The organism is Streptomyces sp. NPDC053076 (genome assembly GCF_044546845.1).
Classification (GTDB): domain Bacteria; phylum Actinomycetota; class Actinomycetes; order Streptomycetales; family Streptomycetaceae; genus Streptomyces.
This window is the reverse complement of record NZ_JBITZL010000015.1, coordinates 1-103705: the sequence shown is the minus strand read 5'-3', so window position 1 is coordinate 103705 and position 103705 is coordinate 1. Positions and strand designations below refer to the sequence as shown.

Sequence of the window (103705 nt, the reverse complement as noted above, 5' to 3'; positions counted from 1 at the left end):
CGCGGGGGGGGGGGGGGCGCCCGGCCCCCTCGGCGCCCGCCCGGGTGGCCCGCCGTGCGGGGTTCGGCTGGGGGGGGGGGGGGGGGGGGGGGGCCCCGGGCGGGGGGGGGGCCGCCCCAACGCCCGACCTGTCGCGCCGGCTGGGCGACATGTACGGCTGCCTCGACCGTCAGCCGCTGCACCGGATCGCGGCGCCCGGCGGCCACACCGGGAGGAGAGGTGACCGGACACCATGCCCATGACCTCTCCCCCGGCGGTCCCGTGTCTGATCCGGTGCGGGACCGGTCAGATCGCTCATGGATGCGGTGCGACACCCTCGTCGACCGGCAGGGACACCGGCTCGGCGCCCGATGGCGAGCCGGAGGCCGAACCCGCGCCGGACACCCGACCGGCGCCGGGGGGCAGACCCGAGCCCGGGACCGGCCCCGAACGGGAGGGCACCGCAGGGGACTTCGTGCGCTGGGCCCGTGCGCGGGCCTCGCCCTTCGCGCGCGGTGCCGCGCGGCCCGTCCGGCGCAGCGCCAGATGCAGTACCGGCATCAGGACGCAGGTGACCGCGGCGCTCTGCCACAACAGCGCGTCGAGCCGGCCGGACGCCAGGTACGCGCCCGCGGCGACCGCCGCAAGCGCGCACACTCCGCGGTCCACGATGCTCTCCACGGACAGCAGCGTGGCGCGCGGTGCGCCCGCCGGGATGGCGTCGTTGATGAGTTTGCGCTGGACGGGATAGACGAACCCGGTGATCGCGGCGAACGCGCACAGCAACGCCACCACGAGCCAGGGACCGCCGAGGGCGGTGCCCGCCAGGACCACGGCGAGGGCCACGCTCAGCAGGGACACCCACTGGGCCGGAGCCAGCCGACGGCTCAGCCACTGCGGACGCGCCGAGGCCACCGCTTCGGCCACCGTCATGGCCGCGAGCACACTGCCGTGTGCGTTCTCCCCGATCCCGTGATCCAGGAGCACCGGCTGGAAGAGGTTGACCTGGCAGATGCGCGACAGCGTGAACACCGCCACGCCCTGCACCATGAGCAGCGGCAGCCACGGGGAGACGCGCAGGGCCCGCAGAGCGGCACCCGTGTCGCGCAGCAGGGTTCCGCTCCGCCGCCCGCGCGCGCCCGGCCCGGTGTCCTTGCCGCGCGGCGCGAGCCGCGGCAGCGCCAGCGCACAGCCCAGCGACCCGGCGGCACTGGCCGCGCTCAGCACGTACGGCGTCTGCGCGGCCAGCGCCATCAACGGACCGACGAGCGGCCAGCAGACGACCTTGGCGGCCAGCCCGAGGGACCGCGCGGTGCCCTCGGCCCTCAGGTAGTGGGCCTCCGCCCCCTCGGCGCGCAGACCGTCGTACAGATAGGCGCTCGCCGCGCCCGACGTGAGCGAGCGTCCGGCCGCGATGGCGAGGAAATGCACGAGGAAGCCGGTGTACGAGGGGGCCAGAACCGGCGCCATGTTCGCGGCCGTCATGACGACCGCGCCCGCGCGCAGGCAGTTGCGGGCGCCGATTCGGTCGGCGATGGCACCGGTCGGTATCTCGAACAGGCAGAACGCGATGTAGTAGATGCTCTGGATGCCGAAGATCTGATGGTCGGACAGCCCGGCGTCACGCTGGTAGGCGTAGAAGACCGGCATCCACCACAGCAGGTTGAACAGCAGCTGGAACCCGTTGTTCAGGCGGATGATCCGACGGGCCACCGGGGAGGCGACCGGCTCGGTTCGACGGTGCCACCGTACGGGCATACGGCGCCTCACCGGGCGTAGGGGCGGATCTGGACCAGACGGAACGCCCCCTCGTCGGTCATCAGCCACTCGATGTCCAGGGCGTCGTCCGCGTCCTCCGCGCTGAAGTGGGATTGCAGCAGGCGTCCGGTGAGGGCCAGCCGGGCGAGAGCCGTACGGGTCTCCGGCGGCAGGTCCTCACCCGCGGTGCCGACGTCCATCGTGCGCCCACCGCCCTCGACGGTGTTGTAGAGGTACTGCTGCGGCAGGATGGTGCCGTCCACCACTCGCTCCGGCGAACCGGGCGTGCAGTTGAGGTACACGTTGCGGAAGTCCTCACGCCGGGTCGGGTTGCAGGTCACCAGCACGCCCCCGAGGCTGGCGGGCACGTACTCCTGGACGATCACGCCCATGTAGGTGTCGTCCAGGGAGATGCCGACCTGGTGCCGCAGGCGCACACTGCGCGGCGACAGCAGTGACGCCCACACCTGGCGCACGGCGTCCAGGAGCTGTTCCGCTCCGCGAACGGTGGTCACCGAGTCGTAGATCCCCGCGGCGGAGAAGCCGGGCAGGTCCTCGGCGTTGGACGAGGAGCGCACCACCATGCGGTGCCGGCCGGCGAGCAGCCCCGGCACCGACGCCGTGATCGACCGGGCCACCTCGTCCGGCATCGGTGTGCTCCGCACGAGGTGCTGCAGGTTCAGGCACAACGGGTCCACGATGTCGAACGCTTCGAGTTCCAGGGCCATCTTCAGCTTTCCGATGCCCTGTTGGAGGGCCGGTGAGGAGGTCAGGAACAGATGGTGCAGGCGGAACGGCAGCGCTACGCCTTCGGGGGCGCGGACGGTCTCCGCCACGCATCGGGCCGCGGCGGCTCGCAGCCGCTCCGGTGAGGTCTCCTGCTCGCCGAGCCGAGCGGCGAGATGGCCGAGGAGATCGCGGCGCGGCGGGCGCGGGCGCGTGTAGAACGCCGTCAGATCGGCGGTGCGGCTGTCCAGGACGTGGTGCAGTTCGCCGAGGTTGGCGGCCTTGGTGCCGTAACTGTCACGGTCGGTGCGCCGTAGTCGGTGCAGGGCCAGGACCGGGGCCTCCTCTAGCAGCGGGGTCTCGATGCGGATGCGCTGCTGGTGCCAGGCCGGTTTCTGCAAGTCCGGTGCGGCGGAGAGTGGTTCGAGCGTGATGGAGTCCTCGCGCACCCGGTAGCGCACCCAGGCGCCGTCCAGGCCGTCGCCTCCCGTGAGGGTGTCGAAGTCGCGGACGATCGCGTTCGGGATGCCCCAGCCCGAGGCCAGCACATTGGTGTGCGAGAGGGGCGTGATGGGGGCGGTGTTGATGAAGCCGGCGACCCTGGGGACGTCGTCCGGCAGGCGGGGCATGGCGACGATGTCCGCCCAGCCCAGTCGCGCGGCGGCGGCCTCGTACTCGGCCATGGTGCGGAAGTGGCGCAGGCGGCCCTCGGCCTCCCCTGGGTTGAGGCAGGTGCGCGTGCGGTTGCCGAACAGGGCGTGGCTCAGGATGCGTGGCACGCGTGCCTCGCTGACCGAGGCCAGTTCGTGCTCCTGACCGTGGTTGGCGGGCTTCAGCAGCAGCGGCAGCCGCCCGTCGACCCGCCCGCGCACATAGAGGTAGAACTCCTCCAGCAGAGCGCCGTGCATGGTGTCCGCCTCGGTGGTCTCCAGCACCAGGAAGGGGCTCTCGGAGCCGTCCGCCGTCTCCTCGCTGTGCAGGGACAGCACCCCCAGCAGGAAACGCCGCCCGGGGTCCATGTACACGGAGGCGTTGAAGGCGTCGAGGTCGGCGTCCAGTTCCTCCAGGGTCATGCCGAGGACGTGGGTGGCGATGTAGTTGACGTGGAAGGGGTGCACCCGGGTGTCGAGCAGGTGCCAGGTGCTCTCGACACGGTCCACCACGACCTTCAGGTACGGGTGTCCGGCGAGCACCCCGGACAGCGTGCGGAACAGCGGCAGCGACAGGTTGGCGCCGACGACGGTGCGGTCCCCGCCCGTTCCGGGAACCTCGGTCTCACCCAGTGTCAGGGTCATACCGTCACCTCCTGCGGGACGTACACCGGCAGGAGGTGCGGCATGGCGTCCACCAGGGCGGTGAAGTCGCGGACGACGGCCTGCGGCCGGTCGGCTGACAGCAGGCACAGCCCCGCCATGGTGTTGGCGCCCGCGGCCGGATCGTAGACCGGCACCGGTGTGCCGTCCGGCAACGAGCTCTCCCCGACGACGGTCAGCGTGCTGCCCGCGCCGACCGGGGCGGAACGGATCACCGAGCCGGAGTCCCACAGGTGCCGGCGCGGCCACGGCGCGCCCGCGCCGTCCACGGCGAGGACGACCAGGGACCCGGCCGCGCCGTCGGCGTCCGCGGGCGTGAGCGCCCCGGGCGGCCAGTCGGGCGAGCCGCCGAGCAACTGCTCGGTGAACAAGGCGATCATGTCGAGCCCGAAGACCTCCTCGATCTGCGGCACGGTCATCGCGCCGCCGAAGCGCGCCGCCGTCTCGATCACCCACATGCGGCCGTCCGCGCCCAGCTTGATCTCGGTGTGCGTACCGCAGTCCCGCAGCCCGAGCGCCTCCACGGCCCGCCGGGCCAGATCCACGATCCTGGCCTGGGCCTCGGTGCCGACCGCGGCCGGGGTGATGCCGGCGCGCTCGGTGAACGGCGCCACCGTCGGCATCCGGCCGCTCAGGCAGACCGGCCGGAAGACGCCCTGGACGACCACGCCCTCGACGCTGACGTAGTCGCCCCAGCCGGATCCCTCGAACCACTCCTCGGCGCAGCCGGTGACGATTTCCTCCACGATGAAGTCCTCACCGGCGCCGGCGACATGGAGTTCCGCGTAGCCGAGCCGCGCCGACTCGGTCATCACGGCGTGCGACCGCGCCCAGGCACCCGGGACGTCCGCGGGTCCCTCGATGATCTGGTGCGCGGTCGAACCGGCGCTCCAGGCCGCCTTCAGCAGCAAGGGGCAGGACAGTTCGGCCACGGCGGCCGCCAACTGCCCCACGGACGTGACGGTGCGGAACCGGGGCTGGGGTATGCCCCGGCGGTCCCACGTGGCGCGCATCAGGCGCTTGTCGCGGGCGAGGGCCGCGGTGGGCCCGGCGCCCCGCAGTCCGAGCCGCCGGGACGCCTCGGCGACCGCGACCACCGCGTACTCCGAGAAGGTGACGACGGCGTCCGCGCCGACCTCGTGGGCGCGGGACGCGATGAGTTCGACCAGATCGTCCGTACCTGCTTCCCCGCGGACCACCGAGGCGCACAGCCCCTCCGCGTGCTCCGCCACACCGGCGGGCAGTTCGCTGAGTGCCAGCAGGTGCACGGCTGCCCTCGCGGCCACCCGATCCAGGGCGTACCCGACCGGCGGTCCGCCCTTCGCATGCACGTACAGCACCTTCGCCACTGCTACCCAACTCCTTCTGCTGTCCGGGTTCTTGCTCCTGTCGCGCGATGGTTCGCGCGGTGCGCGGCGTGGCGGTGGCCGGGATGCGCCGGCCTGCCGGCCGCCGATTCGCGGTCTCATACCAGCGAAGCAGTCCGGGTGCCCTTCCTACGGCGTGCCGAGCGTGAACGTCTCAGGCAAATGCCTTACTCCGCAGGGCGGTTGCCGCCATGTGAAGGTTCGGTGATGTGTTAGTGCCCGACTCGGGCGTACACCTGCGACATCCAGCGCATTCCGGGCGGCCCGGCATGCGCTATCACCTACGGGACACGCATGATGTGTCACTCAACGTGATGTTCGTGCAAAATTGAAGGAGTTGAGCCGTGGACGAGGCCGATCTCAAGACGCTGCTCGCGACTCTCCCGGTGTTCTGGTGGGAGGCCGACGGCGGTGCGGGCATGGTGGACAGCGGGGGCGGCGCCTTCGCGGACGAACACATCGCGCAACGCTTCCTGGAGGCCCTGCGGAACGACCACGGCGGCCCGTCGGCGTTACTGGACGACGGCCGCTACCAGACGCGGTTCGAGGGCCGCACTTTCGACGTCAACCGGTCGGTCCGGGGTGACGGTGTGCAGCGCCGGCGCAGCCGGGGAGTCGCGGTCGAGGTGAGCGACGCGGCGGCCGGTACGGGGGCGTGCGCGGCGTTCGCCGACCTGAGCCCCGCCGCCGTGTTCGTCCGCGACGCCGATGGCCGCTACGTCTGGGCCAACCACGCCTACGCCCACCTGTACGGGACCACACGCGACCACCTGATCGGCCGCCACCTGACCGAGACGGACGGCCCGGAGGACGCGGCCCGGTTCCTCGCTTTCGACAAGGAGGTTCTCACCGGCGGCCACTCCGTCCGGCACACCCTCGTCTACCGGCGCCCGGACGGTTCCCCCGGGCACGCGGCCGGATACCGCTTCCCCGTCACCTGGGGCACGCTGCCCTGCGTGGCGGGCATCTATGTGGACATCACCGAGTACACCCACGCACTGGACCAGCGGCGTCAGGCCGAGGAGGATCTGCGCGCCCTGCGGGACCACAGCGGCCTGCCGTGCTTACGGCTGTCGGCGGACGGAGTGGTCGGGGAGGCCAGCTCCGCGGTCGCCGAACTGCTGCGCGTCCGGCTCCGTGACCTCGTCGGTTCACCGGCCGACGGCCTGCTGGCCAGGACACCGGAACGCGCCGCGCTCCACAGAGTCTGGGACGACCTCATAGGCGGCCGGCGCAGAAGCGCGCGCACCAGTGCCGTGCTCGTCGACGGCGACCAGCGCCAGCGCCGCGCCTGGGTCCATCTGAGCGCTGTGCGCCGTACCGGGGACTGGCTTCCCGACGTCTGGGCGGTCATCACCGGACTCGGTCTGAGCCATGAGCCGCATCCTCCGCTGACCGCCGCCCAGGTGCGGATTCTCGCCCTGCTGGCCGCCGGGCACAGCAACGCCGGCATCGCCGAGGCGCTGCACCTCTCGCGGCAGACGGTCGACTACCATCTGAGCCGCCTCCGGCACCTCCTGGGGGGCGCGACCCGCCCGGCGCTCGTCGCCCGCGCCTACGTGCTCGGCATCCTCTCCCCGCACACCTGGCCGCCCCGCTCCACCACGGCGGCACATCCACTCAGCCCCGCCTGACGGGTCGTCCCCGGGGCCGACGACCAGACGGAACGCTTCTTCAGGCGCGGTGCCAGCTGGCCCAGCAGCACGCCTGCTTTTTCTGTTGGCGCCGCTCATCGCTGCCTCCGGCGTTGCGGCGGTTGCCCGTGGCCGGGTACTCCCATGAACCGGCGGCATGTTCGCGCCCCGCGGATCTACGGCTTGGGGCAGCTGGTCGTGGCCATCGCGCTGTGCCGGCAGATGTTCTTCGGATTGTTGATCAGCGACTCGGACGTTCGCCCGTCGGGAACGCTGATCGGCAGCGCTGTTCTCCTGGCGGGCCTCATCGTCATGATGGTGGGCCAGCTCGCCGGTGGTAAGCGGAAGCCCGGCGGTGCACCGTAGGCCTTACGCCTCCCTACGGACACCCCCTCGAAGGCCAGAAACTTTCCCCCGGGCCCCAGCGACGGGAAGGACGCGGCCGGGGCAGCGCGACTGCCGATTCCGGCTGGGCATCACTACCGCCGGGCGCAAGGAGGGTGGAACGGCGGGTTTCGGCGAGCGATTCGCCGCTGCCCGGAGCAGCGCCCTCGTTAGACTTCACCGACGTGGATCACCGGGGCTGAGGGGCAGGTATGGCAGGCAGCCGAGCGGAGGCTCGTACCAGGCACCCCCGGCACGGACGCCGGGGCGAGGCACGGCTGCCGGCAGTCGTCGCCACGGCGTGCGCCATCCTCCTCTACCTGGCGTTGCCGCAGAGCTTGCTCATCGCACCCCGATTCGTGCTGCCCGCTTTGGAATTGCTGCTGCTCGTACCGCTCATCGCCATCAACCCCAAGCGGCTCACCCGCCAGACGAGAGCGTTTCGCGTCCTGTCGCTGACGCTGGTGGGTGTCATCGCCGCAAGCAATCTGATCGCCCTCGGCATCTTGATCCACGAGCTGCTGTACGCCGGAGTGAAGAACGGTCACGCACTGCTGCTGGCCGCACTCCAGGTCTGGCTGACCAACATCATCGTCTTCGGGCTGGCCTACTGGGAGTTGGACCGGGGCGGCCCCGTCAGCCGTACTCAGTCACCTCGCTCCGACTTTCCCCTGGCGGACTTCCGGTTCTCTCAGGACGAGAACGACGACGCCGTAGGGGAGGTCGCGGACGGCGCCAGCGGCAGATCGGACTGGGTGCCGACGCTGATTGACTACTTGTACGTGTCCGTCACGAATTCGACGGCCTTCAGCCCGACCGACACGATGCCGCTCACGACCCGGGCCAAGCTCATGATGAGCGTCCAGAGCATCTCCGCCCTGCTCACCTCACTCCTCGTGATCGCCCGCGCCGTCAGCATCCTCCACTGAGTCAAACGCACCCGCAGGCAGCCGGCCGGAGGACCTCCCCGCGATCACCCTGGACCTGGTAGGAGAGCGAGCCAGCCCAACCGGCCGGGAACACTTTCAACGAACCCGGAGTCAGGGCTCGACGAGGAGACCGCGATCGCTGGGCGGACTCCGCCCGTGTGCTTTTCGACAACGCCACCGAACAGAACACCCGTGAGGGCCGGCAGTGACCTTCTGCCATGCTGCTTGCCATGTCCGCGCGAAATCGAAGACTGCCCCGGCACCGTGCCTGGCCACTGACCACCACCGACATCAAGGAGTGTCTGGGCGCCTACATGACCCGAGTCACGGATCTGCAGTTTCTCACCGGGCATGACAGCGGGACCATCGTCCTGGGAGCAGCATGGGTCGCTCCGAACCCCCGCAACTACGGCCGCGGCATTCACCCGGACATGGTCGGCTTCCGCATAACCGTCCACCCGGTCGATGCCGCTGAACGTGCTGCCACCCGCGGTGTTCTTCGAGTGCACGCCCTCCCGCAACTCCATGAATGGATCACGCAGGCGATCGCTGCCGACGAGACCTGGCAACTGACTCCTCACCAGCGCTACTGGCGGCTCGCCGACGGCCATCTCACCCACCGCGACGAAGCGTGAACCGAGTCGGCCACCTCCCTGACACGGTGCCTTGGAGGTCGCTTCATTCTGTTGTTTCATCCCTGGATGCGTCTTTGATGTACTGGTGTCGGGTCTCGCCAGGGATGCAGGTCGAGCCGCCCGGTGGCGCCTTCGTCGAGCCCGACGACCACGGGCTCGGACGCTCCCGGGGCGGGCTGACCACCAAGCTCCACCTGGCGGTCGAGCAGGCCCAGAAGCCGATGTCGCTGGTGATCACGGCCGGACAGCGCGGTGACTCCCCGCAGTTCCAGGTGGCCCTGGGCCGTATCCGGGTGCCTCGGCTCGGGCCAGGCCGTCCGCGCACCCGTCCGGACAAGGTTCGCGCCGGCAAGGCGTACGGCTCCCGCGCGAACCGCGTTGACCTGCGCAAGCGCGGTATCCCCTGCACGATCCCGGAGAAGCGCGACCAGATCGCCAACCGCAAGAAGTGCGGTTCCCGGGGTGGTCGGCCGCCGAAGTTCCACGCCGCGGATTACAAAGAGCGCCATGCGGTGGAGTGCGGCATCAATCGCCTCAAGCGCCACCGAGCAGTGGCGACGAGGTACGACAAGCTCGCCGTCCGCCATGAGGCGACCGTGCTGGTCGCGGCCATCAATGAATGGGTGTGACCTGCACGGTGGCGGGGACCTCGCGAGGCTGGGACGAGCTCAGGGCCGGTGACACATCACTCGATTCCGAGGGGTCCGATGCCCAGGTCCTCACGCATGAGGCGACGCATCTGCGCCATAGCCTTGCGCCGCCGCTCTACCAGGGGCGCGTCGTCCGCGGAGCCGACAGCCACTCCACGGGCATAGGCGTCGCGGATCGCGCGCAGGCGGTGGAACGCCTCGTTCCCCGCCTCCACGACCTGCGGGGGGCCCACGAGCCAGAGGCGTTCGCTCGCCGTGTAGATGCCGGTGCCGCGCACGGCTTCCCGCACCGCCGCGTCGCGTGCCGACTCGGACATGTGGTCGCCCAAGGCGACGGCCCGTATCTCCTCACCCGCGGCTTTGAGGGCGGAAACATACTCCGTGTAGACCTCGCGCCGTACTTCCAGAGCGTGCCTGGCTTCCTCCCGCCGCCACCGGTTGCGATCGGCGATCAGAGTGGCTGCGATACCGATGACGGCACCGGTCAGTGTGGAGAGCAGGGGCGTCCAGTCCATGTGTCGCAGCTTGTCGAAATCGGTGCGCTGGCACCAGTGCTTTCGCTACGCATGGCTGTGACCAGCACTTTCGAAACACGCCCTAGCCCTGGGTGGCTCAAGTGCCCCTTTCGAAGGTCGAGTTGTACGCGGCGATACGCCATGACGCTCGGGTCGAAGGGCTGTCCAGCAGGGCTTTGTCCGCGAAGTACGGGGTGGGCCGCAGGACGGTGGCGCTGGCGCTGGAGTCGGTGTGGCCGCCGCCGCGCAAGCGACAGGTTGACGTTCGGCGGGAACATCATCGCGACCGGCACCGACTCCTACCGTCTGGCCGCCACCCGTGCCCGCGCCGAACAGCAGGCCGCCGCTGTCACCGCGGGCTGACCAGACGGCGCCGTTCTGCTGTGGGCCCCAGACTCCTGTCCGTGCCTCACGGTGCCGAAAGTACCCACTGCCGCGATGTGACGCATGCCACATGCAGTTCCTGTCAGTAATCGGGGCGCTGTTCCGCTCAAGTCACGCAGAGCCAAGCGAACCGACAGGAGCAGCACATGAAGCACCGCATCGTCGTCCTCGGCGCCGGCTATGCCGGGGCCTACGTGGCCGGAACCCTGGCCCGTCGGCTGTCCCCGGCGGACACCGAGATCACCGTGGTCAACGCCGAGCCGGACTTCGTCCAGCGGCTGCGGCTGCACCAGCTCGCGGCCGGCCAGGAGATCGAGGCTCCACAGCTCGCCGACGTCTTTGTGGGCACGGGGATACGGCTGCACCTGGCCCGTGTCACCACCGTCGACCCCGAGCGCCAGGTCGTCGCCGTGGCCGACGCCGAGGGCGGCGGCGAACTCGGCTACGACACGCTCCTCTACGCGCTCGGCAGCCACGCCGCCGACCGCGGCGTCCCCGGCGTGGCCGAGCACGCCTTCGACGTCAGCAGTCGTCCGGCGGCGCTGCGCCTGCGCGAGCGCCTGGACAGCCTGAGCAGGGGGGACGAGGAGGGGAGTGTGCTGGTCGTCGGCGACGGGTTGACCGGCATCGAGACCGCCACCGAGATCGCCGAATCCCGGCCCGGCCTGTCGGTGGCGCTGGTCGCCCGCGGCGAGCTGGGCGCCCCGCTCTCCGCCGGAGCCCGCAGCCACCTGCGCCGGGCCTGCGACCGGCTGGGCATCACCGTCCTGGAACACACCAGCGTCGAAGCCGTCGAAGCGACGCGGGTGCTGTGCGCCGACGGCACCGCCCTGGCGTCCGACGCAACCGTGTGGACGGCAGGGTTCACGGTCAGCCCCATCGCCGCCAGCAGCGGGCTGGAGGTCACCGAGAACGGTCGGATCGTCGTCGATCGCACCATGCGGTCGGTCTCGCACCCGAACGTCTACGCCGCCGGCGACAGTGCCTACGCCATCGGCGACAACGGCCGGCCGCTGCCGATGTCCTGCGCTTCGGCCGGTTACACCGGCATGCAGGCCACGTCCGCGATCGTGGGACGCCTGACCGGCCGCAAGATCCCGAACACCAAGCTGGAGTACCTGGGCAACCACATCAGCCTCGGGCGGCGGGACGGGATCCTGCAGATGGTCGACGGCGAAGCGCAAGCAAAGCCGAAGTATGTGGGCGGCCGGAAGGCAGCGCGGGTCAAGGCGGGCATCCTCAAGATGTCGCTGTGGACCACCTCGCACCCGACCTTCGGCCTGCCCAAGCTCAAGCGCCGCCTGGCCGCCGTACCGGATGCGGCAGCCGAGAGGACGGTCGCGTAGCCGCCTGACGAGGAAGGTCCACGTGGACAGCACCGCCACTGATCGCTTCGACACCAGCCGGTTCGAGGCCAGCCGGAACCGGCTGGCCTCGCTGGCGTACCGGCTGCTGGGCTCCGCCGCCGACGCCGAAGACGCCGTGCAGGACGCGTTCCTGCACTGGCAGGCCACCGACCGGCAACTGATCAAGGTGCCCGAAGCATGGCTGACCAAGGTCGTCACCAACCTGTGCCTCGACCGGCTCCGCTCGGCACAAGCCCGCCGCGAACGCACCGTCGGCGCCTGGCTGCCCGAACCGCTCCTGGACGGCGACCCGATGCTCGGCCCGGCCGACACGTTCGAGCAGCGCGAATCGGTCTCCCTGGCCGTGCTGACTCTCATGGAACGCCTGTCACCCCTTAAGCGGGCCGTCTACGTCCTGCGCGAAGCGTTCTCCCACAGCCACGCCGAGATCGCCGAGATCCTCGACATCACCGAATCCGCAAGCCAGCAACACCTCCACCGGGCCCGGCACCGCATCACCGCCGCGCGCCCCAGCGGCGGCGAAGTCGACCCGGCATCCGCCCGCAGGATCGTCGAGGAATTCCTCGCCGCTGCCTCCTCAGGCCGCACCGAACGCCTGGTGGCGCTGCTCACCGACGACGCGACCGCGATCGCCGACTCCCACGGCGCCGGCGCGGCCAAGACGCTGCTGCAGTACGACACTCCGCAGCGCATCGCCGCCATCGCGCGGGCCGGTTTCAAACCCACACCCGCGAAACGGCGACTTGCCGGCGGCACGCCCGCCATCCACTACGCGCTCGTCAACGGCGCCCCCGCCATCCTCTTCATGATCGGCGACCAGGTCATCGGCGCCGTGACGTTCGACATCACAGGCGGCAAGATCGCAACCGTGCGCGGCATCGCCGCCCCCACCCGCCTCGTCCGCCTCACCGAAGCCTGGCGGCAGCACGGACCGGACACGCCGCTCGTCACCCAATGGTGACCCGACACGGGCTCAACCCGCCACAGGGGGCCGCCAGGTGGAGTCATTTCTCACCTACAAAATCGGCACCCCCACCCACCGGGTGGAGTCAGAACTGACCTACAGGTGGCGTCAACCGTCACCTACGAAGCCAACCCGGCCGCCCGGCTGTGGCATTCCGCGACCATGCTGCGCGAGCACCGCTGTGACGGGCACGTCGCCGCTCTCGTCGGCGTGCGCATCGGCGGCACGGAGGCCCACGTGCTCGACGCGCTGGCGCGGGGCATCCACCCGCCGGAGTCGTTCGGGCGCCTCCATCACCTGCCGAAGGAGCGGCTGGCCGCGGTCATGGACGGCTTGCGCGAGCGCGGGCTCGTCGACACCGACGGCCGGTTCACCGATGCCGGGCGGGAAACCAAGCAACGTATCGAAGCCCTCACCGACGAGCTCGCCGCCCCGCCGTACGACGCCCTGTCCCCCGCCGAGCTCGACGAGCTGGCCGCCGAGCTCGAAACCGTCACCGCGACGCTGGTGGCCGCGGGGTCGCAGTGACGAGCAGCGACTGACGGGACGAGGACAGGTTTTGGCGCTTCAGCCGGCGGTTGACCGCTCTGGCCGGCAGGGCTGCGCGCGGCAGACGGCGAGCCGTTCTCGGCTGTGCGGGGACCGGCCGGTGCGTCAAGACCGTAACTGCCGGAGCGCTTCAGGTGGCGGGACCTACGAGGTCCTGGGTGCCGAGGACGGTGATGAGGGCGAGGCGTTCGGCTTCCTCGGTGCCGGGTTCTGCGGTGTACACCATGATCCGCAGGTCGCTGCCCGCCACGGTGAGGACGTCGCAGTCCAGCGTGACGGGCCCGACCTGCGGGTGGTCGATCGTCTTCCGTGAGCCTTCGTGACGGCCGACGGCGCCCGCGTTCCACAGCTCGGCGAACCGCTCGCTGCCGCCACGCAGTTCGGCGATCAGCCGCTGGAGCCGCCGGTCGGCCGGGTAGCGTTCGGATGCCTCACGCAGGTCGGCGACGAGCGCGGCCTCATGGTCGCGCTGCGCCTGCGGTGTGCGCCGGGCCCCGGTCCCGGGGCCGAGGAAGTGGCGCCACACGCCGTTGCGCTCGTAGCCGCGCCGACCGGACGTGTCGCCCATCAGGGCAGCGTAGGGCGCGTTGGCCACGAGTAGGGTCCAGGTGGCGTCGAAGACCGCCACGGGCGTCCCCGTCAGGCGGTCCAGCAGCCGTTGGACGCTCGGGGTGATGTGCGTCGGCACCGTCTCCGGGCCCGGCGGCGCGAGCCCGGCGAGCCGGAACAGATGCGCGCGCTCCTCCTCCGACAGCCGGAGCGCCCGGGCCAGGGCCTCCACGACCTGGGTCGAGGGGTTGGTGGCACGTCCCTGCTCAAGCCGTGTGACGTAGTCGACGGAGATCCCGGCCAGCATGGCCAGTTCCTCGCGGCGCAGCCCTGCCGCGCGCCGCTGTCCGCCGGCCGGCAACCCCGCCGCCTCGGGCCGGACCCGGTCGCGCCAGCGACGCACCGCCTTGCCGAACTCCGCCGTCGTCATGCGTCCAGTGTGCCCAGCCGAACGTGCATGTGCCTGGTACCGCTGTTCCCAGGAAGGCGGGACTCCTGGCTGTGCGAGCGGATGAGGTGGACTGTGGAGGCATGACGACAACGCTGATCACCGGAGCGAACAAGGGTCTCGGCTACGAGACCGCCCGCCGCCTCATCGGCGCGGGCCACACCGTCTACATCGGCAGCCGGGACGCGGCTCGCGGTCGCCGCGCGGCCGGACAGTTGGGCGCCGGGGCTCGGGCCGTACAGCTCGACGTCACCGATGACGCGTCCGTCGCGGCCGCGGTGAAGACCATCGAAGCCGAAGGCGGCCTCGACGTGCTGATAAACAATGCCGGCATCGAGGTGCGCGGCCCGAACAACGAGGTGCCCACTGCTGCGAACACCACCGCCGGCATGATGCGGGAAGTATTCGAGACCAACGTCTTCGGTACGGTGCGGGTCACCCGAGCGTTCCTGCCGCTGCTGCAGCAGTCCGCGACACCGGTCGTGATCAACGTCAGCAGCGGCCTGGCCTCGCTCACGCACGTGTCGGAGCCGGGCCACCCGACCGCCGCCTACCCCGGGGTCGCGTACCCGGCTTCGAAGACGGCGGTCAACATGATCACCGTGCAGTACGCGAAGGCGTTCCCGGACATGCGGATCAACGCGGTCGAGCCGGGTTTCACCAAGACGGATCTGAACGGCAACACCGGGACCCAGACGGTCGAGGAGGGCGTCGGGATCATCGTCCGCATGGCGCAGGTGATCCCGGACGGCCCTACCGGTGGGTACTTCGATGCCGCGGGACCTCTGCCCTGGTAGGCACCGGGCGTGTCTGCCCTAGACCAGTGCCGTGTCCCCGGTCGGCGTCGGTCGCGCACACCCGGTGACTTGCCCGGGCTGTACCGGTGGCACGGCCTGAAGGTGCTGGGCGGCCTCGGCGGCGGTGCAGGCATCGGCTGCGGTGTGGGAGGAGGTGAAAGTGAACGCGCGGCGGGACGGTCCGTTCGCCCGCAGGTCCGCCAGCCGTTCCATGGCCTCGCCGACCGTCGGGAGGTGACCGGCCGGGACCCACCAGAGGACCAAGTGCGCCTCGACGTGCCGCTCGAACCAGTCGCGGCGTCGCCGCATCGCCTCAAGGTGGCCGCTGCGGTAGGTGAAGTCCCACAGGGCCTGCCGGGTCTCCCACACCGACAGGTTGACCATGACGTTCTCGCCCGCCGGGCGCAGGCCCGTGGCGTCGGCCTCTCCCTCTTCCACGAGCCGCCACACGAAGCCGGGTGTGCCGTCGGCGGCGGCGTTGACCGGGTCGAGCATATCGACGAAGGGCGCCATGCGGGGGTCATCGAGGGGGTGGCGGAGGGCGGCGACGTTGAATTGGGCGAGGTGGGCGGCACGCGTGGATGCGGTCATGGCCTCATCCCAGCATGGCCCAACTTCTATGTCAATGACAGTTGTTTTTAGAATCCTCGATCACTACACAGCACTCCCCGGGGCGGGCGTCCATGCGGGCGCGGACAGGACCGTCCGTGCCGAGCAGACCCTCCAGCAGCGCGAGGTTCATGCCGCAGACCAGCGGCGGGTAGCGATCGGCGACGGCATGGAAGGGACAGTTGCGCATACGCACGACGCGCGCGGCCGCGTCGGACGGCTTCTTGGCGCCTTCGGGGTCCTCCGCACCTTCCAGATGCGGTTCGTAGCCGCGGGCAGCCAGCAACTCCGCAGCCTCGTCAAGGCCGGCGCATGGCGCTGCCGAGCCACGCAGGGCCTCACCCCGGCGGCGCGCTGCCGCACGGAGCTCGACATCCAGGCCGGCCCGCTCGGCGGCCTCGGCGAGCAGCTCGGCAGCGGTGCGGTAGTCGCGGGCGGGCAGCGACACCGCCCGCTCGGCACGCGCCCGCGTGTACACCTTGGCGGGGCGGCCCGCCCCCGGCCCCGAGCGGCCCGTCAAGCGGCGGCTACCGCTCTCCAGCAGCCCGACCTCGGCCAGCTTGTCCAGGTGGTGCGCGGCGAGCGTGCGCGCCACCCCGGCCGCCTCGGCAGCCTCGTTGCGGCCGACCTCGCGGCCCTGCGCCGCCACGTACTCGTACAGACGGCGCCGCACCGGATCCTGCAACGCCGCGATCGCTTCGATGTCCTCCATCCGGCCATTGTAGGAACAACACAGGTTGGATATAGAAGCGCGGAGATAGCCGCCCCCTCGGCGTGCAGTAGGGAGTCGTCGATGCCGTTGACCATGTAGGTGTGCGGCGGGCATGGGGATACCGGGATTGATCAGATGACCGCGCCACCGCCGCGGGGCATGGTCGGCCACGCCACCTCGACGACGCGGTCCCGCAGGAACTCGGCTTCGGCTCGGGCATGACGTACGCGACGACATCCACGAAGCCTTCCTCACCCTCGGATGCGCGCTGATCTGCCGGCGACGACTGAACTCCCGACAGGAGTTTCAGGACAGGCGCGGCTTACGGCGACGACCCGGTGATGACCTCAGGCCGGCTTGCGCCACACGGAGATGTGCTTCGCGGAGTCCTGGGTGAACGGCGCCCCGTCCCAGTCCGCGACGCGACGTTCCCTCTCGAGCCCAGCGATCCGCGCCATCAGGTCGAGCTCTGCCGGCCAGGCGTAGCGGTGCCGGGAGTTGTCGCGGCGGTAGCTGCCGTCGTCGTGGTCGCGGGTGAAGTGGTGCGAGACGAGAATCTGCTCGACGAGGTCGAAGGTGTCGAAGCCGAGATGCTGCTCAGAGACGTCGAACGGCACCGCGACTTGGCCGGGCGGCAGGAACCGCAGCGGCGGCACGCCCAACTCGATGACGAATCGGCCACCGGGCTCCAGATGACGTGCGGCGTTGCGGAAGCACTCGACCTGCTCGTCCTGCGTGAGCAGGTTCGTGATGGTGTTGTAGACGAGATAGACCAGGGTGAACTCGCCGGGAACGACGGTGGTGGCCATGTCCCCGATGACTACCGGGAGCGTGTCCTCGTCGATCTTGCGCCGCAGCACCGCTGCCATGTGCTCGGACAGTTCGATGCCCACTACCGGCACGCCGCGTTCCCGCAGCGGGACGCCCACTCGTCCGGTCCCGATGGCGAACTCCAGTGCCCGGCCGTCACCGGCAAGCTCGGCGAGGAAGGCGAGAGTCGGTCCGAGAACGGCGGCCGAGGACGTCTGGGCCTCCTCGGCGTCGTAGCGGTCGGCGGTCGCACGGGTCCACAGCTCACTACTCGTCACGGACGGCCACTTTGCCGGGCGCCGGGGGACGCTGTCGACGCATTTACCTTCCATCGGCTCCGATCACACGGTTCGGGGCGGGCCGCTACAGACCTTCAGGGCACCGCCCGGCTCGGGGCCGCACGGGCACGACAGTGGTGCGCTCGTTCTCCTCAAAGCAGCGTGCACCGCCCACGGGGAGCTGTTGGCGGTAGACCCCCTCAGGGGCACATGTGCCCCAGAGCGCGGTGGCTCATCCACACCGCGACATCGCATACCCGCAACGCGCTCACCGTTTCCGGCCGGCAATCCGGCTTCCCGACCGCCTCACCGACACCGACGACGGGAAGATCGACACCCACCTCTCCGGTCGTTCCCTGCTCACCGTCCTCGTCACCACCCACAGCATCCTCAACCGGGGGGGCAGACGACGACCCAGCCGCCTGGTCCCTGGCCTCCGCGATCAACCGCCGCACCCGCCAGGCCGTCACCTCCGCCTCCCTGGCCCGGTCCGACGCCAGCGTCACCACCGTCATCCACGACGTCGCTGAACCGTCAATGACCTCCATGCCGCAGCCCATGCCTTCCAGACAGACACCGACCAGCCCTGGACACTGCCGATCTACGGCGGTCGCCCCGTCGACGAGCAGGCGGCTTCGGCAGGCCACGCCGTGGTCAAAGCGGTGTGGGCCTGAGATGTGGCCACGTGCTGGTCGCAGCCCGGCCCCACGCCCCGTACTCGGTAGGCACGTCCCGCCACGGAACACCGGTCCGGACTCGGAACCGTATGCCGTCCGTCGATCAGCTGCCGCCGAGACCAGACCGGCGGCCTCCCCGCCTTCCTGCCCGTTGCACGCCGGCAGTGGCGCGGTCCGCGCCTCTTCCTCCGCCGTGGCATCGCTCCGGGAAGTGGGGATCGGCGCGGTCCGGTGGGGATCGGCGCGGTCCGTGCGCACCGGCGTCCTGCACAGGTCACGAGGCCGCTGCCGCGAGGGTGAGCCTGCCGTCGTGGACTTCGGCGGTCTGGTCGACGGCGGTGAGGTGGGTGCGGTCGTGGGTGACCAGGACGGTGGCGGTGGCCTGCTGGTGGGTGAGCCGGGTGATCAGGTCGATGACAGCGGCGCCGCGTTCGTGGTCGAGGGCGCTGGTGGGTTCGTCGACCAGGAGGACGGTGGGGTCGTTCATCAGGGCGCGGGCGATGTTGATGCGCTGGCGCTGGCCGCCGGAGAGCTGGTGGGGCCGGCGGCCGGCCTGGTCGGCAAGGCCGACCGCGTCGAGGAGTTCCATGGCCCGGTTTCGGGCGGTGCGGGGCTTGCGGCCGTCGATCTGGGCCATGATCTGGAGTTGTTCGGCGGCGGTGAGGGACGGCAGCAGGTTGGGCTGCTGGAAAACGATGCCGATCTTGTGGCGGCGCAGGGCGGTCAGCTCGCCCCGGTTCAGGCCGGTGGTAGTGGTGCCGTCGATGGTGACGGTGCCGGCGTCGGGTGTGATGAGGGTTGCGGCGACGGCCAGGAGACTGGACTTGCCGGAGCCGGAGGGGCCGACCACAGCGGTCAGGCTGCCCTGACGAACCTCCAGGTTGACGTGGTCGAGGGCGGTGAGCCGGGTGTCACCGTCGGGGTAGGTGAGGGTGATGTCGGTCAGCTCCAGGCTCATCGGGCGCTCCCCAGAGCGGTCAGCGGGTCGACCGAGGTGATCCGGCGGATGGACAGAGCGGCGCCGAGGACGCCGAGGGCGATCATCACCGTGGCCGGGATCAGGACGGTGCCGGCGGTGAGGACGAAGGGCACGGCGCTGCCGGCGACGAGGGCTCCCAGGCCGGCGGCGACGCCGGTGCCGATCACGGTGCCGCCGACGAGCAGGACCACGGCCTGGCCCAGAGCGTCCTTGAGCAGGTCGGCGGTGGAGGCGCCCAGGGCTTTCAGGACGGCGACGTCACCGCTGCGCTGGAGGGTCCAGACGGTGAAGAAGGCTCCGATGACCAGAGCGGAGATGGCGAACAGGAATCCGCGCATCAGCTGCAGGGAGCCGTTCTCGGAGGTGTAGGAGCCGATCGCGGACAGCGAGTCGTGGGTGGAGACGGTTTTGGTGTCGGCTTGCTGGTCGGTTGCCGTCACATCGGCCTTGGTGGTGGTGCTCAGGGCGACGACAGTGGCGGTCGGGCCGGCACCGTCACTCCCGGGTGGTGCGCTCTTCTGCCAGACAGTGAGGCTGGTCCAGATGACCGGAGTGTGGCTGAAGTAGGCGTCGCCCTGCACCGCGGCGACCTTCAGCTGCCGCCCGGCCAGGGTGAGGTGGTCGCCGGTCTGCACGCCGAGGTCATCGGCGGCCGTGGCGGACAGCACCACCGACTCGTCGTCGATCTTGCTGCTGTCCGGGGCCAGGCCGGAGTCGGCCTGGACGCCGAAAAGGGAGACGGCGATGCTGTGGTACCCGGCCGTGGCCTTGGTGATGGTGATCCCGAGCGGTTCGGCGCTTTCGACGCCCGGGGCCTTGGACCACCGCTGCCACTGCTTCTGGGTGACGGTGGAGTTGGCGTACGACAGGTCCTGACCGCCGGTGGGAGCCTGGAAGGCGATTCTGTCGGCGGGCAATCCCGTGATCGCGGATATGTTCTGCCGGCCCAGGCCGGCCGTCAGCCCGGACAGCAGGCCGACGAGCAGGGTGATCAGTACGATGACGGTTCCCATCAGGGCGAAGCGCCCCTTGGCGAACCTCAGGTCTCTCCAGGCGACGAACACGGCCTTGGCCTGTCCTTTCCGGTGGCGAAGCGGTGTGACTCCACCGTCGCCGCCGGCCCCCTGTGTGCGCGTCTGGCGCAGGAGGGCAGTTCACGGGCCGAACGGCAGCACAAGCCCTCTAACTTTCGACGGAGGCAGCCGGGAGCATGCCCTCGTAGCCTGGAGGGCACTGTGAACACCTCCGCCCCCGCCCTGACCCCCACCACCCGGACCCTGGCCTGGTGCCTGCACCTGCTGATCATCGGCCTGCTCACCCTGGCCGCCGGCCGGGCCGTCGCCGACGGCCAGTCCCACGCCGGGTCGACCGTCGCCGCTGCGGCGGCCTGCGCCGCGGTGTACGCCGCCGGGCCGCTCCTGCCCAGCGTCCGCCGCTCCCGGCGGGCCGCCGCCCTGTGGCTGGCGGCCGTGGGCGTCGTATGGCTGGTGCTGCTGGCCCTGTCCTCCGACGGGGTGTGGGTGGCGTTCCCGCTGTACTTCCTCCAGCTCCATCTGCTGCCCCGCCGCGCCGGACTGGCGGCTGTGACCACCACCGCGGCGGCGGCCATCGCCGGCTTCGCCGCCCACCAGCACTACTTCAGCGCGGCCATGGCGATCGGCCCCGCGCTCGGCGCCGCCGTCGCTGTCGCGGTGGTGTGGGCGTACCAGGCCCTGTACCGCGAGAGCGAACAGCGCAGACGCCTGATCGAGGAGCTCACCGCAACCCGCGCCGACCTGGCCCGGGCCCAGCACACCGCCGGAGTCCTCGCCGAACGCGAACGCCTGGCCCGCGAGATCCACGACACCCTCGCCCAGGGGCTCTCCAGCATCCAGCTGCTGCTGCGCGCCGCCGAACGCGCCCTGCCCGACCGGCCCGATGCCGCCGGCCGCCACGTCGATGCGGCCCGCCAGGCAGCCGTGGACAACCTCGCCGAGGCCCGTCGCTTCGTCGCCGCCCTCACCCCGCCCGCGCTGGAAGACACCACCCTGGCCGGTGCCCTGGAGCGCCTGTGCACCACCGCCGGCTCCCGCCACCGCATCACCGCGCGCTTCCACCTCACCGGCGACCCCGTCCCGCTCGCCACCGCGCACGAAGTCGCCCTTCTGCGTATCGCCCAGTCCGCCCTCGCCAACACCGTCAGCCACGCCCACGCCACCACCGCCGAGATCACCCTCAGCTACGGCGACGACCACGTCGCCCTCGGCGTCGTCGACGACGGCACGGGCTTCGATCCCGACCGGCCGCCCACCCCTGACCCCGAAGGCGGCGGCTTCGGCCTGGCGGCCATGCGCGCCCGCGTGCACTCCCTGGGTGGCGCCCTGACCCTCTCATCCACCCCCGGCCACGGCACCAGCCTGGCCGCCCAGCTCCCCCTCACCCCGACCGCCGACAGCACGCCCGAGGCCCGCTCGTGACCGACCCGACCCCTATTCGCCTTCTCCTGGCCGACGACCACCCCGTGGTCCGGGCCGGGCTGCGCGCCGTGCTGGAAACCGAGCCCGGCCTCGTCGTCGTGGCCGAGGCCGCAACCGCCGAGGACGCCGTCGCACGTGCCGCCGAGGGCGACATCGACGTCGTTCTCATGGACCTGCAGTTCGGGAAGGGCATGGGCGGTGCCGAAGCCACCGCCCAGATCACCGCCCGGGCGGGCTCCCCCCGCGTCGTGGTCGTCACCACCTACGACTCCGACGCCGACACCCTGCCCGCCATCGAAGCCGGCGCCACCGGCTACCTCCTCAAGGACGCTCCGCCCGAAGACCTGGCGGCCGCCGTGCGCACCGCCGCCGCCGGCCGCACCACCCTGGCCCCCACGGTCGCCGAAAGACTCATGAACCGGCTGCGCATGCCCGGCACCGCTCTGACCCGGCGGGAGACCGAAGTCCTCGCCCTGGTCGCCGACGGCCTGTCCAACCAGGCCATCGGCCACCGCCTCCACCTCACGGAGGGCACCGTCAAGTCCCACCTCGCCCGCGTCTACACCAAACTCGGTGTCGAGTCACGCACCGCAGCCGTCGCCACCGCCACCGACCTCGGCCTCATCCGCCGCTGACCGGAAACCACCCCTGAACCCGTCGCAGAATCCTCTTGGGACACCGCTTCTGATGATGTCGCCCGGAGTCGGCGAGACAAGGAGCACTCCACGAGTCCGGATCACCGGACGACTTCGCGCGTCGGTCCGCTGGTGCGAGTCAGGTGGAAGAAGGCCGGAACGGTGGCTTCGCTTGCGCCGGCCTTGGCAGCCGGTGCGGGGAGTCCGGCTGCGGCAACCGCTCAGTCTGCGACCCGAGCGATGACAGCCGGCCATGACGAGCAGGCCCTCACCTGACCCATCAGGCGACTTTCTGCACACACATACGGCGCAGATGGATGGCCGGCCCTTCGCTCACACCACGTCATACATGGCGAACGCCGGAGCACACTCCACCGCGGTACGACGGCGGTCTCTCGCCGGGTTCTCGACGGCGGGAGGGCGAAGGCCGCCGGGGGGCCGGCTTCCGTATGCTGACGGCCTGCAAGCGCTGGGCGACTTGAGGGGAGCGCGTGCCGCTGCACAGGGACGACCCGAGGTCCATCGGCGGTTACAAGCTGGTCGGCCGGCTCGGAGCCGGCGGCATGGGCCGGGTCTATCGGGGCAGATCACGCTCCGGCCGCGAGGTCGCCGTCAAGGTCGTGCACGCCCAGTACGCCCGCGACTCCGTCTTCCGCGCCCGTTTCCGGCAGGAGATCGAGGCCGCCCACCGGGTCAGCGGCGCCTTCACCGCGGCCGTGGTGGACGCCGACCCCGAAGCCAAAGCCCCCTGGATGGCCACCCAGTACGTGCCCGGCCAGTCGCTCGCCGCCCACATCCGCGACCAAGGACCCCTGCGCGTCACCGAGTTGCGGCCGCTGGCGCTGGGCCTGGTGGAGGCCCTGCGGGACATCCACCGGGCTGGAGTGGTGCACCGCGACCTGAAACCTGCCCACGTCCTGCTGGCCGACGACGGCCCCCGCGTCATCGACTTCGGCATCTCCCGGGCGGTCGAGAGCCACCACACCCTCACCGAGACCGGCCAGGTCATCGGCAACCCGCCGTTCATGTCCCCCGAGCAGTTCACCGACGCCCGCACGGTCGGACCCGCCTCGGACGTCTTCTCCCTCGGCGCACTGCTGGTGTACTGCGTCACCGGACGCGGCCCCTTCGACGCCGACAGCCCCTACCTCACCGGATACCGGGTGGTCCACAACGAGCCCGTCCTGGACGGGGTGGCCGGACGGCTGCGCGCGGAACTGGACCGGTGCCTGGCCAAGGACCCGGCCGACAGGCCCGAACCGGAGGAACTGGCACGGGCGTTGGCCGAGGCGCTGCCCGAGCCGCCACCCGGCGGACCGCGGAGGCTGACCCGGCGGCCGCTCTCCGCGCCTCCCGGCAGCGCGCCCCACGCCGCCGCCGAGACCACCACCAACCGCCGCCCCCGATGACGTACCGTACGCACGCTCACGGCTGTCTCCGGTGCGCTCGCCGCAGCCCTGACGGGATACCTCCTGCTCGCCCCGGACGACAGCGACGGCACCGCACGGGTCGACTCCGCACCCGCCGCCCGCTGGAGCGCCCTGCCCACCGACTGGAAGCCATGGCAGACGACCGCGTACGCGGTCGCCGAACGGGGCGTGAAGAAGGCACCGGGGTACGAGGGCAACAGAGCACCGGCCTGCTTACCGGACGACGACGCCCTCTACTGCGCCGGCAGCGCACTTCTCCCGGAACGCGTCGACGCCACCACCGGACGCACCCTGTGGCGCTCCGGCATCACCCCCGCCTCCCTCCCGGCCGACCGCTACGTCACGGCCGTCCTCGGCACCCATGAGGGCGTGGTCCTGGTGGAGCTGACGATCACCGACGAGGACGGCAGGGGGAACTCCCAGTCGGTCCTCGCTCGGGGGCGAGGCCCGCGACGTACGGCGTCCGGGCGCCTGCCATCGGCCGGCCCGAGCCACCCGCTCTCGCACAGCTTCTGGGCACAGGAGACCGAGGAGCCGTGGGACCGCCGACGGGACCGTGCGTGCGGGAGCGCCATGCAAGCGTGGCTTCGGCAGCGAGCGCAGGTCGAGGGGGGATGGAGGAGGCTGTCGAGAGCGCCGTTGAGGGAGCTGTTGAGGGGCGGCGCGCGCAAGGCGCTGGGAGGGCCTGGGGGCCAGGCTCGCATCACGGTGGCGGTGGAGCCGCCCGAGGCGGCCCCACCGCGCGGACGAGCCGGCTTCTACTGGTGAGCGCTGATCACACCGGCGGTGCTGAGCACGATGTACACGCCGTTGGCGACGCCACCGTCGTCGTGCTGGTTCGCCTCCAGCGTGCCGTCCACCGAGTTCTCGTTGCCGAGGATCTGCGCGCGGTAGTGAAGGTCGCCGAGCTTCGCGACCTTGGCCGTCCAACCGCCCGGGAGCTTGAACGTGCCCGGCCCGCGGTGGCCGCCGCCCATCCAGGAATGGACGTGACCGTCCAGCGTGAGCACGATGAACATGTCGTTGGCGTCGAGCCCGGCGTCGTCCTGGTCCGCCTCCAGCGTGCCGAGCACCTGACCCTGGTGGACGATCTTGGCGCGGTAGTGCTGGGCGCCGAGTGCGTAGATCTCAGCCGTGCTGCCGTCCGCCAGGGGCTCCTTGCGGACCGGGGCCGCCGCCTTTAACGAGGCGGACTGTGCGCCGGTCCGGGACTTGCCTGCGGTGGTCGTGGAGTTGCTGGGCGCACTGCCGTCGCCGGTGGGGTGGGAGGCGGAGACAGAGTCCTTCTTCTCCTGGCCGGCGGCGTGTTTGTCCCCGCTCTGGCAAGCGGCCAGGGAGAACGCCGCTGCGGCGGCGACGGCCACCAGGCCGGTGGAACGGGCGGTACGGGCGGTACGGCGAGCGGGGTGAGTGGTCATGATGGAAGCCCCCAGGGGGGTGTCAGGATGCGGCATCCGCGCCTGCTCCCGCAGGGCGACCGGCCGGATCTGCTGTTCGCTGCATCCCGTGAGATGACACCCTCCCAGTGTTTGTTCATCCGGTTCTGTCCGTACTTGGCAACAAGGGGACCGGGCGGCGTCGCGGGAGTCCTCGACTCCCAGGGCATCGCCCCTGCTTGAGACGGTGAAACCAGCGTGCGACGACGTTGCGACGCTTGCAGAAGGCATCCAGGCACGGCGACCAGCGGTTGCCGGACCGGTCAGCACGGCGCTGAACGGCGTCGGGGTGACCGTAGCGCCCGGGGCGGCCGGGGAGGTCAGAGCCCGCCCGTGTTGAGCAGCCGGTTGGGAGTGTCGGAGCGTACGCCGCGCACGACACCGCGGGTGGCCGTGTGGTCGAGCCAGACGTGGACCTCGTCGGCCGTGGCATGGGGATGCGCCGACAGGTACAGCGCGATCACGCCGGTCGCATGCGGTGCCGCCCAGGATGTCGCGCCGTCGTTCTCCGTGGTCGTACCACCGCCGGCGAGGGCGGCGGTCACCTTCTGGCCGGGGGCGTACAGGTCCACGCACCGTCCGTAGCCCGATCCGTAGGAGCCGCCGTCGCTCCACGCGCGGTCGTTCGAGGTGGAGGCCGCCACGACGATCGTGCCGGGAACTCCGGCCGGCGAGTGCTTGCACGCGTCGTCATGGAAGTTGCCGGCCGACACCACCGTCGGGATCCCCGCGTCGACCATCTTCTTCACAGCGGACTCCAGGGCCGCCGACCGGTGGTCGAGGTTGAGCGACATATTCACCACCGCGGGCTTCTGCGCGTGCGCGGTGACCCACTTGACCGACTTCACCAGGGCCGCCTCGGTCGCGGCCGGGGAGCCGCCGCCCTCGCTTTCGCACAGGATGCCCTGGACCCGTACGAGCTCCGCTTTGGGGGCCACCCCGTACCTCGTGCCGCCGATGATGCCCGCGACGAACGTGCCGTGGCCGAGCCCTGCCTCGTTGAAGCAGTCACCGGAATCCTTGGGGCCCACGAAGTCGGCGCCGAGGTGGGCGCGCCCGCCGAACTCCTTGTGGGCGATGGCCATCCCGGTGTCGATCACGTAGACATGAACGCCCTTGCCCGTGGCCGTGGTGGTGAGCTTCCCGTTCAAGGGCCGCGATCGCTGGTCCAGAATGTCCAGGTTCCACGGCACGGGCCGGCTGAGGGACGGCACCGCGGCCTGCGCGATCCCGGACATCTTTCCCACGGTGCCGGTAGACGTCGGCGCCGAGCCGGACGGCGCCGCCTGCCAGGAGGGCGCCACGGACTCGCGCCCCCCGCGCGCGGACGCCTTCCCGCCGCTGCCGTCGGCCGCAGCGCCGGCGCCCCCGCCACATGCCGAGGCTCCGAGCACCGTCACCATGGCCACCGCCATGAGACCGGCCTTGGTCATGTTCCGCGTCACAATGTCCCCCCTGCTTCGTCCACAGTCAGCGCACAAGACGGCCACAGGGGGCGGGCGGTTCCGGCGGGCAGGCGGCTCCGGCGGGCAGGCAGGCGAGCGGTGGTTGAGCCGCCGCGCCAGCTGGAACGCAGCATGGCGACGCGCGCGACCCTGCGTCCCGGACCCGGCTGACCGGGGCTCAGCCCCTCACGCCGTCGTCAGGAGCGCGCGAGCCGGGCCGCGAGACAGGGCGCGGTGGCGCTGCGGCGGGCCCTCGCCACCTTGGCCGGCGGGTCCGCCGCGACCACCCGCCCGCCCGCGTCGCCGCCGCCCGGCCCGAGGTCGATGACCCAGTCGGCGGTGGCGATCGTGTCCAGGTCGTGCTCGACGAGGACGACCGTGTTGCCGGCGTCGACGAGCCGGTGCAGCTGTCGCAGCAGCAGCGCGATGTCCGAGGGGTGCAGCACCGCCGTCAGCTCGTCGAGCAGGTAGAGCGCGTGCCCGCGCCGGGCTCGCTGCAGTTCGGTGGCCAGTTTGATGCGCTGCGCCTCACCACCGCGGAGTTCCGTCACGGGCTGGCCCAACCTCAGGTACCCCCGTCCCACCTCGCGCAACGTCTCCAGACTGCGGGAGGCGGCCGGGACGGAGGACAGGAACTCGGCGGCGGCGTCGACGGACAGCGCCAGCACTTCCGCGATGTTCTTGCCGTGGTCGATCTTGAAGCGGGGGGGAGCTAAGCCGACCCCGACCGGCCTCGTCGACCGAACGCGTGCCTCCATACTCCTTGCCGGATCCGGCCGGCAGCACAGCCTCGAGCGCTCTGACGAGAACGACATCGCAGAAGAGCTACACCGCTGATCGGCCGCACCACGAAGCTACGGCCAAGCCTTGCACATGACCGGGGCCCGCTCCTCGCCTCACTTGCTTGGACCTCGAAGTGAGCGGGGAGGGCGGGGAGTGAAGAGCAGGTCCTGATCACCTGTCGGTAGCCTCGGGCCATGACTGGTGACTGGCGGATGGACCGGATCGGGGCCGCTCTGCGTGGGCAGAACCCGACGGTGCTGCGGCGACTTGAGTCCGGTTTTGCGGTGATCGGCGACGTTCAATTCCTGCCCGGGTACTCAGTTCTCCTCGCGGACGACCCGGGTGTCCAACGGCTGTCTGACCTGTCGAGGGCCAAGCGACTGTCGTTCCTGTCCGACATGGACCAACTCGGAGAAGCGGTCGAGCGGTCCTGCCGGCGGCTGGACCCCGACTTTCGCCGGGTCAACCTGGAGATCCTCGGCAACACTGACCCGTTCCTGCATGCCCATATATGGCCGCGGTTCGAGTGGGAGCCGGCCGAACTGGTGGGCAAGCTGGTGTGGCTGTATCCGCCTGAGCGGTGGAGTGACGAGCGGTTCAGGCTCGGCCCCCAGCACGACGTGCTGCGGGATGCGATCCGCAGTGAACTGGACCGGTTGCGTTCGGTGGTCTGACGGTGTGGGGCCGTCGACCGTGAGGTCGGCGGGCCTAGTGGTCCGTGACCGTCGGTCGGGGGTGGCCGTGGGGACAGAGGGTGTGCAGGAGATGGCGAGTTATGGCGTAGTTCATATCGCGGAGCCTGTCTGCCGACGCTTTGGCGCACCTGAGTACTCGTACTCAGGTGCGCCATACCGGACCCGGTGGTCAGGGAGTGGAGGGGCGAGCGAACCGGGTGAAGTACTCCAGCGCCGCGATGTCGTCGACGGCCTCGCGCCCGGCGACCTGGTCGATGTCGGCGCCCTGCAGCAGGCGTTTGACGGGGACTTCCAGCTTCTTGCCGGTGCGGGTGTGCGGCAGGGCGGGCACCTCGATGATCGTGTCGGGGACGTGTCGTGGTGAGGCGTGGGTATGGATCGCGGTCGCGATGGTGTCGCGCAGTTCGTCGGTCAGTTCGTGACCGGGTTCCAGCACGACGAACAGGGGCATCCAGTAGTCCCGTCGGGGAGTTCGGCGCCGATGACAAGGCTTTCGCGAATGCCGGGCAGTTCGTCGACGACGGCGTAGATGTCGGCGCTGCCGAGCCTCACACCATGTCGGTTGAGGGTGGAGTCGGAGCGGCCGGAGACGATGACGCTGCCGTGTGCGGTGCGGGTCATCCAGTCGCCGTGCCGCCAGACTCCCGGGTAGGAAGCGAAGTACGTCTGGTGGTAGCGGCTGCCGTCGGGATCGTTCCAGAAGTAGAGCGGCATCGAGGGCATGGGCCTGGTGACCACGAGTTCGCCGACCTCGCCGGTGACGGGCCGGCCCTGAGCGTCGAACGCCTGGAGCGCGACGCCCAAAAGCGGTGCGGAGATCTCGCCGGGCCACACGGGTGTGAGGGGGGGCGCTGCCGGCGAAGCCGCTGACGATGTCGGTACCGCCGCTGGTGGAGGCGATCTGGACGCGGTGGCCGACATGGTCGCGGACCCAGTGGTACGCCTGGGCGGGCAGGGGCGCCCCGGTGGAGCCGAGGATGCGCAACGCGGACAGGTCGAGGTCGCGTCCGGGGGCGAGACCGGCTTTGGCGGAAGCCTGGAGGTAGCCGGGACTGATGCCGAGGACGGAGGTGCGGTGTTCGGCGGCCAGCTCCCACAGCCTTTCCGGGCCCGGGTGGGCGGGGCTGCCGTCGTAGAGGACGATGGTGGCCCCGACCAGCAGGCCGGAGACGACCATGTTCCACATCATCCAGTTGTGATGGTGTGCCACAGGAAGCGGTCGCCGGGGCCGAGGTTGAGGTGCAGGCCGAGCAGTTTGTGGTGGTCGAGCAGGACCCCGCCGTGCCCGTGCACGATGCCTTTGGGGGTACCGGTGGTGCCGGAGGAGAACAACACCCACAGCGGTGCGTCGAAGGGCACTTGCTCGAAAACGCACTCGGCGGGGTCGGCGAGCGCGACGTCCCAGGGCACCGTGTCCGCGTCCGGGTCAGCGGGCAGGCCGAGGTTCGGGACCTCCACGGTGGCGCGGACGGACGGCAGAGCCTGCCGTAGTGCGGCGGTCTGCGCGCGGCAGTCGTGCCGGCGGCCGTTCCAGCTGTAGCCGTCGGCGGCGAAGAGGACGACGGGTTCGAGCTGCGCGAAGCGTTTCGCGGCACCTTCGGCGCCGTAGTCCTGGCCGCAAGCCGACCACACGGCGCCGATACTCGCACAGGCCAGGAACGCGATCACGCTGTGGAGGGTGTCGGGCAGGTAGCCGGCCACCCGGTCCCCGGCCGTGACGCCCTGGCGGCGCAGCCACGCCGACAGGGCACCGACCTGGCGGCGCAGATCGGCCCAAGACGTGTGGTGGTGCCTTCCTCGCTGACCGAGATCACCGCGACGTCTGCGGGGGCGCCGACGCGGAGGGCGTGCTCGGCGTAGTTCAGCCGGGCGCCGCGGAACCAGCGCGTGGCCGGCATCGGGGCGTCGTCCAGAACACCCTCCGAGGTGCCGCTGATGCGGATGTCGAAGAACTCCCCCACAGCCGCCCAGAAGCCCGCCAGGTCCTGCACCGACCACGTCCACAGAGCTTCGTAGTCGGCGTGTTCGACACCGGTGCGCCGGGCGACGAAGTCGATGAACCGCGCGATGCGCGACTGTGAAGGCAGCGCAGCGTGCTTCAGTGAAGATCCGACCGGACCTCGGTCAGTCGATGCCTTCGACTATGCGGAAGTCGCGCTCCACGCCGTCGGAGAGGGCGACCAGCGCCTCCTGGTAGGCCGCACTCGCATGTGCGGCGACCGCCTGTTCGAAGCTGTCGAACTCGATCAGGACGGTGCGCTCGGCGATTCCGGCGTCATGCGCCACGACCCGACCGCCACGGACGAGGACCCGGCCGCCCCCGGCCTTGACGGCCGCAGCGGCCAGCTTGTTGTATGCAGCCAGCTTCTCAGGGTCTGAAATGGTGCGGTAGGCGCTGACCCAGTAGCCCTTGGGCATGGAACCTCCAGTGTGGGGATGAGTGCATCTGACTTACGGGTTGGTCTCGGGTGAGCGTCGGCGGGCGAGGGCGAGGCTTGTCAGCGTCGTGATCGTCATGGCGCCGATGCCGACCAGCGCCGCGGTGGTGAAGGCGCTGTCGTCGGGGAAGAGGTGGCCGGGGCCGGTGCCCGCGGCGAGGATCAGGCCGCCGATGGCGCTGCCCAGGGAGTACCCGACGCTGCGGACGACGTAGTTGAAGCTCATGGCGCTCGACGTCTCGCTCTTGGGGGTGACGGCCAGGATGACGCCGGGCATCGCGGCCGAGAAGCCGCCGACGCCGAAGCCGAGCACGCCCATCGCCGCGAACAGTTCGGCCAGGTCCGACCGGGCCGCCGCGAACAGGGCGAACCCGCCGCCGACCATGACGGCGCTGCCGGCCAGGAGCAGGGGGTCGGCGATCCGCGTCCGGACCCGCGGCGTGAGCTTGCCGGCGACGAACCCCAGCACCGAGAACGGGATGAGGACCAGCCCGGCGACGAAGGTCGTCAGCCCGAAGCCGTAGCCGGCGCCGTGCGGCGTCTGCGCGTACCGGGTGATGAGCGTGAGCAGGAGGTACATGCCGATCCCGCCGACGAACATGGCGAGGTTCGCCCCGGCGACCGCCGGGTGCCGCACCGCCCGCACATCGACCAGGGGCGTCGTGCTGCGCAGCTCGATGACGGCCCAGACGCAGAGGAGCACCACCGCGACGACGGCGAGGCCCGCCGCCACGGCGAGGTGCCGGCTCCACAGATTCCGTTCGCCGGCGAGGAACAGCACCAGGAGCAGCGCGGCGGCCAGGACGACCGCGCCTGCCACGTCCACGTGGGCGGAGCGGCCTTCAGGGGCTTCGGGCATGGAGCGCCACGCGGTCAGGAGGGCGGCGGCGGTGACGACCAGGCCGAGGCCGTAGGCGGCCCGTACCCCGCCGAGCTCGGCGAGCAGTGCGGCCAGCGGGTAGCCGACGCCGGCCCCGATGATCGAGACCACCGAGATCAGGGCGATCACGGCCGCGCTGCGCTCCTCGGGGAGGTGGTCCCGGGCCACGCCCATCATCAGCGCCGTCAGCCCGAGCCCGACGCCCTGGGCCGCCCTGCCGGCCAGCAGCCACGCGAACGGCAGCGGCAGCGGCAGCACGGTCAGCGCGCTGCCGGCGACGACGACCGCCAGCGTGGCGAGGATCGTGGCCCGCCGGTGCGGGCCGGCTCCGATCCGTCCCAGGACCGGCGTGGCGACGGCGCCGCTGAGCAGCGCGGCGGTCAGCGTCCACTGCGCGCTGCCGAGCGAGACGTGGAACGAGGTCGCCACGCTGGTGATGAGCGGCGTCCCGAGGCTGGCGACCGCCGCCACGACCAGAGCGATGAACATCAGGGCGGGGACCAGCAGCCGCGCCTCGGAACGCGCCACCGGGAACGCCTTCACCGCGTCCCCGCCGACCGGCTGCCCGGTCACTGCTTCGGCCCTTCGCGGTCCTGGCTTTCGAGCTCTGCCAGATGCTTCAGCGCCGGAAGGGCCGCCACCAGCGCCTCGACCTCGTCGCCGGTGAGCTCGCCGATCAACCGCTCGAACGCGTGGACGCCCGCCTGGCGCCGCGTCCGGACATAGGAGGCGCCGGCCTCGGTCAGGCACACCAGCGTGACCCGCTTGTCGGACGCGTCGCCCCGCCGCTCGACCAGGCCGGACTCCTCCATCACCCGGACCAGGGCGGTCATCGCGGGCTGGGTGACGCCCTCGACCGCGGCCAGATCGGTGATGCGCCGCGGGCCGGTCCGGTCCAGGGTGGCCAGGGTGGCGGCGGACGTCAGGCTCATGTCCCGGGGCAGGCGTCTCGCGGCCCTGGTGGCCAGGCCGTAGAGGGCTGCCCCGATGGCGGCGGACGCGCCAGGAGCGGTGTCTTGACGACTCACGCCCGAAGCATAGCGTTTTTATATTCATAGTTTATGGAAATGGCCGACTGGCGCGGGTGGCCTCGATCCGCACCGGCGACGGCGGCCGGCCATCGCGCTCGGTGCGCAGCCGGAACCTGCCGCGCCCGTCGACCAGGAAGTGTTCGTCCAGCACCTCCGGCGCGTGCTGGGCCATGCCGTCTCAGTGCCCGGCCACCGGCGTGAAGGAATTCAAGGGGGACAACGGCAACCACTCCAAGGTCAAGGCCGTCCTCACCGCCGAGGTGGGCGAAGACGCCGAACCGCAGAAGGTGACCGTCACCTGCGAGGCGGTCCCCTACGTCTGGGAATCCGTCGGATGGTTCGGGGAGTACAACAAGCTGAATCCCGAGTTCGTGCCGAAGATGGACATCACTCTGGCCCTGACCGGTCCCGACGGCGCGACGGTCAGCTCCGAGGACATCACTATGGTTGGCAAGGAAGTGCCGTATCCGCTCAAGGCCGAGCGCGTCTTCCGCAACCTGGCCCTGGGCACCTACAAGGTCACGGTGAGCGGGGTGAAGACCCCCGGCAGGAGAACCACAGACGGCCGCAACCACACCGGCAGGGACCGGGTAGCCCTGGGTGAACAGTCCGTCGAGTTCACCATCGGCGACTGAACCCCACCAGGGGCGGCCGCCCCTGCCTTACGGCTCCCCCGCGCGGGCGGGCCGTAAGGGCCTTGGGACTGCTGCGACTGTGCTGGTCACAGCCACTCGTTGAGGACTGAGACCAGCACGCTCGCCTCGTAGGGACTCTGCGCGCCGCGCGCCGGTCGGGTGAACGACCGGCGCGGGGGCGCGCCCGTCCGTCGACGGAAGGCTGACTTGTTTCCGAGAACGGTCACCGGATGGGTCCGCTCCCCGCAGTCGATCGAGGTCCGCTTCGGCACGAGCCGGGCCGGGGCCGTCGACGTCGCGCTCTACACCACGGCGTCCGTCGACGCGGTCGTCCCCGCCCATCCGGAGGTCGACTGGGAGCAGCTGCGTTAGGACAAGGATCTCTGGCTATCTCATGTGCCATCTGAGGCGACACCGGGAGGGCGGGGAGACCGTTAGGTTCCCTGACCTCTTGTTGTCTCAGAGGGAGTTGGGGTGGATCACTTCTTTGTGTCTCACGGCAAGCTGCGTCGGTTCTACGAGGCACCGCCTGGCGTCGATCTCGATGCGGTGGCGTACGTCCAGCGGCCCGGGGCGGTGAAGGAGGGCACGCCCTTCTTCCTTGATCTCGGCATGCGTCCGGCCGAGCCGTTGTGCTCGTTCTTCCTGGAGCTGTCGAAGTCGCTCAAGGCGAAGTCGCTGGAGGACTACACGTACGACGCCTTGGACTTGGTCGACTTCCTAGGCCAAATCTCCCTGGCGACCGACCTTTTGTCGGCTACGGAAGACGATCTGGTGGCTTACCGGGACGACTGCACCGAGCACCGTGAGGCGCCGGACAAGCCGGCCACGTGGCGAAAGCGCCGGTCGCTGATCAACAACTTCTACGACTGGGCCGTCGATGCGAGGCTGCTCGGTCAGCGGCCGTACTTTCGCCGCAGCAACGGACGGGACGTGCTGGCCTGGGGCGCCACGACCGAGCTGGACGTGCGCCACCTGACCTTCCGGCAGTGGCGGTTCCTCAAGCGGGTGGGCCTGCGCGGCTGTCTCCCCGGTGGCCTGGTCGATCCCGCCTTCCGGAGCCGCGCCCCGCTGCGCAACAGCGCGGCCGGCGAACTGGCGATCACGACGGGGATGCGGCTGCGCGAGTTCAGCTGCCTGCTCGACATCGTCGGCCCGCCGCGTCGGGGACGTCTCCCCGGCTGAGGTGATGTTGCAGGCCATCGCCAAGTTCGGGCTGCCGCGGGTGGTGGCCGTCCAACACGCGACGCTGCGAGAGATCGATCTGTATCGCCGCACTGAGCGGGCCGCGATGGTGCGGTCCTCGGTGAAGGCCCTATGCCGGCGCAGGCTCGTCGTCGACGACGTCGACCTGCGGCAGATGAAGCTGCGGGGCACCCTGCACGGGCGGCGCCGGACCTTCCGCGCCGAGGCGATGTCCGCCGAGGTCCGCCGGGTTGCCGTCATCGAGGGCGACCTCGGCCTGGAGCCGATGGCCCTGTTCGTCGGCCGCGGCGGACGGATGCTGTCCAAGCAGCGCTGGGAACCCGGTTGGTCGACCTGCTCAGGGCCCGCCGGGCAGGTGAGAAGGTCGCGGTCGGGCCCGGCGCCGACCGGCTGCATGCCGGCCTGGACAAGGTCATCTCAACCATGAACGAGGATCCCGTCCTACGGGCGCAGATCGCCGATGAACAGGCCGAGGCAGCGCTGCTCGCCACCCAGTTCACCAACCTCCACCTGGGAACCGTCAACCACTGCATGTTCGACGCCCCGCAAGCCGAATGCCAGAACGAACTGCCCACCGATCAGCGCGGCACGGCTCCGCTGATCGGCGCCTGCCAACCCGACCGCTGCCGCAACTCCGTGATCACCCGACGCCACGCTCCCATCTGGATCGCCGAGGAAGACGACCTCACAGCCAGAGCCCAGGGCCCCGCCCTGTCACCACCCGGCCGCGAAGCCGTCCTGATCCGCCTCGCCGACGTCCAGCGCATCACCCGCACGCTTCGACAAGAAGGAGTCACCCCCTGCTGCCGGTGTCCGCCAAGACCGCCACCAAGCTCCGCGAGGCCATGGCCCGGCTGCTGGCCGGCGAGCCCCTGCACACCGACGGCGCCCTCACCAAGGAGAACCTCGCCCGAGAAGCCCACGTCAGCCACGCCACCGTCCACCGCGCCGACGACATCCTCACCGAATGGAACGCCAAGGTCGCCCAACCCGTCCTCCGCACCCCCGGGGAAGTCACCCGGGACGAGACGATCGCAGCGCTCCGCAATCAGCTTCGTGAGGCCAGAGCCGAGATCACGCAGCTCAACGGCAAACTCGACGCCCTCGCAACAGTAACCGCGAACCTCTTCCACGAGAACCAGGCCCTGAAGAAGCACGAAAGCCGCCGAAGACTCGCCGCTCTCCCCTCCTCCCAATAGCACGTTCAAGGAGCATGCGAGCGCACACGTGGTGCTGGTCAACCTCTCCGAGGAACAGTGGTGCCTCAACTGGCGTGCACTCAGTGGGTCGTCAGCAGGTCTTTCGGTAGGGCACCTCCGGAAGATACGTCTTCCAGTCAGCTCGGGACAGACCAGCACCGACACGAGCACAGATGCCAGCGGCTGCTCGCCGGGGGTCGATGACGTACTTCTGCCAGGGCACGTGCTCGCCTGCTGTGTAGACCGCCTGGTCGTCCGGGCTGAATGCGACGGACAGGATCCCGTCGCCGGGTGTCGGCAGGGATTCGCCGAGTGGTTGGTGAGACGCCACATCCCACAACTGCACCGTTCCCTGGGATCCGGCCACGGCCAGGGTGCTGCCGTCGTGGGAGAACGCCAGCGCGCTCACTTCCTCCCCGTCCTCCCGCCCAGAGCTGAAACTTCCCGCCAGCGCGCCCAGCCGTCGGCGCAGCCCGCCGTCCCACAAAGAAACGCGGCCGTCGCCATCGTCCACGACGAGATACCTGCTATCCGGGCTGAACGCGAATACGTCTGCGTCCCCAGTCTCGTTGGGGGAATCCATGCCGGAGGGCGAGTGAATCACTCTGCCGTCACCGGACAGCAGCAGGTGACCATCGGGCCGGACCGCCGCGAGCGCGGTGCCCGGACCGAATCCGGCGTCCTGGTGGTAGTGCAGAGTATGAACAATCGCCCGGCTCCGCACGCTGCGCACGGTGACCCCGTTGCGTTCCATCTCCGTGGTCATCAGGCTCCTGCCGTCGGGGCTCAGCAGCATCCCCGTGAACCCCGCGTCTGGGTCCGAGCCAGCTGCCGCGACGAAGCTGTTGATGACCTGGTGTCGCGGGACGTCCCACACCCGGACCTGGTCGGGGTGGTGTGCGGGGTCGTCCATTCCGGCCATGCCGTAAGCGAAAGTCCTCCCGTCCCTGCTCAGTGACATGAGCTCCGTGGGCTCGCCGCCGTCGGGGGGAGGCAGGGCAATGCCTGGCGGGTGTGCGACCACGCGTCCGCCCGCTGCGTCGCGCAGCTCGAACTGTTCTGTGCGGCCATGTCTCCAGGCCAGGCCCAAGGTGGTGCCGTCTTCGTTGAGGACGGCGTCGCGGGCCGCGGTGTGATGCCAACCCGGGTTGGTCGCACGACCCAGGTCGATTGTCCGCACTCCCATGCCTGGCGCCAGGCTTTCCGAGACGTAGCGGATCTGGTGGGCGCGCAGGTCCAGGTGTAACTCACTGGTGGAATCGGTGACCAGTGGATAGCGCAGTACCGGAGCCTGCGGGTTACTCAACCGCCACAGCTGGATCTCGTTTGTCCCGGAGCTGGCGCTGGCCAGGAACCGTCCGTCCGTGCTGAAAACGAAGGTGCTGGGAGAGGTCAGGCGAAGTTCAAGACGTTTCCTGCCTGAGGGGACTTCCCATAGCTGGATCCCGTGGTCATCGGAGAACGCCAGGGTGTGGCCATCGGGGCTGAAATGCATCTGGCCGTAGTCTTGATCGTGGTCTGGATCGGGCGAGCAAAGGTGCTTGGGGAACCAGCCGGTGGAAAGCTGCCTCTGGCTGCGCACGTCCCACAGCTCAAGTGATCCGCTCTTTCGGCAGAACGCGACGAGGCGGCCATCGGGACCGGCGGCCATGTACGGCGCGATCCCGCGTGCTGCCCGTCGGGTGAACAGGCGACGCTGGGTTTGTATGTCCCACAGTTGCATCTGGTCATCGGTGCCCGTGAGTACTGTCCGTCCGTCGGCGCTGAGCTGCTGTCCGGACCAGCTGGGGGGCAAGCGGAGCGCGTCGCCGACCCCGTGTCCGTGAAAGCGTCCTTCCCGAATGTCCCAGAGTCTGATGTCTTCTACTTCTCCGTCTACGAGCAGAGTCCGCGCGTCGGGGGTCATGCCGTGGAGGCTGTCGGCCTGGCTACCGAGGCCCTTGAAGATGCCGATCTTGCGATGCGTCGCTACGTCCCATCTCACAACCTGGTGGGCGCCAGCGGACACCAGGATGCGGCCGTCTGCGCTGAGGAACTGTTGGGCACTGGGATCCGTGGGCGGGGCGAAATTGGCTTCCTCTCGCTGGGCCAGGGCGCCGAGCAGTGCGGAGCGGGTCTCGGGGGTGTGGCTGGTGCTCCAGGCAGCGACAGCGAGTTGGAGAGCCGTGGCCGGATCAGAGGAGCGCAGGCTGGTGGCGACCGCGGCGGCCCGCCGGGCGGCGGCCTGCGTACGCTGCCGGTCGCTGGCCTCGTTCTGTTGCCAGGCGACCACTCCTGCCACCAGGGCGAGCACCAGCAGCAGGGATAGGCCGGCTGCGAAAGAACGCAGCCATCGTCGTTCCTTGTCGCGGAGCGCGCGGCTTGCGGCCAGGAATGCCTGCTCGAGGCGGGTGAGCTCAGCCTCCCGGTGCGTCGTGAAGATCTCCTCGGCCGCCGCCAGGCGTACACCTCGGTACAAGGCTCCCGCATCCCGCCCAAGGCTGTCCCACGCCTGGGCGTCCTGACTCAATCTGCGGTGCAGGGCCAGCTGCTGGCGCCCCTCCTCGATCCATTGCTTCAGGCGCGGCCACGCGGTGATCAGGGCCTCGTGTGTGAGATCGACAAGGTCTTCGTCGAGTGTGATCAGGCGAGAGCGGGCCAGTTGCTCCAAGACGATCGCAGTGTCTGCGGAGTCTCCAAAATCGAATTCGCTGCGCTGAGCGGGTCGACGCGTGTCCGGGGTTCCCTCACCGGGGGTGATCAGGCGCAGCAGGATATGGCGGGCGAGGATCGCCTGGGTCGGGGTGAGGTCGCCGTGAACGTTTTCGGCGGTACGGGCAATCGCGCCGTGCAGCCCACCGGCCGCCTCGTAGGCGGCCTCGGTTAGTGCGCGGCCCTTGCGGCGATACCAGGTCTCGAGTAGGGCGTGCGACATTAGCGGCAGAGCCCCGGGTTCGCCTTCGACCTCATCCAAGAGGCGTGCGCTCAGGGCGCGTTCCACGATCATCCCCGCTTTTTGGGCGGGCTTGACGATCGACTCACGCAACTCGTCGCGGCTCATTGGACCGGCCAGCACAGTCCCGTCCTGCAGGGCCGCGGTCAGGGCCGGGTGTTCGGCGCAGCGACCGAGGAAGTCGGCCCGCACGGCGATGACGACGCGCAGATGACTCGCGGCATCGGTGGCCGCCAGGAGTCGGTCGATGAACTGGTCGCGCTCGGCAGGGTCCTGGCAGAGGGTGTAGAGCTCTTCGAACTGGTCCACGATCAGCCACGTGTCCCCGTCGCCGTCCTTCGGGGTCAGCCGCTGTTCGTGGGTGCGCAGGGGGTGTTCGCCTGGGGTGAGGACGCGCAGCGCGGCTGGCTGCGGGCTGGCCGGGTCCGGGGCACGGAGGCGGGGGATGAGGCCGGCACGCAGTAGAGAGGACTTGCCGCTGCCCGACGGGCCGAACACCGCAGTGAACCGACGGGAACGTGTTAGCTCGACCAGGCGGTCGGTGAGTTCGTCGCGGCCGAAGAACAGATTGGCGTCGCCCGGCTCGAAGCGGGCCAGGCCCCGGTACGGGGGCTCGGCGTTCTCATCCTCGGTGCGGGGCTCGGCCGCCATTTCCGCGGCCGCCTCGCGCCACAGCTCCCCCCACTCCTTCTCGTCGCCGCCGCAGGCACGCACGTATGCGAGAACAACCGGCAGGGTTGGCAGCCGCTCACCCCCGGCCGCCTGCGACAGCGTGCTCGCACCCTGACCTGTGCGCTGCGCCATCACGCGGTAGGTCGGACTCCCGGCCTCCGCACGGAGTTTGCGTAACTCGGCAGCCAGCCGTGCAACCGGCCCCGCACTCGGATCGAGTGGGCTCTCAGGACGTCCTGCCATCGACGGCTCACCCCTCTACCCGCCGCCTCCCCCGCGGATGCGGCGCGATCACCCGGACGCTACGCATGCCCGGGGAGAAGAGCAAACGACAGGCGTCTTCTTTGGTCAGCGTCGTGCGCCGTGCCCGTGACCTGCAATGCAGCCATTGATCAGGGTGGTTGAACCGGCTGCCCATTCAATCCCCAGTCCGCTGAACTCGTTGTCGTGAACCCGCTGACGCCCGCAACGGCGGCTCCAAGCTCAGTCCGCGGGCTGGTCCGGCGAGTCAGTCCATCGAGGGAAGAGGAAGTACACATGCATGCACTTAAGTCCATCGGAATCGCCGCAGCGAGTGCTGGTCTCCTGCTTGCACCGATCACCGCAGCAGGGGCTGCCAGCCCTGAACCGTCCACGCCCCAGACCAACAGCAGCAGCGCAGCTGCAGCGGGCTGGAACTGCCGTGACACCTCCAGCACCATCACTGGCGCGAAGGTCACAGCTCACATCTGCTGGAAGGGCACGCAGGTAAGCGCCAGCGGGCGGATCTACGACACGAAGGCCGACCACCACAAGGCATGCGTCAAGGTCCACTACGTCACCCGCAACGGAGTCGGCACTCCTCTCATCAGTTGTGACGAAAGGGGTGCGGGAACGAGCACCTCCTGGGGGCATCGCGAGGACTACGGAAAGAAGTACTGGATCAAGGCGTGCACCAACAACTGGACCGGCACGAAGTGTGACGCCCACTGGCGCTGAGCACACCCCGGCCGTGAACAGCGGAAAGCCAGCCAGGGGAGCTGGCCGGCGTGAGGGGACCGGCCAGCGCTTCTGCCTATGAACAGCTGCTGAACAGGGCGACCAGGCGTCTGGGCGTCGTGCAGGCAGTGAGCAACGAACGCCGCCGGGCGGGCCGGTCACCGACCGGCCCGCCCGGCGTCTCCCGAAGGCCGCTCGCCCACCCGGCTGGCCCGTCCACCCACGCCCATATACGAGGGGAGTGTGTCACGTGAATCCGAGCAAGCACCCGGGCGCGGTACTCGAATTCGAGGAGTATGTCCGTACCCGGCAGGACGCTCTGCTGCGCAGCGCTCGCCGCCTTGTCGGCGACCCGCTCACCGCCCAGGATCTCCTTCAGACCGCGCTGTTACGCACCTACCACCGGTGGGAGCGCATAGTGGACAAGCAGCTCGCGGACGCCTACTTGCGTCGTGTCATGATCAACACCCGCACCGAGTGGTGGCGGGCACGGAAACTGGAAGAGCTCCCCACCGAGCATCTGCCGGACGCGTCTGTCGAAGACTGGGTCGATCAGCACGCCGATCGTGCACTGCTCATGGACATCGTCAAGACGCTGCCGCCCCAGCAAGTCAACGTCTTGGTCCTTCGGTACTGGGAGCAGATGTCCACCGACGAGACGGCCGCCGCCCTCGGCATGGCGCCCGGCACGGTCAAAAGCACACTGCACCGGGCACTCGCCCAGCTCCGACAGGAGCTAAAGCACCGCGACCCCGACTCTGCTTCGCAAGCAGCTGGCACTGCGAACTCGCCGACGCAGAGCCTGACCGGCACGATCACTGCGCCGGACGCACCGCACCCCTGCTGCGCACGGACACGGCGAACTGGTTGACGTACTTCGTCAACCAGTACTCTCGGCTCCGCTACGAAGGGATGGAGCTGTTCAACTCTCGCTGAGACACATCACTTGGTCGTTCAGCCGGTGCTAACGCTTCGACGCCGCGGTCTCGGCTGAGGCAGCAGGCTGAGACAGTCCAATTGTTCCTAAGGTCCGCACGGTGGAGAAGGGTCGACGCTCTCCGCTTGCGGCGCTGCGCCCGGAGCCGGCACCCGTACCGGCGTAAGCCTCCGAGGAACTGCGCGGGCAGCTGCAGGACGCCGAGGGCGAAGCGGCCGGTGCAGCCGCGGCGCTGCAGACGCTGACGAACGCCGTCCGCCGCGCCGGTGAAGCGGCCGGCGCACTCGCCCAGCAGCGTGCCGCCCAGACCCTCACGCAGAACAGGCTCACCGCTCTGGTGCAGGCACGTCCCGGTAGCGACCTGGATGAGGCCCGGGCTACGAAGGTTCGGGCGCAGAACATGCTGGACGGCATCCATCGCCATGAGGCAGCACACACGGCAGGCGACGGGCTGGCCGCCGGTGACACCTGTCCCGTCTGCACCAGGACGCTGCCGGAGGCCTACCAGCCGCCGGAGCCGCAGAACGCTGAGGCCCTCACCCGCGCCAGGGCCACGGTGAAGGCCTCCGCCGCGCTGGCCGACGCCGAGCGGGAGCACGCCCGGCACGCGCACGAGGTCGAACAGCTCCAGGCGGCCCAGGACGAACACCGGCGCCAGGTGCAGGAAGCCACCGCCCTGCTGGAGGCTTCCCTGCCCCGGTGCGAGAGCGGGCCCAGGAACTCGCCGTACGCAGCAGCTACCCCCAACCCGCGGCGTATGCGAAGGAGCTGGAGAGCGCTGCCGTACGAGTTCTGACCCGCGTGGTCGAATCCGCGGCACCGACTGCCTCCGAGCAGGAGAACCTGGCGGATGCACTGCTGCGGGACGCCCGCGGCCGTGTTGCGCAGATGCAGGAGGCGGCCGACGCCGGCAGGAATGAGCTGGCACGGGAGGAGGCCGAGCGGGGCGCCGCGCGCGCTTCGCTGGAAACGGCCCTGCCTCACAGAAACGACACGCGCAGGCACGCCAGACCACCGAGCGCCTGGAGAACGAGCGGCGCGGTCTGGTGGCGAGTTTGTCTGCACTGCCCGAACTCGCGCATGCGAAACAGGAACTGTCCCAGCGGCAGGAGAAGCTGCGCGCGCTAGAGCACTCACTGCTGACCGAACGGGGCGAGCTGAACGAACGCCAGCAGCAGGAAGTTGCCCAGCCTCTGCACTGACTCGGGGCCCAGCTGCAGCGATGGGCGGACAGCGCTCTCAGCACGGCCGCGCTCATCGAGGAGGCACAGCGCCCCGCGCTGCCCGCCCCGGCCAGGACGCACGACCTCACGGCCACGGAGAAGTACGCCGCAGACCTGGACAGGGCCAGCACCCTGGTGCTGGCAGCTCTGGACGAACACGACACCGCGGCACGTGCAGCCATGGCAGAGCTCACCACGCGGCTGTCTATGCACGCCGAAACAGTGACCGCCGCCTACCCGGATACCACCGTATTGCAGGTGACCGCCGAAACAGATCCGCTGGACTCCACTCTCCTGGACGGCTTGAGCAGCCAGGCCGGCACCCTGCGCAACGAGGCCAGGCGCGCCCTGCAGGACATGGAGAAGGCCCTGTCCCAGGTTCCGCATCAAGAACCGGCTGGCGGCAGCGATCACTGTTGGCGAGCGCCAGCTGGCCGCGTGGCAGGCCGTGAGCACGCACATGACAGACGGGAAGTTCCTCGGCCACCTCAATGGCGCCGAGGACCGCGGTGTCACCGCCGGCGGCAGCCGGTGTCACCGGCGTGGAGGTGCGGTAGGCGGCCTGGACCGCCCCGTTGCTGGGTTCCGGCCGCTCTGTGGCGGAGGCGGGGGTCACGGTGCCGTCGGCTGCGGGGTCGACGGTGGCGGTGAGGGCTCCAGGTAGTGCAGGACCAGCGACGCGACCACGTCGTCGAACGCGCCGTCCTTGAACGGCAGGTGCTCGCCCAGGTCGGCCACGTGCAGGGCTACGTCATCACCGAGCCTCTGCCTGGCCAGTGCGAGCATCCCGGCGCTGGCGTCGATCCCGGTGGCGACCGCGCCGCGGTCGCGCAGTGCGGCGGTCAGTGGGCCCGAGCCGCAGCCGGCGTCCAGAACTCGGTGGCCAGCCACGTCTCCGGCAAGGGCTAACATCGCGGGCCGTTCGTAGTAGCGTTCACGAGGTTGTTCTCGTTCTCCGCCGCATACGCCTCGGCGAAACTGTCGTAGTCGTCGTTCGAATTCGCTGTCATCTCGGACACGCCGCCCGACCGATGTGACTGAGCGTCCTACTTGGCCAGTGAGCATTTCAGTCGGCCAGTCGTGCGCTCAGCGGGGTTGCAACCTGTACTCAGGTACAGGTTTACCGTCGGAGGTGTCCCCAGCACCGGGGACTGATGACGGGAGTGAGCGCGATGAGTGATCTTGCGTGGATGCCGCAGTCCTGCACCCTGCCCACCGAGGAGCGGCCCCTGCGGGTCGCGGAGTGGGATGCGCTGTTCGCCAAGCGGCTGACCGCGCTGTCCCGGCCCCAGCCGCTCCGCCTGCGCCTCGACCTGGCCGGCGGAGAAGGCGTGGAGGACCGGGTCCGTGACCTGGTGGAGCGCGAGAGCGGCTGCTGCTCGTTCTTCACCTTCACCACTACCCCCGGCCAGGACCTGATCCGGCTGGACATCTCCGTGGACCAATCGCACGAGCCGGTCCTGAACGCCCTTGCCGCCCGGACCGCTGCCGCCGGGGAGCAGCGGTGAGCACGGGCCTGCGCAGCGGGCAGGTCGCTGAGGCGGCCGGGGTGAACATCCAGACGCTGCGCTACTACGAGCGACGTGGCCTGCTGGCCGAGCCGGACCGCAGCAACGGCGGCCACCGCCTCTACGGCGAGGATGCGGTGACCGCGCTGCGGGTGATCAAGGCCGCCCAAAGGCTCGGGTTCACGCTGGAGGAGGTCGCCGAGCTCCTGGAGGCCGGCCGACACCGGCACGGCCGCCCCGTAGCCGGGCTCCAGGACCGTGCGGCGGCCAAGCTCGCCGAGGTCGACGCGAAGATCGCCGACCTCACCACCATCCGCACCGCCCTGGCCGCCGCCGTGGAGGCGGGCTGCGACGACCTGACCGTGTGCGCGTCCAGCACGTGCTGCCCCATCCCTTTCACCGACCTCGCCGAGGAGAACCGACATGCCGGCCCCTGCTGCTGACCCCCGCCCCCACCGCGCCCCGAAGGCGCTCGGGGGACTTGCCGCGCTGGCCTGTGTGGCGTGCTGCGCGCTGCCCGTCCTGATCACAGCCGGGGTCGTCGGAGCCGGGGCCGGGGCGGTGGTGGGGTGGCTGCCCGCCCTCTCCGTCGTCCTGGCCGTGTTCGCCGCCGGGACCTGGTGGCTCAGCCAGCGCCGCCGCTCCTGCTCCTGCACGTCCGCAGGGGAGGACGGGTGCGGCTGCAAGGCGTCCGCCGACCCGCTGAAGATCACCGGTGTGGGCCGCCAGTAGGGTCGGCCGTTATGACCGTCGCTCGTTCCGTTGCCCTGTTCGTCGTCGCCGCCCTCTCCGAGATCGGCGGTGCCTGGCTGGTGTGGCAGGGCATCCGCGAGCACAAAGGCTGGATCTGGATCGGCGCTGGCGTCATCGCCCTCGGCCTGTACGGCGTGGTGGCGACCTGGCAACAGGATGACAACTTCGGTCGCATCCTCGCCGCGTACGGCGGGATCTTCGTCGCGGGATCGATCGCCTGGGGCATGGTCGCCGACGGGTATCGCCCCGACCGCTACGACGTCATCGGTGCCCTGGTCTGCCTCGCCGGTATGGCCGTGATCATGTACGCCCCCCGCTCGCACTGACTCCACTGCAGCCCCGAAGTGCCGGCTCAGGCGACCCCAGACAGCCGGAACGAGTCGCGCCGAAGGCGTACCGAAATCTGAGCGCCGCAGTCGGCCAGACTGGCCAACTGCGGCGCTCAGTTACAGCGGTCGGGGGTCGCACCCGGCGTGGTCGGCCTCATGGTCGGGGCGACCACGCGGGCTCAGCGGCGGCGGAGTTCCTCAGCCCAGTTCCGAAGCGGTCCTTCAAGGACCAGGTTGTCGCCGCGGGCCGCGGTCTGGAGCAGCTGGGCGCACACGGTCGCTTCGGCGACGAGGCCGGCCGGACTGCCCAGCACGGGGAAGGCGACGCGGACGCGGGCGGCAGTGTCCGGTTGGAGCAGCGAGTGGGCGTAGAGAGTGGCAGCGTCGAACCCCTATGGGGCTATGCCCCATCCTTCCCAGTCCAGCAGACGCAGCGGTTCGGTGAGGTTCGCCCAGTGGACATCCGCGTGGGCTGTTGTCCACGCAGGAGACGGCCGGGGCGGGGATGCCCACGAACTCGGGGATGGCCCGCTCCATGTACTGCTGCCGTACGGCGACGCGGCCGGTGTCTGTGGCCGCCACTTTCTCCAGCGTCCCGGCGAGGTCGTTCCACCAGGAGTCCGGCAGCTGGGCCTCGCGCTGGAGGACCGGGTCGTCGGACAGGACCGGGTCATCGACGCGGACCGACAGCTCCGCCCGGTAGGCGGTGCCGTCGTCGACGGCGTCGTGGACTGCCAGGAGGGCGGGCCGGTGGCCGTCGAGGTCGCCGAAGGCGTGCTGGGCATCGAGGGCGCCGTCCCACAACTTCCCCGACGCCTTGCCCTCCGGGGCCGACACCAGGCGCAGCCAGGCGGGCACGCCCGTAGCGGTGCGGGCCGGGGCACCCAGGGTGCGCCCGGCCCAACCCCAGAACTCCGCGCCCGGCTCCACCTGGACGTCCAGGGCCTTCGCGGTGTGCGCGTGGTGGGCGCGCATGCGCTGTTCGGTGTCCGGGTCAGGGGGAGCGAGTACACCGGTGATCTCCCGCAACTTGGCGGCGGTCAGGGAGGGTTGGGCGACGGCGTCGGCCGCCTCCTTCCAGTGTGGCGCACCGGAGGCGGCGAGAAGGACGTTTGTCACTCCTGGGCATGACGCGACGGCGAGGAGGCACGCCTGTGCGGGGGTCAGGCCCGGCCGGATGAGGTCGGCGAGCTCCTGGTCGACCATGCCGGGGAGTTCCCCGCCGTGCAGCGGGGCCGACGCCATCACCCGCAGTCCCTCCTCGGCGGCGGCCGGGAGCGGGCCACGACCGTGAAGGGCCTGCACGATCGGCGTCATCATCACCAGGCTGACCGGCAGTTGGACGGCGGCCAGGTGGTGCTGTCCGCCGGCGGCTTCGGCGGCCAGGGCGAGCAGCTCCTCCACCGTGAACGCCTCCTCCTCCATGCCCGCCCACGTGGCGACGCCGTACCCCGCCACGTGCCCAGCTGCGGCTTCTTCCTCCAGGGCAGGTGTGCGCTCCGGGCGTCCGGCGCGTGACTGCACGGCCGCTGCCGCCGTAGCCATGCCGCCGCGGGTCACACGCGCTGCTCGCCCGGGCCGCTCGCGCAGTTCGGCAGCTAAGTGAACCCAGTCGTTCGGCCTGCCGCGACCGGCCGCACCGCGGCTTCCCCTGCTCGCCACCGTGGTCCTGAAGGGGGCGTTTTCCCCTGCCTGCTGCTGTGGTCTGCAGCTTCGGCCCCTATCGGCGCTCATCCCCTTCACCGATGCCCAGGCTCCCCGGTTCAGCTGTGCAGCGGGCCGCGACAGCGCGTCACATGCTCCGCATGGGGCACACGAGGCGGTGGGCAGGATGCCTCGGGGCGCAGCTGTTCGCCCGGAGGTGCGGGTGTGGCCCGGACCTCGGGGTCCGGGCCACCTGGTGTGCATGCAGAACGGCCCCGCGCGACGCACACGCGCGCGGGAGTGCGCCCATCGCTTCGAGGGAACCGGATGCGCACCACCGGCCGTCGTTCAGGCCCGGGTGTAGCCGCCGTCGGCGAAGAGTTCGGCGCCGGTGACGAACGACGAGGCGTCCGAAGCCAGGAAGAGGGCGGCCTCGGCGATCTCCTCGGCGTCGGCCAGCCGCCCCAGTGGCACGACGGCCTCGGCGAACTGGTCGACGTCCGGCCCTGCGGCGCCTAGCAGGCCAGGGGTCCGCGTGGGCCCCGGGCTGAGCACGTTGACCCGGAATCGGCGCTTCCGCGACTGCCGGGCCCAGTTGTGCACAAGGTTGCTCAGCGCCGCCTTCGAGGCGCTGTAAACCTCGAGTTGCTCATTGGGCCGCACGCTGTTGCTCGAGCCGATGACCAGGATGGAGGCGTTCTCCGCCAACAGCGGAAGCGCCTTCTGAACGGTGAATAGTGGGCCCTTGACGTTGACGGCGAGCGTCATGTCGACGTTCGCTTCGGTGTGGTCGCCGAGCGCGGCGTCCGCGACGATTCCCGCGTTGGCGACCAGCACGTCGATGCGTCCGGCCTCCTCGCGGACTCGCGCGTAGAGCGCGTCCAGGTCGGCCAGGACCGAGACGTCGGACCGTACGCCGGTGGCCGCAGGGCCCATCTCCTTGACTGCCCCTTCAAGGCGGTCGATGTCCCGGCCGGTCACGAAAACCCGTGCGCCCTCCCGGATGAAGCGCTGAGCGATGGCCAGCCCGATCCCGCTGGTCCCTCCGGTGATCACGGCCACCTTCTCTTGAAGCACGCCTGGCATGTCGAACCCCTTCAGTTATGGAATGGATCGTCCATAACGTAGGCAGTAATGGACGATCGAGTCAAGAACGGATAGGCTGAGACCATGCCGAGACCGCGCACATTCGACGAACCCCAAGTCCTGGAGCGGGCCCGGGAACAGTTCTGGGCGACCGGCTATGCAGGAACCCGGATGGACGACATCGCCCAGGCGACCGGCCTGGGCAAGGGCAGCCTGTACGGCGCATTCGGTGACAAGGGCAAGCTGTTCCACCGTGTGTTTGGCGACTGGTGCACCGCAGTCGTTGAGGTGGCCGAAGAGCGGCTGGCAGGTGGCCCGGACGCAGAGGCGTTGGCCCGGCTGTCGGGATACGTGCACCTCATGGCGGAGAACACCGCCTCCGACACCGAGCGCCGCGGGTGCCTGTTGGCCAAGGGCGCGGCGGAACTGGCCCAGCATGATCCGACGGTCGCCGGACGGTCGGCCGAGACCATGACGGCACTGCTGACCCTGCTGCGGACGGAGATCAGCGCCGCCCAGCGCCACGGCGACATCGATAGCGCTGCGGATCCGGAGCGGTTGGCGGCACTACTGCTGACGGTGGTCCGCGGTATCGAGGCGGTAGGCAAGGCCGGCCTGGACCCGGAGATGCTGCGGAACATTGCAGACACCGCACTGTCGGTCCTGCCCAAGCCCGAGGGGCAGAAACGCCTCGCAACCGGGCGCAGTCCGGCCCGCCCGAACTGACTTGGTGCCATCACGGTCACATAATCCGCCGGACAGGGCCTATGTCCCGTGTTCTGGTGCTATCTGACGACGTGTGCCGTCGCCCGCGTCTCATAGCTGGTCATCCCCGAGACCGCAGACGCGACCGCAGACCGAACGGCGTGCTGGCAGCGTCGAATCGCCGCCCGGTCTTTCCCAACAGAGTAAGCCCGGTACGGTCGTTCGTCGCCGGCGACGTGCTCGTCGCGGACTCCTCGGGCGTCGGCTCGTCGTCCCGGTCCTGCCGCTCGGTTTCGCCGATCAGGCAGTCGGGACACGGGTCTCCAGCACCATGCTCGCCGCTCTCGTCGTGTCCCCACGCTCGTAGGCCTCGCCCTCGGCTTAGGCACCGAATCAATCAGCACACCTGACACCTTCAGCAGACCGTCAACACACCTCACACCAGTGGAGGAGAATCATGAATGACCCCACAAGCGCCCCCCGTGTCTCCGGCAACCCGGTCCACGACCTGCCGCTGCCCGACCTGGCCGGTTTCACCCACCGTTGGGTCGACGCGGGCGGCGTCCGACTTCACGCGGTTGAGGGCGGTCAGCCGGACGGTCCAGCCGTCGTGTTGCTCGCCGGGTTCCCGCAGACCTGGTGGGCATGGCGCAAGGTGATGCCGAACCTGGCCGACCGATTCCGAGTCATCGCGATTGACCTGCCGGGCCAGGGCCACTCCGAACGCCCGGACATCGGCTACGACACGCACACGGTCGCTGCGCACGTCCACGCCGCGGTCAAGGCGATCGGAGTCTCGACATACTGGCTGGTCGCCCACGACATCGGCGCGTGGGTCGCCTTTTCCCTCGCCTTGAAGTACCAGAGCCAGTTGCGTGGCCTGGCACTGCTCGACGCCGGTATCCCGGGCATCACACTCCCTGACGCCATTCCGACCGACCCCGAGCAGGCTTGGAAGACCTGGCACTTCGCCTTCCACCTCGTGCCCGACCTGCCCGAGACACTGCTCGCCGGCCGTGAAAGGGAGTACGTCGGCTGGTTCCTGAAGGCCAAGGCCCTCTCCTCCAACACCTTCGACGACGCCGAAATTGAGCACTACGCTGCGTCCGTGGCCGTCGGCGGCGGCCTTCGTGCATCCCTTTCCTACTACCGGGACGCCGCCGAGTCGGCGCAGAAGAACCACGAAGGGCTGGAGCAACAGCGCCTGACGGTCCCGGTTCTTGGGATCTCCAGCAGCCACGGCTCGATCCCCGACATGGCAGCTTCCATCAGGCCGTGGGCCGACCACACCACCGGGATCGTCGTGCCGGACGCCGGACACTTCATCCCCGATGAACAGCCCGATGCCGTCGCTGCCGCACTGACCGACTTCATCACTGAGGATGACTGAGACTTGGCGGGAGCAAGTGTTCGGAACCGGCACCCGCACCCCTCGCTTGATCCTTAACCTGTGTGGCGGGGCTTCGGGGTGGTTGTCTTCTTCTTCGGTCCTTTTGCTGGCATGGTTTTCTTGGGTGTGTGCACGTCGTGGCGGGGTGCGGGACGGGTGTTTTCCCGGCCCGGCGGCCGGCCCGGGGAGGGTGGGTTTCGGTGCTCCGGCCGGGCAGGCGGCCTGTGGGCGGATGTGCCGGAAGTCGCGGCGAACGCGAGCGGGAGTGAGCCTCTCCGGAGGGCTGAGTTTTCCCCAGGGACAGTGCCGGTCGGCTGCGAGCGGGCGAGCCAGAGGCAGTTGGGTATAGGCGGCGAGAGGATCAGCGGTCGGCGGCCTCGGGTGTCCGGGGGTGCAGCCGGTCCCAGGAGCGGGCTCTGGCGGTGCCGTAAAGACATGTCGGCGAGAGTTTCGGTGTCCGGGACGCCCCAGGTGTCGGGCTGCCCGAAGACGAATTCGCGGCCGTGCCGGGGCGGCCGGCCCTGGGTGTGAGGCTGCCGGAGCGGGACGGCCCGCCGCAGGACGCGGTCCGAGCGCAACCGGGCCAGCACCTGCACCGGCAGGTCCCTTAGCAAGAAGGCGAGACGAGGTGCGTCGTAGCCGGCGTCCACGATGACGAGGATCCCGGTTCCCCTTCCTGCCATTGACCTGCCTGGATCAGTCCTCAGAGGCGGCGGCCAGGCGCACGGGGCTCCAGTGCTCTGCTTGCACGCACTTGTGCACGGTAAGCACCGGGGGAACATCCGCGATCGCGTGCGAAGGCGCGGGTGAAGGAGGGCACGGATCGGTAGCCCACCTGCGCCGATATGTCCTCTACGGTCTCTGCGGTGTCGCGGAGGCGGATCGCCGCGAGGTCCATCCGCCATTGGGCGAGGTACCTCGCGGGGCTTCGGGCCATGCTCGACTGGAACCGCCGTGACAGCGTCGCTCGCGACACCGAGGCCGCGGAGGCCAAGCTGTCGACGGTCCACTCGGCCGCAGGGTCAGCGTGGATGCGCTCGATCGCCTCGCGAACCAGCGGATCCTCAACCCAGCCGAGCCACGTCCCGCGCTGCTGCGTCGGGTTCAGCGCCGACCACGCCCGCACCAGCTGAATCAGCACGATCTCAACGAGGCTGTCCACGATCGTGGGCGTACCGAGCTGTGGCCGCGAGAGCTCTCGCTCCATCAGCTTGACAATGTCCCCCAGGTGCGAGCCGCCTACCTCGCCGCCAGGGATGTACACGACACCGGGCACCTCATCGAGCACTTGCGTCCTCGTCGAGTGGTCGCAGTCGTAGAAGATCGTCAGCAACCGGCTCCGGACCGCGCCGTTGCCCAGTCGCAGCGGCCCATCTTCTGGCTGCGGCGAGGAGGCCGAAGCGTGGACCTGGTGTGCCGGGTTGGCCGAACCTGGGGCGTCGCCCAGGCGATGCGACACTCCTGCCGGTAGGAGGACCACGTCACCAGCCGTCAGCTCGGACTGCTTGCCGTCAATGTGACTCAACCAGACTGTTCCGGCCAGGACGGCGTGCACCGCCATGGCCGGACTGTCGGACAGCTCGATCGACCAGCCACTGCCGGCCGCGACCCAGGGCCCGAGGGTGCCGCGGAAGCCCGACAGCCGAAGCACTTCAGAGATGAGGTCCACAGCGCGACACTAATGCACTCACCGGGTGCGACAGGTGGATAGGAAGTGCGCTCCGTACGGACATGGTCCGCCGCCGCACAGCCTCATAGCGTGAGAGCCCCACAGGGCGACCGGGAGAAACGATGAAGGTGCAAGGAAAGACCGCGTTGGTCACCGGCGTTGGCGTCGGCAACCTCGGACAGTACTTCGCGCAGGAATTGCTCCTGCGAGGTGCCGCCAAGGTGTACGCCACGGCGCGGCGACCGGAACTCATCGACGTGCCCGGTGTTGAGGTGCTTCACCTCGATCTGACGGACAGTGCCACGATCGCGCGAGCAGCGAGCACCGCCGCCGACACCGACCTGCTCATCAACAACGCCGCGATGTTCGACGCTGAGAACGACTTCCTGCATGGGGATCTCGAGGTGATGCACTGCATCTTCGACACGAACGTGTTCGGCACTCTTAGGGTGACTCGGGAGTTCGCTCCGGTCCTCGCCCGTGCTGAGGGGGGTGGAGCGGTCCTGAACGTGCTCTCCGCGATGGCATGGTCCAACTTCCAGGGTCTCGACGTCTACGGCGCGTCGAAGGCCGCGACCTGGAGCATGACCAACGCCCTGCGTAGTGAGCTGGCCCCACAGGGCACCCAGGTCACCAGCCTTGTCTTCGGCATGGCAGGAACGCGAGCCATGCACGACTTCGCAGACACGGTCGCCGGCGAGGGCGCCCTCGACGCCGTCATCACTGCCCCGGAGGTGATCGTGAGATCGGCTCTCGACGGACTCGAGGCCGGCGAACTGGAAGTGCTGGGCGACCAGCTGGCCGTCGAGGCGAAGACGGCGCTCTCGGACAAACCTCGATCGGTCTACGCAGAGCTGGCGGCGAAGCTACTGCCGTAGTAGCCCGCCCAGGAGACGCAAGGATCGTCCAGGCGGAATCGAATTGCTCTGCCCCTACCTTGCCGTTCGGCGGGTGGCACGCCCTACCTGGGCCAGGGCGCGGCGCAGGCGATCCACGACGCGGTCGCCCTCGGCATCGTCTGCACCGGCGCGACCAGTGCCAGCTTGCCAGCCGCGCTGACCCGTTACGACGCCGAGCGCCGGCCGGTCGCGCTGAAGATGGTCGAACGCGCCGCCTCCTTCGGTGGTGTCGGTCGGCGGCTGACGCATCCCGCCACGGTCGTGCTCAGGGACACCGCGTTCCGCCTGACCCCAGACCGTCTCGCCGTCTCGGGTATGCGGAGAGCTAGCGCGTGGCAGAGCAACGCGACTGACCTCGCTGATCGCGGAATAGGGGCGGCATAGATCCTTTCGGGTACCGCCGCGTCGAGCGGTCTATCGACGTCAATGAGCACGGACAAGACTGAATCGAGCCGGGCTCCGAAACCGCGCGCGCTGGGTCCAGGGGCGTGGGTCGAGATTCCGCCGACGGTGCCGGCCGGGATCAACACCCGACTGCATCGTGAAGCAGCAGCGGCATTGCTCGCGAGCTGCCTCGACCGGCGTAGACCCAGCAGTGTCGATGCCCTGAGACCGATCAGGAAATGCGCTATGCGGCGCCAGCACACGTGAGGTCGACTCGCTCGTAGACGACCGTGCAGCGCTCACACCGACAGAGCCGCGCGCCTCGAGGGCGAGGCCGACCTCGCCGATCCACGGCCACCCGGGTGGCGACTCCGTCCGTCGCTCAGGATGTGACGGCCGAACAGCAACGCCGCCGACCCGCAGCGGGCTGTGCGCATGACGCCTTACTCCCGTCTGCCCGCTGACCGAGTCAGGGCCGCTAACAGTGTCAACAATTCGTCTTGGAGTTCTTCATGTTCACCACCATCGCTCACGCCGTCACCCGGCGGGCCCGAGCGATCCTTGCCGTCAGCGTTCTCGCTACCGTGCTCGCTGGAGTGCTCGGCGCGGGGGTCTTCGACCGATTCGGAGCGCAGGGCTACAACGACCCCTCCTCGGACTCGACCAAGGCCAAGGAGATCGCCGAACAGGCCTTCGGCGGTTCGCCCGACCTGGTCTTCCTCGTCACCACCGGGTCGGGGACGCTCGACGACCCCGCGGCGCGCCAGGCCGGCAAGCAGATCACGCAACGGCTCCGGTCCGACTCCGACCTTGCCTCGGTGACCTCGTGGTTCGACACCCGGAACCCCGGCCTGCGCTCCAAGGACGGCAAGCAAGCACTCATCCTCGCGCGGATCGACGCACCCGACGAGAAGAAGCAGGAGCGGGCCGGTCCCATCCTGGACCGGTACAACGACACCAAGACCGGTCCAACCGAGCTCCTGGTCGGGGGGCCGCTCGGTGCGGACCTCAACCGACAGAGCACCTCGGACGTCGCGTTGGCCGAGTCCATTGCCATCCCGGTGACGATCCTGCTGCTCGTCGTCGTCTTCGGCAGTATTGTGGCCGCCCTTGTCCCGCTCCTCATGGCCCTCATCTCGGTAGTGGTCTCCCTCGCTGCGCTCTTCATGGTCACCCAGTTCACTGACGTCAGCGTCTTCGCCCTCAACCTCATCACCGCTCTCGGGCTGGGCCTCTCCGTCGACTACGCGCTTTTGATGGTGAGCCGGTACAACGAGGAGCTGGCCCGTGGCGCCGACGTGGACGGCGCGATCCGCACCACGATCAGGACGGCAGGAAAGACGGTGATGTTCAGTGCGGTCACCGTGATCGCCGCACTGTCCTCCCTGTTCGTCTTCCCCCCCTACTTCGTGCGTTCCTTCGCCTACGCTGGCATCGCCGTGGTCGCCGGTGCGATCGTCTCGGCGGTCATCGTGCTACCCGCGTTGCTGAAGGTCCTGGGCCGGCGCGTGAACGCCGGCCGGATCTCGTGGATCGGACGCCGGACGTTGCACGCCACGCCCGAGCGTGCCGTGTGGGCGCGGCTCGCCGCGACGGTGTTGCGGCGGCCGGCCTGGTTCGCCCTGCCCGTCCTCGCCGTCCTCCTCGCCCTCGCCAGCCCCCTGCTGGGCCTCTCACTGCAGAACCCCGACGACCGTGTCCTTGCCCAGTCCGCACCCGCGCACCAGGTAGGCGACGCCCTTCGCGGCAACTTCGCAGGCTCGACCGCGGACAATCTCGACGTCTTCGTCAAGGGTGACACCTCGCCCGCACAACTCGGGGAGTTCGCCGCGGCACTTAGCCGAGTCAAGGGCACGGCCGCAGTCGCCACGAGCATCGGGACCTGGTCCGGCGGCGCGATGACCGCCCCCGCTAACCCTGCCTCGGCCGCGCTCCAAGCCACGGGTCTGCAGCGCGTCAGCGCCGGCCTTCGAGTGGACCCCGCCTCCGACGAGGCACGCAGCGTGGTCGGCCAGGTCCGCGACCTTGCGGCACCCACGGGTACGCGTGTGCTCGTGGGCGGACCAACGGCTACGACCATCGACGACCAGAACGCCATCGTCGACCGGCTCTGGCTCGCCGGGCTGGTGATCGTCGCGGCAACGTTCGTCCTGCTGTTCCTCTTCACCGGCAGCGTCGTCCAACCGCTCCGGGCACTGTTGAGCAACGTGGTGACACTGTCCGCCACACTCGGGATCGCGGTGTGGGTGTTCCAGCGAGGTCATGGCGCGGACGCCCTGGGCTTCACCGCTCAGCCGCTCAACCTGGCCATCCTGCTGCTCTCGGTGTGCATCGCTTTCGGGCTCAGCATGGACTACGAGGTCTTCCTGCTCGGGCGCATCAAGGAGCTGCGCGACCGGGGAGCGAGCACGGCCCAGGCGGTCGTCTCCGGTGTCGGACACACCGGTCGCATCATCACCTCATGCGCGCTGCTGCTGTCGGTGAGCTTCTTCGCCTTCCTCACCGGCAACGTGAGCATGACCATGCTGCTCGGCCTGGCAACAGGACTGGCGATCATCATCGACGCGACAGTGGTGCGTGCGATCTTGGTCCCCGCCGCCATGGGGCTGCTCGGCGACAAGGCGTGGTACGCCCCGAACTGGCTCGGCCGCGTTCACGACAGGTACGGCTTCAGCGAGGCCGAGGACACCCCCACAGCCTCCCTGCACGGCGCGACCACCCAGTCCGTGTGAGCTGCCGATCTTTCGGGCCGCACAAGACAATGACCCATCAGCAAATGAAAGCAGACCTCTTATGAACCTCACACCGACCACTCCCAGCGCCGCCGAGCTGCCAGCCAGCGTCCGGGGTCTCCGTGACGCCATCAACTCCCACGACGCACAGCGAGTCGGGGACGTCTTCACCTCTGACTACAGAGCGGTCATTCCTTTGCACCCCTCGCTGAACTTCACGGGCAACGACCTGGTGGTGCGCAATTGGGCGGGCATCTTCGGGCAGATCCCCGATATCCAGGCCGAGGTTCTGCGGACCGCTCTGAACGGTGACGAGGTCTGGTCGGAGTGGAGGCTGACGGGCACCAGGGCCAATGGCGATGCCGCCGAGCTGGGCGGGCCAGTCATCTGGGTCGAACGTGATGGTCTGATTGCGCACGCCCGCTTCTACCTCGACCCGGTGACTGCGCCGGCCGCACACCCGGCAGCCGGCCCTTCGTGAACTAGCGCCCAGCTGGAGCAACTGGCAGCTTGACGTGCGTGTCACAGGCATTCCCCGTAGGGAGCAGTTGGGGACCGGACGCTGCGTCTGAACGGCACGCACGCCATTGCGCGCTGTACACCCAGATTCTGGCCGCTCCGGCGCCGCGGTCGCCGCAGCGCGAGGTTCGCCGCGGTGCCTGCTCCCCAGCGCGCCGGTGCGACCCGACGTGAACGTCTTGGCGATACGCGCCGGCGGGTCGCCGGTGTCGGCCGTCAGTCGGGCCAGGGTGAAGGCGTGCGGCGGAAGCGCCGACCGTCGCCGGAACCTCGCTTCGAGTGCCGTCCACGAGCAGGCGAAGCAGCGCGCCGGGGTCGGTTTGCGCAGCGATCCGCTCGTAGATGCCGCCGGCCTCCGCGGCGCGCACTCCGTCCTCGATGAGTGTGCGTAGCAAACCGCTCTTGCCTCCGACCGCCGCGTACACGGTGGGCGCCGCTACCCGCGCTGCGCGGGAGATGTCCTCCACCCGGGTGGCGAAATAGCCCCGCTCGATGAACAGCTCTCGTGCTGCCAGCAGGATCGCCTGCCGTGTCGCCGCCGCGTACTCGGCCCGCCGGCCCGTCCCTTGTCCTACCACCCCTATCCATCAGAAGAGGTTGTCACATGATCTTTCCGGTACTCGAAGACCTGGCTCGCCTGTGCGTCGGCATCACGCCCGAACACGACAAGCTCCCCACCCCGTGCGACGACTTCGACGTGAGCGAGTTGCGCCGCCACCTGCTGGGCTGGCTCAGCTACTTCGACGCCGCCCTCACTGACCCGGCCGGCAGCGACCGGCCCGACCCGACCGCCTTCACTGGCCCCGACCATCCGAGTGCCGTGATCGCGCAGCTCACCATCACGATCCGATCGGCTCTCGCCGCTGGCGTCGAGACAGCTCCCGTGAATGTTCCGCTGCTGGGCGGCGCCTATCCGGGCTCCGTAGTCATCGACCTGCTGCTGATCGAAACGCTCGGCCACGGCTGGGACCTGGCCCGCGCCACCGGCCAGTCATGGAACCCGGACCCGCAAACCTGCCAGCATGCCCTCACCGTGCTCGAAGGCGTGATCCAGCCGGAATACCGTGGCCCCGGCATGCCCTTCGGCCCCGAAATCGCCATCGAAGCAAGCGCACCACCTCTGGACCGGCTGGTCGCTTTCACCGGCCGTAACCCCGCGTGGGCCTGAGCCCGTTGGACTTCGCGTCAGGATCACGGGCGGTCGATCATGGGCGGCGGCCGCTGGTTTGGTTGTGACCCACGGTGATCTGAGCAGCTAAGAACGGGCTGTGCTGGAAACCGTTGCCGTCTCCAGGACGCGGACGGCCTCCCGGTCGGGGTGGAACGGCCGCGGGTGGGACCTCGAGGCGGCGGGCACGGCGACGGCGCGCGGCCGGGTGCGGGAGCTCAGGCGCTCCGCACGCCGCCTTGCATGGACCTGGGCGGCCAGGGCGCCGGCGGCGAGGCGGGCCCGCTCGTACTGAGGCGCTCAGATGAGCCACCCAGGCGTATAGAGGTGCCCATAGCAGGCAGACCCGGACCGATTCGGAGTATCGGTCCGGATCAGGCGGTAGCGCTGATCCGCCCGAATCCGAAACGGTCCACGACCTCGTGACAACGGGGTGCACCGCGGGAATCGACCCTCGGCAATGCTCACGCGAGTTCTGGCCACTGCGCTGGCGGAGCGTGACGACCGGCGTTCGTCCGGACAGCGGCCAGGTAGCCGGACCAGTCTGTCCTGTGCGTACTTGGCCCACGGTGTGCCGGTCAGGAATGGACGTCCAGCAAATCCCTGATGACGGCTGGAGACATGTCACCCGTCCCACTCAACTTGAATGCGGCTCACCGAAGTTCGGCCGACGACGCCAACACGCGCCTGTGCCACACCGACCCGGCAGCCGATTCGGTACCGGGTCGGGAACGGCTGCGGATCCGTGGTCTGGGACTCAGGACTCCGGCATGACCTCGTCCGCCTGCATGCCCTTCGGACCCTGCACCGCAACGAAGGTCACCTTCTGGCCCTCCTTGAGGGACTTGGCGGCGTATTGGATCGCCCTGAAGTGCACGAAGAGGTCGGGGCCGCTTTCGGGGGTGATGAAGCCGAACCCCTTCTCATCGTTGAACCACTTCACGGTGCCGGCCTGGCGCTCAGACATAACCGCTCCCTTGAATCACGCACTCCGACCGGACGCACAGGACGCCCGACGAGCCGATCATCCCCGCTAGGCGAACGAAGGTCACGGAACCAAGAGGTCTTGGCTGGTTATCGTCGGCCAAACCGCTCGCAATGCCGATGCCGAATGATCCGCATGATCAAACTTCAGTGAGACGCGCTCTTAACTCACGCCCAGGCGGTGGCGTACGTAGCGCTCATGCTCCGTCGCCGCTCGCCGCTCGCCGCTCGCCGCTCGCCGCTCGCCGCAGCGAGGCATGGAGAGTGGCACTGACACTCTCCACCAGCCTCAGCGTGATTTCTTGTCGGCGAGGAACCCAGCCCCGCCTTGCCACCAATGTGGCGACGTGGGAGCGAACGCTGCCACATGAACGCCGTCACCCCTACGGATGACGGAGCGCCATGGAACCCCAGGATCTGGCACAGTCTGTCAACACGCTGACTTGCCACTAAGCTCCGTGAGGCCATGGCCCGACTGCTGGCCGGCGAGCCCCTGCACACCGACGGCGCCCTCACCAAGGAAAACCTCGCCCGAGAAGCCCAGGTCAGCCACGCGACCGTCCACCGCGCCGACGACATCCTCACCGAATGGAACACCAAGGTCGCCCGACCCGTCCTACGCACCCCCGGCGAAGTCACCCGTGACGAGACGATCGCCCAGCTCCGCAAACAACTTCGTGAGGCCAGAGCCGAGATCACCCAGCTGAACGGCAAACTCGACGCCCTCGCGACAGTGACCGCGAATCTCTACCACGAGAACCAGGCTTTGAAGAAGCACGACAGCCGCCGAAGACTCGCCCCTCTCCCCTCCAGCAAATGAGCACGGTCACTGGCCGGGGCAGGTCGTGGAGGGAGAGGCAAGCCTCACAGGTGGGCGCGGATCTCGTCCGTCTGCTCCGGTCTTCTGGCGTTCGTCATCAGCTCGACCGCCCTGTTCCACGCCTGGCGCGCTTCGGGAACACATCCCTGCACGGCCCGGATATCGCCGATCTGCCTCAGGCAGACTCGACTCGTGGATGGGGCAAGCGTGGAGACCTTGCCCCATCTTTCGGCGAGTCACATGAGAATTTCGACCCCGACTCGACCTCCATCGCTGCTTCACGGGCACGGCGGCCGGAAGGCGATGTCCCCGACGTACTGCCGCCACTCCTTCTCCGTGAGGGTGTGTTTCGTGACAGCGCAGATGCGTCTGATGGCCCGGTCGGGGTTCAGCTCCCAGAGCCGGGCCGTGCCGTCCTGGCTACCTGTGGCGAGGAAACGCCCGTCGGCGCTGAAAGCGACGGCGGACACGGGCTCGGAATGCTCCGTGAGCGGGCTCCCGAGGAGCGTCGGTCGGCCGTTGCCGGTCAGGTCCCACAGACGGACGTCTTCGTCGTCGCCGGCGGTGGCGAGGGTGTGGCCGTCGGGGCCGAACGCCACGGCGGCGAAGGAGTTCGCTTCGTCCCCGAGAAGCAGGCCGAGGCCGGTCCGGCGGACCGCGAGCCTCTTGGGATGCGTGGGATCGCCGATGTCCCAGAACGAACCCTTGTCGCCATCCGCGCCGGCGAGGATGCGTCCGTCGGAGCTGAAAGCCACGTCGATGGAGTCGCCGATGGTGCTGGTGAGAGGCCTACCGACTGGCTTGGGGTGACGGGGGTCTCTGGTGTCCCAGAGGTAGATCTTGTCCTGTTCGCCGACGGCGGCGAGGGTATGTCCGTCAGGGCTGAAGGCCATCGACGGGATCCAGTCTCCCGCCACACTCAGGGGAGGGCTGAGGTGCCTGGGGTGTGTCGGATCGCTGGTGTCCCACAACCACACCCTGCCACCACCGGCCGTGGCGAGGACCTGACCGCGAGGCCTGAACGCCGCCATCGTGCCGCGTAGTTGGCCGACGATGCGTCGTGGGCGCTCGCGGTCGTCGAGGTTCCACAATGAGACCCCGCTGTCGATATCGCTCGGGTCGAATTCTTCTGCAATGGCCAAGGTGGATCCGTCGGGACTCAACGACACCGCGTCGATGAAGGTTCCGTCGCCTGTCAGGAAGGTGGGGGGAAGAGTCCAGACATGGACTGTGTCCCCGACGGCGATCAGGGTGTGTCCGTCCGGACCGAAGTTCAATCCCACGGCCCTTGTCTGGCCGAAGGGTTGGCCCAGGGCGATCGGGCCAGCCACGATGGTGACGTTCCACAGCCGCACCGTGTTTTCCTGCGCGGTGGCGAGGACATGGCCATCAGGGCTGAAAGCCATCGCTGAGATCTCGTCGTCGGGGATTCGGAGAGGATTGCCGAGACGCTTTGCTTGACTCGGTCGCGTGATGTCCCACAGCTGGATGCCGCTGATGGATTCCTCGCCGACGCGGGTCGAGACGGCCAGCAGGTTCCCACGTGGGCTGAATACCACGTCCTGACCGACCAGAGACTTGCCGAGGCGCGTGACGTGGGTTGGACGAGTGGCATCCCACAGCTGGACTCTGTACCACCCACCCTCGGGATACACGGTGGCCAGCAGGTGTCCGGTTGGACTGAAGACCGCCTTGTCGCCGAGCCACGGGCTGCCGAGGCTTTCGGGGTGCGCCGGCCGACTGGTGTCCCACAGTTGGACCTGCGTGTCCGCGTGGTCGCCGACATCAGTGGTGATGGCCAGTGTCTGCCCATCGGGGCTGAAGGCCAGCGTGCTGACGTCGCCGACGGGGACGGGGACGTTGAGAGCCGTCGGGGCGGCCGGACGCGTGGTGTCCCACAGGCGAAGCACGTCCGTGGAACTCGTCTTCGAAAAACTTTCGCCGACGGTGGCGAGCACGTGCCCGAACGGGCTGAACGCCATCAGGTTGCCGCCTCGGACGGGGTGGCCGATGCGTCTGGGATCGGTGAGGTCGGTGGCATCCCACAGCTGGATCGTGTAGTCGCTCGCCATGGTGGCGAGGACCTTCCCGTCCGGGCTCAGCGCGGCCGACTGCCCCTGGTTCGAGCTCGGCTCGCTGACCGTGGAGAACAACGGAGTCGCCGTCGCGTTCACCAGATCCGTATAGGCCTGCGGCGACGGATGCATGCGATAGGCGGCGACGTCCAACTGGGCCGCGACGGACACGTTCTGGTTCCTGTACGACGTTTCTGCGCCGCGTAACTCGGCGGCCTCGGCGGTGAGTTGCCGGGAGACGGCGATGTCCCGTTGACTCCGGGCCGTGGAGCGTTGGTCGAAGGCCGTGCCAGCGGCTACGGAGGCGAGCAGTACCAGGACGGCCAGGGCGGCGCTGAGGGCTCGCAGCCGCCGGGTGGTACGGGTGGCCGCTCGCTGTTCCTGGTGGCGTGCGTCCAGGCTCGCCGCCAGAAAGGCCCTTTCCAGGGGGGTCAGGTGGCCAGGGTCGGTGAAGGCTTCCGCCGCCACCGCGAGGCGTGTGCCGCGGTAGAGCGCGCCGGGGTCGCGGCTGAGGCTGTTCCAGGCTCTCGCGGCTTCGGTGAGTTGACGGTGCAGGCGCAGGCGCTCACGGGCTTCGTCGATCCAATGCCGCAGTCGGGGCCACCCGGTGATGAGGGCTTCATGGGCGATGTCGACCGTGTTCTCGTCGAGTGTGACGAGGCGCGCCCGGGCCAGACGGTTCAGGATGATCGCGGTGTCGGTGGAATCATCGAAGTCGAACTCCTCGCGCTGGGCGGGCCGACGGGTGTCCGGGGTTCCGGCACCAGGGGTGATCAGCCGCAGCAGAATACGGCGGGCGAGATCGGCCTGCGTCGGGGTGAGGCTCGCGTGGACGTCCTCGGCGGTGCGGGTGATGGCGCCGTGTAGGCAGCCGGCGGCCTCGTAGGCCTCGGGGGTGAGGGCACGGCCTTTGCGACGACGCCAGGTCTCCAGCAGTGCATGCGACATCAGCGGCAGGGCCCCGGGCTCCCCTTCGACCTCGTTGAGAATGCGCGTCGTCAGTCCGCGTTCCACGATCAGACCGGCGGTCTGTGCGGGTCTGACGATGGCCTGGCGTAGTTCCTCCCGGCTCATAGGGCCGACGAGCACGGTGCCGTCCTGCAGGGCGGCGGTCAGGGCAGGGTGTTCAGCGCACCGGCCGAGGAAGTCCGCGCGCACGGAGATGACGACGCGCAGTCTGCTCCCGGGATCGGTAGCGGCCAGGAGGTGGTCTATGAACTGGTCGCGCTCGTCCGGGTCGTGGCACAGGGTGTAGAGCTCTTCGAACTGATCCACGATCAGCCATGTGTCCCCGTCGTCATCCTTCGGGGTCAGCCGCTGTTCATGGGTGCGCAGAGGGTGCTCGCCAGGGGAGAGGACGCGCACCGCGGCCAGCTGTGGGGTGGCCTGGTCCGGGTTGCGGAGGCGGGGGATGAGGCCGGCACGCAGCAGGGAGGATTTTCCGCTGCCTGAGGGGCCGAAAACCGCGCTGAATCGGTGGGAGCGGGTCAGGGCGAGCAGACGGTCGGTGAGCTCGTCGCGGCCGAAGAACAGGTCGGCGTCGCCCGGTTCGAAACGGGCCAGCCCCCTGTACGGAGGCCCGGCATCCTCATCCTCGGCCCGGGGTTCCGCCGCTACTTCAGCGGCCGCCTGTCGCCAGCGCTCCTCCCACTCCTCCGGATCACCGCCGCACGCCCTCACATAGGCCAGCACGACGGGCAGGGTCGGCAACCGCTCACCACCAGCAGCCTGCGACAGGGTGCTGGTCCCCTGACCCCCGCGCTGCGCCATCACCCGGTAGGTCGGGCTTCCGGCCTCCGCACGGAGTTTGCGTAACTCGGCCGCGAACCGCGCCACCGGCCCGGTGCTCGGATCGAGTGGGCTCTCCGGACGTCCCGCCATCGACAGCTCACCCCTCTGGCCGCCCGCTTCCCCCGTGGACGCGGCGCGAGGCCGGACAAGGTACGCAACCTCGTGGCAGGAGCGCAATCCGAAGGCGCCTCCTTTGGCCACCGCGCCAACGCCGTGCCCGTGACCTGCAGCGCGGCCATTGTTCAGGGCGGCAAAACCGGCTGCCCATTCAATTCCCGACCCGCTGAACTCGGTGATGCACGGCGGTCGCCCAGGCCCAGCGGTCAGTTGTCGGACGGCTCAACGGACCTCCGGCACACACACGTGGCCAGGCGGCCCACCACCCGAATGAAGCAATGAAGGAGCCAGCGTTCATGAACGAGAGCGAACAGACACCGCCGTACCCGCAGGGCGGCGCTGGGGTCTTCGACATCGACCCCGACCAGACCGGCGTCAGCCAGGACCCCGCCACCGAGGTCACCTCCGACCTCGACGCACTCCCCGACGACATGGAGCTCTGACACCTGCCATGGGAACCGCAAACGGAATGATCGCCGCCGCCCGCAAGCTGCTCGGCACCACCGAGCACCCGCCCGGCTCCAACCACAACCTCATCACCTCGTGGTACGGCTTCTCCGGCCCGTGGTGCGACATGTCCATCAGCTACGAGGCCGCCCACTCCGACAACCTCAAGGGCGTCATGGGCAAGTTCGCCCTCACCACCGCCCACGCCCGCGCCTTCCAGAGCCACGGCCGCTGGCACTACGGTCTGGGCGGCATCCGCCCCGGCGACGTCGTCTTCTTCGACTTCTCCGGCGGCCGCTCCATCAGCGGCATCGACCACGTCGGCCTGGTGGAGGCCGTCCACTCCAACGGCACCATCACCACCCTGGAGGGCAACACCTCCGACGCCTTCCGCCGCCGGGTCCGCGGCCGCGCCTGCGTGGTCGGCTACGGCCGCCCCGCCTACGACGGCGCGGCCCCGATGCCGAGCCACGACGGCATCCTCCGCAAGGGCTCCACCGGCCTGGCGGTCAAGACCCTGCAGAAGAACCTGAACACCGTGCAGAAGGCCGGCCTCACCGTCGACGGTCAGTTCGGCGCCGCCACCGACAAGGCCCTACGCACCTTCCAGTCGAAGCACAAGCTGACCGTGGACGGAGAGTACGGCCCGCACACCGCCGCCGTGATGAAGGCCGCCCTCGCCGGCCACAGCGGTGTCATCAAGCCCAAGGCCCTCGTCGCAGCCCCAGCACCGCTCGCCGTGGACGGCCAGTTCGGGCCCGCCACCTGCGCCGCCCTGCAGCGCACCCTCAACAGCAAGACGGGGGCCGGGCTGGACGTCGACGGCGCCTTCGGTCCGCTGACCGTCACGGCCTTGCAGACCTACCTGCAGGTCACCACCGACGGCGTCACCGGACCCGACACCGTCACCGCCCTCAACAAGCACCTCGGCCTCACCCCCCAGGACACCTGGGACACCGGCACCACCACCCAGCTCCAGAAGGCCCTCAACGCCAGCAGCTTCTGAACCTGCCGGGCGATCTGACGGTGAAGCCGTCATCGACATCCACACACTGAGCCACCTTCACGGCCTGCCGCAACAGGCCCAAGACGAGAGGAGAACGCTCATGCGCCTCATCCCCAAGACCGCTCTTGCCGCGATGGCCTTACTGATCAGCGGACTGCTGTCAGGCACCGCCACCGCCCATGCCCAGCCGGCCGACGTTTCCATCCAGTCGGCTTGGACCGCCCAGCACACGAGGGGGGATGTCGTCGGAGCCCACGCATCCGGGAGCATCTACAAGCGCGGGGACGGCCGCGTGCAGCTGACCGGCAAGCTGTGGGACACCAAGTCCGACCACAAGTTGGCCATCCTCCAGATCTGGGCCACATACGCCGACGGAGGCCACCGCTACGAACGCGATGTGACCGGTAGCTCCAAGGCACTCGGCTCCGACGGCTACAACTTCGCCTCATCGGTCCGCGACATCCAGGTCCAGGAATGCCTGGGCCACAAGACCGGCGCGGGCCGCCTGGTCTTCGACAAGTGCGCGCCCGGGTGGGCCACCATCTGGTAGTCGCCCGCCGCACCCCCCGAGGTGCCCCATGGCAGGCATGGGGCGCCTCGGGTACTACCGCAGCGTGCCGCGCTGCTATGGGGTAACTGCCGCAGCGCCCCGGCCATCGGCCCATCGTGATCAAAGACGACCGCTGTTCGCGCCCGGGCGACGGCGAGCCGCAGTGGGCGCCAGGCGGGAGCGTCTCGGCCCGCCCAGTGACTTCCCACGCCGGCCCCGCGGCACGTCCCGGATGCTCATGCCCACAGAACAGGAGCCAGATCATGAACGCTCGTAAGCGCGTTGGCGAGGTGCTGGAATTCGAAGAGTACGTGCGCGTGCGGCACGACGCGTTGCTCCGCAGCGCCCGGCGCCTGGTCCCCGACCCGCTCGACGCCCAGGATCTGCTGCAGACCGCGCTACTCCGCACCTACCCCCAGTGGGAACGCATGGCCGACAAGCAGCTTGCAGACGCCTATCTGCGCCGCGTCATGATCAACACGCGCACCGAGTGGTGGCGAGCCCGGAAGCTTCAGGAACTGCCCACCGAGCAGCTGCCGGAGATGGGCATCGAGGACTCCACCGAGCAGCACGCCGACCGCGACCTGCTGATCGGCATCATGAAAACGCTGACGCCGCAGCAGCGCAGCGTCGTCGTGCTGCGGCATTGGGAGCAAATGTCCACCGACGAGACGGCCACCGCTCTCGGCATGGCACCTGGAACCGTCAAGAGCACACTGCACCGAACACTCGCCCAACTCCGCCAGGAGCTGCACCGCCATGGCCACGAGCGTGTCCGGCCGGCCCAGGGCGCGCAGCGGCCGAGCGATTCCAGCGCCGCGTGAGCCCACCGATGCCTCGGCGACAAGCACCGCAGTGGATGAATGCGCCGCGGGTCCGCTCCCCGCAGGTGCTCCGTACCGCCGACTGCAACCGCGCGGCCGCCTCTGCGGGCGACAGAGCCCCTACGGTAGACAAGATCTTGCACCCGCGAATCAGGAGGCTCAATGTCGGATCAGGTGACGGCACTGGCGATGACCGGTGCCACCACCCTCGTGGCCGCCATGGCCACCAGCGCCTGGGAATCCGCCCGTAGCAGGGCCGTGGCGTTGTTCGGCCGGCGCGGTGACGCGGAGCGCGACATCCGGGCCCGGTTGGACCGCAGCGCCGTACGCGTCCGGGCCGCTGAGCCGGCCGACTCGGCCGACGCGGTCCGTGACAGCCAGATCGCACGGTGGCAGGACGACCTGCTCGACCTCCTGAGCGATCGCCCGGAGACCGAGAGCGAACTCCGAGCCCTGATCGACGACATCCAGCGCCAGTTGCCACCCGTCCAGCAGCAGTGGACACAGCACGTGATCGCGCGAGACGGCGGCTCGGCGTTCGGCGCTCTGGGGCCCGGCAGCAGCGTCAACGTCCACTACCACACCGACTACGGGGAACAGCCGCCCACACCCCCCGCCGGCCCTGCGGTGGGCGGCACCCGGTGACTCCCTCGTCCTCGGAAGCCGGACAGCCGCCGCAGGATTCCGCCATGCGGCAAGTGGTACGGGCCGAGAACGGCTTCGCCTATGGGGCGATCGGCGCGGACATACATGTTCTCGGCGACGGGGTTCCGCTGTATGTACTGGAGAACTGGCGGCCGGTGGCGCAGCCGGATCCGGAGTTTCTGCGGGAGTTACCCAGCCGGATGCTCAACGCCCGCTTCGCCGTGGTGGCCTTCACCGGGCGCCGGGACGAACTCGCCGGCCTGCGCAGCTGGCGCCAGGACGGCCCCCGGCTGGCGGCACGCTGGCTGCACGGGCCGGGAGGCCAGGGAAAGACGCGTCTGGCCGCCCAGTTCGCCCAGGACTCACTTGCGGATGGGTGGAAGGTCGTCACCGCCACCCACGGTCCCGGCACCGTCCTGCCACCACCAGGGAGCCAGGACCTGCGCCTCGACGGCACCGCCGGCCTGCTGGTGATCATCGATTATGCCGACCGCTGGCCACTGACCCATTTGACCTGGCTCTTCAGCAACGCTCTCTTCCACCAGTCCGCCGTCCGTACCCGCATCCTGATGCTGGCGCGCAACGACGACGCGTGGCCCGCGATCCGTGCCGCCCTGGCCAATCACCAGGCCGGCACCTCCTCGCAGTTCCTGCCCCCGCTGCCGCACGACGACGACCGCCCCGAAGAGCGACTGGAAATGTTCGAGGTGGCCCGCGACAGCTTCGCGACCCGGTACGGCATATCCGCCATGCCCGCCGCGGACATCAGCCCTCCGGGACCGCTGGATGATCAGGAGTTCGGACTGATCCTGGCCGTGCACATCGCCGCGCTCGTGGCCGTCGACGCTCACGTCGCCGGTCGTCGGCCCCCTCGCGACATGGCCGGACTGACCATGTACCTCCTGGACCGCGAACACCTTCACTGGCGGCGCCTGTTCGGCGACGGCGACCACAAACGCGACTTCGGTGGCCAGCCGTACGCGACACCTCCGGAGACGATGAACCAGGCTGTCTTCACCGCTGCCCTCACCGGCTCCCTCGCCCGCCCCGCAGGCGCGGCCGCGCTGGATACCCTCGAACTGGGAACGCCCGCCGAGCGAGTGCTCGCCGACCACGCCGTGTGCTATCCGCCGTCCGGCGACACTGTCCTGGAACCGCTGACCCCCGACCGCCTCGCCGAGGACTTCATCGCCCTCACCCTCCCGGGCCATCAGGCCGAGTATCCCGCCCAGGCCTGGGCCGCTCCCACCCTCGCGCAATTGCTTCCGCAGGACCGCGGGAACCCGACCGCGTGGTGGACGGGTCGCACGATCACCTTCCTCGTCGCCGCGGCGGACCGCTGGCCGCACCTCGGCCCTCAGCACGTCTACCCGCTGTTGCGCGCCGCCCCCGAACTCGCCGTCGCCGCGGGCAGCACCGCTCTCGCCAGCCTGGCCCGCCACAACGACATCGAGCCCGCGCTCCTGGAGGCCATCGAGGACCACTTCCCCGACGGTTCGGATCCCGACCTCGACGCGGGCATCGCCGTGCTGACCGCTCGCCTCACACAGAGTCGGCTTGCGCTCAGCGACGATCCAGCCTGGCACGCAGCCGTCCACCACTATCTGGGCAACCGGCTGGCAAACGCCGGCATGCATCAGGAGGCTCTGGCGGCGACAGAGGCCGCAGCATCGATGTACGAGCAGCTCGTCCGGGCCGATCCTGCAGAATTCGCCGCCCGCTTCGCCGGCGCGTGCTCCAACCTGACCGCGCGGCTGAGCGCGGTGGGCCGTAGAGAGGAAGCTCTGCCTCGCGCGGAGGAAGCTGTTGCCCTGTTGCGGAACCTGGCCAATGACAATCAGGCCGCACATACACAAGACCTTGCCCTGGCACTCACCAACCTCGGCGGCGCACTGCGGGACATGGGAAGACCCGAGGAAGCCGTTACCGTCGCCCAGGAGGCTGTCGCCCTCTGGCGGCATCTGGTCAAAGAGGATCCAACCGCACACGCGCCGGACTTCGTCACTGCGCTTACCAATCTTTCCTGGTGTCTGGGCGAAGCCGGCCGGCTCGCCGAGGCCCCCGCCGTCAGCGAGGAGGCCGTGGCGGTCTGCCAGGGCCTGGCCGAGACGAATCCGACGGCCTTCGATCCCCGGCTGGCCACGGCACTGACCAACCTCAGTCACAGTTGGTCCATCGGGCTGGGCCGGCCGGACAAGGCCCTGGCCCCCGCAGAGGAGGCCGGGGCTCTCGTGCGGCGGCTGGCCGGGAAGAACCCGGCACGCTTCGAACCAAGACTGGCCGAAGCGCTGTCGAACCTCGGTGCCATCCATCTCAACCTGCGCCACAGCCAGGACGGGTTACTCTGTGCGGAGGAAGCCGCAGCCGTCCTGCGGCGACTAGCCGCGACGAACCCGGCAGCCTTCGAGCCGGAACTCGCTAATGCCCTGAGCAATCTCGCGGGACACCTCAGCATCGCAGATCGGGCCTCGGCCGCCCTGGGACCTGCGGCGGAAGCCGTCGCGGTCTGGCGCCGACTGGCCATGGGCAATCCGGCTGCTTTCGAACCCGACCTCGCCCTGTCACTCGTCAACCTCAGTGTGTCCCAGGCGGAGGCGGGGCATGGAGTGGAAGCACTGGACGCATGTCGTGAGGCCGTCGCGCTTTTCCGCCGCCTGACCGCAGTGAGTCAGGCCCGGCATGAGGAAAGCCTCGCCATGGCTCTGGACAACCTCACTGCCCGATTGGTCGAAACAGGCCGAGTGCGGGAGGCGCTCGATCCGGCGGGAGAGGTCGTGGCCATGCGCAAGCGGATGCTTCGGGAATCGCCCCGTGGAAGCGCAGATCTCGCCTCGTCGCTGGCCGGGCTCGGCAGGATTCTCGCTGACCTGGGGCGCACGGCCGAGGCCGCGGACGCATACGCGGAGGCGGTCGCCGTGTACGGGCATTTGGCCGACATCGATCTGGCTGCCTATGGAGGCCAACTCGCCGAAACACTGGGCGCGTTGAACACGCAGTTGTGGAGGGCCGGAGAAGTAGGGAAGTCCCTGGCCCCTCTTCAGGCACTGGTCGACGTGCGCCGCATGATGCTGCAGATGCTCGGCGCAGACCACGAGGCAGACCTCGCCGAAGCGCTCGACGAACTCGCTATCCAGTTGGGGCAGATGGGCAGATCCGCCGAGGCCGTGGCAGCGCTCGGGGACGCCGTCGCACTGTGGCGCCGTCTTGCTGACGCCCATCCAGGCAGGTATGAGCACGCCCTTGCCCAGGCGCTGCACGACCTCGGAATCCGCCTTGGAGAGACCGAGAAGAGAGAAGACGGCCTCCTGGTCACCCTGGAGGCCACGGCGATTCGCCGCCGGCTGGCCGAACGCGATCCGGCCGTGCACGAACCTGGTCTCGCCCACTCCCTGCACAACGTGGCCGTCGACCTCTTCGCGCTGCACCGGTTCACGGAAGCCGTCAGCGCAGCCCGGGAGGCCACAGTGGTCTGCGCACGCGCGGCTGTCGGAGAACCGGCGGCCTTCCGCCAGCCTCTCGCCACCCTGGTGAACAACCTCCGCAAGGCACTGCTTCAGCTCGGCTTGCCGCACGACGCGCTGGCCGCGACTCAGGACGCCGTATCGATGTACCGACAGCTGGCTGACCAGGACGCCGCTGTCTTCGCGGGCGACTTCGCCAGCACACTCAATAATCTCGGCATCCGGCTGCTGGAGGTCGGCTGGCACGAGGAAGGACTGACCCGGATCAGGGAAGCGGTCGACGTCTACCGGCGGCTCGCCCGGCAGGACCCGGCCGCCCATTCACCCGGTCTGGCCCAGATCCTGGGCAACCTCTCTGCCCGGCTGTGGGACGTGGGACGGCAGGACGAGAGCATGGCGATGCTCCGGGAACAGGTGTCCGTGTACTCAGGACTCGCCCACCACAGCCACGAGTTCATCCCCGGATACGCCGATGCCCTCGCCGACCTCGGCCACTACCTGTCCGCGCTGGGCCGGGCGACGGAAGCCCTGTCCGCGTCGACGGCCGCCGTCGCCGTCTACCGACAGGTGTCCGGCGACCCCGCTGTCGCGGCCGGGACCGCCGATGCCCTCTTGCTGTTCGCCCAGGTGAGAGCCGAAGCCCAGCGAGAACTTCCCGAGGGCCGGGCAGCTTCCGGCTGACCGCCTCGAGCGTGAGGTCCGCGTGCGCTGGCGGCCGCAGGTCAGGGGCAACGCGAAGCAGGCCGCGACCACCACCGGCGGCGGCATCATGATCGATGTCCAGGCCCGGTTCGGCTACACCACCGCCCCCGGCAGCACCGACGACGCCCGCGTGCGCCACCTCACCCTCGCCCCGGCCACGCTGCCCGTCTCTTCCACGCCCAGGAGGCCGGTCTCACCGAGGACCAGCCCCGCCAGATCGCCGCAGAGGCCCTGGGCGAGGTCTACCCGCCGCGCCCACGGCCTCGAAGTGGAGCTCACCGACCTCCTCGACCTCGAGTTCGAGCAGTAACCGGTCAGTGGGCACCGGGACAGGAGACCAGGAACAGATGCCGGGGAGAGCTCAGGACGGCCGTGTGGCGAGGATCTTAGGTTTCGGCCATGGTCCCTCCTCGTGCCGGCCCTACCTGGGGAGGTTCGGTACCGGTCTGCTCGCTGACCATGTACTGGGCGTACCAGTCGGGCCAGTCCGGATCCTCCTGGCCGATGAGTTTCTCGTGTTCCCCATGGGCGGCGGCTGCGCGCCGCAGCGCACCAGCCAGATCGGTCGCCGAAGTGAAGGAGGTCGGTCCGGGATCGGCACGGCCGGGGAGCCGGTTCGTGACCTCCTGGCAGCCAGGTGTTTCCGTCGGGATCACGGAAGGTGGCACGCGAGAAGTAGCTGCGCCGCTCCGGGTCGAGGCCCTCGATCGGACCGTCCGGTCCGGGGTGGAAGACGGGGCCGACCTCGATTCCGGCTGTGAGCAGCGCGGTGCGGGCGGCTTCCACGTCCGAGACGATCAGGTATCCCTTGCCGGAACCGGGCGCGGCCGACGTCAGGTCGGTGCCGAACTGGACCGAGCACGAGGAGCCGGGGTGAACTGGACGACGGAGGGCGGTGTCCGGTCCAGCCTCCAGTCGAGGCGGCCGTAGAAGTCCTTTGCCCGTTCAATGCTCCGACACCGGGATGACGAGCACTTCGACCTTCATGTCGATGTCGTTCACTTTCATGGATCCGCCCGCTTCGCCGGGCCCCGCTGGGTGTGAAGCGGAGCAGCATCGCCGCGTCGGCACAGTGGTGCCGGGCCGGAGGGCGTCACGCTTGTGCCGGGCCCGCTTCGCGTGCCTGAGGCACACGGCCGGCATTGGATTGAACCGCGCTATCCGGCCGCGGCCGGGTACTTCCCGGCGTACGGTCGCAGGTGGTCGATCTCCGTCTTCTCCGCGTACTGCTCGCTCTGGCTGAGGAAGTGACGGACGTGGGTCTGACGTCCGTGTTCCTCGAAGGCGGCGCGGTCGGCGTACAGCTCGAAGAAACGATCTTCGCGGCTGCACCGACCCGCTGGAGGCGCTGGTTCGGTGCTCCCTCGACCTCGCTGCAGGCGTACACCAGGGTGCCCGGCTCACCCCTCGACAGCCTCCCGGACCAGTTCGTCGAACGCTTCACCAGCACCGTCACGCAGCGGGAAGCGGGCACAAAGCGCCATCTGGCTCATTCCTGCCTCCTTCCGCCTCTCCCAGTCTCCCCAGGCAGCGGGCCGCGCGCGCGTCGACGGCGCTCAGGTGTGGCGTCTGCCCGGCGGAGCCGAGGGCCTCGGGCGTGTGCCGAGGTCGTGCGGGGCGACGGGCCCCGCCGCGCGGCAGTGCCTCACGGTGGCTGTCGGCGTCAGCGAGTGAACAGCTCGGGGTTCTTGCGGACGAACTCGGCTACTCCTGCGGCGGACCGCTCGGTGATCTCTGCCATGCCGTCTGCCTGGCGGTCATAGCGCCCGGCCTGGTGGAGGCGAGCCATGGTGGAGATGTGCTGGAGTACATGGGCCGGCAGTCCCAGTGCCGCGAGATCGTTGTCGAGCCATTCCTGCAACGGGACGTCGGTGTAGCCGACCGTGCGGTGCAGAGCATCGGAAATCTCCGCGGCCAGGGCGGTGACGTCCTGTGATCGGGGACCGGTCAGCTCATGGGTCCGGCCGACGTGCCCGGCCGGATGGGCCAGAATCTCCTCGACGGCGGCGGCAACGTCACCGGCTGCGATCGGGGAGGTTTTGGCCTTGCCGAACGGCCACCTGATGACGCCGTCCTTGGCGATCGAGGAGAACACGGTCTTGAAGAGCGGGTTCTCCATGAAGACGGTGGGCCGGACCTGGACCACGGGCAGGCCTGACCAGTCGAGAACCTGCTCGACCAGCCACTGCTGACGATGCTGGTGCGACTCGGAGCCGCTGGTGGCGTCCATTTCGGAGACGGTCAGCTGCGACATGTTGACGAACGCCTCCAGGCGTCCGTAGGCGCGCGCGACCGCCGCTGTGGTCACGGCAGCCAGCAGATACTGGGCCGACACGGCCATGCCGAAATACATCCGGCCGCAGCCGTCGAGGGCGTCGGCGACATCACGGGCACACGTCAGGTCTCCGACCACGACTTCCGCACCCGTGGCGCGCAGCGCCTGCGCTCGGTCGTCGTCCTGGCGCACCAGAGCACGGACCTGGAAGCCCCGGCGCCGCAGCCCTTGGACCACGGTCCTGCCGACGGCCCCGACGCTGCCCGCAGCACCGGTCACCAGAATGGGCCGCATGCCTGCTTCCGGGCTGTAGTCCATGTCGGCAGACTGCGACCCGCATGGCCAGGGCGCAACCGGAGTGTGACACCACAGACGTCACCCAAGGCACCATTGGTTCGTGATGCCCTGGGCGGACGCGACCGCCGCACAACGCCACGAGCTGCTGCGGGAACCGGCCGAGCTGCGCGCCCTGGTCGACGCCCTGGCCTCGGTGCTGGCCGCCGCGCACGGGCACGGCTGGCTGCACCGCGACATCAAACCGTCGAACATCCTTCACTTCGAAGGCCGCTGGACCCTCGCCGACTGGGGCATCGTTCGCCGGCCACCAGGCCAGACCACCAAGGTGGCCGCACCCGCCTCTACATCGGCACCGAGGGCTTCGCCGCCCCGGAACTGTCCGGAACGCCGCACGATGCCACGGCGTCCAGTGACATTTACAGCATCGGCAGAGTCGTCACCTGGGCCCTCACCGGCAAACCGCCGGAGACCAACCTGCCGCTGCTGCCCCCTCCCGGCCCGTGGCACACCATCGTCCGCGCCGCCACCCAGCAGGATCCGCCACGCCGCCCCCAGACCGTCAGCGACCTGCTCGCCCTGGTCGACCGCGAACACGCGGCCATCCCCGAAGACCCCCTCCCGGCCGCCCAGACGCTGCTCGAAGCCGCCCGCACCGCCGACTCGGCCGCCGCGGACACGCTGCTGACCTGGTCGGCGACCACCCCCAGGACTACGAACTCCACGTCGGCGTACTCGCCCACCTCGACATCCAGCAGGCCGGACCAGCCCTCGGGCGAAACCCCGCACAAGCTCACAACCTCCTGCGCGCCCTGGCCGAGCACGTCGACGGCGACGCCACCCACATCGTGCAGTTCGGCGACGCCGTAGCGGTCGTGATCTGGCTGCACGGCATCTGCTCCTACGCCGCCAACCACCGCGACTGGGACCTGCTGGAAGAGGCCGCCCACACCATGTGCACCTGGGACGGCACCTGGGACCAGTGGAACGCCCGGGACAAAATCGGCCCCTGGCTGCGAGCCCTGAACAATGAGGCCGCATCCGTCATCGCCGCCGTGCTGCGCGACCACCCGCAATCCGCCCAGCACTTCAGCCACATAGCCGACGACCGCACCGCCGACCCCCGCATACGCCAGGCAGTCCGCACCAGCACGACTAACTGAAGCGGCCGTCGCGGGCGATGTGCCAACCGACGACACCGAAGAAGCAGCCGAGCCGGTCTGGACGCGTCTTGCCCAGAGAGTCCTCCCCGCGCGCCGCGCGCAGAGCCTGCCGGACGGCGCGGAGGTGCCGCCGTAGAGTTCGCCCCGTCAAAGAGAGCGCTCTCTTCAACCGACGCCCACCAGGCCCACCGTCGGCGTTCTCCAGTCTCGTCTCCCGCTCGCGCTTCTGTGGTGCCGTGTCCGATACCGGCTGGGACGGTCTACCGTGTCGTGTCATGACGGTCTTGGTCATCGGCGGGAGCGGCTTTCTGGGCGCCGAGTTGGTCCGGCGGGCGGCCATGGCCGGGCTCCTAACGGCCGCGACCTACGCGACCAGGCCCGGCACCACTTCCCACGCCGCGTGGTACGCACTTGACCTGCGGGACCCCGGACGCGTGGACGCCGTCATGACCGAAGTCGGCGCGGATCTTGTCATCAACGCATCGAGCGGCAACGCCGACTGAGCGGTAACGGCTCAGGGGCCCGTCCGGCTGGCGATGGCGGCGGCGAAGTATGGAAGCCGCCTGGTCCACGTGTCCAGCGACGCGGTGTTCTCCGGCGCCCGAGTCCATTACGACGAGTCGTGCCTGCCTGACCCCGTCACCCCGTACGGGGCGGCGAAGGCGGCGGCGGAGACCGGGATCCTTCTCGTGCATCCGCGGGCCGTCGTCGCCCGCATGTCGCTGATCATCGGCGATGGGGGTTCCGTGCATGAGCGCGTCGTGCATGAACTGGCCGCCGGTACCCGCGACGGCGCCCTGTTCACCGACGACACCCGCTGCCCGGTGCACGTCGCCGACCTGGCCGCCGCCCTCCTGGAACTGGCGTGCGGCGACGCCGCCGGCGTCCGCCATCTCGCAGGGCCCGATGCGGTGAGCCGTCACGAGTTCGGCACTCTTATCGCCAGGCGTGACGGCCTGGATGCCTCCCGGCTGCCCACGGGCCTGCGTGCCCACAGCACGCTTCCCGGCGCCCTCGACGTACGCCTCGACAGCCGGGCCACCCAGCTGCATCTTCGCACCACGCTGCGCGGTGCCCACCAGTTCTGCACCACACCAGCGTGCCCCCCCCCAGCCCGACACCGAGCTGCGGGCTCGGTGTCGGGGCAGGCGCCAGTCAGCGGCGATCGCGGTAAGAGCGTTCGCGCGGGCGTGGCCGCCCCGCTGCCCTGTCACAGCTGAGGGATCTCACTGTCCATGAAGTGCGGCTAGGTGGTCCTGGCAGTTTCGGCGCCCCTCCAGCGGCGCACCCCGGCGGTCTCACCCGCTGCCAAATCGCCTCGACCATGATCCCTGCCGCCTCGTACCACTCCTCGTCCCCCTGGAACGGGACGGCCACCGTGCGAGGGAAGCGAAACTCGCATCGGACGTAAGCAGCGCTGGCAGGATGGGCCGGGACAGGGCGCACCGAGCCCCCTCCCGGGGGGGAGAGAACAAGGGCATGCTGAGAGCCGGAACGACCTGCACCGAGGCAATTGATTTCCTGGATAACGATCTCGTGGGCGGGAGTCTCAACGACGTCTCCAACCGGATCCCTCACATGATGAGAACGGGCGCGGAAGCCGAGGCCGAGATGCGGGCCGTGCGCAAGCGGTACGACGAGTGGACCTGGAAGGCCGCCGAGGAGCTCAACCGGCGGTTCGGCGACCGGGAGATCGCGGGGCATCTCCGTGCGGGCCGCTACCGGGCGATCCTCACCGCGCCGTTGGAGGAGGCCCGGCTGATGATGTATGTGGAACTTGCCGAGCTTCAGGACTACTTCAGATCCGTGGCCAACCGGGTGCGTGCCATGCAGGAGCGGTACGGGCGCGTCGGTGCCGTGCGGTACGCGGTGCTGGACACGAACACCACGCTGCACTTCACGCGGTTCGACAAGGTTTCCTGGCAGAAGGTGTTCGGAAAGGGCGCCGCGGTCATGGTGCCGCGCGTCGTGGTCGACGAGATCGACACCAAGAGCTACCAGACGGGGGACAAGAAGATCTCCCGGCGGGCGCGCGGCGTGTTCCGGTTGCTGGAGTCGGTGCTGGAAGCAGGGCCCGAGAAGGCGATCGCGGACGACGGAACGCCAGTGTTCGTCGGGGCCGATGAGCCTGGGCATGCCCGCCTTCCCGTGCCGGACGACGAGTTGGTGGCCTCGGCACTGCGTCTGTACCAGGCCGTCGCTCCCTCGGGGGTCGTGGTCGTCAGCCGCGACATCGGAGTGCGGACCCGTGCCCGCGTCTGGGGGCTGCCTGCACGGCCCCTGCCCGACAGGTACCTGATTGAGGGCGGCGAACTTCGCCGGCAGGAACTGGAACAGGCCGCCGCCGAGCTCGTGCCGGGCGGGGGCGTGCCGCAGCAGCCAGCCCGAACCGAAGGAATCCGCCGCATCCTCCCCACGGCCGGCGGTACGTCAGGCAGGGAACGGCTCGTGACCGAACAGGACGGGCAGGGTCGCCAGGAGCGTGCGGACGCGGTGGACCGCGAGATGGCCGCACGCCTGCTGCCCGACGCCGTCGTGCGAGCGCTGGGCCACTGGTGGGAGGTGAATGCGTCGGTTTACGCGGACGGGACACCCGGCGCGCACACGATCCGCTATACGCCCAGCCGGTGGGCGCAGATTACTCCGTGGCCGGAGGCGCTGGCGCCCAACTCCGCAGGCGGTGACGCTGCGGTCAGCCGGGCGGAGGTGGTCTCGGCCGTCGCCGGCGCGCTGCGGCGCGAGGCGTTCAGGGAGGCACTGGTCGCGACGTATGTGTGGGGCAAGGGAAAGCGCGGCACTCCCGGCGGCAGCGGCCCGGCCACCCTGCATAAGATCCTGGCCTTCGACGGCCTGGACTCGGCGCTGGCCACCGCGGTCACCGCACTGCGCGAGCACGGTGCACCACAGGCGTACGCCGCGCTCCAGGGGCAGGTTCCCGGGCTCGGGCCAGCCTTCTTCACCAAGTTCCTCTACTTCACCGGCATCGCGCTGCCGCCCGTCGACGGCGTGCGGCCGCTCATCCTCGACCGGGTGCTGTCCAGACGCCTGAGGTCGATGGCCGCCACGGTCGGCCGCGAGAGCGGCCACGATGTGGACGGCTCGGTCGCCTCCTGGGTCTGGTCGGACGGGAACTGGTCGCCCCACCGCTACCGGGTCTACCTCTCCTTCATGCACGCCGCCGCCGAACAGCTGGCCGCAGGCGACAGCTGGCCGTCCGGCGCAAGCCCCGACCTGCTCGAATGCGCGCTGTTCACCACCGGCTGGGAGACATCCGGCTGACGTCACGCTGTGCCGGTACGGGGCGCGGTGGAAACGGGCACCGCTCGCCTGCGCGCAGGGGGGCATCGAGATCGGAGAACAGTCAGGGGCACTGCTGCCCGCCTTGTCAGTGGGCCTGGGCGCGCGCGGCGTAGTGCTCCTGCAGCCGGTCGAGCATGGTGTGACAGTAGTCGGCCAGCGGCCGGTGCTGGTCCTCGTCGATGACGAGGGCGACGGTGTGGACGCCGTCGGCTCCCGGGATGGCCGCACGCGGCTGGGAAGCGCGCAGGCGATCGCCCAGACGGGTTCGTAGGCGGTGCCGAGGATGTTCTCGCCGTCGGCGCCGGGCGGGATGTAGACGGGGACGACAGGCGCCGAGCTTCACGGTGTCGCTGTCGACGCGGATCGTCTCGCGGGCGGCGGGGATGCGGCCTTCGCGGTGCAGGAAGAGCTCCAGAAGCTGGACGGTCTGGGCGAAGGAGCGGTGGGTACGGTGGGCGGGTTCGCCTCGGAGAGTGAGGCGCAGGGCGTCATCATCTCATGTAGCCGTAGGCGGGTGGTTCCCGCCACGCGGTCGTCCCGCGTGCGGCGGTGTGCCAGGGCCCACCGGCCGCGTGGCTCCGTACGGACTCGGCGGTGCCGCCGCACGCGGTCACGAGGCACAGCACGGCGCCCGTCAGCGCGGCGGCGGACAGCGGGCGGGCCGGGAAACGTCCAGCACTCATGGGACTCCTCCGGTTCGGTTACCGCAACGACGCGGAAGGACCCCGGTTCGTTCACCGCCCGCCCCGCCCCCGATCCGTGCACGGCCCGCCGCACCCGGGGACGGCGAGCAGGCCGCGGCTCGCACACACCTGCCGGCCCGACGCGGGGCCCCTCGGAAGGGGTACCGGTCAGTGCTGCCAGTAGTCGCGCTGGGGGAGTTCCACCCACAGGTCGGGGGGCCCGGTGAAGGGCAGCGGGTCGGCGGGGAAGAGGCCCGCGTGGGCGCAGCACTCGGCGATCGCGTGGGAGCCGTAGAGGTACGCGGTGAGGACCTCCTCGGGAGGCGTACCGGTGTCCGGGCCCCCGCCGGGGTGCAGGTCCCAGCCCTCGACGACACCGTCGCGCACGAGGCTGCCCTGGTTGCCGCTCTTGGGGTTGGCGTACATGCCGTAGCAGACGGTGCCGGCGGAGAGCAGGGCCTGTACGCCCGGCATCTGAGGCCCGTACCCCCAGGGCTGGGTGACGACACAACCGCCCTGTACGGTCGTCACCCCGACGATGCGCAGGCTGTCGTCCGTGTCGACGCCGTACGGGTCGTCCAGCAGCTCGGCGAGCAGCCCGGCGCCCGGCGGCACCGCTGCCAGGCGCCGTACGGCCTCCTGCGCGTCGATGCCGGCCACGCAGGCCAGTCCCGTGCCGTCGTAGTAGCCGACGTCGGCCAGGGCCGCGATGCGCCGCCGGCCGTCCCGCGCCGCCGCGGACTCCGCCTCGCTGAGCCCCGGTTCGCCCTCGGGCAGCGGGAACAGGCCCGGTGTCGGCCCGGCCAGGCTCAGCCGCCCCGGTGACCAGCCGGCCAGCACCGGCCGCCACGGGTCGGCTCCCGCGGCGACGAGGACGCGTGCGATCTCCGGCCGGTGCCCGACCACCGCCTCCCACAGTGCGGTCGTACCGTCCTCCAGCGCGTCGACGTCGGCGACGCGCCCGGCCAGCTCCGCGACGACCTCGGGCGAGCCGAACGCCACGGCCCGGTGCAGCGGCCGTTCCCGGCACGGCAGCGCCTCCGGATCGGCGCCCTGGTCGAGCCGTCGCCGGATGTCCCGGTGGTCAAGCCAGCCCTCCCAGTCGACACCGCCCTCCCAACCGTCCCCCGGTCCCGTCCCCATGTCGCCTCCCGCACCCCGCCCGACGGCACCCTGCCGCACACCGACCACCCTTGCAGACAGGTCCGACAACGCCACCGCCGTCTGTTCGAGGGCACCAACGTCTCTGAGGGCCGCGGGACGACGCAGCCCCTCGAGATCGTCTGGGCGCCGTACGTCGACGCGCGGTTCGCCCCCTGTCTTGCCGGACTCGTCCTGGGCGGGCAGGGACTTACCGGAATGGGCAGGGCCATGGCCCTCATGGTCGCCGCCGCCGGCGGCCCACGCCGGGCGCGATCGTCGCCGCGGGCGGGGGCCGGTTCTCCCGCAGGGACCTCGACAACGCCCTGAACGGCCGGGCTCTGGCCAGCGAGCAACTGCTGATCGACTTCGCCGCGGCCATCGGTGCCGGCGAGAGGGTCACCCGTGCCCTGCTGGACGGCCGCTCGCGGATCCTGGCCGGGCCGCCTGGGCCGCTGCACTCCTACCCGTGCGCGGAGTTCGACTGGGCCGAGGAGCAGCGCCAGCGGAAGGAAGCTGCCCTGGCGTGGCGCGTGGAACCCGAGCTCGACTGGTACGACCAGCATCTGCGCAACGATCGTTCAGATGATCGGCCAACGAGGTCCGTGGTCGGCGTCGTTGACCCACATGTACTGGGTGGTGCCGCTATCTGTGACGGTCATCCCGAAGTCGTACAGGGCGGGCTTGCCCAGAGCCAGCCACGTGTCCCAGGCCGCTTCCAGTTCGTCGGCCAGGCTGCGGGGGCCGCCCTGGGTGGCGACCGTGCGGCCGTTGCCGATGGCCGAGAGCACGGTCCAGGACCGCTCGGTGTCGTGGATCCAGGCGTTGAGGCCGTCCGCGTCCCGGGCGAGGGTCATGCGGAGGTACGGCAGAGCGACGCGTAGCGCGAACCGTAGATGGACGTCGTCCTGGAGAGGGGCGAGGTCGCGGAGGAAGGGCCGCTCCCCGTGAGATTCACTGCGAGCGCGGACCTGGGTGAAGCCGGGCTCGGGGTTCAGGGTGCGGCGGTCGGGCATGAACTGGGCCAGGCCTTGCACCCACCCGGTGGCGGACTGGACGTCGTCGGCGACGGTCAGCGCGACGTGTCCAAGACGGCCCCACGGGGTGACGATCCGCCCGCCCGGCTTCGTCTGCTCGACCCACGCCCACGGGATCCGCTCGACGGCGTAGGTGGCCAGGACGCGGTCGTAGGGGGCCGCGGGCGCCCATCCCTGGTTCCCGTCGCCGACCCACACGTCCACCGCGGCGCCGGCTTCGGCCAGTGCGCGACGTGCCGTCTCGGTCAGGACGGGGTCTGCCTCGACACTGACGACATGTCCCGGGCCGGCCCGCCAGTTCAGCAGGGCGGCGTTCCATCCGTTGCCCGTGCCCAGCTCCAGCACCCGGTGGCCGGGTTCGAGCAGCAGTGAGTCCAGCATGTCGACCACCACGGCCTGGCTGGACAGGCTCGATGTCGGCAGTCCGTCCGTGACCTGGGTGACGGTCGCCGTATCGGGCCCGGGATGCACCTCACTCGCCCAGCCGGCCGGATCACTGCCCTGATCCACCGGCACATAGGCGTGCCCATCCCACCGCCACAAGCGCTGGGGGGCGAACCGGTGCCGGGGCAGTTCGTCGACGGCCCCGCGGATCCAGGCGGAGCGCTGCGGCCAGTCGCCCCGCTGGTCCATAGCAGCGGCCACGGACCGGCGGAGGCTGTCGACGTCGGAGGTGATCACCACCGTGCTGGCCTACTTCTTGTGTTTGCCGTCGCTGGGCGGAGGCGGAGGGACCTGCCCGTCGCTGTTACCGGGCGGCGGGTTGCCCGAGCTCGGATCGGCCGGCGGCTTCTCGTGCTTGCCCATCGTTTCCTCCCAGCGCAACTGACGGCAGGGCCATGATGGCGAGCCTTGCCGCCGCTGTCGGCCGGATACCGGAAATCACCGGTGAGACGGCCGAAATCACCCCGAACTGCCGGGCGAGCTCGCTGGGGCGTCCGCCGGCCGCCCCGGGCTGCGAGCGACGCGGCCCGGGTGGAGGTGGTCGAAATGTCTGCCCTGGCTCCTGGCTGTGCAAGGGGAGCCGGATCATGAGGGGGCACCGTGCTGTGCGGGCGGCGACGCCGGGGCGGGCGCAGCGCGGCAAGTGGCTCGGCGCGCTGCAGGGCGGCGAAGACCTTTCGGTCGGGCGCGCCCCAGCGCAGCCGCCGTGAACGGCGTCGGTGGACTGGCCGTCGGTGTCGAAATTCTCCCTGCCCCTCGTGATCAGAAGCTGAGAGGGTGTGCCCGTATGGCTCGGAGTTGAGGAAGACGGAGTGTCCCGCATTGATCATCTTGGACGCAAACATCATCAAAGGGACCAGTCTGCGGTCTTCTGTCGCAGATATGCTCCGCGCCATCCGGGCCGCGGGCGTGGAGCGGGTGGGTACTCCGTGGATCGCCGTGGAGGAGGTCGCCGCACAGCAGGTCCTGGCCTACCAGGCGAAGCACGACGCGGCCAGGGCGGCTGTAGATGAGCTGCACAAGGCCACGCCTTGGGATCACGTCGCCCACCCGAAAAGGTGGCAGGATGAGCACGTGCGTGAGCACTGGCGGGAGCGGTACGCGTCCATCACGGAAGTCCTGGAGACGTCCCCGGCTGTCTACCAGCAAGCCCTGTACCGGGAGACGAACCTGATCGAGCCGTGCAAGACCGTCAACAGCGGCAAGCACAAGACAGGGGCCCGCGATGCCGCGATCTGGTTGACGGCGGTCGAGTACGCGCGCGACCACCCGGAAGAGACCGTGTACTTCGTCAGCAACGACACGGATCACTCCAGCGACGGGAAGTTGCCGGAGCCGATGCAGCGGGACATCGCCGGCATGGAGGACGAGAGCTCCTGGACACCGCGGAGACCCGCGCGGTGGTTTTGGAGGCGGCTCGAGCATCCACCAAGCGCTATCGGATGATCAGCGGCGCACGGCTGCTCCAAGACGGGGATACCTACAAGCTCCGAAAGCTGGGAACGTCCAGCTGGGCTCCTACGGCGGTGGCGCTGGACAAGGTGCTGGAGGTGAGCGGCCGCGAGGTCGGCGGTCACCACTGGTTTACAGTCTGGGTCCGGTGGTTGCTCAGGGAGCCGCTCCGGGGCGACGGGTATCAGCGGGCGTACGCCTGGCAGACACGCGTCCTGTTGAGCACGGCGGACGACCAGGCCGTAACCGTCCTGGACTCCAGGCGTCCGGACCCCATCACGGAGGAGGACATCCCCCGGGTTGCCGGAGCTCCCTTCGGACGCGGAGCGTCCGCGGCTGCTGGGTGAAGCGCACGTCAGCGCGTTGCTGAACACTCCTGCGATGCAGGCCACTCTGGCAAGCATCGCCGAGCGAGTCGCGCCCGATCTGTCTCCCTTGGAGGCAGCTCTGCACAAGGCGTTCAGCGAGATCCAGGTTGGTGGCGATTGGCGGGGCCGGCTTGCAGAGATCCCGCGAGACCTGCCAATCGAAGTGTCTGACGACGAGGAGTAGACGTCCTATCGGCGACCCCCTCCCCCGACGCCCGTACCACGGATGAAGCTGCGCCCCCACCAGGAGGCTGCGGCCGTCGGACGGGCGCTGCGCTACACCGAAGGCCGGATCTTTCTGGCGGCTCGGAGATCTCGAACGCGCGAGCGAGGCGCGGCTCAGCCGCAGAACTACCGGGCACTGGCCTGAGGCACCGGGCGTGATTGGGGAGGGCGGATGGGGTTCACCGCGGTCCACGCCGACTGGGGGCGGCTGGATGCGTCGTTGGACGATCTCGGGTGCGGCCGTGCCTGGGAGGACGTCCACCGGGTCAAGGGGCTGCAGCTGGCGTGCCCGGAGTGTGGGGGCCGGGTGTTCGCGCGGGTCTCATCACGCCATGCCCGGCACTTCTACCACCAGGAGCGTCCGCGCGAGTGCGAGCTGGCGAACGAGTCCCCGGAGCACCACCTGCTGAAGCTGGAGCTGGCCATGGCCACCCGGGCGGCGGGGTGGAGGGCAGAGCTGGAGGTCAGCAGCGAGACGGGGAACTGGCGTGCCGACGTGCTGGTCTTCGATGAGCAGGACCGTGCGTTCATGGCCCTGGAAGCGCAGCTGTCGCCGATGACGCCACAGGATGCGCGGATGCGGACGGACCGCTATGCGCGCGACGGTGTCGGGGTGTGCTGGGTCGGGCTGCAGGGGCGGCCGTGGCAGCGGGCCGTCCTTCTCTGCGGGTGGAGTACCCCGAAGAACGCGGGGCCGGCTGGTCGGTGCGGCACGGTCTGGCGCGCTATACCTGGGTCCCGTGCACGCTGGCTGGGAAGGCGGGCTGGACCCACATCACCTGCCTGCTCGGCGATGCGATCCGGTGGATCTGCCAGGGGCGTGTGCACCCCCACACCGGACCGGGCGGGACGGTGTGGTGGACGGCCCCCGCGTACGTGGAACTGGCGGCCGCCCGCGCACGGCTGGAGGCGGATGCCGATGCCGCCGCGCGTGCCCGGGCCGCCGGGCAGGCCCGCCGGTCTGCCGCCGCGCACGCCGCTGCCGCCGAACGGCGTCTGCAGGAGGCGCTGCTGCAAGCACAGGAGCGGCGGACCGAGCAGGAACGTCTGGCCGTGTTCCTCGAACACGCCGGGATAGATGCCGGGGTGTGGCCCGCCTTCGCTCGGCTCGTCCGCACCGTCTCCGGCAAGACGGTCGAGTACGGCGGCCAGAGTCCCGCGCACGGCAACGGGCTGCTCGTCTACAGCAGGCCCCACCCGGGCCGGGAGTTCCGGCTCGCCGGTGTGGTGTGCCCCGATCCTGAAGCACTCACCCGGTGGCCGGCAGAGCTGACGATCCTGGTACCCAGCCAAACCTGGCTCGCCCGCATCCAGGCCGCCGCCCGCAGCCCGCTGAAAGTCGCAGTGCTGAACCCGAGCACCAAGCACTGCACCTTCCTGCGCATCCGACCCCAGCCCCCGGCCTGCCCGCAAACGCAGGCACGTCCTGTAAACCGCACCTGATGCACCTCACGTTCATCGGGATGCGGTCCTTCGAAGCTTGCTCAGCCCTCTCGATCTTCCGGTGGGCGAAGACGACGTGGACTGCCTCACCGCCCGGGTATCTCGTCGAGCGACCGGGCGGTGAGAGAGTGGTCGCATGTGCGGCCGATACGTCTCCACCCGGCGCCCGCAGGACCTGGCGCAGCTGTTCCACGCCGACGAGTGGCCAGCCACCGAGGCGCTCGCACCGAACTGGAACGTCGCCCCGACCAACGACGTCTGGGCGGTCCTGGAGCGCACCCCGCGCGACGACGACGGGGCAGCGCCCGCACGGGAGTTGCGGCCGCTGCGCTGGGGTCTGGTGCCGTCCTGGGCGAAGGAGCCGAAGATCGGCGCGCGGATGATCAACGCCCGGGTGGAGACCGTGCACGAGAAACCGGTCTTCCGCCGCGCGTTCGTCAAGCGCCGCTGCCTGCTCCCCGCGGACGGCTTCTACGAGTGGCAGCCGGGCACGGACCCGGCCACCGGCAAAGCACGCAAGCAGCCCTACTTCATCCACCCCGAAGACGACCAGGTCATGGCGCTCGCCGGTCTGTACGAGTACTGGCGCGACCCGGCCGTCTCCCAGGACGACGACCCGGCCGCCTGGCTGATGACCTGCACCATCACAGAACGTGGCTGGAGCAACGGAACTGCCCGCGGGGAGGACTGGAGCGACGGCTATACCGAAACCGTGCTGCTCGACGACCCCGCGCGTGGCGAGAAATGGGCGCTGTTGTCGCCGCTGGCGTTGTGGACGGACGTCATGGTCGAAGCCGAGCGGTTGGGCTTCGATCTGGACGAGCAACGCGCCGAGGCGTCCGAAGGCTGATGCCTGTGCCGGGGCCGGGGCGGCGTAGACGGCTTGTGCGATGTGCGGGCCTCCACTGGGCCCCGGGGCCGCCCGACGAAACGGACTGGCCTGGATGATTTCCGCTCACGGGAGGAAGCCGAGACTTTGGAGACGGTGGTGTACTCACCGGCGCGCAGCAACCCGGCGCTCGGCCAGCGCTCCCGAGTCATCCGCCAGCGGGAGCTGACTTTGGCCAGTGCTTCGCAACCTCATCAGCCCGACCATCAAGCGTCCCTGAGGGACGCATTCCCGGGCGGTGACCCGCCAATGATCCCAACGCCACTCCCCCGGTGCCATCACGGGACACCAGACCGCAGCAGCCGCCCCCTGAAGATCACTGCTCCGTCACAGATGGGACCCGGTCGCAGCCCGGGCGGGGTCCAGGACAGCCGCAGGCGGCTGAGGTAGCCGTAGAGGCCAGACAAATCTGCCCACTGCCGTACGGCCGGTGAACCACCTGGTGGCCGTACAACTCTTCCCACGACCAGCTGAGTCAGCTTGGCTCTGGAAAAAGCAGTCATCGGGGCTCACGGCAGGCCCGGCAGCCTCGGCACGCAACAGCGCGTCGTCGAGGAGTGCGATGAAGCGTCGCTGCCGCCCGCTGTTTATATGCGGGTGGTGACGATTGGAGCCGGTGTCACCTCTCGGGGCTGGCGCTGCGAAGATCCGCTGGGCATCACCGGGGCGCGCCCCTGGCCTACGGGCTTATCCGAAGTCGTGAGCGTCGATCTCACCGACGGGCAGGGCCTGGCAACGCCGGGGACTGGCTGGTCGTCTCGACGACCTACTGAGGGACACTGCCGGCCATGGGCGGGCCCGGGCCGGCACCACCCTGTTATCCGCGATCCAACGTCACCCTGAACAGTCGAAAATCAATAAGAGTGCACCACAATCAATTCAATCATCGAGATGCCGGATTCTATCCGCGAATGCCAGACTGAAGGTGTCGCTTCCTTCACCTTAAAGGGGGTTCCCTCCTAAAGCTTGACGGTAAAACTAAGGCATCCTAGATAGGGATATTCTCCAGCTTTCAACTTAGTCAGAGGCAGTGCCGTGCGTAGCAAGGGTGCTGGCCTCGGAACTCACGACACCCAGCGATGCCGTCCATGAGCTACCGGTGACTCTGCACGATGCTCTAGAGCCTGTCACTGCGGCGGCGCGTGCCACGCTTGATCAATTGCGTAAGGCCGGTCCGGACGAGGTAGCGGTCGAGTTCGGTGTTGATCTCGCCGTTGAGGCTGGGGCCGTGATCACCAAGGGCCAAGCTGGTTGCCACCTGAAGGTGACCTTGTCGTGAATGGACGAAGCCGGTCATCCCTCGCCCACGTGAGAGGCGGGACTGAGCCGTGAAGAGCACTGAGGTGCCGGACGGCAGCATCGTTCCGGACCTGCCGACCGCTGTGGCACAGATTCTCGGACCGACCGGGAAGGCGGTCGGAGCCGGATTCCTGGTTGCCGAAGGCGTCCTGGTCACGTGTGCGCATGTCATCCAGGCTGCAGGAGGCAGGCCGGGTGGAAAAGTGCGCGTGGCCTTCCCGCATGTGGGAGGCACGCGCCCGGTCATGGGCCATATCTCGGAGGATCAGTGGCGTGCTACTGAGGCCGAAGATGTGGCCGTTGTGCGGCTGATCGGTGCCCCGGCGGGCATGGGGGTGTTGCCGTTGGGCTCGGCGGTGGGTTGCCGGGGCCATCACGTGCGTTCGTTTGGGTTTCCCGCCCAGGCTCGGCCCGAGGGACACTTTGGCTTCGGTGTGGCCGGCGATCTATTGCCGGCAGGGCCCGGGGGCGGGGGCATGCTTGTTCAGTTGACTTCCGCCAACGACCTCACGACTGGGTTCAGCGGCGGGCCCGTCCTTGATGAGGCGACTGGTCTCGTCATTGGCATGCTGACTGAGATTGCTGCCCCCGATGCCTACGAGCGTGGGCAGGGGATCGCCTACGTCACCCCCGCAGAGGTATTGCGGGAAGTGCTGCCCGGGCTGACTGTGCGGGAGATGTGCCCTTACCGGGGTCTGGAGCCGTTCACTGCGCAACAGGCGCGCTGGTTCGAAGGCCGCAAGGACGCCGTGCGGCAGGTCGTTGCGAACCTGGCGGGACAGCGGCGGCTGACGCTGCTGCTCGGGCCGTCCGGCTCAGGCAAGTCGTCTCTCATCCAGGCCGGCGTGCTGCGCGCGCTGGCCGCGGGCGCGTTGCCGGGCAGTGACCAATGGCTGCCCGTCCTCGCTCGTCCTAGGCAGAACCTGCTCGCTGAAGCCGAGCACGCTGGACTTTTCGGGGCCAGCACCGACGGGATTGCCAAAGCGGTGACCCGCACGCTGGCAGCCAGCCCCGGCTGCCAGCGTGTCCTGCTGGTCATCGATCAGTTCGAAGAGCTCTTCACCCAGCCTTTCAACGGCCGGCAGCGAGGCGTTCGGGCCGCAGCGGACGAGATCATCAAGGCGGTCGGCTCCGACGCCGCGGTGAGCGTGATCCTAGTGATGCGGGACGACTTTTACCCCCAGCTGGCGGCTCTGGCGCCCAGGCTGCTGCAAGCGGCAACGCCGGGGCTTCTCAATGTGCCCGGTACCCTGAGCCATCAGGACCTGCACGACATCATCACCCTCCCAGCCCAAGACGTGGGGCTTCACTTTCAACCAGGGCTGCCGGAGCAGATCGTCACCGACGTGCTCGCCGTCACCCCCGAGGCAGCCGCGTGCCGCCAAGCGCCCGTCACCGTACTGCCCTTGCTCGAACTGACGCTCAGCCAGCTATGGCTTCGGCGACAGGACGGATACCTCACCCATGCGGCCTACCGTCGCCTCGGAGCGGTTAGCGGAAGCCTGACCACTTGGTGCGACACCGCCCTCAAGAACCTGTCCACCGAGCAACGGAACATCGCCCGGAGGATTTTGACCTCTTTGGTGCACCCCGCCGACCCCGGTCGCAGCGTTCCCGCTGTGCGTGCACAGGTCCCCCTCAACGAACTACGCGACTTGGCCGCCGTCCCCGGCGATACACCAGACGGAGGCCAAGCCGTCGATGAGGTCATCGCCGCCTTGACACTCCACCGGATCATTACCACTCAGACGCTCCGTCCCTCTCGAGGCGGTTCTGATGCCGTTCCGGGAGAGCCGGTGGCCGAGCTAGTACACGATGCGCTGATCCGTGACTGGGGTGCATTGCGCGAGTGGGTTGCACAAGACCATCGCTTCCAGGACTGGCTGGACAACACCCGTGAGCGGCGGACTCGTTGGGCTGCCACATCCGACGCGGGGGACCTGCTCGGCGGAAGCGCACTTGCGGAGGGCCTCGAATGGTCACGGAAGCGTCGGCTGCCGGGCGACATCGCGGCCTTCCTCGCTGCCAGTAAGCAGCGCCAACAGGCTGCTATCCGGCGTAGCAGGCGCCTTAATACCGTCCTTGCTTCTCTGCTGGCACTCGCGCTCATTGCCGCAGGGAGTGCCCTGTGGCAATGGCGGACGGCCGATGCAGAACGACGAGCCAGCCTCTCCCGGCAGCTCTCCGCGGAGTCAAACACGCTCATCGAAAGGAATCCCGATCTGGCCTCGTTGCTGGCTGTCCACGCATACCGCGCGAGCCCTACTCCGGAGGCCGTGGCAAGTCTGCAGAACGCCGCCGTGCTTTCTTCTCCATTGCACCGGCGGCTGGTCGTTCACACGCGTGAGGTGTTTTCAGTGGCATTCAGCCCTGACGGTCATACGCTTGCCACCGGCAGCGTTGACCGCACTGCACGGCTGCGGGACGTAGCCACCGGTAGAATCCGCGCCGTCTTCGCCGGCCACCAAGGTCCCGTGTGGTCGGTGGCGTTCAGCCCCGACGGACGCACAATCGCCACCGCCAGTGCCGACCACACCGTACGGCTGTGGGATGTAGCCACCGGCAAAACCCGCACCATCCTCACCGGCCACCACGACTTGGTGAGCTGGGTTACGTTCAGCCCCGACGGACGCGCACTCGCCACCGCCGGCAAAGACCACACCGCCCGCCTTTGGGACGTAGCAACGGGCAAAACTCGCGCCATCCTCACCGGTCACCACGACTGGGTGTATTCGGCGGCGTTCAGCCCCGACGGACGCACAGTCGCCACCGCCAGTGCCGACCACACCGTACGGGTGTGGGATGTAGCCACCGGCAAAACCCGCACCATCCTCACCGGCCACACGGACGCGGTTTGGGCCGTCAAGTTCAGTCCCGACGGACGCACACTCGCCACTGGCAGCTCTGATCGGACAGTCCGGTTGTGGAACCTGGCCACCAGCAAGACTCGCACCATCCTCACTGGCCACACGGATCAAGCGTGGGCGCTCGCTTTCAGCCCCGACGGACGCAGCCTCGCGAGCGCCAGTGCCGACCACACCGTCCGGTTGTGGGACCTAGCCACAGCCAAGACGCGCATCGTCCTCACCGGCCACACGGGCGCGGTAGAGGCTGTGGCCTTCGGCCCCGGCGGACGCACCCTCGCCACCGCCAGCGACGACAAGACCGTGCGCCTGTGGGACCTGGCCACACCGGCCTCCAAGACTCGCATCGCCCTGACAGGTCACACGGGCCCGGTCGGGTCGCTAGCCTTCAGCCCTGACGGACGCACGCTCGCCACCGCCAGCGACGACAAGACCGCCCGATTGTGGAAGGTGGCCACCGGCAAGACCCGAACCGTCCTCACCGGCCACACGGACGCGGTTTGGGCCGTCAAGTTCAGTCCCGACGGACGCACACTTGCCACCGGCAGCGTCGACGGAACGGTACGGCTGTGGGACCCAGCCACCGGCAAGACCCGCGCTGTCCTTCACGGCCACACTGACACGGTGAACTCCTTGGCGTTCAGCCCTGACGGACACACCCTCGCCACCGGCAGCGACGACGAGACCGTACGCCTCTGGGACGTCGTCACAGGCCGCCTTCGCAAGACACTCGTCGTCAACCAAGAGGCCGGCTTCTCCGCGCTCGCGGTGGCGTTCAGCCCGGACGGGCACACCCTCGCCATCGGCTTGAACGACAACACCGTCCGACTGTTGGACGTGACAACAGGCAAGTCCCGCAACGTCCTCACCGGCCACACCGACATAGTGCGCTCCTTGGCGTTCAGCCCTGACGGACACACCCTCGCCACCGGCAGCGACGACGAGACCGTACGCCTGTGGAACCTAGCCAACGGCAAGGCCCGCATCGTCCTCACCGGCCACACAGGCGCGGTAGAGGCCGTGGCGTTCAGCCCTGACGGACACACTCTCGCCACCGGCGGCGCGGACAACACCGCACGGCTATGGGACGTAGCTACAGGGAGGCCCCTCACCACGTTCGCCGGCCACACGGACTGGGTGCTGGCCGTGGCGTTCAGCCCCGACAACGGGACTCTCGCCACCGGCAGTTCCGACCAAACTGTTCGCCTTTGGGACTCGGTCCTGCTCAAGCCCGACGCAGCAATCCGCACCATCTGCCGAAATGTGAACCGCGGTCTCACTGCGGACGAACAAGCGGTCTACCTGCCCGGCCAATCCGTACGTCCCGCATGCCAAGCAAGTTGACCTGCCGACGGCCCAGCATCACCGGCCAGAACGCATCCAACTAAAACCGGCTGACGCACCCCGGGGCCCAGCGGGCCAGCCCGCGCCGCGGCCGACCAGGTGGCGGCGGCTGGTCCCAGTGCGCCGCCGTGCTGCTCGGACTACACCACAGCGGGGCCGGCGCCGCGGGGGCGTCCAGGGTGATAGAGGAGACCGCCTCCGGAGGACGCGGCGGTCATGACATGAAGCCTCGAACAAGGCCGGCCGCGCACGCCCTGTTCGCGGCGATCTCCGGCACACAGGCCGATGCCCGATACCGCGGACCCGAAGCTCGCAGGGCTCTCCCGCTTCCACGACCTCCAGTAGAGACAGGGAGATGCCGTCGTGCGAGGGTAGTCCGATGCCGCGCCGGCAAGCACCGGTGAGGGGGCTCCGGTCCGAGGTAGCGGTCTTCCGAGAGCATGCCTCCTAGGTGCATCGGCGTCGTCCCGCTCTACGTCTTCGCGGCTGTCCTGCTGCCCGCCTTCCAAGGGCACCAGTATCCCGCGTCCCACCGACACCGATCCCGCATCAGCGTCGAGTCATGTCCAGGCGTTCTCACTCAACATGTAGGACGCTCACCAAAGGTGCGGTAGGCCTGCTCACGGGCACATGGCCCCTTCGAAAAAGCAGTCTCATTCAAGACGCTGCGCCGCAGGGGGGACCCCACAACATCAGTGAGACCTCACAGGTGAGGAAGCCGAGAGCGACCGAAGCGACCGACTGTCGGTGCCGGCCCGGGAACTGCTGAGGTTCAGCACGCCGCGTGACCCTACGCAGCTGGCGGCGTTCATCAACCTGCGGGTCCTCAACCCCGAACACCAGCACTGGCGACTCGGCATCGAAGCCGCCACCGTCTACAACCGGCTCCACGGCCACCTGAAAGTGCCGTTCACCTACCGCGTCCCCGAGTGCGGGGACCAGGAGGCGGAACCCGAGGGGTGGCCAGCCGTCCTCGCCTCCTTCCCACTGGGGCAATGGATCGCGGACGCGAGGCGCTTCTACACCCGCGGCGACATGGACGCCGACCGCACCGTGCAGCTGGAGCGCCTCGGCATGGTCTGGTCACACTTCGATGTCGCGTGGGAGGAGGGCCTGGCCGCCGCCCGTGGGTGGGCGGCGGAACACGGGCATCTCCTGGCACCGACGGACGCCACCTACAAGGGTTACCGCGTAGGGCTGTTTCTGAAGAACGCGCGGGCGGCCGCACGACGAGCGCAGGACATCGAGCAGCGGCGTGCCGAAGGCCTGCCGGTGGGCTCGGCGGCCAGCGCGCTTGCGGAGGAGCGGCGCGAGCAGCTGGAGGACATCGACCCAGCCTGGTGCCCCACCTGGCCCGTGGAATGGCAACGCGCCTTCCACCTCACCCAACAACATCTGGAAGCTGGCGGCGAGCTGCCCACCAAGCCGGGCGACATCGTGCACCAGGGCGAGGACCTCGGACGATGGGTACGCTCCGTTCGCCTCGGCTGGGACAACCTCACCGGCGCCCAGCAATGGCTGTGCGAACACATCCTCGGCATCCAACCCGCCACCGACAACGAGAAGCCCAAGCCCCCCATGAATCAGGCCGACAAGTGGGCGATGCACTTCGCTGCCGCCCGGCAGTACTACCAGCGCGAAGGACACCTCCAGGTGCCCAGAAAACACGTCGAGACCATCGTCCTCGGCGGCGAGGGGGATGACAGCCAGGACCAGGAGCAGCGGGAGCTCCGGCTGGGGGCATGGATCAGCAACCAGAGATCCAGAGCCGCCACGCTCACGCCCGAGCGCGTCGAGCACCTCTCCACCATCGGCATGCGCTGGACGTAACCCAGACGTACGCAGTACCCGCGACGTCCCCGGAGCGTATGCGTGGCGTACATTCGCGTACGCGTACATGGCCGTCATCAGTGCCCGGGCCGGGCGACGGTAGATACGGCCCGCCCGGATCGGCTGCCGGCCGTCTGCACCAACTGGCGGGCGGTAACGCGGGATCACGGCTTGAGTGGTGGCGGATCGTGGGCCGGGACGCGGCGATCTTCCCGGAGGCGGTGGCCGTGGCGCAGGCGCTGCTGGAGCCGGCGGGATGCACCGGCTGGGCGAGCGGCTGGGCCGCACCTGGCTGGGACCGGGCCATGGCCGAGGTGCGCTGTCGTTCGTCGAGGTGCATCCAGACTGCGGTCAGCAGGATGAGATCGAAGCGGCGTTCTTGTCCGAGTCAGCTCGGGGAGCTCGGGAAGCGCGTCATCGACCCATTCGATCCCCTGGCCGGCATGGAGTCGTTGGCCCAGCGCGCGCAGCTCGGCGGTGGGTTCGGCGGCGACGACCCGGTGTCCCCGGGCGGCCAACGCCGCCGCGTCACGCCCGCTGCCCGCCCCGACATCCAGCACGGAGCTCGGCCGGGAGGGGAACAGGTGAAGCACCTCGCGGTGTACCTCGTTGAAGGTCACGCTCTCGTACTGCTCGGCAAGAGCCTCCGCTGCCTCGCCGTATCCGGCGGTACTGGCCATGGCGTGCAACTGGTCGCTACCTGTCTCGCTGATCATGACGAGGCACCCTACGTCTGCTCCGGCTTGGTCACCACGATGAAGATCACTGCTCGCGAAGGATGTGCTTGCGATCGCGCTGATCGGAAGTCCGTCACCAAGGGGCGCACGTCACCCTCTCGGGTCCCCGCTGAAAAGAGCTCAGTAGTAGTGGCGACGGCCGCCGACGGCGTGACCGAGGAGGCCGGCGCCCCACAGGATGAGGCCGATGACGGCGAGGACGATGCTGGTGGTCCACATCTCGGCAACGAAGCTGATGATGAGCAGGATGACGCCGACGATGATGGTGACTCGTCGTCGATGCGGGGTGCTGCGGCTCGGTGGTTCGTCAGACGGCCTTGACGACGGTGCCGGCGCCTTCGAGCGCGGCGACCTCGTCGTCGGGTGCGGTCGTGTCGGTGACAAGGGTGTGCAGAAGCGTGGCGGGGCCGACGTGGGCATAGGCGGTGCGGCCGAGTTTGCCGCCATCTGCGACGACGATGACGCGGCGGGCTGAGGCGATGCCCGCCTTCTTCACCGCCGCGTCGTCGAGGTCGAAGGCGGTCAGGCCCTCGGCCGCGTTCAAGCCGCAGCAGCCGATGACCGCGGTATCGAAGCGCAGCGCGGCCAAGGAAGTGAGGGTGAGGGGGCCGGTCAGGGCTCCTTCGGCGGCGCGGGGCCGTCCGCCGGGCACCATCAGCACGGCCTGGCCAGGGGGGTCGCTGAGGGCGTGGATGGCCTGAAGCGACAGAGGCATCACGGTGACCGGCCGCTCGCGCAGGAGGCGAGCGACCTCCAGGCAGGTGGTGCCGCTGTCCAACAGGACGCTCTCGCCGTCGGCGATGAGCGCGGACACCTCGGCGGCGATTCGACGCTTGGCGTCGACGGCCTCGCGGGCACGCAGCGCGAACGGCGGCTCCTCGCCGCGCAGCAACAGGGTCCGGGCGCCACCGCGGAAACGTTCGAGCACGCCCTGGCCGGCGAGAACGTCCAAGTCACGCCGGATGGTCATCTCCGATGCGCCGGTCAGCGCGGCGAGGCCTCGGACGGTGATCTGGCCCGACTCCCTGACGGCCTGCGCGATCACGGAGTGACGGTGTGCGTTGCTCATACCCGTGATTGAACACCATCGACTAGCGAACATAAAGGGTGTTCCAAATGGAGCTTTTGAACAGAAAGAATGTTCGCTAGGGCCCGTCCACGTGGGCCGCGTTCGTGGGCTGGGCACTATTCGGTCTGGGCGTGGCGGGCTGCATCCCCCAGCTGTTCAGCGCGACCGGCCGCGCCGACCCCGCCGCGGCCGGCGCGAACGTCTCCCGGGTCGCCGGGCTCGGCTACCTCGGCATGCTCGCCGGGCCCGCCCGTGATCGGCTGGCTGACCCACCTCACCGCACTGAACCACACTTTCCTGCTGCTGACCCTGCTCTGCGCGACCACCGCCATGACCGCGGGCGTCCTGCGCACCGGCTCCGGCGCCACGCCCGAGCCGGCACCCGAGCTGGCGTCCAGCAAACATTGACCGCCTGCGCGGCACCACGATGCCGCACAGGCGCCCCACCCCACCCAGCCCGCGACACCACCCCGGATCAGGGAGCCCCGCCATGTCCACCGACCGACGCATCGTGCTGTTCGACCTCTTCGGGGTCATCGCCTGCCACCAACGCCCCGGCGCCCTGGGACAGATGGCCGCCCGCTGCGGCGCACCCGCCGACGCCTTCGCCGACGCCTACTGGGCCTACCGCCCGGCCCACGACGCCGCCCAACAGACCGCGGCCGCGTACTGGACCACCGTCCTGAAACGGCTGTCACGCCCCATCGACGCGGACACGATCGAGGCACTGCGGCTCGCCGACATCGACAGCTGGTCCCGGGTCGACGATCGCATGGTCACCTACGCGCAGGGCCTGCGGGACCGCGCCGAGGTCGCACTGCTGTCCAACATCCCCTCCGACCACGCGGACGCCTTTTTCGCCGCCCAGCCCTGGCTGCGGCACCTCAACCTCGTCGCTTTCTCCGGGAAGACCAAGGCGGCGAAGCCGGACTCGGCGGCGTTCCACCACTGCGTTACCGGCCTGCGGGCCGCCCCATCCGACTTCCTCTTCATCGACGACCGCGAGGACAACGTGCGCGCAGCCCAGGCTCTCGGCATGACCGCACACCTCTTCACCCACCTCGACGAGCTGACAGCGACCATCGACACCTGGCTGCCTCCTCATCGAGGACCGGTTGGCCATCGTCCGGGTGACCGGCAGGGAGGCCCCGTCTTGCAGGTGCACGGCAGCGGAGAGGCGCCCTTCTGAGCAGGGTGGCGGGGCGCCCCCCGCGGGGCGCCCCCCCCCCCGCCCGGGGGGGGGGGGGGGGGGGGCGCACCCCCCCCCCCCCCCCCCCCCCCCCCCCCACCCAAACCCCCCGGGGGGGGGGCCGCGCCGCCCGCCGCCGCCCCCCCCCCCCCCCCCCCCCCCCCCCCCCCCCCCCGCCACCCTGCCGTCGAAGCGGCGGGCTGCGGGAGCGCTACCCGCCACCCCCGGCCGGCCCGCGCCCGCTACCGATCGCGGCACTTCGTACCAGGCGGAGGTGTCAAGGCCGACCCGGACGATGCGGCCGAGGTGGGCGCTGAGCGCGGTGATCAGGTCCGGCAGTTCGGCCAGGACGTGCTTGGAGCGGGGCCACCAGGCTCCGTCGAACATCCCGTCCCGCGACATCGTCGGTGCCAGCACCAGGCGCTGCAACTGCGGTACACCGGGCACGGACCACGGCCCGGGAGAGGCAGGGCTGGGGAGGGGGACGGCATTGTTTTGGGCCGCCCGTCCGGTCCGCGAGGGACTGCCATACCCAGGGCGACACCAACGCGAATGCCGGTATACCTCCTGTACCAAGGACGTCTCTCGCGTGTGCACCGGCACCGCCCCCCGTGCCATGGCCGCCCTGCGGAACTCGCCATCGGAGCCCCCGATCTATCCTTTCATATGCGTGGCACGCAGGATTTGCGACATTGGCGCTGACTGGAGTTCCGTGAAGGGCCAGGTCATCGGCCGGAAATGCAGGATCGTTTCCTGCGGGATGACGCTCTGCGCCGTCAGTCCGTGGCCTGCTCGCCGCAGAACACCGTCTTGATGAGCCGGTCGAGGGCCTTCGGGATCTCCTGTGCCGGGTCGGTCTCGGCGTCGCCGGTGGTGAGTCCGGCGGTGAGGGTCTTGCTGCCGTCCGGCGTGCTGATCATCAGTGCTCCGTAGCCCCCCGGGGCGCCTCCGTTGTGGTGGACGATGGTGACGCCGGTGTCCGGGCCCAGGTCCTGGACGAACAGGCCCAGGCCGTAGCCGAGCATTCCGTGCGGCGTGCGCATCTCGGCCAGCAGCGGGGCGGGCAGCAGCTTGCCTCCCAGCAGTGCGGAGAAGAAGGTGTGGAGGTCCCGGGTGGTTGAGATCAGGTCTCCGGCGCCGACGAGGATCGAGAGGTTCTGGCGGGTGACGTCGACGACCTTCCACTGGTCGGCGTCCTGGTAGCGGTAGTAGCCGTGGGCGTGCGGCTCGGGGAGCTCCGGCGAGCTTCCCGGCACCACGGTGTCCCGCAGCCCGAGCGGCCGCAGGATGCGCCGCTCCATCTCCTCGGCGTACGAGTGGTCGCCGGCCTTCTCGATCAGCAGCACGGCCAGCGTGTAGTTGGTGTTGGAGTAGCTCTGGTCGGTACCCGGCTCGAACCGTGCGGGCTTGGACAGCGCGAACCGTACGAGTTCCTCCGGCCGGTAGGTGTGGAACCGGTTGTCCACCCACGGCTTGCCCACCGCGGGCAGCCCCGGCACGAACGTGCCCTCGGAGTCGAGATCGCCGGTGTAACTGGGCAACCCGCTGGTGTGCTGCAGCAGCATCCGTACGGTGATCCGCTGGTTCAGCCCCAACTCGGGCAGGTGGTCGGCCACCGGGGCGTCCAATTCGATCCTGCCATCTGCCACCAGGTGCAGCACCAGGGCCGCGACGAAGGTCTTGGTGGAGCTGCCCACCCAGAACCGTCCGTCCGTTGACGGCTTGGCGGTCTCACCCAGCTTGCGCACCCCGGCGCTGCCGATCCACTCGCCCTGCTCGTCATTCACCCGCATCTGCATCCCGGCGAATCCGGCATCGACGAACACCTCGATGGCCTTCTGCAGTTCCGGGCGCTTCTGCCCAGCGCTGTTCTCGGCGGTCTCGACGGTGCGCAGGGACTCGCTCATGGTCGTTCCTTCTGTTCGGGTTGACGGGGCCATCAGAGTGGGTGGTGTTCAGAGGCTGCGGGCGGTGATGTCGCCGTAGGCGGTGGTCGCGTGGATGGCGAGGTCGGCGATGCCTTCGGTGTTCCTGAGTGAGTTGTGGATGCGGCCGTGGGTGGTGCCGGCATCCAGGGAGGCGGAGACTCCGGGGGCGGCGCAGACCGACACGTCGCCAGCCTCGGTGCGCAGTTCGAGCGTGCCGCTCATGGCCTCGGCGATGCGGATGCCGCCCTTTCGGGTGCTGATCACGGCGGAGCGGCTGAGGCGGCCGACCGAGATGTCTCCGACCTGGAGGGTGAGGCGGGCACCGGTGGCCTCGTCGATCTCGACCGAGCCCTGAGCGCTCTCGAACGTGATGTCACCGAGCCGTCCGACGGTCCGGAGCCCGGCTCTGGCCACCTTCGCCTCGACACGGGAGCCGGCGGGCAGCCGGACGGTCACCTCGACGGCTCCGGTGTTGCCGATGAGCTGGCTCTTCGGGAGTGCGGCCTCGACCCACAGGAGGCCGTCGGTGTAGCCGATCCGGGTCTGCTCGGCGGCCGTCACGTCGCGGTTCTTCGAGGCGTCCGCGGGCAGGACCTCGACCGTGGTGTCGGCCCGGTCGGCGGCCACGATGTGGACGTTCCCCGCGGGTACGTCGAGGACGATGGAGATCGGGGCTGGGGTGTCGAAATTCTGCATCTTGCTCTTCTCGCTCTTGTTCTCTTGTTGGGCGGTGGGTCAGATTCCTGCGGGCGGCACCCATTCGGTGAGCTGGACGACCACCCCGTTGGGGTCGACCAGTCGCACCACCAGCTCGCCCCAGGGCTGCTGGCACAGAGTCACGGATAGGCCGACTACGTCGTTCCGCAGCCGCTCGTACTCGGCCGCGGCACCGGTGACCCCAAGTGACACGACCACGTCGGTGGGCCCTTGGTCGGGCCCGTGCTGCTCGACGTCGCGCCGCGCAAAGACGAGGCCGACGGCCGCGTCGTCACGCGCGAGCTCCACGAAGTCCTCGTCGACCAGGACTTCGCGGAAGCCCAGGTGGGCGGTGAAGAACTCGCTGGAGGCGGCGGGATCGGTGACCGTCAGGGACACCGAGGAGGACACGACGTTCATCGCTGCGTCCCTCCTTCTTGCTTGATCCGTGGGACGGATCAAGCTTGGGGCGCGGCGGTACGGGGAACAACGACGGCTATCGCAAGGGTCGTTAACCCCTCGGTTTACGGTGGGTCACAGCTGGAGCGTGTGGAGGTGGCGCACGGTCTCGGCGAGGGCCCGGATGGCGTCGCTCTCGGTCTCGGCGCGCCACACCAGGCCGAAGCTCAGCGGTCGTAGGTCGCTGAAGGAGCAGTGCTCGGAACCTGCGGATCAGCAGGGGAGGACGTACCTTCCCTGGTGATCGATCGAAAGGTCACCGAGCAAGGCCGGCGTAGGCGCGTCGGCCCGGAGGGCACGTCCGTGCTCACCGTAGTCAACACCGACGGCACCCCCGCCGGCCGGGCGTCGCTGCTGGACGAGATCGTCCGGGAGGGCGCCCGGCGGATGCTCGCCGCCGGGCTGGAGGCCGAGGTCAACTCCTACATAGCCGAGTTATCCGACCGGCGGGACCGGGACGGCCGGCGTCTGGTGGTGCGCAACGGCTACCACCAGCCGCGGAAGGTCACCACCGCCGCCGAATCGGTTCGAAGTGAAGGCCCCGCGGGTGAATGACAAGAGGGTCGACGAGGCCACCGGGGAGCGCGAGAGGTTCTCCTCCCCGATCCTGACGTCCTGGTGCCGCAGGTCACCGAAGATCGCTGCTCTACCTGCACGGCCTGTCCACCGGCGACTTCGTGCCCGCGCTGGAGCAGTTCCTCGGCTCGGCCGCCGGTCTGTCGCCGGCCACCGTCACGCGGCTGACCGCCCAGTGGCGGGCCGACCACCGGGCGTTCCAAGAGCGCGACCTGTCCGGCACCGACTACGTCTACGTGTGGGGGGACGGCACCAAGGAACTGGTCGCCATGGCCGACGGCCACCACGAATCGTCCGAGGCCTGGGCCAGCCTGCTGCGGGACTGCGCCCACCGCGGCATGCGCGCCCCGGTCCTGGCCGTGGGCGATGGTGCGCTCGGCTTCTGGAAGGCTCTGCGCGAGGTCTTCCCCGCCACCCGCGAGCAGAGGTGCTGGGTCCGCGAAATCGTCAACGTCCTCGACGCCCTGGCCAAGTCCGCGCAGCCGGCCGCGAAGAAGGCCCTGAGGAGACATACAACGTCGAGGACCGCGAGCACGCCGAGCAGGCCATCACTACCTTCGCCAGGCTCTCCGGGACGAAGTTCCCGAAGGCCGTCAAGAAGATCACCGAGACCAGAAGAGCTGCTGGCTTTCTACGACGTCCCGGACGAGCACTGGATCCATCTGCGGACCACCAATTCCATCGAGTCGACCTTCGCCACCGTCCGGTTACGGACCAAGGTCACCAAGGGAGCGGGCAGCAGGGCGGCCGCTCTGGCCATGGTGTTCGAACTGGTCGAGTCCGCCCAGCACCGGTGGCGCGCGGTGAACGCACCCCGTCTCGTCGCACTCGTCTGCGCCGGCGCCTGCTTCGAGCGCGGCATACTCGTCGCACGTCCCAACCAGGAGGCAGCGTGATCACCCTCGAGCCTGAAACCATCCGCACCGACCGGCTGGACTTACTTCCCCTGCAGGTCGAGCACGCCGACGAGATGGCCGCGGTGCTGTCGGACCCCGGCCTGCACACCTTCATCGGCGGCACCCCGGACACCGCGCAGGACCTGCGCGCCCGCTACGAACGTCTGGTGGCCGGCTCACCGAGCCCCGGCGAATCCTGGTGCAACTGGGTCATCCGACTCCGTGACGCCTCCTGCCTGGCCGGCTATGTCCAAGCGACGGTCACCGCCGACGACCGCGGAGCCGCTGCAGAGATCGCCTGGGTGACAGGCAGCCCCTGGCAACGACGCGGCATCGCCACCGAAGCCACCGGAGGGCTCGTCGCCTGGCTCCGACAGTGCCCGGTGCACACACTCATCGCCCACATCCACCCGGACCACCAGGCATCCGCCGCCGTCGCCACCGCAGCCGGCTTCACCCCCACCAACCAGTCGCACGACGGAGAGACCAGATGGCAGCTGACGATCAGCTGACTACGCACATCCACAGGCCTTGACGATTACTTTCGCTGAAGGGCAGCCAGAGGATGTCCAGGCAGCCCCAGTAGCGGGTGAGTGATGTGGGAGGGATTGACTTTGACCACCTCGCCGGCGCTGACGATCGTGTAGATCTCGTCCGGCGCGGTGACCATGGGCCCGCGCTCGATCGTGCGCCCGGCGGGGGGTGCGGGTCCGAAGCTGTCGGCCCAGTAGTCGGGTACCTGTGGCGAGTTGGTGTGTTGGACGTCGGCGAGCATCTCCACGAAGACGGAGGTGCGGGCGCCCAGTTCGTGGACCAGGGCAACGGCCGGCATTCGCGGGTCGGTGAACAACACCGGGCCCACGGTGACGTCGTCCTCCCGCACGGGCAGCCAGGCGACCAGGACGTCGATGCCCCGCGCCGCAGCCCGACGAAGGGTTCGTTGAAGGGTGCGTGGCGGATCGACAGTTCCCACTGCGGATGCCGTGAGCGGAACGTCTGCGAGTAGAGCCGCAGATCGTAGGCGTTTCTGGGGATCACGCCGACGCTCAGCCGGCCGCTGACTCCGCGGGCGGCCATCCGCGCGCGTTCCGGGGACCGTGCAGGCCCGCGTAGACCGGCCGCAGGTCATCGCGCAGCTGTCGGCCGACTTTGGTCATGCGCACGCTGCGGCTGGTGCGGTCGAACAGCTGGGCGCCGATCCGCCGCTCCGGGCCGTGATCGCCTGGCTTACCCAGGCGGGGGACACGTGCAGCCGCTCCGCGAACGGCCGAAGTGCAGTTCCTCGGCCAGCACCAGGAAGATCTCGATGCCACGCACTTCCACAGCCAACCCCCCTGGCGAAGCCCCGACGACCCGGCTGTCGCGCACCGCGGAAGCCTCTCGCGCCCTCAGCCGGGCAGGAGCCCCAGGTCGCTCACGACGCGAGCGAAGGCACGGATCATCTCGTTCTCGGACTCGGTCCGCCACACCAGCGAGTACGCCAGCGGCTCCAGCCCCTTGACCGGCAGGTAGGCGATGTCCGGACGCGGGTAGTAGCGGGCCATGTGCGCTGGAAAGAGGGCGACCGCCTCCCTCATGCCCACCAGCATGAAGATCTCCTCGGCGATGTTCACAATGGCGCCCCGGTCGATGAACCGACCATGTGGTGTGTGCTCCGGGACGTAGTGGTCCCTCCAGTGGTCGGGCGCCGGGCGGGTGGACACGTGCTGGAAGTCGCTCGCCTCCTCCAGGGTGACCGAGGACCACCGCGCGAGCGGATGCTCAAGGTCTACGGCCAGCGTTCTCGGCTCGGAGAAGAGCGTGGGACCCACGGTCAGGTCGGGTTCCTGGACGGCAGGCCAGGTGACCAGGATGTCGGCCTCCCCGTTGCGCAGTTGGGCGAAGGGGTCGGCGTAGGTCGACATGCGCAGCCGCAGCTCCCACTGCGGGTGCCGGGCACGAAAGGTCTCGAAGTAGCGGCGCAGCTCCTGGATGTTGACGGGGAACAGGCTCACCCGGAGCGTGCCCGTCTTTCCCCGGGCGGCCAGCCGTGCACGCTCCAGACTCTGCGTCAGACCGTGGTGCACGAGGCGCAGATCATCCCGCAGTTGCTCACCGAGAAGCGTCAGCCGGACATTGCGGCTGTCCCGGGCGAACAGCTCCGCACCGATGGAGCGCTCCTGCTTCTTGATCGCCTGACTGACCCGCGCCGTGGAAACGTGCAACCGCTCCGCGGCCCGGCCGAAGTGCAGTTCCTCGGCCAGAGTCAGAAAGATCTCGATGTCGCGCAGCTCCACGTACCCCCACTTTCCCCGTACCGCCCACGCAACGGGCACCGCGACCGTATATCAGACCAGTCTCGCAAGGACCAACGGACACCGAGTCGGCGAGCGTCACCGACTGCGGCCGGACCGCCCTCCGGCCTGGCGTACCTTGCTCCGGCACTCGCTCAGTCGCACCGTGGGTGTACTAGGGTCTGTTGCGAAAGTGGATCAAGGTCGTGAAATGATCACTTGCCGTGGGGCGTGGTGACCTGACGCATGGCCAGTGGGTTCGGCTTGTTCGCAAAAGGGGGATCTGCAGAAGGAGCCTCCTGGTGGCGTCGACGCCGAGCCTACGGCTCTCGCGCGAACCGCGCGTACCTGCGCAGACGAGGTCTGGTGCGCCGTGGCGGGATCTCCCCGAGCGGTACGGGCCGTGGGCGGCGCCCCAGACGACGACCGGAGCGGCGAGCGTCAGCGACAGCCACTGCCAGATTCTCCTGGTCCGCCACCGTATGCCGTCGATCAGCTGCCGACGGGTCCACGTCAGCCACCCGACCCGCCCTGATCGGCTCACCTGGGACTCCCCAGCCGCCGCGTTCGCAGAGAAGCTGCCCGAGACGGCAGCCGAGCTGTACATGAACGACGCCTCGGATGAGGACCTGGCGAAGGCTGAGAAGCTCCCCGCGTCGTCGATCGACGCTTCTACCTAGAGGCCGCGGCCGGGGTGACCAGCTTCATCCTCGCCGGACGCTTCCTGGCGACCACTTCCCCACCGCCGAAGAGGCCCAGATCGCCGCCTCGAGGTGGGCGCCTGGCCAGATCATCGACAGCGAGGAGCTCGGCTGCGCCTGAGCCGGATGATGGCGGCGGAACTGCCCGCTGGACCGGCCGGGTTCTTCCCCATGCCCACGCCACCCGGCTCTGTCATGCCTTCCGGGCCGGCGAGTGTGGGAGAAGCCGCGCTGGCCATGGCCGCAGGCACGCAGTCCATGCCGGCGGCGATGCCGGTGGAGCGGCTCCGTTCCCTGATCACCCAGCTCGTGCGGGCATCGCAGCGGATCCGCAAGGACCACCGGCAGCTGACCGACACCGAGCGGGACCTGTTCAACGACGCCCTGCGACAGGCCCATGGCACTCGGGAGTACAAGGAACTCGTGGACTCCCACAAGGACATGAGCCAACGACACCACGGAACCATGCCCGGGATGCCGCCGGAGTCCATCCAGCGGTTCCTGCCCTGGCACCGCGCCTACGGCCTCAAGTTCGAGGACCTGCTGCGCACCGTCCACCCCGCCGTCACGGTTCCCTACTGGGACTACGCCGATGACCACGCCCGTCCCGACTGGGTGTGGCAACCCTCCGGCGTGAACCGTCCGACGCCCGGTATCAGGCCGAACGGAAATCCGACGTCGGCCCTTCCGACCCAGTCGACCATCGACGGCCTCCTGCAGCGCCCCACCTTCACGGCTTTCACCTACGGACGCGTGATGGGCGGCAGCATCAGAATCGATGGCGTGGAAATGACCGCCCACAACGGCGCTGTCACGTTGTTGGGTGGGTAGGTGCTGATGGCACGTCGTGGCGTGGTGGAGCCCGGTTCCGGGCTGTGGTCAGACCGCGGTGGCGAACC

The 103705-nt window shown here is 69.5% G+C and carries 96 protein-coding genes and 12 pseudogenes; 62 read left to right on the top strand and 46 right to left on the bottom strand.

Translation table 11 applies throughout. The features are described 5' to 3' along the window. Nucleotides 1–294: 294 nt before the first annotated feature. From ACIGYR_RS37430 to ACIGYR_RS37420, 3 genes are read right to left on the bottom strand one after another with little or no spacing between them, the layout of a single operon-like run. Nucleotides 295–1737 (bottom strand): MFS transporter, encoded by a 1443-nt coding sequence (locus ACIGYR_RS37430; RefSeq protein ID WP_399607907.1) that lies wholly within the window; start codon nt 1735–1737, stop codon nt 295–297. Between the two features lie 8 nt (nt 1738–1745). Further along, complete coding sequence (locus ACIGYR_RS37425) at nt 1746–3758, bottom strand: PEP/pyruvate-binding domain-containing protein (protein WP_391836856.1); 2013 nt, start codon at nt 3756–3758, stop codon at nt 1746–1748. Next, complete coding sequence (locus tag ACIGYR_RS37420) at nt 3755–5125, bottom strand: acetyl-CoA carboxylase biotin carboxylase subunit family protein (RefSeq protein WP_399607909.1); 1371 nt, start codon at nt 5123–5125, stop codon at nt 3755–3757. Before ACIGYR_RS37420 ends, ACIGYR_RS37425 begins: the two co-directional genes overlap by 4 nt. Before the next feature lie 362 nt (nt 5126–5487). Here ACIGYR_RS37420 and ACIGYR_RS37415 point away from each other — a divergent pair, with 362 nt between their 5' ends. The 5 genes from ACIGYR_RS37415 (at nt 5488) to ACIGYR_RS37395 (ending at nt 9354) form a co-directional block, all read left to right on the top strand. Further along, nucleotides 5488–6777, top strand: coding sequence for a PAS domain-containing protein (locus ACIGYR_RS37415; RefSeq protein WP_399607911.1), 1290 nt, complete (start codon nt 5488–5490; stop codon nt 6775–6777). Nucleotides 6778–6975: 198 nt separating this feature from the next. Continuing rightward, the gene (locus ACIGYR_RS37410) at nt 6976–7143 is read left to right on the top strand and encodes a hypothetical protein (protein WP_399607913.1); all 168 of its coding nucleotides are present in this window, start codon (nt 6976–6978) and stop codon (nt 7141–7143) included. A 230-nt stretch (nt 7144–7373) separates the two neighbouring features. Then, complete coding sequence (locus ACIGYR_RS37405; RefSeq protein WP_399607916.1) at nt 7374–8090, top strand: hypothetical protein; 717 nt, start codon at nt 7374–7376, stop codon at nt 8088–8090. Between the two features lie 218 nt (nt 8091–8308). Further along, a complete protein-coding gene (locus tag ACIGYR_RS37400; protein ID WP_399607919.1) occupies nt 8309–8725 on the top strand; it encodes a hypothetical protein in 417 nt (138 codons plus the stop codon). Nucleotides 8726–8829: 104 nt separating this feature from the next. Next, entirely contained in the window at nt 8830–9354 is a 525-nt protein-coding gene (locus ACIGYR_RS37395; RefSeq protein WP_399607922.1) for an IS5 family transposase, read from the top strand. 56 nt (nt 9355–9410) lie between these two features. Here ACIGYR_RS37395 and ACIGYR_RS37390 read toward each other — a convergent pair whose 3' ends face one another. After that, complete coding sequence (locus ACIGYR_RS37390; protein WP_399607925.1) at nt 9411–9890, bottom strand: hypothetical protein; 480 nt, start codon at nt 9888–9890, stop codon at nt 9411–9413. Between the two features lie 252 nt (nt 9891–10142). Here ACIGYR_RS37390 and ACIGYR_RS37385 point away from each other — a divergent pair. From ACIGYR_RS37385 to ACIGYR_RS37370, 4 genes and pseudogenes are all read left to right on the top strand, one after another. After that, nucleotides 10143–10253 (top strand): annotated as a pseudogene (locus ACIGYR_RS37385) (AAA family ATPase); the annotation flags it as partial. A gap of 167 nt (nt 10254–10420) precedes the next feature. Continuing rightward, a complete protein-coding gene (locus ACIGYR_RS37380; protein ID WP_399607928.1) occupies nt 10421–11620 on the top strand; it encodes an NAD(P)/FAD-dependent oxidoreductase in 1200 nt (399 codons plus the stop codon). Nucleotides 11621–11642: 22 nt separating this feature from the next. Further along, nucleotides 11643–12602, top strand: a complete 960-nt coding sequence (locus tag ACIGYR_RS37375; RefSeq protein WP_399607931.1) for a sigma-70 family RNA polymerase sigma factor — start codon at nt 11643–11645, stop codon at nt 12600–12602. 105 nt (nt 12603–12707) lie between these two features. Beyond that, nucleotides 12708–13133, top strand: coding sequence for a hypothetical protein (locus ACIGYR_RS37370; RefSeq protein ID WP_399607933.1), 426 nt, complete (start codon nt 12708–12710; stop codon nt 13131–13133). A 151-nt stretch (nt 13134–13284) separates the two neighbouring features. Here the strand turns inward: ACIGYR_RS37370 and ACIGYR_RS37365 are convergent, their stop codons facing one another. Continuing rightward, nucleotides 13285–14133 carry a helix-turn-helix transcriptional regulator gene (locus ACIGYR_RS37365; RefSeq protein ID WP_399607935.1) on the bottom strand — a complete coding sequence of 283 codons (849 nt, stop codon included), beginning with the start codon at nt 14131–14133 and terminating at the stop codon, nt 13285–13287. A 101-nt stretch (nt 14134–14234) separates the two neighbouring features. Between ACIGYR_RS37365 and ACIGYR_RS37360 the strand changes: the two genes are divergently transcribed. Continuing rightward, entirely contained in the window at nt 14235–14948 is a 714-nt protein-coding gene (locus tag ACIGYR_RS37360; protein ID WP_399607937.1) for an SDR family NAD(P)-dependent oxidoreductase, read from the top strand. Between the two features lie 18 nt (nt 14949–14966). On the opposite strand, the gene ACIGYR_RS37355 is transcribed toward ACIGYR_RS37360, so the two are convergent. From ACIGYR_RS37355 to ACIGYR_RS37330, 6 genes are all read right to left on the bottom strand, one after another. Further along, entirely contained in the window at nt 14967–15539 is a 573-nt protein-coding gene (locus tag ACIGYR_RS37355; protein WP_399607939.1) for a DUF3291 domain-containing protein, read from the bottom strand. Nucleotides 15540–15570: 31 nt separating this feature from the next. Beyond that, a complete protein-coding gene (locus tag ACIGYR_RS37350) occupies nt 15571–16269 on the bottom strand; it encodes a helix-turn-helix transcriptional regulator (protein WP_399607942.1) in 699 nt (232 codons plus the stop codon). Nucleotides 16270–16616: 347 nt separating this feature from the next. After that, entirely contained in the window at nt 16617–17357 is a 741-nt protein-coding gene (locus ACIGYR_RS37345) for a class I SAM-dependent DNA methyltransferase (protein ID WP_399607944.1), read from the bottom strand. A 200-nt stretch (nt 17358–17557) separates the two neighbouring features. Next, complete coding sequence (locus tag ACIGYR_RS37340) at nt 17558–17905, bottom strand: hypothetical protein (protein ID WP_399607946.1); 348 nt, start codon at nt 17903–17905, stop codon at nt 17558–17560. A gap of 403 nt (nt 17906–18308) precedes the next feature. Continuing rightward, nucleotides 18309–18992, bottom strand: coding sequence for an ABC transporter ATP-binding protein (locus tag ACIGYR_RS37335; protein ID WP_399607949.1), 684 nt, complete (start codon nt 18990–18992; stop codon nt 18309–18311). Next, nucleotides 18989–20077 (bottom strand): ABC transporter permease, encoded by a 1089-nt coding sequence (locus ACIGYR_RS37330; RefSeq protein WP_399607952.1) that lies wholly within the window; start codon nt 20075–20077, stop codon nt 18989–18991. Before ACIGYR_RS37330 ends, ACIGYR_RS37335 begins: the two co-directional genes overlap by 4 nt. Nucleotides 20078–20248: 171 nt before the next feature. Here ACIGYR_RS37330 and ACIGYR_RS37325 point away from each other — a divergent pair, with 171 nt between their 5' ends. The 3 genes and pseudogenes from ACIGYR_RS37325 to ACIGYR_RS37315 form a co-directional block, all read left to right on the top strand. After that, on the top strand, nt 20249–21469 hold the full coding sequence (locus tag ACIGYR_RS37325; RefSeq protein WP_399607954.1) for a sensor histidine kinase: 1221 nt from the start codon (nt 20249–20251) through the stop codon (nt 21467–21469). Next, on the top strand, nt 21466–22104 hold the full coding sequence (locus ACIGYR_RS37320; RefSeq protein ID WP_399607957.1) for a response regulator: 639 nt from the start codon (nt 21466–21468) through the stop codon (nt 22102–22104). Before ACIGYR_RS37325 ends, ACIGYR_RS37320 begins: the two co-directional genes overlap by 4 nt. Nucleotides 22105–22595: 491 nt before the next feature. Next, nucleotides 22596–23942 (top strand): annotated as a pseudogene (locus ACIGYR_RS37315) (serine/threonine-protein kinase); the annotation flags it as partial. A gap of 350 nt (nt 23943–24292) precedes the next feature. On the opposite strand, the gene ACIGYR_RS37310 reads toward ACIGYR_RS37315, so the two are convergent. The 3 genes and pseudogenes from ACIGYR_RS37310 to ACIGYR_RS37300 all read right to left on the bottom strand — a co-directional run. Continuing rightward, on the bottom strand, nt 24293–24952 hold the full coding sequence (locus ACIGYR_RS37310) for a hypothetical protein (RefSeq protein ID WP_399607959.1): 660 nt from the start codon (nt 24950–24952) through the stop codon (nt 24293–24295). 338 nt (nt 24953–25290) lie between these two features. Continuing rightward, the gene (locus tag ACIGYR_RS37305) at nt 25291–26403 is read right to left on the bottom strand and encodes a S8 family peptidase (protein WP_399607961.1); all 1113 of its coding nucleotides are present in this window, start codon (nt 26401–26403) and stop codon (nt 25291–25293) included. A gap of 209 nt (nt 26404–26612) precedes the next feature. Beyond that, nucleotides 26613–27101: pseudogene (locus ACIGYR_RS37300) on the bottom strand (ABC transporter); the annotation flags it as partial. A gap of 291 nt (nt 27102–27392) precedes the next feature. Here ACIGYR_RS37300 and ACIGYR_RS37295 point away from each other — a divergent pair. Next, nucleotides 27393–27872, top strand: coding sequence for an HIT family protein (locus tag ACIGYR_RS37295; protein ID WP_399607964.1), 480 nt, complete (start codon nt 27393–27395; stop codon nt 27870–27872). A 190-nt stretch (nt 27873–28062) separates the two neighbouring features. Here the strand turns inward: ACIGYR_RS37295 and ACIGYR_RS37290 are convergent, their stop codons facing one another. The 8 genes and pseudogenes from ACIGYR_RS37290 to ACIGYR_RS37255 all read right to left on the bottom strand — a co-directional run bounded on the left by ACIGYR_RS37290 (nt 28063) and on the right by ACIGYR_RS37255 (nt 32414). Then, complete coding sequence (locus ACIGYR_RS37290; RefSeq protein ID WP_400014447.1) at nt 28063–28344, bottom strand: hypothetical protein; 282 nt, start codon at nt 28342–28344, stop codon at nt 28063–28065. Beyond that, the gene (locus tag ACIGYR_RS37285; RefSeq protein WP_400014445.1) at nt 28305–28727 is read right to left on the bottom strand and encodes a hypothetical protein; all 423 of its coding nucleotides are present in this window, start codon (nt 28725–28727) and stop codon (nt 28305–28307) included. The genes ACIGYR_RS37290 and ACIGYR_RS37285 overlap by 40 nt, the downstream gene beginning before the upstream one ends. A gap of 79 nt (nt 28728–28806) precedes the next feature. Continuing rightward, nucleotides 28807–29639, bottom strand: a pseudogene (locus ACIGYR_RS37280) (AMP-binding protein); the annotation flags it as partial. Continuing rightward, the gene (locus ACIGYR_RS37275) at nt 29558–29884 is read right to left on the bottom strand and encodes an acetyl-coenzyme A synthetase N-terminal domain-containing protein (RefSeq protein WP_400014441.1); all 327 of its coding nucleotides are present in this window, start codon (nt 29882–29884) and stop codon (nt 29558–29560) included. The pseudogene ACIGYR_RS37280 and the gene ACIGYR_RS37275, both read right to left, overlap by 82 nt. Before the next feature lie 133 nt (nt 29885–30017). Then, nucleotides 30018–30311 carry a DUF1330 domain-containing protein gene (locus tag ACIGYR_RS37270; protein ID WP_391836881.1) on the bottom strand — a complete coding sequence of 98 codons (294 nt, stop codon included), beginning with the start codon at nt 30309–30311 and terminating at the stop codon, nt 30018–30020. Between the two features lie 33 nt (nt 30312–30344). Then, nucleotides 30345–31784 carry an MFS transporter gene (locus tag ACIGYR_RS37265; protein ID WP_399607967.1) on the bottom strand — a complete coding sequence of 480 codons (1440 nt, stop codon included), beginning with the start codon at nt 31782–31784 and terminating at the stop codon, nt 30345–30347. Then, nucleotides 31781–32143, bottom strand: coding sequence for a MarR family winged helix-turn-helix transcriptional regulator (locus tag ACIGYR_RS37260; protein ID WP_014173936.1), 363 nt, complete (start codon nt 32141–32143; stop codon nt 31781–31783). The genes ACIGYR_RS37265 and ACIGYR_RS37260 overlap by 4 nt, the downstream gene beginning before the upstream one ends. A gap of 127 nt (nt 32144–32270) precedes the next feature. After that, nucleotides 32271–32414, bottom strand: coding sequence for a hypothetical protein (locus tag ACIGYR_RS37255; RefSeq protein WP_399607969.1), 144 nt, complete (start codon nt 32412–32414; stop codon nt 32271–32273). Here ACIGYR_RS37255 and ACIGYR_RS37250 point away from each other — a divergent pair. The 4 genes from ACIGYR_RS37250 (at nt 32413) to ACIGYR_RS37235 (ending at nt 34510) form a co-directional block, all read left to right on the top strand. Then, entirely contained in the window at nt 32413–32877 is a 465-nt protein-coding gene (locus ACIGYR_RS37250; protein WP_399607971.1) for a hypothetical protein, read from the top strand. The two genes, ACIGYR_RS37255 and ACIGYR_RS37250, sit on opposite strands and share 2 nt — an antisense overlap. A 207-nt stretch (nt 32878–33084) precedes the next feature. Next, nucleotides 33085–33249 (top strand): hypothetical protein, encoded by a 165-nt coding sequence (locus ACIGYR_RS37245; RefSeq protein ID WP_399607975.1) that lies wholly within the window; start codon nt 33085–33087, stop codon nt 33247–33249. A gap of 102 nt (nt 33250–33351) precedes the next feature. Continuing rightward, a complete protein-coding gene (locus ACIGYR_RS37240) occupies nt 33352–34062 on the top strand; it encodes a site-specific integrase (RefSeq protein ID WP_399607977.1) in 711 nt (236 codons plus the stop codon). A 7-nt stretch (nt 34063–34069) separates the two neighbouring features. Beyond that, complete coding sequence (locus tag ACIGYR_RS37235; RefSeq protein WP_400014436.1) at nt 34070–34510, top strand: hypothetical protein; 441 nt, start codon at nt 34070–34072, stop codon at nt 34508–34510. A 14-nt stretch (nt 34511–34524) separates the two neighbouring features. Here the strand turns inward: ACIGYR_RS37235 and ACIGYR_RS37230 are convergent, their stop codons facing one another. Continuing rightward, entirely contained in the window at nt 34525–34737 is a 213-nt protein-coding gene (locus ACIGYR_RS37230) for a hypothetical protein (protein WP_399607982.1), read from the bottom strand. Nucleotides 34738–34892: 155 nt separating this feature from the next. Here ACIGYR_RS37230 and ACIGYR_RS37225 point away from each other — a divergent pair, with 155 nt between their 5' ends. Then, entirely contained in the window at nt 34893–35282 is a 390-nt protein-coding gene (locus ACIGYR_RS37225) for a hypothetical protein (RefSeq protein WP_399607984.1), read from the top strand. Between the two features lie 91 nt (nt 35283–35373). On the opposite strand, the gene ACIGYR_RS37220 is transcribed toward ACIGYR_RS37225, so the two are convergent. Then, on the bottom strand, nt 35374–39018 hold the full coding sequence (locus ACIGYR_RS37220) for a hypothetical protein (protein WP_399607987.1): 3645 nt from the start codon (nt 39016–39018) through the stop codon (nt 35374–35376). Nucleotides 39019–39423: 405 nt separating this feature from the next. On the opposite strand from ACIGYR_RS37220, the gene ACIGYR_RS37215 reads away from it, so the two are divergent. From ACIGYR_RS37215 to ACIGYR_RS37200, 4 genes are all read left to right on the top strand, one after another. Further along, nucleotides 39424–39864, top strand: a complete 441-nt coding sequence (locus tag ACIGYR_RS37215; RefSeq protein WP_399607990.1) for a hypothetical protein — start codon at nt 39424–39426, stop codon at nt 39862–39864. Between the two features lie 250 nt (nt 39865–40114). After that, entirely contained in the window at nt 40115–40735 is a 621-nt protein-coding gene (locus ACIGYR_RS37210; protein WP_391848221.1) for a SigE family RNA polymerase sigma factor, read from the top strand. A gap of 466 nt (nt 40736–41201) precedes the next feature. Further along, the gene (locus ACIGYR_RS37205; protein WP_399607992.1) at nt 41202–41597 is read left to right on the top strand and encodes a hypothetical protein; all 396 of its coding nucleotides are present in this window, start codon (nt 41202–41204) and stop codon (nt 41595–41597) included. Nucleotides 41598–41856: 259 nt separating this feature from the next. After that, a complete protein-coding gene (locus ACIGYR_RS37200) occupies nt 41857–42003 on the top strand; it encodes a hypothetical protein (protein WP_399607994.1) in 147 nt (48 codons plus the stop codon). A 663-nt stretch (nt 42004–42666) separates the two neighbouring features. Here ACIGYR_RS37200 and ACIGYR_RS37195 read toward each other — a convergent pair. Further along, nucleotides 42667–43034: pseudogene (locus ACIGYR_RS37195) on the bottom strand (class I SAM-dependent methyltransferase); the annotation flags it as partial. A 162-nt stretch (nt 43035–43196) separates the two neighbouring features. Here ACIGYR_RS37195 and ACIGYR_RS37190 point away from each other — a divergent pair. Genes ACIGYR_RS37190 through ACIGYR_RS37175 form a run of 4 tightly spaced genes read left to right on the top strand, consistent with a single transcriptional unit; the run spans nt 43197 to nt 44611 of the window. Continuing rightward, on the top strand, nt 43197–43532 hold the full coding sequence (locus ACIGYR_RS37190; RefSeq protein ID WP_399607997.1) for a hypothetical protein: 336 nt from the start codon (nt 43197–43199) through the stop codon (nt 43530–43532). Continuing rightward, nucleotides 43529–43975 carry a MerR family transcriptional regulator gene (locus ACIGYR_RS37185; protein WP_399607999.1) on the top strand — a complete coding sequence of 149 codons (447 nt, stop codon included), beginning with the start codon at nt 43529–43531 and terminating at the stop codon, nt 43973–43975. The genes ACIGYR_RS37190 and ACIGYR_RS37185 overlap by 4 nt, the downstream gene beginning before the upstream one ends. Continuing rightward, the gene (locus tag ACIGYR_RS37180) at nt 43956–44264 is read left to right on the top strand and encodes a hypothetical protein (RefSeq protein ID WP_399608003.1); all 309 of its coding nucleotides are present in this window, start codon (nt 43956–43958) and stop codon (nt 44262–44264) included. The genes ACIGYR_RS37185 and ACIGYR_RS37180 overlap by 20 nt, the downstream gene beginning before the upstream one ends. A gap of 11 nt (nt 44265–44275) precedes the next feature. Further along, complete coding sequence (locus ACIGYR_RS37175; RefSeq protein WP_399608005.1) at nt 44276–44611, top strand: YnfA family protein; 336 nt, start codon at nt 44276–44278, stop codon at nt 44609–44611. Nucleotides 44612–44836: 225 nt separating this feature from the next. Here the strand turns inward: ACIGYR_RS37175 and ACIGYR_RS37170 are convergent, their stop codons facing one another. Beyond that, nucleotides 44837–46159, bottom strand: a complete 1323-nt coding sequence (locus tag ACIGYR_RS37170) for a hypothetical protein (RefSeq protein ID WP_399608008.1) — start codon at nt 46157–46159, stop codon at nt 44837–44839. Nucleotides 46160–46606: 447 nt separating this feature from the next. Next, entirely contained in the window at nt 46607–47344 is a 738-nt protein-coding gene (locus tag ACIGYR_RS37165; protein WP_399608010.1) for an SDR family NAD(P)-dependent oxidoreductase, read from the bottom strand. Between the two features lie 84 nt (nt 47345–47428). Here ACIGYR_RS37165 and ACIGYR_RS37160 point away from each other — a divergent pair, with 84 nt between their 5' ends. After that, complete coding sequence (locus ACIGYR_RS37160) at nt 47429–48070, top strand: TetR/AcrR family transcriptional regulator (RefSeq protein WP_399608013.1); 642 nt, start codon at nt 47429–47431, stop codon at nt 48068–48070. A 436-nt stretch (nt 48071–48506) separates the two neighbouring features. After that, the gene (locus ACIGYR_RS37155) at nt 48507–49439 is read left to right on the top strand and encodes an alpha/beta fold hydrolase (protein ID WP_399608015.1); all 933 of its coding nucleotides are present in this window, start codon (nt 48507–48509) and stop codon (nt 49437–49439) included. Nucleotides 49440–49492: 53 nt separating this feature from the next. On the opposite strand, the pseudogene ACIGYR_RS37150 reads toward ACIGYR_RS37155, so the two are convergent. After that, nucleotides 49493–50139 (bottom strand): annotated as a pseudogene (locus ACIGYR_RS37150) (transposase); the annotation flags it as partial. Nucleotides 50140–50142: 3 nt separating this feature from the next. Next, entirely contained in the window at nt 50143–51108 is a 966-nt protein-coding gene (locus ACIGYR_RS37145; protein WP_399608017.1) for a cupin domain-containing protein, read from the bottom strand. Nucleotides 51109–51230: 122 nt separating this feature from the next. Here ACIGYR_RS37145 and ACIGYR_RS37140 point away from each other — a divergent pair, with 122 nt between their 5' ends. From ACIGYR_RS37140 to ACIGYR_RS37130, 3 genes are all read left to right on the top strand, one after another. Continuing rightward, nucleotides 51231–51986 carry an SDR family NAD(P)-dependent oxidoreductase gene (locus tag ACIGYR_RS37140; RefSeq protein ID WP_399608021.1) on the top strand — a complete coding sequence of 252 codons (756 nt, stop codon included), beginning with the start codon at nt 51231–51233 and terminating at the stop codon, nt 51984–51986. A 917-nt stretch (nt 51987–52903) separates the two neighbouring features. Continuing rightward, a complete protein-coding gene (locus ACIGYR_RS37135) occupies nt 52904–55123 on the top strand; it encodes an MMPL family transporter (protein WP_399608024.1) in 2220 nt (739 codons plus the stop codon). 61 nt (nt 55124–55184) lie between these two features. Next, nucleotides 55185–55604, top strand: coding sequence for a nuclear transport factor 2 family protein (locus ACIGYR_RS37130; protein WP_399608026.1), 420 nt, complete (start codon nt 55185–55187; stop codon nt 55602–55604). Between the two features lies 1 nt (nt 55605). Here ACIGYR_RS37130 and ACIGYR_RS37125 read toward each other — a convergent pair whose 3' ends face one another. Next, a complete protein-coding gene (locus tag ACIGYR_RS37125; RefSeq protein ID WP_400014439.1) occupies nt 55606–56109 on the bottom strand; it encodes a hypothetical protein in 504 nt (167 codons plus the stop codon). A gap of 137 nt (nt 56110–56246) precedes the next feature. Between ACIGYR_RS37125 and ACIGYR_RS37120 the strand changes: the two genes are divergently transcribed. Continuing rightward, nucleotides 56247–56810, top strand: a complete 564-nt coding sequence (locus ACIGYR_RS37120; RefSeq protein WP_399608032.1) for a TIGR03086 family metal-binding protein — start codon at nt 56247–56249, stop codon at nt 56808–56810. A 757-nt stretch (nt 56811–57567) separates the two neighbouring features. Here ACIGYR_RS37120 and ACIGYR_RS37115 read toward each other — a convergent pair. Next, the gene (locus ACIGYR_RS37115; RefSeq protein ID WP_399608035.1) at nt 57568–57777 is read right to left on the bottom strand and encodes a cold-shock protein; all 210 of its coding nucleotides are present in this window, start codon (nt 57775–57777) and stop codon (nt 57568–57570) included. 483 nt (nt 57778–58260) lie between these two features. On the opposite strand from ACIGYR_RS37115, the gene ACIGYR_RS37110 reads away from it, so the two are divergent. Next, nucleotides 58261–58614 carry a hypothetical protein gene (locus ACIGYR_RS37110; protein ID WP_399608038.1) on the top strand — a complete coding sequence of 118 codons (354 nt, stop codon included), beginning with the start codon at nt 58261–58263 and terminating at the stop codon, nt 58612–58614. Between the two features lie 278 nt (nt 58615–58892). Here the strand turns inward: ACIGYR_RS37110 and ACIGYR_RS37105 are convergent, their stop codons facing one another. Next, the gene (locus ACIGYR_RS37105; protein ID WP_399608040.1) at nt 58893–62570 is read right to left on the bottom strand and encodes a helix-turn-helix domain-containing protein; all 3678 of its coding nucleotides are present in this window, start codon (nt 62568–62570) and stop codon (nt 58893–58895) included. Nucleotides 62571–62893: 323 nt separating this feature from the next. On the opposite strand from ACIGYR_RS37105, the gene ACIGYR_RS37100 reads away from it, so the two are divergent. The 7 genes and pseudogenes from ACIGYR_RS37100 to tpg all read left to right on the top strand — a co-directional run. After that, nucleotides 62894–63040 (top strand): hypothetical protein, encoded by a 147-nt coding sequence (locus ACIGYR_RS37100; RefSeq protein WP_399608041.1) that lies wholly within the window; start codon nt 62894–62896, stop codon nt 63038–63040. An 8-nt stretch (nt 63041–63048) separates the two neighbouring features. Next, nucleotides 63049–64050: a peptidoglycan-binding protein gene (locus tag ACIGYR_RS37095; RefSeq protein ID WP_399608043.1), complete on the top strand. Its 1002-nt coding sequence runs from the start codon at nt 63049–63051 to the stop codon at nt 64048–64050. 100 nt (nt 64051–64150) lie between these two features. Further along, a complete protein-coding gene (locus tag ACIGYR_RS37090; RefSeq protein WP_399608046.1) occupies nt 64151–64600 on the top strand; it encodes a hypothetical protein in 450 nt (149 codons plus the stop codon). Nucleotides 64601–64863: 263 nt separating this feature from the next. Beyond that, entirely contained in the window at nt 64864–65424 is a 561-nt protein-coding gene (locus ACIGYR_RS37085; protein ID WP_399608049.1) for a SigE family RNA polymerase sigma factor, read from the top strand. 162 nt (nt 65425–65586) lie between these two features. After that, nucleotides 65587–66069 carry a hypothetical protein gene (locus tag ACIGYR_RS37080; RefSeq protein WP_399608051.1) on the top strand — a complete coding sequence of 161 codons (483 nt, stop codon included), beginning with the start codon at nt 65587–65589 and terminating at the stop codon, nt 66067–66069. Between the two features lie 44 nt (nt 66070–66113). Continuing rightward, nucleotides 66114–70211, top strand: coding sequence for a tetratricopeptide repeat protein (locus tag ACIGYR_RS37075; RefSeq protein WP_400014434.1), 4098 nt, complete (start codon nt 66114–66116; stop codon nt 70209–70211). Further along, nucleotides 70207–70542 (top strand): annotated as a pseudogene (tpg, locus tag ACIGYR_RS37070) (telomere-protecting terminal protein Tpg); the annotation flags it as partial. The gene ACIGYR_RS37075 and the pseudogene tpg, both read left to right, overlap by 5 nt. Nucleotides 70543–71895: 1353 nt before the next feature. Here the strand turns inward: tpg and ACIGYR_RS37065 are convergent. Beyond that, the gene (locus ACIGYR_RS37065; protein WP_399608053.1) at nt 71896–72825 is read right to left on the bottom strand and encodes an NAD(P)H-binding protein; all 930 of its coding nucleotides are present in this window, start codon (nt 72823–72825) and stop codon (nt 71896–71898) included. Nucleotides 72826–72907: 82 nt separating this feature from the next. On the opposite strand from ACIGYR_RS37065, the pseudogene ACIGYR_RS37060 reads away from it, so the two are divergent. Then, nucleotides 72908–73063, top strand: a pseudogene (locus ACIGYR_RS37060) (hypothetical protein); the annotation flags it as partial. A 157-nt stretch (nt 73064–73220) separates the two neighbouring features. Here the strand turns inward: ACIGYR_RS37060 and ACIGYR_RS37055 are convergent. Next, nucleotides 73221–73691 (bottom strand): hypothetical protein, encoded by a 471-nt coding sequence (locus ACIGYR_RS37055; protein WP_399608120.1) that lies wholly within the window; start codon nt 73689–73691, stop codon nt 73221–73223. Here ACIGYR_RS37055 and ACIGYR_RS37050 point away from each other — a divergent pair. The 4 genes and pseudogenes from ACIGYR_RS37050 to ACIGYR_RS37035 all read left to right on the top strand — a co-directional run bounded on the left by ACIGYR_RS37050 (nt 73650) and on the right by ACIGYR_RS37035 (nt 77535). After that, entirely contained in the window at nt 73650–73964 is a 315-nt protein-coding gene (locus ACIGYR_RS37050) for a hypothetical protein (RefSeq protein ID WP_399608054.1), read from the top strand. The two genes, ACIGYR_RS37055 and ACIGYR_RS37050, sit on opposite strands and share 42 nt — an antisense overlap. A 275-nt stretch (nt 73965–74239) precedes the next feature. Next, nucleotides 74240–75049 (top strand): annotated as a pseudogene (locus ACIGYR_RS37045) (SDR family oxidoreductase); the annotation flags it as partial. 493 nt (nt 75050–75542) lie between these two features. Then, nucleotides 75543–77243 (top strand): PIN domain-containing protein, encoded by a 1701-nt coding sequence (locus ACIGYR_RS37040; RefSeq protein ID WP_399608057.1) that lies wholly within the window; start codon nt 75543–75545, stop codon nt 77241–77243. A 160-nt stretch (nt 77244–77403) separates the two neighbouring features. Further along, a complete protein-coding gene (locus ACIGYR_RS37035; protein ID WP_399608060.1) occupies nt 77404–77535 on the top strand; it encodes a hypothetical protein in 132 nt (43 codons plus the stop codon). Between the two features lie 220 nt (nt 77536–77755). Here the strand turns inward: ACIGYR_RS37035 and ACIGYR_RS37030 are convergent, their stop codons facing one another. Then, on the bottom strand, nt 77756–77947 hold the full coding sequence (locus ACIGYR_RS37030) for a hypothetical protein (RefSeq protein ID WP_391848232.1): 192 nt from the start codon (nt 77945–77947) through the stop codon (nt 77756–77758). A gap of 168 nt (nt 77948–78115) precedes the next feature. Next, nucleotides 78116–79090: an ankyrin repeat domain-containing protein gene (locus tag ACIGYR_RS37025; RefSeq protein ID WP_399608063.1), complete on the bottom strand. Its 975-nt coding sequence runs from the start codon at nt 79088–79090 to the stop codon at nt 78116–78118. On the opposite strand from ACIGYR_RS37025, the gene ACIGYR_RS37020 reads away from it, so the two are divergent. After that, complete coding sequence (locus tag ACIGYR_RS37020) at nt 79028–79417, top strand: hypothetical protein (RefSeq protein WP_399608066.1); 390 nt, start codon at nt 79028–79030, stop codon at nt 79415–79417. The two genes, ACIGYR_RS37025 and ACIGYR_RS37020, sit on opposite strands and share 63 nt — an antisense overlap. Before the next feature lie 251 nt (nt 79418–79668). Here ACIGYR_RS37020 and ACIGYR_RS37015 read toward each other — a convergent pair whose 3' ends face one another. Then, the gene (locus ACIGYR_RS37015) at nt 79669–80808 is read right to left on the bottom strand and encodes a methyltransferase domain-containing protein (RefSeq protein ID WP_399608069.1); all 1140 of its coding nucleotides are present in this window, start codon (nt 80806–80808) and stop codon (nt 79669–79671) included. Nucleotides 80809–81390: 582 nt separating this feature from the next. Between ACIGYR_RS37015 and ACIGYR_RS37010 the strand changes: the two genes are divergently transcribed. The 8 genes and pseudogenes from ACIGYR_RS37010 (at nt 81391) to ACIGYR_RS36975 (ending at nt 92282) form a co-directional block, all read left to right on the top strand. Next, nucleotides 81391–82014, top strand: coding sequence for a PIN domain-containing protein (locus tag ACIGYR_RS37010; protein ID WP_399608072.1), 624 nt, complete (start codon nt 81391–81393; stop codon nt 82012–82014). 387 nt (nt 82015–82401) lie between these two features. Further along, nucleotides 82402–82572: a hypothetical protein gene (locus ACIGYR_RS37005; RefSeq protein ID WP_399608075.1), complete on the top strand. Its 171-nt coding sequence runs from the start codon at nt 82402–82404 to the stop codon at nt 82570–82572. A gap of 213 nt (nt 82573–82785) precedes the next feature. Next, nucleotides 82786–83178 (top strand): annotated as a pseudogene (locus ACIGYR_RS37000) (competence protein CoiA family protein); the annotation flags it as partial. A 104-nt stretch (nt 83179–83282) separates the two neighbouring features. After that, entirely contained in the window at nt 83283–84056 is a 774-nt protein-coding gene (locus ACIGYR_RS36995) for a hypothetical protein (RefSeq protein WP_399608121.1), read from the top strand. Between the two features lie 136 nt (nt 84057–84192). Next, a complete protein-coding gene (locus ACIGYR_RS36990) occupies nt 84193–84906 on the top strand; it encodes an SOS response-associated peptidase (protein WP_399608077.1) in 714 nt (237 codons plus the stop codon). A 1138-nt stretch (nt 84907–86044) separates the two neighbouring features. Further along, nucleotides 86045–86224 (top strand): CU044_2847 family protein, encoded by a 180-nt coding sequence (locus tag ACIGYR_RS36985; RefSeq protein WP_399608080.1) that lies wholly within the window; start codon nt 86045–86047, stop codon nt 86222–86224. Between the two features lie 49 nt (nt 86225–86273). Continuing rightward, on the top strand, nt 86274–90452 hold the full coding sequence (locus tag ACIGYR_RS36980) for a trypsin-like peptidase domain-containing protein (protein ID WP_399608083.1): 4179 nt from the start codon (nt 86274–86276) through the stop codon (nt 90450–90452). A gap of 747 nt (nt 90453–91199) precedes the next feature. Then, nucleotides 91200–92282 (top strand): helicase associated domain-containing protein, encoded by a 1083-nt coding sequence (locus ACIGYR_RS36975; protein WP_399608085.1) that lies wholly within the window; start codon nt 91200–91202, stop codon nt 92280–92282. A gap of 164 nt (nt 92283–92446) precedes the next feature. Here ACIGYR_RS36975 and ACIGYR_RS36970 read toward each other — a convergent pair whose 3' ends face one another. From ACIGYR_RS36970 to ACIGYR_RS36960, 3 genes are all read right to left on the bottom strand, one after another. Further along, complete coding sequence (locus ACIGYR_RS36970; protein WP_399608087.1) at nt 92447–92998, bottom strand: class I SAM-dependent methyltransferase; 552 nt, start codon at nt 92996–92998, stop codon at nt 92447–92449. A 141-nt stretch (nt 92999–93139) separates the two neighbouring features. Next, nucleotides 93140–93238 (bottom strand): DUF6131 family protein, encoded by a 99-nt coding sequence (locus ACIGYR_RS36965; RefSeq protein ID WP_399608089.1) that lies wholly within the window; start codon nt 93236–93238, stop codon nt 93140–93142. Between the two features lie 88 nt (nt 93239–93326). Then, complete coding sequence (locus ACIGYR_RS36960) at nt 93327–94088, bottom strand: DeoR/GlpR family DNA-binding transcription regulator (protein WP_399608092.1); 762 nt, start codon at nt 94086–94088, stop codon at nt 93327–93329. A gap of 83 nt (nt 94089–94171) precedes the next feature. On the opposite strand from ACIGYR_RS36960, the pseudogene ACIGYR_RS36955 reads away from it, so the two are divergent. Beyond that, nucleotides 94172–94496 (top strand): annotated as a pseudogene (locus ACIGYR_RS36955) (MFS transporter); the annotation flags it as partial. A gap of 82 nt (nt 94497–94578) precedes the next feature. After that, the gene (locus ACIGYR_RS36950; protein WP_399608095.1) at nt 94579–95277 is read left to right on the top strand and encodes an HAD family hydrolase; all 699 of its coding nucleotides are present in this window, start codon (nt 94579–94581) and stop codon (nt 95275–95277) included. A gap of 240 nt (nt 95278–95517) precedes the next feature. Here ACIGYR_RS36950 and ACIGYR_RS36945 read toward each other — a convergent pair. The 4 genes and pseudogenes from ACIGYR_RS36945 to ACIGYR_RS36930 form a co-directional block, all read right to left on the bottom strand. After that, nucleotides 95518–95895: pseudogene (locus ACIGYR_RS36945) on the bottom strand (DUF5994 family protein); the annotation flags it as partial. Nucleotides 95896–96053: 158 nt separating this feature from the next. After that, a complete protein-coding gene (locus ACIGYR_RS36940; RefSeq protein ID WP_356943612.1) occupies nt 96054–97184 on the bottom strand; it encodes a serine hydrolase domain-containing protein in 1131 nt (376 codons plus the stop codon). A 48-nt stretch (nt 97185–97232) separates the two neighbouring features. Then, nucleotides 97233–97901 carry a DUF4097 family beta strand repeat-containing protein gene (locus tag ACIGYR_RS36935; protein ID WP_399608098.1) on the bottom strand — a complete coding sequence of 223 codons (669 nt, stop codon included), beginning with the start codon at nt 97899–97901 and terminating at the stop codon, nt 97233–97235. A gap of 39 nt (nt 97902–97940) precedes the next feature. Further along, on the bottom strand, nt 97941–98321 hold the full coding sequence (locus ACIGYR_RS36930; RefSeq protein WP_356943614.1) for a VOC family protein: 381 nt from the start codon (nt 98319–98321) through the stop codon (nt 97941–97943). 279 nt (nt 98322–98600) lie between these two features. On the opposite strand from ACIGYR_RS36930, the gene ACIGYR_RS36925 reads away from it, so the two are divergent. From ACIGYR_RS36925 to ACIGYR_RS36915, 3 genes are all read left to right on the top strand, one after another. Then, the gene (locus ACIGYR_RS36925; protein ID WP_356943615.1) at nt 98601–98915 is read left to right on the top strand and encodes a hypothetical protein; all 315 of its coding nucleotides are present in this window, start codon (nt 98601–98603) and stop codon (nt 98913–98915) included. Nucleotides 98916–99037: 122 nt separating this feature from the next. Then, a complete protein-coding gene (locus ACIGYR_RS36920) occupies nt 99038–99832 on the top strand; it encodes a transposase (RefSeq protein WP_399608103.1) in 795 nt (264 codons plus the stop codon). Further along, on the top strand, nt 99829–100344 hold the full coding sequence (locus ACIGYR_RS36915; RefSeq protein ID WP_399608105.1) for a GNAT family N-acetyltransferase: 516 nt from the start codon (nt 99829–99831) through the stop codon (nt 100342–100344). Before ACIGYR_RS36920 ends, ACIGYR_RS36915 begins: the two co-directional genes overlap by 4 nt. 26 nt (nt 100345–100370) lie before the next feature. On the opposite strand, the gene ACIGYR_RS36910 is transcribed toward ACIGYR_RS36915, so the two are convergent. Together ACIGYR_RS36910 and ACIGYR_RS36905 are read right to left on the bottom strand one after the other, a co-directional pair. Then, a complete protein-coding gene (locus ACIGYR_RS36910; protein WP_399608107.1) occupies nt 100371–100805 on the bottom strand; it encodes a hypothetical protein in 435 nt (144 codons plus the stop codon). A 415-nt stretch (nt 100806–101220) separates the two neighbouring features. Then, nucleotides 101221–102147 carry a LysR family transcriptional regulator gene (locus tag ACIGYR_RS36905; protein ID WP_399608110.1) on the bottom strand — a complete coding sequence of 309 codons (927 nt, stop codon included), beginning with the start codon at nt 102145–102147 and terminating at the stop codon, nt 101221–101223. Between the two features lie 260 nt (nt 102148–102407). Here ACIGYR_RS36905 and ACIGYR_RS36900 point away from each other — a divergent pair, with 260 nt between their 5' ends. Both ACIGYR_RS36900 and ACIGYR_RS36895 read left to right on the top strand, forming a co-directional pair. Continuing rightward, entirely contained in the window at nt 102408–102785 is a 378-nt protein-coding gene (locus tag ACIGYR_RS36900; RefSeq protein WP_400014443.1) for a hypothetical protein, read from the top strand. Between the two features lie 258 nt (nt 102786–103043). Next, nucleotides 103044–103637: a tyrosinase family protein gene (locus tag ACIGYR_RS36895; protein WP_399608111.1), complete on the top strand. Its 594-nt coding sequence runs from the start codon at nt 103044–103046 to the stop codon at nt 103635–103637. Nucleotides 103638–103705: the final 68 nt, after the last annotated feature.

Excerpts from the sequence above, each read along its gene's own strand:
- ACIGYR_RS37095 (WP_399608043.1), top strand. The coding sequence starts at position 63,049 with ATGGGAACCGCAAACGGAATGATCGCCGCCGCCCGCAAGCTGCTCGGC.
- ACIGYR_RS37090 (WP_399608046.1), top strand. The coding sequence starts at position 64,151 with ATGCGCCTCATCCCCAAGACCGCTCTTGCCGCGATGGCCTTACTGATC.
- ACIGYR_RS37115 (WP_399608035.1), bottom strand. The coding sequence starts at position 57,777 with ATGTCTGAGCGCCAGGCCGGCACCGTGAAGTGGTTCAACGATGAGAAG.
- ACIGYR_RS37065 (WP_399608053.1), bottom strand. The coding sequence starts at position 72,825 with ATGGACTACAGCCCGGAAGCAGGCATGCGGCCCATTCTGGTGACCGGT.
- ACIGYR_RS37305 (WP_399607961.1), bottom strand. The coding sequence starts at position 26,403 with ATGACCAAGGCCGGTCTCATGGCGGTGGCCATGGTGACGGTGCTCGGA.
- ACIGYR_RS37180 (WP_399608003.1), top strand. The coding sequence starts at position 43,956 with ATGCCGGCCCCTGCTGCTGACCCCCGCCCCCACCGCGCCCCGAAGGCG.
- ACIGYR_RS36960 (WP_399608092.1), bottom strand. The coding sequence starts at position 94,088 with ATGAGCAACGCACACCGTCACTCCGTGATCGCGCAGGCCGTCAGGGAG.
- ACIGYR_RS37110 (WP_399608038.1), top strand. The coding sequence starts at position 58,261 with ATGGCCCGACTGCTGGCCGGCGAGCCCCTGCACACCGACGGCGCCCTC.
- ACIGYR_RS37100 (WP_399608041.1), top strand. The coding sequence starts at position 62,894 with ATGAACGAGAGCGAACAGACACCGCCGTACCCGCAGGGCGGCGCTGGG.
- ACIGYR_RS37030 (WP_391848232.1), bottom strand. The coding sequence starts at position 77,947 with ATGAGTGCTGGACGTTTCCCGGCCCGCCCGCTGTCCGCCGCCGCGCTG.
- ACIGYR_RS37040 (WP_399608057.1), top strand. The coding sequence starts at position 75,543 with ATGATGAGAACGGGCGCGGAAGCCGAGGCCGAGATGCGGGCCGTGCGC.
- ACIGYR_RS37170 (WP_399608008.1), bottom strand. The coding sequence starts at position 46,159 with ATGGCTACGGCGGCAGCGGCCGTGCAGTCACGCGCCGGACGCCCGGAG.
- ACIGYR_RS37270 (WP_391836881.1), bottom strand. The coding sequence starts at position 30,311 with ATGCCCAAGGGCTACTGGGTCAGCGCCTACCGCACCATTTCAGACCCT.
- ACIGYR_RS37405 (WP_399607916.1), top strand. The coding sequence starts at position 7,374 with ATGGCAGGCAGCCGAGCGGAGGCTCGTACCAGGCACCCCCGGCACGGA.
- ACIGYR_RS37155 (WP_399608015.1), top strand. The coding sequence starts at position 48,507 with ATGAATGACCCCACAAGCGCCCCCCGTGTCTCCGGCAACCCGGTCCAC.
- ACIGYR_RS37160 (WP_399608013.1), top strand. The coding sequence starts at position 47,429 with ATGCCGAGACCGCGCACATTCGACGAACCCCAAGTCCTGGAGCGGGCC.
- ACIGYR_RS37260 (WP_014173936.1), bottom strand. The coding sequence starts at position 32,143 with ATGAGCCTGACGTCCGCCGCCACCCTGGCCACCCTGGACCGGACCGGC.
- ACIGYR_RS36990 (WP_399608077.1), top strand. The coding sequence starts at position 84,193 with ATGTGCGGCCGATACGTCTCCACCCGGCGCCCGCAGGACCTGGCGCAG.
- ACIGYR_RS37120 (WP_399608032.1), top strand. The coding sequence starts at position 56,247 with ATGATCTTTCCGGTACTCGAAGACCTGGCTCGCCTGTGCGTCGGCATC.
- ACIGYR_RS37290 (WP_400014447.1), bottom strand. The coding sequence starts at position 28,344 with ATGCCCCTGTTCGTCGTGCTGGAACCCGGTCACGAACTGACCGACGAA.
- ACIGYR_RS37130 (WP_399608026.1), top strand. The coding sequence starts at position 55,185 with ATGAACCTCACACCGACCACTCCCAGCGCCGCCGAGCTGCCAGCCAGC.
- ACIGYR_RS37005 (WP_399608075.1), top strand. The coding sequence starts at position 82,402 with ATGCAGGCCACTCTGGCAAGCATCGCCGAGCGAGTCGCGCCCGATCTG.
- ACIGYR_RS37400 (WP_399607919.1), top strand. The coding sequence starts at position 8,309 with ATGCTGCTTGCCATGTCCGCGCGAAATCGAAGACTGCCCCGGCACCGT.
- ACIGYR_RS37395 (WP_399607922.1), top strand. The coding sequence starts at position 8,830 with ATGCAGGTCGAGCCGCCCGGTGGCGCCTTCGTCGAGCCCGACGACCAC.
- ACIGYR_RS37250 (WP_399607971.1), top strand. The coding sequence starts at position 32,413 with ATGCCGTCTCAGTGCCCGGCCACCGGCGTGAAGGAATTCAAGGGGGAC.
- ACIGYR_RS37165 (WP_399608010.1), bottom strand. The coding sequence starts at position 47,344 with ATGCCAGGCGTGCTTCAAGAGAAGGTGGCCGTGATCACCGGAGGGACC.
- ACIGYR_RS37175 (WP_399608005.1), top strand. The coding sequence starts at position 44,276 with ATGACCGTCGCTCGTTCCGTTGCCCTGTTCGTCGTCGCCGCCCTCTCC.
- ACIGYR_RS37025 (WP_399608063.1), bottom strand. The coding sequence starts at position 79,090 with ATGGGGACGGGACCGGGGGACGGTTGGGAGGGCGGTGTCGACTGGGAG.
- ACIGYR_RS37215 (WP_399607990.1), top strand. The coding sequence starts at position 39,424 with ATGCATGCACTTAAGTCCATCGGAATCGCCGCAGCGAGTGCTGGTCTC.
- ACIGYR_RS37360 (WP_399607937.1), top strand. The coding sequence starts at position 14,235 with ATGACGACAACGCTGATCACCGGAGCGAACAAGGGTCTCGGCTACGAG.
- ACIGYR_RS37140 (WP_399608021.1), top strand. The coding sequence starts at position 51,231 with ATGAAGGTGCAAGGAAAGACCGCGTTGGTCACCGGCGTTGGCGTCGGC.
- ACIGYR_RS36940 (WP_356943612.1), bottom strand. The coding sequence starts at position 97,184 with ATGAGCGAGTCCCTGCGCACCGTCGAGACCGCCGAGAACAGCGCTGGG.
- ACIGYR_RS37080 (WP_399608051.1), top strand. The coding sequence starts at position 65,587 with ATGTCGGATCAGGTGACGGCACTGGCGATGACCGGTGCCACCACCCTC.
- ACIGYR_RS36970 (WP_399608087.1), bottom strand. The coding sequence starts at position 92,998 with ATGATCAGCGAGACAGGTAGCGACCAGTTGCACGCCATGGCCAGTACC.
- ACIGYR_RS36950 (WP_399608095.1), top strand. The coding sequence starts at position 94,579 with ATGTCCACCGACCGACGCATCGTGCTGTTCGACCTCTTCGGGGTCATC.
- ACIGYR_RS36935 (WP_399608098.1), bottom strand. The coding sequence starts at position 97,901 with ATGCAGAATTTCGACACCCCAGCCCCGATCTCCATCGTCCTCGACGTA.
- ACIGYR_RS37340 (WP_399607946.1), bottom strand. The coding sequence starts at position 17,905 with ATGGAGGTCATTGACGGTTCAGCGACGTCGTGGATGACGGTGGTGACG.
- ACIGYR_RS37310 (WP_399607959.1), bottom strand. The coding sequence starts at position 24,952 with ATGACCACTCACCCCGCTCGCCGTACCGCCCGTACCGCCCGTTCCACC.
- ACIGYR_RS37220 (WP_399607987.1), bottom strand. The coding sequence starts at position 39,018 with ATGGCGCAGCGCACAGGTCAGGGTGCGAGCACGCTGTCGCAGGCGGCC.
- ACIGYR_RS36965 (WP_399608089.1), bottom strand. The coding sequence starts at position 93,238 with ATGTGGACCACCAGCATCGTCCTCGCCGTCATCGGCCTCATCCTGTGG.
- ACIGYR_RS37350 (WP_399607942.1), bottom strand. The coding sequence starts at position 16,269 with ATGGAGGACATCGAAGCGATCGCGGCGTTGCAGGATCCGGTGCGGCGC.
- ACIGYR_RS37425 (WP_391836856.1), bottom strand. The coding sequence starts at position 3,758 with ATGACCCTGACACTGGGTGAGACCGAGGTTCCCGGAACGGGCGGGGAC.
- ACIGYR_RS36930 (WP_356943614.1), bottom strand. The coding sequence starts at position 98,321 with ATGAACGTCGTGTCCTCCTCGGTGTCCCTGACGGTCACCGATCCCGCC.
- ACIGYR_RS37255 (WP_399607969.1), bottom strand. The coding sequence starts at position 32,414 with ATGGCCCAGCACGCGCCGGAGGTGCTGGACGAACACTTCCTGGTCGAC.
- ACIGYR_RS37380 (WP_399607928.1), top strand. The coding sequence starts at position 10,421 with ATGAAGCACCGCATCGTCGTCCTCGGCGCCGGCTATGCCGGGGCCTAC.
- ACIGYR_RS37190 (WP_399607997.1), top strand. The coding sequence starts at position 43,197 with ATGAGTGATCTTGCGTGGATGCCGCAGTCCTGCACCCTGCCCACCGAG.
- ACIGYR_RS37355 (WP_399607939.1), bottom strand. The coding sequence starts at position 15,539 with ATGACCGCATCCACGCGTGCCGCCCACCTCGCCCAATTCAACGTCGCC.
- ACIGYR_RS37105 (WP_399608040.1), bottom strand. The coding sequence starts at position 62,570 with ATGGCGGGACGTCCGGAGAGCCCACTCGATCCGAGCACCGGGCCGGTG.
- ACIGYR_RS37335 (WP_399607949.1), bottom strand. The coding sequence starts at position 18,992 with ATGAGCCTGGAGCTGACCGACATCACCCTCACCTACCCCGACGGTGAC.
- ACIGYR_RS37365 (WP_399607935.1), bottom strand. The coding sequence starts at position 14,133 with ATGACGACGGCGGAGTTCGGCAAGGCGGTGCGTCGCTGGCGCGACCGG.
- ACIGYR_RS37075 (WP_400014434.1), top strand. The coding sequence starts at position 66,114 with ATGCGGCAAGTGGTACGGGCCGAGAACGGCTTCGCCTATGGGGCGATC.
- ACIGYR_RS37390 (WP_399607925.1), bottom strand. The coding sequence starts at position 9,890 with ATGGACTGGACGCCCCTGCTCTCCACACTGACCGGTGCCGTCATCGGT.
- ACIGYR_RS37085 (WP_399608049.1), top strand. The coding sequence starts at position 64,864 with ATGAACGCTCGTAAGCGCGTTGGCGAGGTGCTGGAATTCGAAGAGTAC.
- ACIGYR_RS36895 (WP_399608111.1), top strand. The coding sequence starts at position 103,044 with ATGGCCGCAGGCACGCAGTCCATGCCGGCGGCGATGCCGGTGGAGCGG.
- ACIGYR_RS37135 (WP_399608024.1), top strand. The coding sequence starts at position 52,904 with ATGTTCACCACCATCGCTCACGCCGTCACCCGGCGGGCCCGAGCGATC.
- ACIGYR_RS37295 (WP_399607964.1), top strand. The coding sequence starts at position 27,393 with ATGACTGGTGACTGGCGGATGGACCGGATCGGGGCCGCTCTGCGTGGG.
- ACIGYR_RS37430 (WP_399607907.1), bottom strand. The coding sequence starts at position 1,737 with ATGCCCGTACGGTGGCACCGTCGAACCGAGCCGGTCGCCTCCCCGGTG.
- ACIGYR_RS37205 (WP_399607992.1), top strand. The coding sequence starts at position 41,202 with ATGCTGGACGGCATCCATCGCCATGAGGCAGCACACACGGCAGGCGAC.